This window comes from Actinoplanes sp. NPDC051405 (genome assembly GCF_055586185.1).
Map to the genome: position 1 here is coordinate 1 of NZ_JBVJIR010000015.1, position 112776 is coordinate 112776.

103 protein-coding genes and 1 riboswitch (1 of these 104 only partly in view) are annotated in these 112776 nt (G+C 72.2%); of the genes, 63 read left to right on the forward strand and 40 right to left on the reverse strand.

Translation table 11 applies throughout. The features are described 5' to 3' along the window. The first annotated feature begins 112 nt into the window (after positions 1-112). The 4 genes from ACZ6S4_RS29160 to ACZ6S4_RS29175 all read left to right on the forward strand — a co-directional run bounded on the left by ACZ6S4_RS29160 (position 113) and on the right by ACZ6S4_RS29175 (position 2786). The gene (locus ACZ6S4_RS29160) at positions 113-844 is read left to right on the forward strand and encodes a class I SAM-dependent DNA methyltransferase (RefSeq protein WP_465477970.1); all 732 of its coding nucleotides are present in this window, start codon (positions 113-115) and stop codon (positions 842-844) included. A 10-nt stretch (positions 845-854) separates the two neighbouring features. Next, the gene (locus ACZ6S4_RS29165) at positions 855-1487 is read left to right on the forward strand and encodes a hypothetical protein (RefSeq protein ID WP_465477971.1); all 633 of its coding nucleotides are present in this window, start codon (positions 855-857) and stop codon (positions 1485-1487) included. A 120-nt stretch (positions 1488-1607) separates the two neighbouring features. Beyond that, the gene (locus tag ACZ6S4_RS29170) at positions 1608-2072 is read left to right on the forward strand and encodes a cupin domain-containing protein (protein WP_465477972.1); all 465 of its coding nucleotides are present in this window, start codon (positions 1608-1610) and stop codon (positions 2070-2072) included. A 282-nt stretch (positions 2073-2354) separates the two neighbouring features. Further along, positions 2355-2786, forward strand: coding sequence for a MarR family transcriptional regulator (locus ACZ6S4_RS29175; protein ID WP_465477973.1), 432 nt, complete (start codon positions 2355-2357; stop codon positions 2784-2786). On the opposite strand, the gene ACZ6S4_RS29180 is transcribed toward ACZ6S4_RS29175, so the two are convergent. Next, positions 2767-3531: a GntR family transcriptional regulator gene (locus ACZ6S4_RS29180; RefSeq protein ID WP_451916212.1), complete on the reverse strand. Its 765-nt coding sequence runs from the start codon at positions 3529-3531 to the stop codon at positions 2767-2769. The genes ACZ6S4_RS29175 and ACZ6S4_RS29180 overlap by 20 nt on opposite strands. A gap of 191 nt (positions 3532-3722) precedes the next feature. Here ACZ6S4_RS29180 and iolC point away from each other — a divergent pair, with 191 nt between their 5' ends. The 11 genes from iolC to ACZ6S4_RS29235 all read left to right on the forward strand — a co-directional run bounded on the left by iolC (position 3723) and on the right by ACZ6S4_RS29235 (position 15571). After that, the gene (gene iolC / locus ACZ6S4_RS29185; RefSeq protein WP_465477974.1) at positions 3723-4673 is read left to right on the forward strand and encodes a 5-dehydro-2-deoxygluconokinase; all 951 of its coding nucleotides are present in this window, start codon (positions 3723-3725) and stop codon (positions 4671-4673) included. Then, entirely contained in the window at positions 4666-5535 is an 870-nt protein-coding gene (locus ACZ6S4_RS29190; RefSeq protein WP_465477975.1) for a Cgl0159 family (beta/alpha)8-fold protein, read from the forward strand. Before iolC ends, ACZ6S4_RS29190 begins: the two co-directional genes overlap by 8 nt. Then, positions 5532-6407: a 5-deoxy-glucuronate isomerase gene (gene iolB / locus ACZ6S4_RS29195; RefSeq protein ID WP_465477976.1), complete on the forward strand. Its 876-nt coding sequence runs from the start codon at positions 5532-5534 to the stop codon at positions 6405-6407. Before ACZ6S4_RS29190 ends, iolB begins: the two co-directional genes overlap by 4 nt. Beyond that, positions 6404-8299, forward strand: a complete 1896-nt coding sequence (gene iolD, locus ACZ6S4_RS29200) for a 3D-(3,5/4)-trihydroxycyclohexane-1,2-dione acylhydrolase (decyclizing) (protein WP_465477977.1) — start codon at positions 6404-6406, stop codon at positions 8297-8299. The genes iolB and iolD overlap by 4 nt, the downstream gene beginning before the upstream one ends. Positions 8300-8312: 13 nt before the next feature. Beyond that, positions 8313-9809, forward strand: coding sequence for a CoA-acylating methylmalonate-semialdehyde dehydrogenase (locus ACZ6S4_RS29205; protein ID WP_465477978.1), 1497 nt, complete (start codon positions 8313-8315; stop codon positions 9807-9809). Positions 9810-9816: 7 nt separating this feature from the next. After that, positions 9817-10707, forward strand: coding sequence for a sugar phosphate isomerase/epimerase family protein (locus ACZ6S4_RS29210; RefSeq protein WP_465477979.1), 891 nt, complete (start codon positions 9817-9819; stop codon positions 10705-10707). A gap of 44 nt (positions 10708-10751) precedes the next feature. After that, the gene (locus tag ACZ6S4_RS29215; protein WP_465477980.1) at positions 10752-11732 is read left to right on the forward strand and encodes a sugar ABC transporter substrate-binding protein; all 981 of its coding nucleotides are present in this window, start codon (positions 10752-10754) and stop codon (positions 11730-11732) included. A 69-nt stretch (positions 11733-11801) separates the two neighbouring features. Continuing rightward, positions 11802-12869, forward strand: coding sequence for an ABC transporter permease (locus ACZ6S4_RS29220; RefSeq protein WP_360814613.1), 1068 nt, complete (start codon positions 11802-11804; stop codon positions 12867-12869). Between the two features lie 4 nt (positions 12870-12873). Then, complete coding sequence (locus ACZ6S4_RS29225; RefSeq protein ID WP_465477981.1) at positions 12874-13689, forward strand: ATP-binding cassette domain-containing protein; 816 nt, start codon at positions 12874-12876, stop codon at positions 13687-13689. After that, complete coding sequence (locus tag ACZ6S4_RS29230) at positions 13686-14714, forward strand: Gfo/Idh/MocA family oxidoreductase (RefSeq protein WP_465477982.1); 1029 nt, start codon at positions 13686-13688, stop codon at positions 14712-14714. The genes ACZ6S4_RS29225 and ACZ6S4_RS29230 overlap by 4 nt, the downstream gene beginning before the upstream one ends. Next, entirely contained in the window at positions 14711-15571 is an 861-nt protein-coding gene (locus ACZ6S4_RS29235; RefSeq protein WP_433717528.1) for a sugar phosphate isomerase/epimerase family protein, read from the forward strand. The genes ACZ6S4_RS29230 and ACZ6S4_RS29235 overlap by 4 nt, the downstream gene beginning before the upstream one ends. A gap of 15 nt (positions 15572-15586) precedes the next feature. Here ACZ6S4_RS29235 and ACZ6S4_RS29240 read toward each other — a convergent pair whose 3' ends face one another. From ACZ6S4_RS29240 to ACZ6S4_RS29250, 3 genes are all read right to left on the reverse strand, one after another. Next, a complete protein-coding gene (locus ACZ6S4_RS29240; RefSeq protein WP_465477983.1) occupies positions 15587-17107 on the reverse strand; it encodes an OmpA family protein in 1521 nt (506 codons plus the stop codon). A gap of 634 nt (positions 17108-17741) precedes the next feature. Beyond that, complete coding sequence (locus tag ACZ6S4_RS29245) at positions 17742-18746, reverse strand: sugar phosphate isomerase/epimerase family protein (RefSeq protein ID WP_465477984.1); 1005 nt, start codon at positions 18744-18746, stop codon at positions 17742-17744. 30 nt (positions 18747-18776) lie between these two features. Continuing rightward, positions 18777-19946, reverse strand: a complete 1170-nt coding sequence (locus tag ACZ6S4_RS29250) for a Gfo/Idh/MocA family protein (RefSeq protein ID WP_465477985.1) — start codon at positions 19944-19946, stop codon at positions 18777-18779. A 132-nt stretch (positions 19947-20078) separates the two neighbouring features. On the opposite strand from ACZ6S4_RS29250, the gene ACZ6S4_RS29255 reads away from it, so the two are divergent. After that, positions 20079-21101: a LacI family DNA-binding transcriptional regulator gene (locus ACZ6S4_RS29255; protein WP_465477986.1), complete on the forward strand. Its 1023-nt coding sequence runs from the start codon at positions 20079-20081 to the stop codon at positions 21099-21101. On the opposite strand, the gene paaK is transcribed toward ACZ6S4_RS29255, so the two are convergent. The 3 genes from paaK to paaI are packed head-to-tail and all read right to left on the reverse strand — an operon-like array spanning position 21083 to position 23506. Next, positions 21083-22390 carry a phenylacetate--CoA ligase PaaK gene (gene paaK / locus ACZ6S4_RS29260; RefSeq protein ID WP_465477987.1) on the reverse strand — a complete coding sequence of 436 codons (1308 nt, stop codon included), beginning with the start codon at positions 22388-22390 and terminating at the stop codon, positions 21083-21085. The two genes, ACZ6S4_RS29255 and paaK, sit on opposite strands and share 19 nt — an antisense overlap. A 19-nt stretch (positions 22391-22409) precedes the next feature. Then, a complete protein-coding gene (locus tag ACZ6S4_RS29265; RefSeq protein ID WP_465477988.1) occupies positions 22410-23060 on the reverse strand; it encodes a TetR/AcrR family transcriptional regulator in 651 nt (216 codons plus the stop codon). Continuing rightward, the gene (gene paaI, locus ACZ6S4_RS29270) at positions 23057-23506 is read right to left on the reverse strand and encodes a hydroxyphenylacetyl-CoA thioesterase PaaI (RefSeq protein WP_465477989.1); all 450 of its coding nucleotides are present in this window, start codon (positions 23504-23506) and stop codon (positions 23057-23059) included. Before paaI ends, ACZ6S4_RS29265 begins: the two co-directional genes overlap by 4 nt. Before the next feature lie 82 nt (positions 23507-23588). On the opposite strand from paaI, the gene paaN reads away from it, so the two are divergent. From paaN to ACZ6S4_RS29325, 11 genes are all read left to right on the forward strand, one after another. Further along, positions 23589-25277: a phenylacetic acid degradation protein PaaN gene (gene paaN / locus ACZ6S4_RS29275; protein WP_465477990.1), complete on the forward strand. Its 1689-nt coding sequence runs from the start codon at positions 23589-23591 to the stop codon at positions 25275-25277. Continuing rightward, a complete protein-coding gene (locus ACZ6S4_RS29280) occupies positions 25270-26484 on the forward strand; it encodes a thiolase family protein (protein WP_465477991.1) in 1215 nt (404 codons plus the stop codon). Before paaN ends, ACZ6S4_RS29280 begins: the two co-directional genes overlap by 8 nt. Further along, complete coding sequence (locus tag ACZ6S4_RS29285; RefSeq protein WP_465477992.1) at positions 26484-27242, forward strand: enoyl-CoA hydratase/isomerase family protein; 759 nt, start codon at positions 26484-26486, stop codon at positions 27240-27242. The genes ACZ6S4_RS29280 and ACZ6S4_RS29285 overlap by 1 nt, the downstream gene beginning before the upstream one ends. Then, positions 27239-28129, forward strand: a complete 891-nt coding sequence (locus ACZ6S4_RS29290) for a 3-hydroxyacyl-CoA dehydrogenase family protein (RefSeq protein ID WP_465477993.1) — start codon at positions 27239-27241, stop codon at positions 28127-28129. Before ACZ6S4_RS29285 ends, ACZ6S4_RS29290 begins: the two co-directional genes overlap by 4 nt. Continuing rightward, on the forward strand, positions 28126-29070 hold the full coding sequence (gene paaA / locus ACZ6S4_RS29295) for a 1,2-phenylacetyl-CoA epoxidase subunit PaaA (RefSeq protein WP_465477994.1): 945 nt from the start codon (positions 28126-28128) through the stop codon (positions 29068-29070). The genes ACZ6S4_RS29290 and paaA overlap by 4 nt, the downstream gene beginning before the upstream one ends. Then, positions 29067-29363, forward strand: coding sequence for a 1,2-phenylacetyl-CoA epoxidase subunit PaaB (paaB, locus tag ACZ6S4_RS29300; protein ID WP_360554573.1), 297 nt, complete (start codon positions 29067-29069; stop codon positions 29361-29363). Before paaA ends, paaB begins: the two co-directional genes overlap by 4 nt. A gap of 9 nt (positions 29364-29372) precedes the next feature. Then, complete coding sequence (gene paaC, locus ACZ6S4_RS29305; RefSeq protein WP_465477995.1) at positions 29373-30257, forward strand: 1,2-phenylacetyl-CoA epoxidase subunit PaaC; 885 nt, start codon at positions 29373-29375, stop codon at positions 30255-30257. After that, positions 30251-30742 carry a 1,2-phenylacetyl-CoA epoxidase subunit PaaD gene (gene paaD, locus ACZ6S4_RS29310; protein WP_465477996.1) on the forward strand — a complete coding sequence of 164 codons (492 nt, stop codon included), beginning with the start codon at positions 30251-30253 and terminating at the stop codon, positions 30740-30742. The genes paaC and paaD overlap by 7 nt, the downstream gene beginning before the upstream one ends. Position 30743: 1 nt before the next feature. Beyond that, positions 30744-31802, forward strand: a complete 1059-nt coding sequence (gene paaE / locus ACZ6S4_RS29315; protein ID WP_465477997.1) for a 1,2-phenylacetyl-CoA epoxidase subunit PaaE — start codon at positions 30744-30746, stop codon at positions 31800-31802. A 595-nt stretch (positions 31803-32397) separates the two neighbouring features. Continuing rightward, on the forward strand, positions 32398-33096 hold the full coding sequence (locus tag ACZ6S4_RS29320; protein ID WP_465477998.1) for a cutinase family protein: 699 nt from the start codon (positions 32398-32400) through the stop codon (positions 33094-33096). Between the two features lie 1162 nt (positions 33097-34258). Further along, on the forward strand, positions 34259-35401 hold the full coding sequence (locus ACZ6S4_RS29325) for a hypothetical protein (RefSeq protein WP_465477999.1): 1143 nt from the start codon (positions 34259-34261) through the stop codon (positions 35399-35401). Between the two features lie 4 nt (positions 35402-35405). Here the strand turns inward: ACZ6S4_RS29325 and ACZ6S4_RS29330 are convergent, their stop codons facing one another. Then, on the reverse strand, positions 35406-36314 hold the full coding sequence (locus ACZ6S4_RS29330; protein ID WP_465478000.1) for a FadR/GntR family transcriptional regulator: 909 nt from the start codon (positions 36312-36314) through the stop codon (positions 35406-35408). 299 nt (positions 36315-36613) lie between these two features. Here ACZ6S4_RS29330 and ACZ6S4_RS29335 point away from each other — a divergent pair, with 299 nt between their 5' ends. After that, positions 36614-36775, forward strand: coding sequence for a hypothetical protein (locus tag ACZ6S4_RS29335; protein WP_433717508.1), 162 nt, complete (start codon positions 36614-36616; stop codon positions 36773-36775). A gap of 71 nt (positions 36776-36846) precedes the next feature. Here ACZ6S4_RS29335 and ACZ6S4_RS29340 read toward each other — a convergent pair whose 3' ends face one another. Next, positions 36847-37830, reverse strand: coding sequence for an ArsR/SmtB family transcription factor (locus ACZ6S4_RS29340; protein ID WP_465478001.1), 984 nt, complete (start codon positions 37828-37830; stop codon positions 36847-36849). 62 nt (positions 37831-37892) lie between these two features. On the opposite strand from ACZ6S4_RS29340, the gene ACZ6S4_RS29345 reads away from it, so the two are divergent. Both ACZ6S4_RS29345 and ACZ6S4_RS29350 read left to right on the forward strand, forming a co-directional pair. Next, positions 37893-38873: an aldo/keto reductase gene (locus ACZ6S4_RS29345; protein ID WP_465478002.1), complete on the forward strand. Its 981-nt coding sequence runs from the start codon at positions 37893-37895 to the stop codon at positions 38871-38873. A 64-nt stretch (positions 38874-38937) separates the two neighbouring features. Beyond that, positions 38938-41145, forward strand: coding sequence for a putative bifunctional diguanylate cyclase/phosphodiesterase (locus ACZ6S4_RS29350; RefSeq protein ID WP_465478003.1), 2208 nt, complete (start codon positions 38938-38940; stop codon positions 41143-41145). Between the two features lie 155 nt (positions 41146-41300). On the opposite strand, the gene ACZ6S4_RS29355 is transcribed toward ACZ6S4_RS29350, so the two are convergent. The 4 genes from ACZ6S4_RS29355 to ACZ6S4_RS29370 all read right to left on the reverse strand — a co-directional run bounded on the left by ACZ6S4_RS29355 (position 41301) and on the right by ACZ6S4_RS29370 (position 45141). Then, positions 41301-41624, reverse strand: coding sequence for a hypothetical protein (locus ACZ6S4_RS29355; RefSeq protein ID WP_451915843.1), 324 nt, complete (start codon positions 41622-41624; stop codon positions 41301-41303). Positions 41625-41744: 120 nt separating this feature from the next. Beyond that, positions 41745-43337: a hypothetical protein gene (locus ACZ6S4_RS29360; protein ID WP_465478004.1), complete on the reverse strand. Its 1593-nt coding sequence runs from the start codon at positions 43335-43337 to the stop codon at positions 41745-41747. 311 nt (positions 43338-43648) lie between these two features. Next, the gene (locus ACZ6S4_RS29365; protein ID WP_465478005.1) at positions 43649-44323 is read right to left on the reverse strand and encodes a class F sortase; all 675 of its coding nucleotides are present in this window, start codon (positions 44321-44323) and stop codon (positions 43649-43651) included. After that, positions 44320-45141: a DUF4397 domain-containing protein gene (locus ACZ6S4_RS29370; protein ID WP_465478006.1), complete on the reverse strand. Its 822-nt coding sequence runs from the start codon at positions 45139-45141 to the stop codon at positions 44320-44322. The genes ACZ6S4_RS29365 and ACZ6S4_RS29370 overlap by 4 nt, the downstream gene beginning before the upstream one ends. 146 nt (positions 45142-45287) lie before the next feature. Between ACZ6S4_RS29370 and ACZ6S4_RS29375 the strand changes: the two genes are divergently transcribed. Both ACZ6S4_RS29375 and ACZ6S4_RS29380 read left to right on the forward strand, forming a co-directional pair. Then, positions 45288-45860, forward strand: coding sequence for an RNA polymerase sigma factor (locus ACZ6S4_RS29375; protein WP_465478007.1), 573 nt, complete (start codon positions 45288-45290; stop codon positions 45858-45860). Continuing rightward, positions 45814-46512: an anti-sigma factor gene (locus tag ACZ6S4_RS29380; RefSeq protein WP_465478008.1), complete on the forward strand. Its 699-nt coding sequence runs from the start codon at positions 45814-45816 to the stop codon at positions 46510-46512. Before ACZ6S4_RS29375 ends, ACZ6S4_RS29380 begins: the two co-directional genes overlap by 47 nt. Here ACZ6S4_RS29380 and ACZ6S4_RS29385 read toward each other — a convergent pair. Beyond that, a complete protein-coding gene (locus ACZ6S4_RS29385) occupies positions 46502-47389 on the reverse strand; it encodes a polyprenyl synthetase family protein (protein WP_465478009.1) in 888 nt (295 codons plus the stop codon). The genes ACZ6S4_RS29380 and ACZ6S4_RS29385 overlap by 11 nt on opposite strands. Further along, positions 47386-49443: an MMPL family transporter gene (locus tag ACZ6S4_RS29390; protein ID WP_465478010.1), complete on the reverse strand. Its 2058-nt coding sequence runs from the start codon at positions 49441-49443 to the stop codon at positions 47386-47388. The genes ACZ6S4_RS29385 and ACZ6S4_RS29390 overlap by 4 nt, the downstream gene beginning before the upstream one ends. A gap of 73 nt (positions 49444-49516) precedes the next feature. On the opposite strand from ACZ6S4_RS29390, the gene ACZ6S4_RS29395 reads away from it, so the two are divergent. Further along, complete coding sequence (locus ACZ6S4_RS29395; RefSeq protein ID WP_465478011.1) at positions 49517-50017, forward strand: MarR family winged helix-turn-helix transcriptional regulator; 501 nt, start codon at positions 49517-49519, stop codon at positions 50015-50017. A 6-nt stretch (positions 50018-50023) separates the two neighbouring features. On the opposite strand, the gene ACZ6S4_RS29400 is transcribed toward ACZ6S4_RS29395, so the two are convergent. Together ACZ6S4_RS29400 and ACZ6S4_RS29405 are read right to left on the reverse strand one after the other, a co-directional pair. Further along, positions 50024-50689 carry a response regulator transcription factor gene (locus tag ACZ6S4_RS29400; protein WP_465478012.1) on the reverse strand — a complete coding sequence of 222 codons (666 nt, stop codon included), beginning with the start codon at positions 50687-50689 and terminating at the stop codon, positions 50024-50026. Continuing rightward, on the reverse strand, positions 50686-51537 hold the full coding sequence (locus tag ACZ6S4_RS29405; RefSeq protein ID WP_465478013.1) for a sensor histidine kinase: 852 nt from the start codon (positions 51535-51537) through the stop codon (positions 50686-50688). The genes ACZ6S4_RS29400 and ACZ6S4_RS29405 overlap by 4 nt, the downstream gene beginning before the upstream one ends. Before the next feature lie 109 nt (positions 51538-51646). Here ACZ6S4_RS29405 and ACZ6S4_RS29410 point away from each other — a divergent pair, with 109 nt between their 5' ends. From ACZ6S4_RS29410 to ACZ6S4_RS29455, 10 genes are all read left to right on the forward strand, one after another. Then, positions 51647-52360 carry an ABC transporter ATP-binding protein gene (locus ACZ6S4_RS29410; RefSeq protein ID WP_465478014.1) on the forward strand — a complete coding sequence of 238 codons (714 nt, stop codon included), beginning with the start codon at positions 51647-51649 and terminating at the stop codon, positions 52358-52360. Next, on the forward strand, positions 52357-53031 hold the full coding sequence (locus ACZ6S4_RS29415; protein WP_465478015.1) for an ABC transporter permease: 675 nt from the start codon (positions 52357-52359) through the stop codon (positions 53029-53031). Before ACZ6S4_RS29410 ends, ACZ6S4_RS29415 begins: the two co-directional genes overlap by 4 nt. Beyond that, positions 53028-53558 carry a hypothetical protein gene (locus ACZ6S4_RS29420; protein ID WP_465478016.1) on the forward strand — a complete coding sequence of 177 codons (531 nt, stop codon included), beginning with the start codon at positions 53028-53030 and terminating at the stop codon, positions 53556-53558. Before ACZ6S4_RS29415 ends, ACZ6S4_RS29420 begins: the two co-directional genes overlap by 4 nt. 92 nt (positions 53559-53650) lie before the next feature. Further along, positions 53651-54751, forward strand: coding sequence for a serine hydrolase domain-containing protein (locus tag ACZ6S4_RS29425; RefSeq protein WP_465478017.1), 1101 nt, complete (start codon positions 53651-53653; stop codon positions 54749-54751). Between the two features lie 96 nt (positions 54752-54847). Beyond that, complete coding sequence (locus tag ACZ6S4_RS29430) at positions 54848-55975, forward strand: ABC transporter substrate-binding protein (protein WP_465478018.1); 1128 nt, start codon at positions 54848-54850, stop codon at positions 55973-55975. Positions 55976-55977: 2 nt separating this feature from the next. Then, on the forward strand, positions 55978-56898 hold the full coding sequence (locus ACZ6S4_RS29435) for an ABC transporter permease (RefSeq protein WP_465478019.1): 921 nt from the start codon (positions 55978-55980) through the stop codon (positions 56896-56898). After that, positions 56886-57680 carry an ABC transporter permease gene (locus tag ACZ6S4_RS29440; protein ID WP_465478020.1) on the forward strand — a complete coding sequence of 265 codons (795 nt, stop codon included), beginning with the start codon at positions 56886-56888 and terminating at the stop codon, positions 57678-57680. The genes ACZ6S4_RS29435 and ACZ6S4_RS29440 overlap by 13 nt, the downstream gene beginning before the upstream one ends. Continuing rightward, a complete protein-coding gene (locus ACZ6S4_RS29445; protein WP_465478021.1) occupies positions 57677-58699 on the forward strand; it encodes an ABC transporter ATP-binding protein in 1023 nt (340 codons plus the stop codon). The genes ACZ6S4_RS29440 and ACZ6S4_RS29445 overlap by 4 nt, the downstream gene beginning before the upstream one ends. A 41-nt stretch (positions 58700-58740) precedes the next feature. Beyond that, entirely contained in the window at positions 58741-59139 is a 399-nt protein-coding gene (locus ACZ6S4_RS29450) for a DUF6232 family protein (protein WP_465478022.1), read from the forward strand. 70 nt (positions 59140-59209) lie between these two features. Beyond that, positions 59210-59884: an MBL fold metallo-hydrolase gene (locus ACZ6S4_RS29455; protein ID WP_465478023.1), complete on the forward strand. Its 675-nt coding sequence runs from the start codon at positions 59210-59212 to the stop codon at positions 59882-59884. A 66-nt stretch (positions 59885-59950) separates the two neighbouring features. Here ACZ6S4_RS29455 and ACZ6S4_RS29460 read toward each other — a convergent pair whose 3' ends face one another. The 3 genes from ACZ6S4_RS29460 to ACZ6S4_RS29470 all read right to left on the reverse strand — a co-directional run bounded on the left by ACZ6S4_RS29460 (position 59951) and on the right by ACZ6S4_RS29470 (position 64083). Next, positions 59951-62197 carry an MMPL family transporter gene (locus ACZ6S4_RS29460; RefSeq protein WP_465478024.1) on the reverse strand — a complete coding sequence of 749 codons (2247 nt, stop codon included), beginning with the start codon at positions 62195-62197 and terminating at the stop codon, positions 59951-59953. Between the two features lie 222 nt (positions 62198-62419). Further along, positions 62420-63460: an LLM class flavin-dependent oxidoreductase gene (locus ACZ6S4_RS29465; protein WP_465478025.1), complete on the reverse strand. Its 1041-nt coding sequence runs from the start codon at positions 63458-63460 to the stop codon at positions 62420-62422. Between the two features lie 47 nt (positions 63461-63507). Continuing rightward, a complete protein-coding gene (locus ACZ6S4_RS29470; protein ID WP_465478026.1) occupies positions 63508-64083 on the reverse strand; it encodes a TetR/AcrR family transcriptional regulator in 576 nt (191 codons plus the stop codon). A 77-nt stretch (positions 64084-64160) separates the two neighbouring features. Between ACZ6S4_RS29470 and ACZ6S4_RS29475 the strand changes: the two genes are divergently transcribed. After that, positions 64161-65285, forward strand: coding sequence for an alkane 1-monooxygenase (locus tag ACZ6S4_RS29475; protein ID WP_465478027.1), 1125 nt, complete (start codon positions 64161-64163; stop codon positions 65283-65285). Here ACZ6S4_RS29475 and ACZ6S4_RS29480 read toward each other — a convergent pair. Further along, the gene (locus ACZ6S4_RS29480) at positions 65278-66105 is read right to left on the reverse strand and encodes a GNAT family N-acetyltransferase (RefSeq protein ID WP_465478028.1); all 828 of its coding nucleotides are present in this window, start codon (positions 66103-66105) and stop codon (positions 65278-65280) included. The genes ACZ6S4_RS29475 and ACZ6S4_RS29480 overlap by 8 nt on opposite strands. A gap of 38 nt (positions 66106-66143) precedes the next feature. Continuing rightward, positions 66144-70565, reverse strand: a complete 4422-nt coding sequence (locus ACZ6S4_RS29485) for a CHAT domain-containing protein (RefSeq protein ID WP_465478029.1) — start codon at positions 70563-70565, stop codon at positions 66144-66146. Positions 70566-70660: 95 nt separating this feature from the next. Between ACZ6S4_RS29485 and ACZ6S4_RS29490 the strand changes: the two genes are divergently transcribed. From ACZ6S4_RS29490 to ACZ6S4_RS29505, 4 genes are read left to right on the forward strand one after another with little or no spacing between them, the layout of a single operon-like run. Beyond that, positions 70661-72895 (forward strand): CATRA conflict system CASPASE/TPR repeat-associated protein, encoded by a 2235-nt coding sequence (locus ACZ6S4_RS29490; RefSeq protein WP_465478030.1) that lies wholly within the window; start codon positions 70661-70663, stop codon positions 72893-72895. Further along, positions 72888-75779, forward strand: a complete 2892-nt coding sequence (locus ACZ6S4_RS29495; protein WP_465478031.1) for a CHAT domain-containing protein — start codon at positions 72888-72890, stop codon at positions 75777-75779. Before ACZ6S4_RS29490 ends, ACZ6S4_RS29495 begins: the two co-directional genes overlap by 8 nt. 39 nt (positions 75780-75818) lie before the next feature. Further along, the gene (locus tag ACZ6S4_RS29500) at positions 75819-77303 is read left to right on the forward strand and encodes an amino acid permease (protein WP_465478201.1); all 1485 of its coding nucleotides are present in this window, start codon (positions 75819-75821) and stop codon (positions 77301-77303) included. Between the two features lie 37 nt (positions 77304-77340). Continuing rightward, entirely contained in the window at positions 77341-77481 is a 141-nt protein-coding gene (locus tag ACZ6S4_RS29505) for a hypothetical protein (RefSeq protein WP_465478032.1), read from the forward strand. 340 nt (positions 77482-77821) lie between these two features. Here ACZ6S4_RS29505 and ACZ6S4_RS29510 read toward each other — a convergent pair whose 3' ends face one another. Beyond that, entirely contained in the window at positions 77822-78397 is a 576-nt protein-coding gene (locus ACZ6S4_RS29510; RefSeq protein WP_465478033.1) for a hypothetical protein, read from the reverse strand. 1020 nt (positions 78398-79417) lie between these two features. Next, a complete protein-coding gene (locus ACZ6S4_RS29515; protein WP_465478034.1) occupies positions 79418-80401 on the reverse strand; it encodes a hypothetical protein in 984 nt (327 codons plus the stop codon). Between the two features lie 101 nt (positions 80402-80502). Here ACZ6S4_RS29515 and ACZ6S4_RS29520 point away from each other — a divergent pair, with 101 nt between their 5' ends. Both ACZ6S4_RS29520 and ACZ6S4_RS29525 read left to right on the forward strand, forming a co-directional pair. Further along, positions 80503-81003 (forward strand): helix-turn-helix transcriptional regulator, encoded by a 501-nt coding sequence (locus ACZ6S4_RS29520; protein WP_465478035.1) that lies wholly within the window; start codon positions 80503-80505, stop codon positions 81001-81003. 70 nt (positions 81004-81073) lie between these two features. After that, complete coding sequence (locus ACZ6S4_RS29525) at positions 81074-81781, forward strand: hypothetical protein (RefSeq protein WP_465478036.1); 708 nt, start codon at positions 81074-81076, stop codon at positions 81779-81781. Positions 81782-82131: 350 nt separating this feature from the next. Here the strand turns inward: ACZ6S4_RS29525 and ACZ6S4_RS29530 are convergent, their stop codons facing one another. Beyond that, complete coding sequence (locus ACZ6S4_RS29530) at positions 82132-83064, reverse strand: helix-turn-helix domain-containing protein (RefSeq protein ID WP_465478037.1); 933 nt, start codon at positions 83062-83064, stop codon at positions 82132-82134. A gap of 71 nt (positions 83065-83135) precedes the next feature. Between ACZ6S4_RS29530 and ACZ6S4_RS29535 the strand changes: the two genes are divergently transcribed. The 4 genes from ACZ6S4_RS29535 (at position 83136) to ACZ6S4_RS29550 (ending at position 85871) form a co-directional block, all read left to right on the forward strand. Continuing rightward, a complete protein-coding gene (locus ACZ6S4_RS29535) occupies positions 83136-84071 on the forward strand; it encodes a saccharopine dehydrogenase family protein (RefSeq protein ID WP_465478038.1) in 936 nt (311 codons plus the stop codon). A 180-nt stretch (positions 84072-84251) separates the two neighbouring features. Next, positions 84252-84428, forward strand: a complete 177-nt coding sequence (locus tag ACZ6S4_RS29540) for a hypothetical protein (protein ID WP_465478039.1) — start codon at positions 84252-84254, stop codon at positions 84426-84428. 126 nt (positions 84429-84554) lie between these two features. Beyond that, entirely contained in the window at positions 84555-85433 is an 879-nt protein-coding gene (locus tag ACZ6S4_RS29545; RefSeq protein ID WP_465478040.1) for a S1C family serine protease, read from the forward strand. A 33-nt stretch (positions 85434-85466) separates the two neighbouring features. Next, positions 85467-85871, forward strand: a complete 405-nt coding sequence (locus ACZ6S4_RS29550) for a PPOX class F420-dependent oxidoreductase (protein WP_465478041.1) — start codon at positions 85467-85469, stop codon at positions 85869-85871. Positions 85872-85964: 93 nt separating this feature from the next. On the opposite strand, the gene ACZ6S4_RS29555 is transcribed toward ACZ6S4_RS29550, so the two are convergent. Then, positions 85965-89426 (reverse strand): ATP-binding cassette domain-containing protein, encoded by a 3462-nt coding sequence (locus tag ACZ6S4_RS29555; protein ID WP_465478042.1) that lies wholly within the window; start codon positions 89424-89426, stop codon positions 85965-85967. Between the two features lie 188 nt (positions 89427-89614). On the opposite strand from ACZ6S4_RS29555, the gene ACZ6S4_RS29560 reads away from it, so the two are divergent. Continuing rightward, the gene (locus tag ACZ6S4_RS29560) at positions 89615-89902 is read left to right on the forward strand and encodes a DUF1905 domain-containing protein (RefSeq protein ID WP_465478043.1); all 288 of its coding nucleotides are present in this window, start codon (positions 89615-89617) and stop codon (positions 89900-89902) included. A 9-nt stretch (positions 89903-89911) separates the two neighbouring features. Here ACZ6S4_RS29560 and ACZ6S4_RS29565 read toward each other — a convergent pair whose 3' ends face one another. The 4 genes from ACZ6S4_RS29565 to ACZ6S4_RS29580 form a co-directional block, all read right to left on the reverse strand. After that, positions 89912-91093 carry a metallophosphoesterase gene (locus ACZ6S4_RS29565; RefSeq protein WP_465478044.1) on the reverse strand — a complete coding sequence of 394 codons (1182 nt, stop codon included), beginning with the start codon at positions 91091-91093 and terminating at the stop codon, positions 89912-89914. 34 nt (positions 91094-91127) lie between these two features. Then, complete coding sequence (locus ACZ6S4_RS29570; protein ID WP_465478045.1) at positions 91128-91799, reverse strand: nucleoside/nucleotide kinase family protein; 672 nt, start codon at positions 91797-91799, stop codon at positions 91128-91130. Between the two features lie 16 nt (positions 91800-91815). Continuing rightward, entirely contained in the window at positions 91816-92466 is a 651-nt protein-coding gene (locus ACZ6S4_RS29575) for a hypothetical protein (protein ID WP_465478046.1), read from the reverse strand. 66 nt (positions 92467-92532) lie between these two features. After that, complete coding sequence (locus tag ACZ6S4_RS29580; RefSeq protein WP_212994669.1) at positions 92533-92775, reverse strand: hypothetical protein; 243 nt, start codon at positions 92773-92775, stop codon at positions 92533-92535. Positions 92776-93077: 302 nt separating this feature from the next. On the opposite strand from ACZ6S4_RS29580, the gene ACZ6S4_RS29585 reads away from it, so the two are divergent. Beyond that, entirely contained in the window at positions 93078-93890 is an 813-nt protein-coding gene (locus ACZ6S4_RS29585) for a polysaccharide deacetylase family protein (RefSeq protein ID WP_465478047.1), read from the forward strand. After that, complete coding sequence (locus tag ACZ6S4_RS29590) at positions 93887-94936, forward strand: glycoside hydrolase family 26 protein (RefSeq protein ID WP_465478048.1); 1050 nt, start codon at positions 93887-93889, stop codon at positions 94934-94936. The genes ACZ6S4_RS29585 and ACZ6S4_RS29590 overlap by 4 nt, the downstream gene beginning before the upstream one ends. Here the strand turns inward: ACZ6S4_RS29590 and ACZ6S4_RS29595 are convergent. The 3 genes from ACZ6S4_RS29595 to ACZ6S4_RS29605 form a co-directional block, all read right to left on the reverse strand. Beyond that, positions 94926-95795, reverse strand: a complete 870-nt coding sequence (locus ACZ6S4_RS29595) for a bifunctional 5,10-methylenetetrahydrofolate dehydrogenase/5,10-methenyltetrahydrofolate cyclohydrolase (protein WP_465478049.1) — start codon at positions 95793-95795, stop codon at positions 94926-94928. The genes ACZ6S4_RS29590 and ACZ6S4_RS29595 overlap by 11 nt on opposite strands. A 16-nt stretch (positions 95796-95811) precedes the next feature. Next, a riboswitch (ZMP/ZTP riboswitch) is annotated at positions 95812-95895 on the reverse strand. Then, complete coding sequence (locus ACZ6S4_RS29600) at positions 95895-96830, reverse strand: hypothetical protein (RefSeq protein WP_465478050.1); 936 nt, start codon at positions 96828-96830, stop codon at positions 95895-95897. (Overlaps the previous riboswitch by 1 nt.) Then, positions 96827-99094: a hypothetical protein gene (locus ACZ6S4_RS29605; protein ID WP_465478051.1), complete on the reverse strand. Its 2268-nt coding sequence runs from the start codon at positions 99092-99094 to the stop codon at positions 96827-96829. Before ACZ6S4_RS29605 ends, ACZ6S4_RS29600 begins: the two co-directional genes overlap by 4 nt. A gap of 781 nt (positions 99095-99875) precedes the next feature. Here ACZ6S4_RS29605 and ACZ6S4_RS29610 point away from each other — a divergent pair. Next, positions 99876-100454 (forward strand): hypothetical protein, encoded by a 579-nt coding sequence (locus ACZ6S4_RS29610; RefSeq protein WP_465478052.1) that lies wholly within the window; start codon positions 99876-99878, stop codon positions 100452-100454. Between the two features lie 444 nt (positions 100455-100898). On the opposite strand, the gene ACZ6S4_RS29615 is transcribed toward ACZ6S4_RS29610, so the two are convergent. From ACZ6S4_RS29615 to ACZ6S4_RS29625, 3 genes are read right to left on the reverse strand one after another with little or no spacing between them, the layout of a single operon-like run. Continuing rightward, the gene (locus ACZ6S4_RS29615; RefSeq protein ID WP_465478053.1) at positions 100899-102290 is read right to left on the reverse strand and encodes a glycosyltransferase family 2 protein; all 1392 of its coding nucleotides are present in this window, start codon (positions 102288-102290) and stop codon (positions 100899-100901) included. Further along, positions 102287-103243 (reverse strand): glycosyltransferase family 2 protein, encoded by a 957-nt coding sequence (locus tag ACZ6S4_RS29620; RefSeq protein WP_465478054.1) that lies wholly within the window; start codon positions 103241-103243, stop codon positions 102287-102289. The genes ACZ6S4_RS29615 and ACZ6S4_RS29620 overlap by 4 nt, the downstream gene beginning before the upstream one ends. 51 nt (positions 103244-103294) lie before the next feature. After that, a complete protein-coding gene (locus ACZ6S4_RS29625; protein WP_465478055.1) occupies positions 103295-104311 on the reverse strand; it encodes a glycosyltransferase family 2 protein in 1017 nt (338 codons plus the stop codon). A gap of 827 nt (positions 104312-105138) precedes the next feature. Here ACZ6S4_RS29625 and ACZ6S4_RS29630 point away from each other — a divergent pair. Next, positions 105139-106074 carry a sulfotransferase domain-containing protein gene (locus ACZ6S4_RS29630; RefSeq protein WP_465478056.1) on the forward strand — a complete coding sequence of 312 codons (936 nt, stop codon included), beginning with the start codon at positions 105139-105141 and terminating at the stop codon, positions 106072-106074. Between the two features lie 118 nt (positions 106075-106192). Next, complete coding sequence (locus ACZ6S4_RS29635; protein WP_465478057.1) at positions 106193-107080, forward strand: hypothetical protein; 888 nt, start codon at positions 106193-106195, stop codon at positions 107078-107080. Between the two features lie 183 nt (positions 107081-107263). Here ACZ6S4_RS29635 and ACZ6S4_RS29640 read toward each other — a convergent pair whose 3' ends face one another. Next, the gene (locus ACZ6S4_RS29640) at positions 107264-107479 is read right to left on the reverse strand and encodes a hypothetical protein (RefSeq protein ID WP_465478058.1); all 216 of its coding nucleotides are present in this window, start codon (positions 107477-107479) and stop codon (positions 107264-107266) included. Between the two features lie 677 nt (positions 107480-108156). Here ACZ6S4_RS29640 and ACZ6S4_RS29645 point away from each other — a divergent pair. The 3 genes from ACZ6S4_RS29645 (at position 108157) to ACZ6S4_RS29655 (ending at position 110463) form a co-directional block, all read left to right on the forward strand. Beyond that, on the forward strand, positions 108157-108507 hold the full coding sequence (locus ACZ6S4_RS29645; RefSeq protein ID WP_465478059.1) for an S-adenosylmethionine decarboxylase: 351 nt from the start codon (positions 108157-108159) through the stop codon (positions 108505-108507). A 2-nt stretch (positions 108508-108509) separates the two neighbouring features. Further along, positions 108510-109379 carry a hypothetical protein gene (locus tag ACZ6S4_RS29650; RefSeq protein ID WP_465478060.1) on the forward strand — a complete coding sequence of 290 codons (870 nt, stop codon included), beginning with the start codon at positions 108510-108512 and terminating at the stop codon, positions 109377-109379. A 94-nt stretch (positions 109380-109473) separates the two neighbouring features. After that, a complete protein-coding gene (locus tag ACZ6S4_RS29655) occupies positions 109474-110463 on the forward strand; it encodes a serine/threonine-protein kinase (protein WP_465478061.1) in 990 nt (329 codons plus the stop codon). Positions 110464-110467: 4 nt separating this feature from the next. Here the strand turns inward: ACZ6S4_RS29655 and ACZ6S4_RS29660 are convergent, their stop codons facing one another. The 3 genes from ACZ6S4_RS29660 to ACZ6S4_RS29670 form a co-directional block, all read right to left on the reverse strand. After that, entirely contained in the window at positions 110468-111085 is a 618-nt protein-coding gene (locus ACZ6S4_RS29660) for a hypothetical protein (protein WP_465478062.1), read from the reverse strand. A 70-nt stretch (positions 111086-111155) separates the two neighbouring features. Then, positions 111156-112037 carry a universal stress protein gene (locus tag ACZ6S4_RS29665; RefSeq protein WP_465478063.1) on the reverse strand — a complete coding sequence of 294 codons (882 nt, stop codon included), beginning with the start codon at positions 112035-112037 and terminating at the stop codon, positions 111156-111158. Beyond that, a protein-coding gene (locus ACZ6S4_RS29670; RefSeq protein ID WP_465478064.1) for an amino acid permease crosses the window boundary here: on the reverse strand, positions 112034-112776 show its final stretch. 748 nt of this gene lie beyond the right edge of the window; 743 of the gene's 1491 nt are visible here — the last part of the coding sequence; its start codon lies off the right edge, out of view — the gene reads right to left on this strand; its stop codon occupies positions 112034-112036. Before ACZ6S4_RS29670 ends, ACZ6S4_RS29665 begins: the two co-directional genes overlap by 4 nt.

Genomic DNA, 112776 nt, shown 5'->3' on the forward strand with positions numbered 1-112776 from the left:
CCCCCCCCCCCCCCCCCCCCCCCCCCCCCCCCCCCCCCCCCCCCCCCCCCCCCCCCCCCCCCCCCCCCCCCCCCCCCCCCCCCCCCCCCCCCACGGCACTTATGCTGCTGCGGTGCTCTCCGACGCCGATGTGGCCGCGCTCTACGACCTGCTGAACCCGTGGGACCCGGAGCACCACCCGGCCGACGCGTTCCACCACCGGCTGGTCATGGCGGCCGGCGCGGTGCTCGACGTCGGCTGCGGAACCGGGGCGATGCTGCACCGGGCCCGCGACGCCGGGCATCGTGGTGTGCTGGCCGGGATCGACCCGAACCCGGCGTACCTGGCCCGGGCCCGGCGCCGCGACGACATCGAGTGGGTGCTCGGGGCGGCGGCCACGACGCCGTGGGAGCAGGACTTCGAGCTGGCCGTGATGACCGGGCACGCGTTCCAGTGCCTGGTCGACGACGGTGAGATCCGGGCCGGGCTCGCCGGGGTACGCGCCGCGCTGCGCGAGGGCGGCCGTTTCGCGTTCGAGACCCGGCACCCACAGGCGCACGCCTGGCAGGACTGGACCCCCGCACACGCGAGCGAGGTCGTGGACGCCACCGGCCGGCTCCTGCGGGTGAGTCACGAGGTCGAGTCGGTCGTGGACGATGTCGTCACCTTCACCGAGACCGTCACCGACGCCTCCGGTGCCGCGGTCCACTACGAGCGTCAGGTGCTGCGCTTCCTGGGCCCGGAGGTGCTCAACCGGCTGCTGCGCGAAGCCGGCTTCCGGCTCGACGAGCAGTACGGCGACTGGCACGGCGGACCGCTGACCCCGGGCAGCCGGGAGATCGTGACCGTCGCCCGGCGTCGTTAGGATCTTCCCCATGCCTGGCGATCCTGTGACTGCGGCCGATGTCCGTGAAGCTGTGTATCTGGCGGCCGACACCCTGGCCACCGTGGTGGAGCGGGACTGGCGGGTGCCGGCCGGTGATCTCGACTGGGACTGCTGGGAGACGGTCGAGCACATCGCCGACGACCTTTTCGCGTACGCGTCGCAGCTCGGCCCGCGCCGCCCGTCGGTGACGGAGCCGGTCCCGATCGGCTGGGAGTACCGCCGCCCGGGCGGACCGGCGCTCACCATCTACGCCATACCGGAGGAGGGCGGGCAGGCCGGGCTGTTGCAGGTGCTCGAATCCTGCGGCGCGTTGCTGGCCGCGATGGTCGAGGTCACGCCGCCGACCGTCCGCTCGCAGCACACCTACGGCGCCTCGGACCCGGAGGGCTTCGCGGCGATGGGCGTGGTCGAGACCCTGGTGCACATGCGCGATGTTGCCGCGGGGCTGGAGCTGTCGTGGGAGCCACCGCGGGAGTTGTGTGCCCGCTCCCTGCAGCGGCTGTTCCCGGACGTGCCGGCCGAGGGCGACAGTTGGCAGACGCTCTTGTGGGCCACCGGGCGGATCGCCCTGCCCGGCCGCGAGCGCCGGGCGTCCTGGCGCTGGGACGGCACTCCCCGCTGAGGTCGGCCTTGTCGGCCGGCCATCAATAGTGATGTCGTACCGCGACATCGGTGGTACCGTTGTGTCACGGCGCGACATCACCGTCGCGTGCGTCGGCGAAACCATCAGGGAGACCTGTCCATGACTCCGGTCACGATCGTCCGCCCCGGCGAAGGCGAGCTCATCACCACCCACGGGCCGTCGCAGATCCGCATCCTCGAGGACGGCAGCCACACCGGGCACCGCCTGGGGATCGGCGAGATCACCCTCCAGCCGCACACGCCCGGCCCCATCCAGCACCGCCACGCCCAGCACGACGAAGGCTTCTACGTCCTTTCGGGCACCGTACGGTTCACCGTGGGCCAGGACGACTACGACGCCGGTTCCGGCACCTGGGTCATCGTCCCGCCGGGCGCACCCCACACCTTCGCCAACGTGGGCGACGACCCGGCGGTCATGCTCTCCACCTTCACGCCGGACCTGTACGTGCAGTACTTCCGCGACCTCAAGAAGATGGTCGAGTCCGGACAGCCGATGACGGCCGAGACCATGACTCCGCTCTGGCAGAAGTACGCCACCGAGATCTCCTCCGAATACCGGCCATGACGCAGTAGGGCGCCGCGCACTCCGATCGATTCAGGAACGCTGGGCCGCCGCCACCACCACCCCGCCGATGCCCCAGCGCCCGGCCGGCACCCGATCAGCCGCACCTCGACGATCTCCCGGGCCCGCTCGCCGTAGACCGCGACGACCGCCTCGGTCAACGTCGAGCTCAGCGGCGCCTCCCGCCCGGCGAGCTCGCTCTCAGCACGTGGACAGTCGGATGCGGCATGCCGCCTGTCAACATCTCACCCGGCGGACGAGGCGGTCCGTGAACTCATGCTGGTGATGCCGCGACTGGTCGGCCGGGTCAAACGCATCCCCGTGCCGGAGCAGCTGCGTTCGTTCGACCTCGCACCCCGGCATCTGTCGCTGCTGTCGCTGCTGCTGCTCGACGGGCCGCAGACCGTGTCCGAGCTGGCCGCGCACCTCAGCGTCGCCCCGACCACGGTCAGCCCGATGGTGGGCGATCTGAGCCGTAAGGGCGTGCTCGTGCGGCGGGAGGACGACGCGGACCGCCGCCGGCGCATCGTCGACATCAGCCCGGCGAGCCGGCCGGCGATCTCGCAGTGGCTCTCACCCGGCGCCCAGGCGTGGCGTCAGGCCCTCGCGCCGCTGACCCCGGCGCAGCGCCGTGTCGTCGTCGACACGCTGCTCGCCTACGAGGCTGCCGTCTCCGGTGCGTCGGACGCCCGGGAGCTCAGCCCGCCGACAGGTTGAGCTCGAAGCTGTAGCGGCTGGCCCGGTAGACGTGCGAGCCGTACTCCAGGGCGCGGCCGCCGGCGTCCCACGCCGTACGGGTCATGGTCAGCAGTGAGGCCCCGCGCTTCTCCTGCAGGGTCCGCGCCTCGGCCGCGTTGGCCGAGCGGGCGCCGATCACCTGCGTCGCGATGCGCGGCACGAAGCCCGCCCGGCGCAGCAGTTCGTAGAGCCCGTACGCGGCCAGGTCGGCCGCCTCCAGCCGGATCAGGTCGACCGGGATCGCGTTGTGCATCAGCGCGAGCGGCTCCCCGCCGGCGTAGCGCAGCCGTTCGATCCACGTCACCTCGGCACCGGGGGCCACCTCCAGAGCCTCGGCCACCTCGGCCGGCGCCGCGATCACCCGCAGGTCGAGGACCTCGGTGCGGGGCTTGCGGTCCGCGCTGACCAGGTCGTCGTACAGGCTGGACAGCTCGACCGGGCGGCGCACCTTGGGGTGCACGACCTGGGTACCGACGCCGCGTTTGCGCACGAGCATGCCGCGTTCCACCAGATACTGGATCGCGCGGCGGGTGGTCGGCCGGGACACGCCGAGGCGTTCGGCCAGGTCGACCTCGTTCTCGATGCGGGCGCCGACGCCGATCTCGCCCTGCTCGATCAACTCCTGCAGGCGGCTGGCGACCTGGAAGTAGAGGGGTACGGGGCTGGTCCGGTCGACCTCGACCGGGCGCACCGCACTACGGGCTGGGGAGGGATCGGATGCCATGGAACCCCCTTCGTTTTTCAGTTTGTCATAACAAAGTATTGACGTGGAAGCCTCCACGTTATTACATCGAAACGAGCCGACATACCGGCCCCGAAGACTTTTCATCGCGCCGTAATCCGCACGGCACACCAGGCGCCGGAGTGCGCCTGAAATCTCCCCGTACGGCCCATCCGTCATTCCCAGGGGGACGCATGCCCGCAGACGAGGTACTGACCATGGGGCGGATCGGCGTCGACCTGTATCCACAGCAGATCGGCGTCTCGCTGCGTGAGGTCCGCACCTTCGCCAAGTTCCTCGGTGGCAGCCCCACCAACGTCGCCGTCGCCGCCGCCCGCTACGGCCGGCGCAGCGCGGTGATCAGCCGGACCGGCGCCGACCCGTTCGGCGAGTTCATCCACGACGCGTTGCGCGGCTTCGGGGTCGACGACCGGTTCGTCGCGCCGGTCGCGGCACTGCCCACCCCGGTCACCTTCTGCGAGATCTTCCCGCCGGACGACTTCCCGCTCTACTTCTACCGCTTCCCCAAGGCGCCCGACCTGGAGATAGCCGAGTCCGAGCTGGACCTGGCCGCGATCCGGGCGGCCGACATCTTCTGGGTCACCGGCACCGGCCTGTGCCAGTCGCCGTCGCGCGAGGCCACCCTGGCCGCCCTGCGCGCCCGCGACAAGTCCGGCATCACGGTCCTCGACCTCGACTACCGGCCGATGTTCTGGGAGTCGCGCGAGCAGGCCCGGGAGTGGATCAGCCAGGCCCTGCCGTACGCGACGGTCGCCGTCGGCAACCTCGACGAGTGCGAGACCGCGGTCGGCGTCCGTGAACCGCACGCCGCCGCGCAGGCCCTGCACGACGCGGGTGTCGAGCTCGCCGTCGTCAAGCAGGGACCGCTCGGCGTGCTGGCCTCCAACGGCAAGGAACAGGTGCAGGTGCCGCCGGTGCCGATCGAGGTGGTCAACGGGCTCGGGGCCGGTGACGCCTTCGGGGGCGCGCTGTGCCACGGGCTGCTCTCCGGCTGGGACCTGGAGACCACGATGCGGTTCTGCAACGCCGCCGGTGCCATCGTCACCACCCGCCTGGCCTGCGCCGATGCCATGCCGACCGAGTCCGAGGTCCGGGAGCTGATCGAGGAGGCCGGCCGTGCTTGACGTCCACCAGCTCGTCGCCGCCCGGGCCGACCGGCCGGACGCCATCGCCGTCGCCGCGGCGGCCCGCCGCCGGCCGACCGGCTGGCGCGGGGAGCACGGCCGCATGATGATCATCGCAGCCGATCATCCCGCCCGCGGCGCGCTGCGGGCCGGGCCGGACCCGCTGGCCATGGGCAACCGCGCCGACCTGCTGCGGCGCATCTGCACCGCGCTGGAGCGCCCGGGCGTCAACGGTGTGCTGGGCACCCCGGACATCCTCGAGGACCTGCTGCTGCTCGGCGCGCTCGACGACAAGGTCGTCATCGGTTCGATGAACCGCGGCGGCCTGGCCGGCACCAGCTTCGAGATCGACGACCGCTTCACCGCGTACGACGGGGACAGTCTCGCCGCGGCCGGGTTCGAAGGCGGCAAGATGCTGCTGCGCATCGATCCGGACGACGCCGGCACCGTGACCACATTGGAGAGTTGTGGGCGGGCGGTCGGCGACCTCGCCGCGCACAAACTGATGGCGATGGTCGAGCCGTTCATCTCGCACCGGGTCGACGGCCGGGTGCGCAACGAGCTCAGCGCCGAGGCGATGATCCGGGCGATGACGGTCGCCGCCGGGCTCGGGCCCACGTCGGCGTACACGTGGTTGAAGGTCCCGGTCGTGGCCGACATGGAACGGGTCATGGCGGCGACCACGCTGCCCGCTCTCATCCTGGGCGGCGAGGTCGCCGAGGATGCCGAGGCCGCCTACGCGCGGTGGAGCAAGGCCCTGGCCCAGCCGACCGTGCAGGGACTGGTGATCGGGCGCAGCCTGCTCTACCCGTCCGGTGGGGACGTCGCGGGCGCGGTGGACCGGGCGGTGGGCCTGCTATGACACTGCTGCGCCGCGGCGACGCCCAGAGCAAGCCGTTCGAAACTGTCGTGACCCCGCGGAGCGCCGGCTGGGGCTTCAGCGGCCTGCGGATCGTCGAGCTGGCCGTCGGCGCCCGGGTCAGCTTCGCCACCGGTGACGAGGAGATGATCGTGCTGCCGCTGTCCGGTGGCTGCGACGTCACCTGCGAGGACGAGCGGGTCACCCTGACCGGGCGGCGCTCGGTGTTCTCCCGGGTCACCGACTTCGCCTACCTGCCCCGCGACGCGTCGGTCACCGTCCGGGCGGCCAACGGTGGCCGGTTCGCCCTGCCGGCGGCCCGCGCGGACCGGCGGCTGCCGTTCCGCTACGGACCGGCCGAGGACGTGCCGGTCGAGCTGCGCGGGGCCGGTCAGGCCAGCCGGCAGGTCAACAACTTCTGTACGCCGGACTCGTTCGACGCCGACCGGCTGATCGCGGTGGAGGTGCTCACCCCGGGCGGCAACTGGTCGTCGTACCCGCCGCACAAGCACGACGCGCCGGGGGAGAGCGAGACCGTGCTGGAGGAGATCTACTACTTCGAGGTCGCCGGTTCGCCGTCGGGCGCTGCCGGGGCCGGCTATCAGCGCGTGTACGGCCACCCCGACCGCCCGATCGACATCTGCGCCGAGGTGCGCAGCGGGGACGTCGTGCTGATCCCGTACGGGTGGCACGGCCCGTCGATGGCCGCCCCCGGTTACGACCTCTACTACCTCAACGTCATGGCCGGTCCGGGGGAGCGCAAGTGGCTCTTCTCCGACGACCCGGCCCACGCCTGGGTCCGTGGCACCTGGAACGAGCAGGCGATGGACCCCCGGCTGCCCCTGACGTCCGCAACCGAGAGGAGGCGCTCGTGAGACTCACCGTCGCCCAGGCCGTCGTCACGTTCCTGGCCAACCAGTGGACCGAGCGGGACGGTGTCGAGCAGCGCGCGATCGCCGGCTGTTTCGGCATCTTCGGCCACGGCAACGTCGCCGGGGTCGGTCAGGCCCTGCTGCAGGCGCAGCGGACCGGATCGGCGGACATGCCGTACCACCTGGCCCGCAACGAGCAGGCCATGGTGCACGCGGCCGTCGGCTACGCCCGGATGAAGAACCGGCTGTCCGCGCTGGCCTGCACGGCCTCGATCGGGCCCGGCTCGACCAACATGCTGACCGGCGCGGCGCTGGCCACGGTCAACCGGATCCCGGTGCTGCTGCTGCCCAGCGACGTCTTCGCGACCCGGGTCGCCGCGCCGGTGCTGCAGGAGCTGGAGGACCCGCGGTCCTACGACGTGTCCGTCAACGACGCGTTCCGGCCGCTGTCGCGCTTCTTCGACCGCGTGTGGCGTCCCGAGCAACTGGCGTCGGCGCTGCTGGGTGCGATGCGGGTGCTCACCGATCCGGTGGAGACCGGCGCGGTGACGATCTGCCTGCCGCAGGACGTGCAGGCCGAGGCGTACGACTTCCCGGACGCCCTGTTCGCCAAGCGGGTGTGGCACGTGGCCCGCCCGGTCCCGGAGCCCGCCGCGATCGACCGGGCCGCCGAGGTGATCCGGTCCGCCCGCCGTCCCCTGATCGTCGCCGGCGGCGGCGTCATCTACTCGGAGGCCTCCGCCGAGCTGGACGCCTTCGCCCGCGCCACCGGCATCCCGGTCGCCGACACCCAGGCCGGCAAGGGCGCGCTGAGCTGGGACCACCCGAACTCGGTCGGCGGAGTCGGCTCCACCGGCACGCCTGTCGCCAACAAGCTGGCCCGCGAGGCCGACGTGATCATCGGCATCGGGACGCGGTACAGCGACTTCACGACCGCCTCGCGGACCGCCTTCGCGGCGCCCGGCGTCCGTTTTGTCAATCTCAACGTCGCAACTTTCGACGCGGCGAAACAGTCGGCGGTGACGGTGGTCGCCGACGCGCGCGCCGGACTCGCGGCCCTCAACGCCGCCCTCACGGGCCTGTCCACCGCGACCTCGTCCGCGACCCTCGCCGCACCTTGGCGCAAACCCGACATGTCGTATGCGCGCGAGGTCGAAGCCTGGCAGCGGCGCGTGGACGAGGCCTACCACCTCAACCACGGCCCGCTGCCCGCCCAGAGCGAGGTCATCGGTGCGGTGAACGATGCCTGTGGCGAGCGCGACGTGGTCGTGCAGGCGGCCGGCAGCATGCCCGGTGACCTGCAACTGCTGTGGCGCGCCCGGGACCCGAAGCAGTACCACGTCGAGTACGGCTACTCCTGCATGGGCTTCGAGATCGCCGGCGCCCTCGGCATCAAGATGGCCGATCCCTCCCGCGAGGTGTACGCGCTGGTCGGCGACGGCTCGTACCTGATGATGGCGCAGGAGATCGTCACCGCCGTGGCCGACGGCATCAAGCTGATCGTCGTCCTGGTGCAGAACCACGGGTTCGCCTCGATCGGCGCGCTGTCGGAGTCGCTGGGCTCGCAGCGTTTCGGCACGAGCTACCGCTACCGCGGGGCGGACGACGACTACGACGGCGATCGGCTGCCGGTCGACCTGGCCGCCAACGCCGAGAGCCTGGGCGCGTCGGTCATCCGGTGCCGCGGGATCGCCGAGCTCACCGAAGGCCTCAAGCGGGCCCGCGAGGCCGACCGGCTCACTGTCGTGCACATCGAGACCGACCCGCTGTCCCCGGTGCCGTCCAGCGAGAGCTGGTGGGACGTGCCCGTCTCGGAGGTCTCGGCGCTGGACAGCACCCGGGCGGCCCGGACCGCCTACGAAACGGCCAAGCGCGGCCAGCGGCAGTATCTCTAGAGAGGGCAGTGCCTTGACCACCATCGAACATTGGATCGGCGGCAGCTTCACCAGTGGCGCCGCCACCCGCCGCGCCCCCGTCTACAACCCGGCGACCGGCGCTCAGCAGCACGAGGTGGTGCTGGCCGAGACCGCCGACGTGGACGCGGCCGTGACCGCGGCGCGCACGGCCTTCGAGTCCTGGAGCCAGGCGTCGCTGAGCGCCCGTACGAAGATCATGTTCAACTTCCGCGAGCTGGTCAACGCCAACGTCAAGCCGCTGGCCGAGCTGGTGTCCGACGAGCACGGCAAGGTGCTCAGTGACGCGGCCGGCGAGGTGCAGCGCGGCCTGGAGGTCATCGAGTTCGCCTGCGGCATCCCGCAGCTGCTCAAGGGCGAGTACTCCGACCAGGCCTCGACCGGCGTGGACGTGTTCAGCTTCCGCGAGCCGCTCGGTGTCTGCGCCGGGATCACCCCGTTCAACTTCCCGGTGATGGTCCCGATGTGGATGTACCCGGTTGCCATCGCCTGCGGCAACACGTTCGTGCTCAAGCCCAGCGAGCGCGACCCGTCGGCGTCGAACTACATCGCCGACCTGTGGCGCCAGGCCGGTCTGCCCGACGGTGTCTTCAACGTCGTGCACGGCGACAAGACGGCCGTCGACGCGCTCCTGCGGCATCCCGACGTCGCGGCGGTCTCCTTCGTCGGCTCGACGCCGATCGCCCGCTACATCCACCAGCAGGCCTCCGCGACCGGCAAGCGGGTCCAGGCCCTCGGCGGCGCCAAGAACCACGCCATCATCCTGCCCGACGCCGACCTCGAGTTCGCCGCGAACCACCTGGCCGCGGCGGCGTTCGGCTCGGCCGGCGAGCGGTGCATGGCGATCTCCGCGGCGGTCGCCGTCGGTGCCGCCGGTGACCCGCTGGCCGACATCCTGACCCGCAAGGCCCACGAGGTCGTGGTCGGTTCCGGCCGTGACCCCAGGAGCGAGATGGGCCCGGTGGTCACGGCCGCGGCCCGCGACCGGATCGAGGGCCTGATCGGTACGGGCGAGCAGCAGGGCGCCAAGCTGCTCGCCGACGGCCGCGGCCTCAAAGTGCCCGGCTACGAGGACGGCTTCTTCGTCGGCCCCACCGTCATCGACCAGGTGCGCACCTCGATGGACGTCTACACCGAGGAGATCTTCGGGCCGGTGCTGTCGGTGGTGCGCTCGGACACCGTCGAGGCGGCGATCGACCTGATCAACGCGAACCCGTACGGCAACGGCACCGCCATCTTCACCAGCAGCGGTGAGGCCGCGCGGCGCTTCCAGCGCGGGGTGCGGGTCGGGATGATCGGCATCAACGTGCCCATCCCGGTGCCGATGGCCTACTACTCCTTCGGCGGGTGGAAGGACTCGCTCTTCGGCGACAAGCACATCCACGGTCCCGAGGGCGTCTCGTTCTACACCCGCGGCAAGGTCGTGACCTCCCGATGGCCGCACGTCGAGGCCGCGCACGGCGCCAGCATGCACTTCCCGACGGCGAGCTGAGGCAGCGATGAGACGACTGCGGCTGGGCAGCTGTCCCGACTCGTGGGGCGTGTGGTTCGCCGACGACCCGCGGCAGACACCCTGGCAGCGCTTCCTCGACGAGCTGGCCGGGGCCGGCTACCGCTGGCTGGAGCTGGGCCCGTACGGGTATCTGCCGACCGACCCGGCCCAGCTGCGCGACGAGCTCGCCCGCCGCGAGCTGACCTGTGCCGGCGGCACGGTCGCCGGCGTCGGCGGCCCGCACAAGGATTTCGCGGCCGTGCTCGCCGAGACCCGCAAGGTCGCCGAGCTGACCGCCGCGCTCGGCGCGAAGAACCTGATCTTCGTCCCGGTGCCCGGCTACCGCGACGACGTCACCGGGGCCTACCACGAGCCGGCCGAGCTCAGCCCGGAACGCTGGCGGGCCCTGATCGCCAACAGCAACACCCTCGGCAAGGTCCTCGCCGAGGAGTACGGCCTCACCATGCAGTTCCACCCGCACGCCGACTACCACGTGGAGACCCAGGCGCAGACCGAGCGCTTCCTGGAGGAGACCGACCCGCGGTACGTCTCGCTGTGCCTGGACACCGGCCACCTCGCCTACCGGCGGGCGGACATCCCGGCCGTCATCCGCAAGTACCCCGAGCGGATCGGCTACGTGCACATCAAACAGATGGACCCGGCGATCGCCGAGCGGGCCGAGCGCGAGGACATGGCCTTCGGGCAGGCCGTCGCGCTGGGCGCGAGCGTCGAACCACCGGCGGGCCGGCCGGACGTGCCGTCCGTGCTGGAAGCCCTCAACGAGTTGGACGCCGACCTGTTCGTCGTCGTCGAGCAGGACATGTACCCGGTCGACTTCGACCTGCCCCTGCCGATCGCCACCCGTACCCGTGCCTATCTGAACTCCGTCGGCCTGTGACGGCCGCCGTCCCCCTGGAAGGAAGGAACCTCATGATGCTTCGCATGCGAGGTGCACGCCTGGTCGCCGTGGCGGCGGTGGTGGCCCTCGGGCTCGCCGCCTGCAGCGAAGGCGGCAAGCAGGAGACCACCGGCACCTCCGGCGGCGGGGCCAACGCCGCCGGCAGCTCCGGCTACACGATCGCGATGATCACCCACGAGACGCCGGGCGACACGTTCTGGGACAAGATCAAGGCCGGCGCCCAGCAGGCCGCCAAGGACGAGGGTGTCACCCTCAAGTACTCCAACGACCCGGACGCGTCCAAGCAGGCGGGACTGATCCAGAGCGCGGTCGATTCCAAGGTCAGCGGCATCGCCACCACCCTGGTGACCCCGGACGCGCTGGCCGGGTCCGTGAAGGCGGCCACCGACGCGAAGATCCCGGTCGTCGGCTTCAACTCCGGCATCGACCAGTTCCAGAAGCTCGGCGCCCTCATGTACTTCGGCTCCGACGAGACCGTGGCCGGCACCGCCGCCGGCAAGCGGATCGGCGAGGCCGGTGCCAAGCACCCGCTCTGCGTCATTCAGGCCGCCGGCTCCGTCGCGCTGGAGGCCCGCTGCGCCGGCGTCAAGAGCGCGGTCCCGGGCACCGAGAACATCCAGGTCAACGGCGCGGACGACGGCGCCGTCGTGTCGACCCTGCAGGCGAAGCTGTCGCAGGACAAGACGATCGACTACATCGTCACCCTCGGCGCGCCGATCGCCATCGACGCCCTCAAGGCGATGGACGCCGCCGCCAGCAAGGCCAAGCTGGTCACCTTCGACCTCAACGCCGAGGCGGCCCAGGACATCCAGGACGGCAAGATCGAGTTCTCCATCGACCAGCAGCCCTACGTGCAGGGCTACCTGGCGGTCTCGTCGCTCTACCTCTACCTCAAGAACGGCAACGACATCGGCGGCGGCCGGGCGGTGCTCACCGGACCGTCGTTCGTGGACAAGACCAACATCGACAAGATCGTGCCGTTCACCAAGAACAACACCCGGTAGTCGCTTGCGGGGGACGGCCGCGGGCCACGACGCGGCTGCCCCCGCTCAGGCAGTGATCGGAGCATCGCCATGACACAAGTCCGAACCACCCCACCTCCCGCCAAGACCCCCGCCGAAGCGTCCAACCGGGTCACGCTCAGCCTCTACAGCCGCATCCTGGCCAGACCCGAGGTGGGCGCGCTGGTGGCGGCGGTCATCATCTTCATCTTCTTCCTCAGCGTCGCGCCCGCCTTCCGCTCCGCCGAGTCGTTCTTCACGATCCTGTACCAGTCCTCCACCATCGGCATCGTCGCCGTCGGGGTCGGCCTGCTCATGATCGGCGGCGAGTTCGACCTGTCCGCGGGCGTCATCACCATCACCGCCGGCCTGGTCAACTCGATGCTGTGCTGGAACTACGGGATGAACCTGTGGGTCGGCGCACTCGTCTCGCTGGTCTTCTGCCTGTTCATCGGCTTCCTCAACGGCTATCTGGTGATGAAGACGGGGATCCCCAGCTTCCTGATCACGCTGGGCACGTTCTTCGTGCTGCAGGGGGCCAACCTCGGCGTCACCAAGCTCGTCACCGGCTCGGTCTCCAGCCCGGACATCAGCCAGATCGACGGCTTCAGCTCGCTGCAGGCCATCTTCGCGTCGAGCTTCAAGATCGGCCCGGTGACGGTCTGGATCACGGTGATCTGGTGGCTGCTGTTCGTCGCGCTCGCCGCGTGGATCCTGCAGCGCACCCGTACCGGAAACTGGATCTTCGCCGTCGGCGGCAACCCGGACAGCGCCCGCGCGGTCGGCGTGCCGCTGGTCCGCACCAAGATCGGGCTGTTCATGACAGTCTCGTTCTTCGGCTGGTTCGTCGGCATGCACCTGCTCTACCGGTTCAACACGCTGCAGGCCGGCAACGGCGTCGGCAACGAGTTCCTCTACATCATCGCCGCCGTCGTCGGCGGCACGCTGCTCACCGGCGGCTACGGCAACGCGATCGGCGTCGCGATCGGCGCGTTCATCTTCGGCATGACCAGCCTGGGCATCGTCTACGCCGGCTGGGACCCGAACTGGTTCAAGGCCTTCCTCGGCGTGATGCTGCTGCTCGCCGTGCTGGTCAACCTGTACGTCAAGCGGATGTCCACGGCACGGAAGGTGGGATGACAACATGACCGACACCTTGGCCGATCACGCCGACGCGGGACTGCGCAAGGGCGAGCCGCTCATCGAGATGACCGGCATCGGCAAGAGCTACGGCGCTATCCGGGCCCTGCGCGGCATCAACCTGCGGGTCAACGCGGGCGAGGTCACCTGCGTGCTGGGCGACAACGGCGCCGGCAAGTCCACCCTGATCAAGATCATGTCCGGGCTGCACCCGCACAACGAGGGCAGCCTCAAGGTCGACGGCAGAGAACTGACCTTCGCGTCCCCGCGGGAGGCCCTGGACCACGGGATCGCCACCGTGTACCAGGACCTCGCCGTGGTCTCGCTCATGGAGGTCTGGCGCAACTTCTTCCTCGGCTCCGAGCTGACCGCGGGCAAGTTCCCGCTGGCCGGCATGAAGATCAAGGACATGAAGCGGATCGCCGACGAGGAGCTCCGCAAGATGGGCATCGTCGTCAAGGACATCAACCAGCCGATCGGCACCCTCTCCGGCGGCCAGCGCCAGTGCGTGGCGATCGCCCGGGCGGTGTACTTCGGCGCCCGGGTACTGATCCTCGACGAGCCGACCGCGGCGCTCGGCGTCAAGCAGTCCGGCGTGGTCCTCAAGTACACGGCGGCGGCCCGTGACGCGGGGCTCGGCGTCGTGTTCATCACCCACAACCCGCACCACGCGTACCTGGTGGGCGACCACTTCATCATCCTCAAGCTCGGCGGCACGGCCCTGGACAAGAACCGTTCCGAAGTGGGCCTGGACGAGCTGACCACCCAGATGGCCGGCGGCGACGAGCTGACGGAACTGTCCCACGAGCTCGGCCGATGAGCGTGTTGCGGGTCGGGGTCATCGGCACCGGGATGATCGGCCGCGATCACATCCGGCGGATGACCACAGTGCTGGCCGGCGTGACGGTCACCGCCGTCACCGACGTCGACGTGGACACGGCCAAGAAGGTCGCCGAGGGCCTGCCCGCGGCCACCGTGCACGCCACCGGCGAGGAACTGATCGCCGACCCGGCGGTCGACGCGGTCGTCGTCTGCTCGTGGGGACCCACCCACGAGCAGTACGTGCTCGCGTCGATCGCCGCCGGCAAGCCGGTCTTCTGCGAGAAGCCCCTGGCCACGACCCAGGGCGCCTGCCTGCGGATCGTGCAGGCCGAGGTCGCGGCCGGCCGCCGGCTGGTGCAGGTCGGCTACATGCGCCGGTACGACGCGGCGTACCGGGCCCTCAAGCAGGTGGTCGACAGCGGTGAGATCGGCGCGCCGCTGATGATGCACTGCGCGCACCGCAACGCCGACGTGCCCTCCTTCTACGAGAAGGAGAGCGCCATCACCGACACGGCGGTGCACGAGATCGACATGGTCCGCTGGATGTTCGGCGAGGAGATCACCGCAACCCGGGTGCTGATCCCGCGCCGGAGCCGCAACGGCGGCCCCCTGCAGGACCCGCTCTTGCTGATCCTGGAGATGGCGGGCGGCGCCCTGGTCGACGTGGAGATCTCGGTGAACATCCGGTACGGCTACGACATCCGCGGCGAGGTCGTGGGCGAGGACGGTACGGCGGCTCTGGGCGAGCTCAGCCCGGTGTCGGTCCGGACCTCGCGGCAGGTGTCGACGCCGGTGCCGGCCGACTGGCGGGAGCGGTTCCTGCGCGCGTACGACGTGGAGATCCAGGAATGGGTCGACTCGCTGGCCGGCGGCGGCGCCCCGGTGGGCCCGAACGCGTGGGACGGGTACGCGGCGGCGGTGGTGTCGGACGCGGGCGTCGAGGCGTTGCGCACCGGGGAACGCGTACCGGTGGTGCTGGCTCCTCGTCCGGCTCTCTACGCCACCGAGGCGGTGCTGTCGTGAAGATCGCGCTGGATCCGTACATGTTGCGCGGGGTGCCCCTGCTGGAGCTGCCGCGGGTCGTCGCCGACCTGGGCTACCGCCACATCGAACTGTCGCCCCGCGACGACTTCATGCCGTTCTTCCTGCACCCGCGGGCGTCGTCGGCGGACGTGGCCGCGTTCAAGCGGGAGCTGGCCGCGGCCGAGGTGTCGGTGGCGTCGGTGCTGCCGCTGTACAAGTGGTCGGGCCCGGACGAGGACGAACGCCAGGCGGCGGTGCGGTACTGGAAACGGGCCATCGAGATCACGGTCGACCTGGGCGTGGACGTGATGAACTCGGAGTTCAACGGCCGCCCGGAAGCAGCGGCGGCGAGCGAGGCCCAGTTCTGGCGCTCCCTGGAGGAGCTCCTGCCGATCTTCGAACGCGAGGGTGTCCGGCTGGTGCTGGAGCCGCACCCGGACGACTTCGTCGAGGACGGCATCGCCGGGGTGAACCTGGTCAAGGGCATCAACTCGCCGCTGGTGACCTTCCTGTACTGCGCGCCGCACACGTTCCACCAGGGCGGCGACCTGGCGGCGGTGCTGCGCCACGCGGGGCCGCTGCTGACCCAGGTGCACATCGCGGACTCGTTCGACCACCGGGGCTCGTCGGGCCTGCGCTACATCGTGAACCCGCCGGGCTCGACGGTCCGGGTGCACCAGCACCTGGACATCGGCCAGGGTGAGGTCGACTGGGACCTGTTCTTCCGCACGCTGGCGGAAGTGGGTTTCGACGGCATCGCGACGGTGTGCGTCTTCGCCTGGGAGGAACGCGCGGCGGACAGCGGCCGGTTCAACCTGGAACAGGTGAACCAGTACGTGGCCAAGTACGCCCGCTGACCCGTGCCCGGCGGGTCACGCGACCGGGATGCCGGTGATCCGCAGCCGGTCGGGCACGTCGAGGGTGACGGTGCCCGTGCCGGCGGGCGGGGCCGGGAACCACAAGGAGAGCACCTGCTCGCTGCCCGGCGGAATGGCCTTGTTGAGGATCCGGTCGCAGAGGCAGCGGTGGGAGCCCGGGGAGGACTCGTAGTCGAGCCCGTAGGCGGCGGTGTCCCCGGCGAGCAGGCGGACACCGGCGGTGCCGTACCGGGCGTACGGGTCGAACTCGTCGCGGACGGTGAACACGCCCTGGCCGAGGAAGTCCAGGATGGTGGCCTTGTTGTCGCCGACGTTGCGGGCGGTGAGGCTGACCAGCAGGAACGGTCCCCGTACGGTGGCCGGGCCGGGCACGAAGCGCAGGGTGCCCCGGTTGAGCGGCATGGCGACCTCGACACCGTCCGGGGCCCGGCCCTGCTCGCCGGTGGTCTTGGGCAGCACGGCCTTGGCCGGGGCCGGGGTGGCCGGCCCGCGGGCCCGGTAGGTGATGGCGACCCGCCGGTTGAGCGCCCGATGGGCATCGGAGTCGTTGGGCACGGCCGGTTTGCTCTCACCCTCGGCGGCGACGGTCTTGGGCCATTGCTGGTCGGGCAGCGCCGCGCGAAGGGCCTTGGCGACAGCCTGGGCCCGCCGCTGAGAGAGGTCCTGGTTGTGTGCGGTGGTGCCGGTGCTGTCGGTGTGGCCGGTGACTGTGAGCGGGCCGGGCCCGGCAGCCTTCAGATCGGTGACGGCAGCCGCGATGGACTTGCCCGCGCCCGGGGTGAGCTCGGCACTGTCCAGCCGGAACAGCACGTCGGTGTCCAGGCTGATGTCGACCTGGTCGGCGGTCCGCCGGGTTCGCAGGGCGACGTCGAGCCGTTCGGTGTACGACTCCAGGGCGGCAGTGAACGCGGGAGCTGCCGTTGCCGGGTCGAGAGCCTCCTGCACCTGCCCGGCCCTGGTCTGCTCGGCGGGCGGGGCGGGCACGACGCCGTCGGTGACGGGCACATCGGTGAACACGCCGGCGTAGGGGAGCATGACCGAGAGCCGCTGGACGTCGGTGGGTACGCCGCGGAAGACGGCTTGCAGGGGGCGGGTCTCACCGGCCTCGAAGTGGACGAGTCCGGTGCAGACGCAGCCGCTGCCGTCGAGCCCTTCGGAGACCAGATAGACCCGGCGTCCGGCCTCGTCGACGAGCCGCGCGGCGTCGAAGGAATTGGTCAGGAGAGTGGAGAAGTGCCGGCTGACCATGCTGGCGCCGCCGCTTGCGGACCGTTCGAGCCGGGTCTGGGCGGTGAGCACGACGGAGTCGCCGGACCGGATCAGCGGCCCGACACTCATCTGCAAGATGTCACCGGCGGCGTCGACGGTCCTGACCGGGGCGGCGGGCTGGGCGGCGACGCTCGCCGGGGCGGAAGGGCTCGCGGTCACCCCTTTCGGCGAGGTCGCGTCGTCACTGCAGGCCGCGACGGCAAGGACGGCGACGCCGACAGCGACCAAGGCTCGTGAGCGCCGCACCTGACCTCCCGGCTGTGGTTACCGCTTCTCAGCCTAGTGGCCGTCAGTGGTCTCGGTTCTTCGATGCTGCGCGGGCGAGACCTTGTGGTTGCCCTGCCCGCATCGGAGTTCGCCGACGCGGACTGCCGGGGTCTCTGGTGTTCATGCTGCTCATCGACCGGGTGGTGGGCGTTGGGCCGCCGCCGAGTGGCGATGCCGAACTCGTCTGCGTAGGTTGTGGACAGCGTGGTTGGCCTGATGCGGGTCGCCCGCTCGGGTGGTCCGATCCGATCCGCAGCGTGCGGATCCCGCGAGGCGCCGCGGGTCCGTGACTGCGTGTCGGGGCTTGCCTCCCGGGTGCTCGACCGCCCAGTCCGGCGGGCCGCCGCCGAGACTGCGGCTACCCCATTCCTCCCTTCCCGCGTCAGCGCGCATGCGGATCGTCAGCTCGACCTCCCACTCCAGCGCCGACCGATCGCCTCACCGCCGGAACCCGCGCCTGCAAAGCGCTTCGACCCCGTGCTGTCACCTGCCGCAGATCCCGTTCAGTCCCTGCGTTACCCCCGCGATCAGTCCTGAGGCCGGACGTCCGCCCGGACACGCCGGTCCGATCGCCGACCTGCTCGCTGGCTCAATCGCCCACCCGCACGCCTGCTCAGACGCCCGCTTGCGAAGCCGCGGCGAGCAGGTTCTCGGCGGCCAGGCGCAAACCTTCGACCTGGTCGAACGCCTGGTCCTCGTGCTCGATGTTGACCGCCATGTCCGGGTCCACCGCACTCAACGCCCGCAGGAACGGCACCCAGAACTCCTCTACGCCGTGCCCGCGCCCGACCGCTACGAACTCCCAGGACGGGCTCGTCGGCCACTGGTTCAGCGTGTTCGCGCCGCCCAGGTTCAGGGGATTCGCGTCGGCCGGGGTGCGGGTGAAGCGGTCGTCCAGGACGCCGTACACCTTGGCGTTGCCGGGGTTGATCCTGGTGTCCTTGGCCGCGGCGTGGAACACCAGGTCGCCCAGGTATTCGACGCAGGCGACCGGGTCCATGCCCTGCCAGAAGAGGTGGCTCGGGTCCATCTCCGCGCCGATGTGGGTGGCGTTGGTCTGCTCGACCAGGCGTTGCAGCGTCGGCGGGTTGAAGACGAGGTTGTGCGGGTGCATCTCGATGCAGATCTTGACGTCCGCGGCGGCCGCGCGAGCGTTGATGTCCTTCCAGAACGGGACCGCCACCTGGTGCCACTGGTGGTCGAGGATGTCGAGATATTGGCTGTCCCACGGGTTCACCACCCAGTTGGCCGTGGTGCCGCCGGGCTCACCGGCCGGCAGCCCGGACATCGTGACGACGCGTCTGACTCCCAGAGCGGCCGCCACGTCGATCGCGCGGTGCAGGTCGGCGGCGTGGCTCGGGCCCACCGCTGGGTCGGGATTGAGGGGGTTGCCGTTGACGTTGAGGCCGGTCAGCTCGATGCCGGCCTGGGCGAAGCGGCCCAGGTAGTCCTCGCGGGCGCCGGTGCTCGCAAGGAGGTCGTCGATGGGCAGGTGCGGGGCCGGGATGAAACCGCCCGCGTTGATCTCCGCGCTGGTCAGGCCCAGCTCGCCGAGGATCTTGAGGGTTTCGTCCAGGGAACGGTCGTGCAGGCACGCGGTGTAGGCGCCGAGCTTCATGGCTTTTCCTTCCGGACGGGCGTATGGGGGTCAGAGCAGGACGGGCTTGTCGGTGGCGGAGACGACCGCGTCGAGCACGCGCAGGTTGTGCAGGCCGTGGGCCAGGTCCGGGCACGGTGGGAGCTCATCGATGCCGGCGATCTGGTCGAGGAACGCGCGGGCCTGGAACACGAAGAAGTCGTTCTGGCCGTGGCCGACCGTGGGAAAGTCCATGGGTAGTCCGCGGGCGACGTACGGATGCCACGGCCCGATGAACACCTGGCGGGCGCCGTTCACGCTCTGCCCGGGCGTGCCGTCGATGATGCTGAACTCGCCCGGGCGGGTCAGGTCGAACGACGCCGTGCCGTTCTCGCAGAACAGCTCCAGGCGCAGCGTGTTGGCGTGGCCGAACGCCACCCGGGACAGTGCGAACGTGCCGAGCGTGCCGCCGGCGTACGTGGTGGTGAAGGTGCAGATGTCCTCGTTCTCCACCGGGACGTGCTCATCACTGAGCTCGACGCCACCGGCATGCCCGACGGTGACGCCGAGCGGCTTGGGGCGCGACGGAATGAGCGTGCTCATCGAGGTGCCCTGCACGCCGGTGGTCGCGCCGCAGAAGAACTCGGCCAGGTCGACGAGGTGGCTGCCGATGTCGGCCAGCACCCCGGAACCCGGACCACCGAGGTATCGCCAGCTCATGGGCCGTTGCGGGTCGAAGCCGTAGTCGGTGAAGTAGGTGCCGACGAGGTGCCGCACCCGGCCCAGGCCGCCGTTGCGGACCTGCTCGAGGATGGCGTTGATCGCGGGGGAGCGGCGGAAGGTGAAACCGACCGCCGCCACCCGGTCCGAGGCCGCGGCGGCGTCGACCATGGCCTGCGCGTCGTCGAGGCTCGGGGCGAGCGGCTTCTCGCAGAGGACGTGTTTGCCGGCGGCCAGCGCGGCCTCGACGATCTCGCGGTGCAGGTTGCTGGCGACCGCCACGGTGACCGCGTCGACGTCGGGCGCGTCGATCACGGCCCGCCAGTCGGTCTCGGTGCGGGCGAAGCCGTAGCGCGTGGCGGCGTCGGCGGCGAACGGCTCGTGGGTGTCCGCGATGGCGACCAGGCGCGGCGCGGGCCGGCCGGGAGCGAAGACGGTGGCGGCGTTGCGGTAGGCGTTCGCGTGGGCACGGCCGACCATGCCGGCGCCGATGACAGCGACGCCGGGGGACGAGTGGGTCATGGGACCTCCGGCTGAGGGGAGCGGAGTGTTGAGGAAGCGGAGTGCGGGTGCGGGCCTTTAAAGCGCTTTAACTGCGAGTACTATCCAAGTCGATCTCGTTGTGTGTCAAGGGTGCTTCCGGAGGTTTCAGGAGTGGATCAACGTCCCCGGCTCGACGACGTGGCCGCGCGGGTCGGCGTCTCCACGGCGTCGGTCTCGCTGGTGCTGCGCGGTGCCCCGGGCCCCAGCGCCGAGACCCGTCGGCGGGTTCTCGAAGCGGCCGCTGAGCTGGGCTATCGCGCGGATCGCACGGCGAGCATGCTGGCCCGCCGGCGGCGGCATCTGCTCGGTGTGATGCTCGACATCCGCAGCCCGTTCCATGCCGAGCTGGTCGAGGAGATCCAGGCCGAGGCGGACCAGATCGGCTACGAGGTGGTGCTCTCCACGCTGACCCGGCACCGTGATGAGGATCGGGCGATCGAGACGCTGCTCGACTTCCGCTGTGAGGCCGTACTCCTGATCGGTCCGGACGCCGCGGATCAGCGGCTCGCCTCCCTCGCCGCCCAGGTCCCGGTGGTCGCGATCGGCCGGCGCGTCGCCACCGGCGACGTCGACGTGGTGCGCCCGGCCGACCACGTCGGGGTCGCCGAGGCCCTCGCCCACCTGACCGGTCTCGGTCACCGCCGCATCGCCTTCGTCGACGGCGGTCGCGGTGTCGTCGCGGCCGCGCGCCGGCGCGGCTACCGCGACGGCATGCGCCGGGCCGGGCTCGCCGACGAGATCCGCATCATCGCGGGCGACCACACCGAGGAGGGCGGCATCCGCGCCGGGCGGCTGCTCGCCGCGAGCCCCGACCGGCCGACGGCCGTCATGGCCTCCAACGACCGCTGCGCCGTCGGGGTCATGGATGCGTTCGTCCGCGCCGGCATCGAGGTGCCCGGGCACGTCTCAATCGTGGGGTACGACGACAGCACGCTCGCCCATCTCGTCCACATCGACCTGACCACGGTCAACCAGGACGCCGCCGCCCAGGCTCGCCACGCGGTGCTCGCCGCGGTCCAGCGCCTCGACGAGGGCCGCAAGCAGCGGCTCGAGGTCGTCCTCAACCCGCGCTTGGTGGTCCGGGGCAGCACCGGGCCGCCGCCCCGACCGGAGGATCAGTCCCTGGGCCGCTGATCGACGATGCGGCGCATCTTGCCCGCCGAGCGCTCCACGCCGTCCGGCTCGATCACGGCCACCGCCACGCTCACGCCGATCGTGTTCTTGACCATGGTGGCCAGCTGCCGGCCTGCGAGCTCGGCCGCAGTCGGCTCGACACCGGGTCGGCTCTCGACCTTCACCGTCATCGTGTCGAGGCGCCCTTCCCGGCTGAGCAGGCACTGGAAGTGCGGTGCCAGCTCGGGCGTCCGCAGGATCAGCTCCTCGATCTGGGTCGGGAAGAGGTTCACCCCGCGCAGGATGATCATGTCGTCCGTACGGCCGGTGATCTTCTCGATGCGGCGCATCGGCCGGGCCGTGCCCGGCAGCAGCCGGGTGAGGTCACGGGTGCGGTAGCGCACGACCGGCATCGCCTCCTTGCTCAGCGAGGTGAAGACCAGCTCGCCCCGCTCGCCGTCCGGCAGCACCTCGCCGGTCTGCGGGTCGATGATCTCGGGATAGAAGTGGTCCTCCCAGACGTGCAGGCCGTCCTTGGTCTCGATGCATTCGGTCGCCACGCCGGGGCCCATCACCTCGGACAGGCCATAGATGTCCAGCGCGTGGATGTCGAGCTGCTCCTCGATCTCGCGCCGCAGGTCCTGCGTCCACGGCTCGGCGCCGAAAATGCCGACGGCCAGCGACGTGCTCCGCGGGTCGATGCCCTGCCGGTGCATCTCGTCCACGATGGCCAGCATGTAGCTCGGCGTGACCATGATGACGTCCGGCTTGAAATCGTTGATCAGCATCACCTGGCGCTCGGTCATGCCGCCGGACATCGGGATGACCGTGCAGCCCAGCTCCTCGGCGCCGTAGTGTGCCCCCAGCCCGCCGGTGAACAGGCCGTACCCGTAGGCGACGTGGACCCGGTCGCCGCGGCGGCCGCCGGAGGCCCGGATCGACCGGGCCATCAGCTCGGCCCAGGTGCGGATGTCCTGCCGGGTGTAGCCGACCACGGTGGGCCGCCCGGTCGTGCCCGACGAGGCGTGCAGCCGGGAGATCTGCTCGCGCGGAACGGCGAACATGTCGAACGGGTAGTTCGCGCGCAGCACCGCCTTGTCGGTGAACGGGAACTTCGCCAGGTCCGCCGGCTCGCGCAGGTCGTCGGGGTGGACCTGGATCTCGTCGAACATCTTGCGGTACTGCGGCACATTGTCGTACGCGTGGCGCAGTGACCACCGCAGGCGCCGGAGCTGCAGCGCCCGCAGCTCGTCGACGGACGCTCGCTCGATCGGATCGAGATCCTCGGGGCGGGGGGTACGGTCCTGCATGTCGTCTCCTCTGTGAACCTCATCGCCTCGTGCGCAGGCCGTCGAAGGCGATGGTGGTGACGGTCCCGGCCAGCTCCGCCGCGCCGCCGCGGCGCGGGCTGTACCACTCGATCAATGAATTGACCATGCCGAAGAGCAGCCGGGCGGCGGTGGCGGCGTCCACGTCCGGTCGGATGGCCCCCTCGGCCTGGGCCTGCTTGACCAGCTCGGTCACCTTGGCATCGAAGATCCGGCGGCGCAGCAGGGCCTGCTGCTCCACAGCCGTGTTCCCGCGTACGCGCAGCAGCAACGTCACGTATTCCAGTCGCTCCGCGAGGACGAGGACGCTGCGCCGGATGAGGGACTCCAGCCGGTCGAGGGCGGGCGCGTCCAGCCCCTCCACCTCGTCCATCGCCTCGTGCAGACCGTCCAGGGCCTGGTCGACGGCGATCCGCAGCAACTCCTGCTTGCCGGTGACGTGGTGGTAGAGGCTGGACTTGGTGATGCCCAGCCGCTTGGCCACGTCGTCCATGCTGGTGGCCTCGTACCCGCGCTCGTTGAACAGCCGGACGGCCGCCGCCAGCACCGCCCCGAGGTCGTGGCCGGGCCGCCCGCGCTTGGGCCGGTTGCGTTCCTCGAGGTAGTCGACGACGCGTTCGGCGCGGGCCAGATCGTCGGGCCGGTCCGTCATGCGGGCCGGCCCGGGCTGATCACGCGGCTGCGGCCGCGGAACTCGGCGATCACATCGCCGCCGCGCGTGACCGTGACGTCGTAGACCCCGCTGCGGCCGCTGGACGCGCGCTCCACGGCGCGGGCCTCGAGCTCGTCGCCCTCCGCGGTCGGCCGCAGGAACGTGATGTCGGCGCCGGCCGCGACGGTCACCGGACCGGCCGCGTTGCAGGCCAGGGCGAAGGCCGTGTCGGCCAGCAGGAACAGGTAGCCCCCGTGGGTCATGCCATGACCGTTGACCATCCCGGCGGTAACCGTCATCCGCGCCACCGCGCTGCCCCCACCGGCGGAGATCAACTCGATGCCCAGGGCCTGGGAGGCCTTGTCGCGGTCGAACATGTCGTGCGCTGCCGTGCGCGCTCCGTCCGGCTGCGGCCCGTCCGCCGGTGCCCCTTCTCCGCGTGCCATGTTCCCTCCGTTTCCGGCCCGGTCTTGATTACCGACCGAACGGACGGTAAATATGGATACAGCCAACCGCACAGGAGCGCCGATGACAACCCCCGCCGAGTTCTACGAGAAGCACCGCCAGCTGCTCGACAAGGCGATCGAGGCGGCCGCCACGCGCGACTACTGGTCTGCGTATCCCGAGTCGCCGAGCAAGTCGGTCTACGGCGAGGACGCCGCGCCGGCCGGTGAACGCGCGTTCCGGGCCCTGCTCGGCGCGGAGTTCCCGATCGAGGTGCCCGGTGCGAGCGGCACCGTGGCGACCGAGCGCTCGCCGTACGGGATCGCCCTGGACATCCGCTACCCGAAGGGCGACCCCGCCGCGCTGATCGCCGCCGCGCGCGCTGCGACCCCCGGCTGGCGCGCCGCCGGGCCGCAGGGCCGGGCCGGCGTGGCCGCCGAGATCCTGCACCGGATCAACGCCCGCATCTTCGAGATCGCCCACGCCGTGCAGCACACCACGGGCCAGGCGTTCGTCATGGCGTTCCAGGCCGGCGGGGCGCACGCCCAGGATCGCGGGCTCGAGGCCGTCGCCGTCGCGCTCGCCGAGTCGACGCGCATCCCGGTGACCACGTCCTGGGCCAAGCCGCAGCGCGGTGGCGATCCGCTGCGCATGGCCAAGACCAGCACGGTGGTCGGCCGCGGCGTCTCTCTGCTGATCGGCTGCAACACCTTCCCCACCTGGAACGGCTACCCCGGCCTGTTCGCCAGCCTGGTCACCGGCAATCCGGTGATTGTGAAGCCGCACCCCGGCGCTGTGCTGCCGCTGGCCATCACCGTGCAGATCGCCCGCGAGGTGCTCGCCGAGGCCGGGCAGGACCCCAACCTGGTGACCCTGGCGGTCGAGGAGCGCGGCGACGGCATCGCCGCCACCCTGGCCACCCACCCCGACGTGCGGATCGTCGATTTCACCGGTTCCAGCGAGTTCGGCAACTGGCTGGAGGCCAACGCCCGCCAGGCGGTGGTCTACACGGAGAAGGCCGGCCTCAACACGGTCATCGTCGACTCCACCGACGACTACAAGGGCCTGCTGCGCAACCTGGCGTTCTCGCTGTCGCTCTACAGCGGTCAGATGTGCACCACCCCGCAGAATCTCCTGGTCCCGTCGTCCGGCATCGAGACCGACGCGGGCCACCGCAGCGTGGAGGAGTTCGGCGGCGATCTGTCCGCCGCCCTCGACAAGTTGCTCGGCGACCCCAAACGCGCCGCGGGCACGCTGGGCGCCATCGTCAACGACGGCGTGCTGGCCCGGCTCACCGAAGCCGGCAACGCCCCGAGCGTCATCCACCCGTCCACGGCCGTGGCCGACGAGCAGTATCCGGACGCGACCATCCGCACGCCTGTGGTGCTGCGGCTCGACGCGGCCGACGAGAAGGCCTACACCCGCGAGTGGTTCGGGCCGGTGTCGTTCGTCATCGCCACCGAGTCGACCGCCCACAGCCTCGCGCTGTTCACCGAGACGGTTCAGCACCACGGCGCACTCACCGCCTCGGTCTATTCGACCTCGCCCGAAGTGCTGGCGGCGGCTCGCGAGGCCGCGCTGGACGCCGGTGTGCACCTCTCGGAAAACCTCACTGGTGGTGTCTTCGTCAACCAGACCGCCGCGTTCAGCGACCTGCACGGCACGGCGGCCAACCCCGCCGCCACCGCCTCGCTGACCGACGCCCACTTCGTCACCGGCCGGTTCTTCACGCTGCAGTCACGTCACCACGTCACCGAGGAGAGCAATGTCTGAGGCCTTCCTGGTCGGTGGAGTCCGCACCCCGCAGGGCAAGTACGGCGGTGCCCTCTCCGGCGTACGTCCCGACGACCTCGCCGCTCTGGTCGTCCGGGAGGCGGTCAGCCGCGGCGGGGTGCCCGCGGAAGCGATCGACGAGGTCATCCTCGGTGCGGCCAACCAGGCCGGTGAGGACAACCGCAATGTCGCCCGGATGGCGGCGCTGCTCGCCGGCCTGCCCGACACGGTCCCCGGCTACACGGTCAACCGGCTCTGCGCCAGCGGGCTCACCGCGATCATCTCGGCGGCCCAGGCGGTCCGCAGCGGCGAGGCCGACCTGATCGTGGCCGGCGGTGTCGAGTCGATGACCCGGGCGCCCTGGGTGATGGCCAAGCCGGGCACTCCGTGGGCCCGCCCGGGCGAGATCGTGGACTCCTCACTGGGCTGGCGTTTCACCAACCCCCGCTTCGCCGCGCACGACAAGGACGCCGGCACCGGCCCCGAGGACCGCCGGGTCACCCTGGCGATGGGGGAGACGGCGGAGGAGGTCGCAGCCCTCGACGGCATCAGCCGCGCCGACAGCGACGCCTTCGCGCTGCGCAGCCACGAGCGCGCCATCGCCGCGATCGACGCGGGCCGCTTCTCCGCCGAGATCACCCCGGTGCCGCTCAAGGACGGCGAGCTGACCGTCGACGAGATCCCGCGCCGCGGCAGCAGCCTCGAACGCCTCGGCGCCCTGCGACCCGTGTTCCGCGCGGGTGGCGTGGTGACCGCCGGCTCGTCGTCGCCGCTCTCGGACGGCGCCGCCGCCGTGGTGGTGGCCAGCGCCGAGGCCGTGCAGCGGTACGGCCTGACCCCGCGCGCCCGCATCGTCACCTCGGCGAGCGCGGGCGTCCCGCCGCAGATCATGGGTCTCGGCCCGGTGCCCGCGACCGAGAAGGCTCTGGCCCGGGCCGGCTGGGGCGTCGGCGACGTCGACGCGGTGGAGCTCAACGAGGCGTTCGCCGTGCAGTCGCTGGCGGTGCTGCGCCGGCTCAAGCTCGACGAGGAGCGGGTCAACGCCGACGGTGGCGCCATCGCCCTCGGTCACCCGCTGGGCTGCTCCGGCGCCCGGCTCACCGTCACCCTGCTCGGCCGCATGGAACGCGAGGACGCCCGCCGTGGCCTGGCCACCCTGTGCGTCGGCGTCGGTCAGGGCGTCGCCATGCTGGTGGAGCGCGTCTGATGGCAGAAGCCACGGCCGTCTCGCCTCCCACCACCATCAAGGTCGAGGAGTCGGACGACCGCGTGGTCGTGACGCTGCACCGGCCGCAGGCCCGCAACGCGATCAACGCGGCCATGGTCGGTCAGCTGCACGAGGTGTGCGCAGGTCTCGAGGAACGGCCGAGGCTGCTGCTGCTCACCGGCGACGGCGGCACGTTCGCCGCCGGCGCCGACATCGCGGAGCTGCGCGATCGCGGCCGCGAGCAGGCCCTGCGGGGCATCAACAGCCGCTTGTTCGACCGGATCGCCCGGCTGCCGCTGCCCACGGTGGCGGCGGTCGACGGCTGGGCGCTCGGCGGCGGCGCCGAGCTGGCCTACGCCTGCGATGTCCGCCTGGCCACCCCGACGGCGACCTTCGGCAACCCCGAGCCGGGCCTGGGCATCCTCGCCGCTGCCGGGGCGTGCTGGCGGCTGCGCGAGCTGGTCGGCGCCTCGGTGGCGAAGCAGGTGCTGCTGGCCGGCCGGCGGCTCGACGCCGAGGACGCCTACCGGCTGGGCCTGGTGGCCGAGATCGTGCCGGCCGAGGAACTGCTGAAGCGCGGCCATGCGCTGCTCGACAGGATGGCCAGGTCGGGGTCGCTCGCCCTGCGGCTGACCAAACTGGTCACCGACTCCCCGGGCGGCCATCCGGTCGCCGACGACCTGGCCCAGGCGATCCTCTTCGAATCGGAGGACAAGCGCACCCGGATGGACGCTTTCCTGTCGGGAGAACGCCGATGACCGCCGCCACGCCGCCGCCGGTGGGCTCGGGTGTGCCCAAGGCCGTCGGAGTGATCGGCGGGGGCAGGATGGGCGCCGGGATCGGGCAGGTCTTCGCGGCCGCCGGTGCCTCGGTGACCGTCGTCGAGGCCGATCCCACCGCGGGCGCGTCCACCCGGGAGCGTCTCGGAGCCGCGCTACGCCGGGCCGCCGAGCGCGGCAAGCTCGCCGAGGACCCCGCAGCCGTCCTCGACCGGATCACCGTCACCGACGACATCGCCGCGCTGCCGGCGGCCGCCGAGCTCGTCGTCGAGGCCGTGCCCGAGGACGCCCGCATGAAGATCGGTGTCCTCGCCGCCGCCGAGAAGGCCGTCGCGGAGCACACCGTGCTCGCCAGCAACACGAGCTCCCTCTCCATCGCCGGGATCGCCGAGGGCCTGCACCGGCCCGAGCGCTTCGTCGGCATGCACTTCTTCAACCCGGTGCCGGCCAGCGACCTCGTCGAGATCGTCGTCGGCCCGCAGACGGCCCACACCGTCCGCGACGCCGCCCAGTTCTGGGCGGCCGGGCTGGGCAAGACCCCGATCGTGGTCCGCGACTCTCCGGGCTTCGCCACCAGCCGCCTCGGCGTGCTGCTCGGCCTGGAGGCCATCCGGATGCTGGAGGAAGGCGTCGCGGACGCCGCGTCGATCGACCGCGCCATGGAGCTCGGCTACCGGCACCCGATGGGGCCGCTGCGCTCCACCGACCTCGTCGGCCTCGACGTCCGGCTCGCCATCGCGGAGCACCTGCACCGCGAGCTCGGCGAAAGGTTCGCACCACCGCGGCTGCTGCGCGACAAGGTGGCCAGCGGCGAGCTCGGTCGCAAGACCGGACAGGGCTTCCACACCTGGGAGGAGACCCGATGACGGACACGGTCACGGAGACCAACGAGAAGACCTTCACCGAGACCATCGCCAAGGACCAGCGCATCGAGCCGCGCGACTGGATGCCGGACGGCTACCGCAAGACGATGATCCGGCAGATCGCCCAGCACGCGCACTCCGAGATCATCGGGATGCAGCCGGAGGGCGAGTGGATCACCCGCGCGCCCTCGCTGCGCCGCAAGGCGATCCTGCTGGCCAAGGTGCAGGACGAGGCCGGGCACGGGCTGTACCTGTACTCGGCGGCCGAAACCCTGGGCGCCGACCGTGGGGACCTGACCCGGCGGCTCATCGAGGGCCGGCAGAAGTACTCGTCGATCTTCAACTACCCGACGCTGTCGTTCGCGGACGTCGGCGTCATCGGCTGGCTCGTCGACGGGGCCGCGATCTGCAACCAGGTGCCGCTGTGCCGCAGCTCGTACGGCCCGTACGGGCGGGCGATGATCCGCATCTGCAAGGAGGAGTCCTTCCACCAGCGGCAGGGTTACGAACTGCTGATGACGATGATGCGCGGCACCCCGGCGCAGCGGGAGATGGTGCAGGACGCCGTCAACCGCTGGTGGTGGCCGTCGCTGATGATGTTCGGCCCGCCCGACGACCAGTCGCCGAACTCGGCCCAGTCCATGGCCTGGAAGATCAAACGGCACAGCAACGACGAGCTGCGGCAGCGCTTCGTCGACATGAGCGTGCCGCAGGCCGAGGCCCTCGGCGTCACCCTTCCCGACCCCGACCTGCGCTGGAACGAGGAGCGCGGGCACTGGGACTTCGGGCCGATCGACTGGTCCGAGCTCAAGCGGGTCATCTCCGGCGACGGGCCCTGCAACGCCCTGCGCATCGAGAACAGGCGCCGCGCCGACGAGGAAGGCGCCTGGGTCCGCGAGGCGGCTGCCGCGCACGCCCGGCGTCGTCAGGAGGTAGCGGCATGACCGAGGAGATCAAGCACGAGTGGCCGCTGTTCGAGGTGTTCGTGCGGGCCAAGCGCGGCCTCAACCACGTGCACGTCGGCTCGCTGCGGGCCGCCGACCACCAGATGGCGCTGCACCACGCCCGTGACCTGTACACGCGGCGCAACGAGGGCGTGAGCATCTGGGTGGTGCGTTCGGACGACGTGGCCGCTTCCAGCCCGGACGAGAAGGACGCTTTCTTCTCACCGAGCGGCGACAAGGTGTACCGGCACCCGACGTACTACTCGATTCCCGACTCCGTACCGCACATCTGAGGCGATGCCATGTCCTTCGACGCCGCCTATGAGGCGCTCACCGATCACGACGACGATGCGCGGTGGGCGTACGGCACCGGCTTCGCCGACCCCCTCGCCGGTGTGGACACCGCCGTTCCGCAGGACGTCGACCGGGGCGATCTGAGCGCGTACTGCCTGGCGCTGGGTGACGACGCGCTGATCATGTCGCACCGGCTGCAGCAGTGGGTGACCCGCGCGCCGGAGCTGGAGGACGAGCTGGCCCTGGCCAACATCGCCCTGGACCTGCTCGGCCAGGCCCGGCTGCTGCTGACCCGGGCCGCCGAGGTGGAGGACGCCGGACGCGACGAGGACGCGCTGGCCTATCTGCGCGACGCTGCCGACTTCCGCAACGTACGGCTCGTCGAACGGGCGGACGCCGACTTCGCGCACCTCGTGGCCCGGCTGCTGGTGTTATCCACGTGGCGGCTCGCGCTGCTGGACAGGCTGACCGCCTCGGCCGACCCGGTGCTCGCGGCGATCGGCGCGAAGGGCGTCAAGGAAGTGACCTACCACCGCGACTACGCGGCGCAGTGGGTGGTCCGCCTCGGCGACGGCACGGAGATCTCCCACGAGCGGATGCAGGCCGCGATCGACGCGGTGACGCCGCTGGTCGGCGAGCTGTTCGTGCCGGACCAGGTCGAGCTGCGCCTGGCCCGGGCGGCGGTGGCGGTGGACCCGTCCACGACGCGGGCGGAGTTCGACGCGGTGTGGGCTCAGGTTCTGACGGCAGCGACGCTCCGAACTCCGACTGCTGTGGTCCAGGGGCACGGCGGAGGTGGCGCTGGGCGGGACGGCGTGCACACTGCCGCGTTGACCGAGATCCTGGCCGAGTTGCAGAGTGTGGCGCGGTCCCTGCCCGGGGGTGTGTGGTGACCGCGGCTGCCGTGGCTGCCCGGGTGGCCGATCCGGAGCTGCCCATGCTCACCCTGGCCGACCTCGGAATCCTGCGGGCCGTCGACGAGTCCGGTGACGGTGTCGTCGTCACGATCACACCGACGTACTCGGGTTGCCCGGCGATGCGGACCATCCAGGACGACCTCACCGACGCCCTCCACCGGGCCGGCTACGACCGGGTCGAGGTGCGGACGGTGCTCTCGCCCGCCTGGACCACCGACTGGATCACCGCGTCCGGGCGTGACAAGCTCGCCGCCGCCGGAATATCGCCACCCGGTGCGGCACCTCGCCGGGCGGCCGGACCGATTCCGCTCACCCTCGCGCCGAGCCGTCGTGCCATCGCCTGTCCCGAGTGCGGGAACCCCAACACCGAGGAGATCGCCGCGTTCAGTGCCACCGCGTGCCGTTCCCTGCACCGCTGCCCGGTCTGCCGCGAGCCGTTCGAGCACGTGAAGGAGATCTGACGTGGTGGTCCGCGAGTTCCACCCGCTGCGGGTCGCCGCCGTCGAACGGCTCTGCGACGACGCGGTCGCCGTCACCTTCGAGGTGCCCGACGAACTGGCCGACCGGTACGCGTTCCGGCCCGGACAGTCGCTGACGGTGCGGCACGCCGACAACGGGGCCGACGAGCGCCGTACCTATTCGATCTGCGCGCCCGCCGGGGCGCGGCCGCGAATCGGCGTGCGCGAGGTCCCCGGCGGCCTGGTGTCGTCCTGGCTGGTGCACGGCCTGCGGGCCGGCGACGAGGTCGAGGTCGCACCGCCCACGGGCTCCTTCACCCCGGACCTCACGACCGGCGGCCGGCACGTCCTGATCGCCGCCGGCTCCGGCATCACCCCGGTGCTGTCGATCGCCGCGTCGCTGCTGCAGCACCCGGACGCCCACGTCAGCATCCTGTACGGCAACCGGCGCGCCGACACGGTCATGTTCGCCGAGGAACTCGCGGACCTGAAGGACACCCACCCGGCCCGCCTCGAACTGGTTCACCTGCTGTCGCGTGAGCCCCGCGAGGTGGACCTGCTGACCGGCCGGCTCGACGCGGAGAAGCTGCGCACACTGCTGCCGCTGCTGATCGACGTCGGCGCCGTGGACCACTGGTGGCTGTGCGGACCGTTCGGCATGGTCACGGCGGCGACCGAGGTGCTCGGCGAGTACGGCGTGGAGCCGGCGCGGGTGCACCGGGAGTTGTTCTGGGTGGACGAGGCCCCGCCCGAGCCGGTCCGGGAGGAGCGCCGGCTCGAGGGGCCGAGCAGTGAGGTCACTGTGGTGCTCGACGGCCGGTCGACCACGGTCACCGTGCCGGAGGGCGAGACGGTTCTCGAGGGTGCGCAGCGGTCGCGGCCGGACCTGCCGTTCGCCTGCAAGGGCGGGGTGTGCGGCACCTGCCGGGCGCGGGTGGTCGAGGGGGACGTGGTGATGCGGCGCAACTTCGCGCTGGAGCCGGGCGAGGTGGCGGCGGGGTTCGTCCTGACCTGCCAGTCGACGCCCACGTCGGTGAAGGTCATCGTCGACTTCGACGACTGAGGCGGTCTCCGCTACTCGGCCGGGTGGAGGTGAGTCGCCCGGTCGCGTGAGTTCGGCCGCGCGGAGCGGCCCAGCCGTTGGCCCGGCTGGGCTGGGTAACTCGCCCAGTGGCGTGCGCTCGGCTGCGGGGGTGGCCCAGCCGTTGGCGCGGTCGGGCCGGGGGGAACTCGCCCAGTGGCGTGAGCTCGGCCGGCAGGAACGGCCCCGCCGTGGAACTCGGCTCGCGTCGGGCTTGGCCGTCGCGGGTTCGGCTTGCTCCATGGGGGGCGCCGCCTGGCGTTACTGTCCATTGTGCCTGTTCCCAGAACGGCATGCGTGTGTCCGGTGCGAATGGCGAATTCGCCGCAAAGGGTGCCGGGGTGCGGGCAGCGCCCATCCGCCTAGCCGCCGGTAAATGGACGCACGTTCACCTCTGGGTGAGCGGCGCGGCGTGGCCATGACCGGTCCGGCGAGGGCGATGGAGCTGCTACGGATGGCCGCGACCTGCGGATCATTTTTGCACTGGATGTGACTTAATCCTCAGCGTTGGGCGGGCTCCCGGGTTTTTGCGTATGGAATGCATATAGTCCTCGGCCCATCGGAAAGGGATGACGAAATGCGTTTACGCACAGTTCTCACCATCGCGGCGACGGGTGTTGTCGGAGCGGCCGGCCTGCTTGTCGCACCATTGACGTTCGCGGCCCAGGCGCCTCGGAATGCCTGTCCCGACGTGGAGGTCATCGGCGCTCGGGGTACCACCGAACGGCCCGGCCTCGGCGTGCTGTTGACGCCGCTCGCCCAGCAACTCACCCGCGAGCTGCCGCAGACCGTACGGTCGACCGCTGTCGACTATCCGGCCTCCTTCAACTACACGGCCAGCGTCCGGCAGGGCGTCACGAGCATCGCGGCGAACGTGCAGCAGACGGCGGCCGCGTGCGCGGACACCAAGTTCGTCCTGATGGGCTATTCGCAGGGCGCGAATGTGGTCGGTGACGCCCTCGCGGGCAGGTCGGTCCGTGGCCGTGCCGCCGGCCAGCCGGCGATCCCGGCCGCTCTGTCTGATCGTGTCGCGGCGGTTCTGCTCTTCGGCGACCCGACCTTCACCGCGGGGGAGGACTTCAACGTGGGCAACGGCACCCGCAACGGCGTCTTCCCGCGCGGCGCGGGCGGTTTGGACGCCTTCGCGGACCGAACGCAGTCCTTCTGCAACCGCAACGACCGCTTCTGCCAAGGCGGTACGAGCCTGGCCGCACACCTGGACTACAACAAGTTCCTGGACGACGCGACCGAGTTCGTCGCTGCACGACTGGGCTGAAGCGCGCGCCCCCACCTCGCCGGCCGTGGATCCTCGGTCACCGACCGTGGATCCCGGTCGCGGGTAGCCGTGCCACCGCCGTCGCCGGTCGCCGGTCGCCGGTCGCCGGTAGAGGGTTTGCTGGATCTGGGGTTTTGAGGCGAGCATCGCCGGTGCGCGGTGCGCGGTGCGCGGTGCGCGGTGCGCGGTGCGCGGTGCGCGGTGCGCGGTGCGCGGTGTGGGGTCGGGGTCGTGGGTGGCTGGACGAAGCGCCGGACTTGATCGCGCCGCGATCGGGCTGGCCGCGACCCCGCGCCATCCCATCTCGTCGAATGGCGGGCGCCGGATGCGAACGCATAGGCCAGTCGCCGGATGCCGGATCTGAGCGAGTGCCGGACGTCGGACCCGGGACCCCAGACGCGGGACCCGAGACGCGGGACCCGAGACGCGGGACCCGAGACGCAGGACTGAGGCCCGGGACCCGAGACGCGGGACCCGAGACGCAGGACTGAGGCCCGGGACCCGAGGTCCAGGACCCGAGACGCGGGACGCGAGACGCGCGACCCGAGACGCGGGACGCGAGACGCGCGACCCGAGACGCGCGACCCGAGACGCAGGACTGAGGCCCGGGACCCGAGGTCCAGGACCCGAGACGCGGGGCGCGGGACGCGAGACGCGCGACCCGAGACGCGCGACCCGAGACGCGGGACCCAGGACCCGAGGCCCAGGACTGAGGCCCGGGACCTGGGCGGGATGCGCGGCGCCGGATTCCGAGCGGCGGGCAGACGCCGGCCGCGCTCGCCGACGCGGAAACGCAGGTCAGCCGCCCGAATCCAACGCCTGCCCGGCCAGGGGAAGGTACGGACAGGCGGAGACCCGGACACGCAGAGGCCTTGCCAGGGAGGTGCGGGCAGGCGAAGGTGCGGGCAGGCGAGGGTGCGGACAGGCGAAGGTGCGGGCAGGCGGACGCCCGGACATGCGGAGGCGTGCCAGGGAGAGGTGCGGCCAAGGGGAGGCACGGCCAGGGGGACGGGCGGGCAGAGGGAGGCACAACCACGCGGAAACGGCCAGAACGCCCACAACCTGCCGATCAACCAATCCACCATGGACGATCGACGGACAGACGTCAGGCGCACGGACCCGCAGAGTGGCGGAGGAACGCCACATTCTGGAGGGGGAGAAGATGCGTCCAAGCAGATTCCTGACCACAGCCGTCATCGCCGCACTCGCCGCAACAGCCAGCACCACATCGGCCGCCCACGCCACCACCACCCCGGTAACCCCGCACGACGTGGGCACCCTCGGCGGCGCCTGGAGCAACCCCACCGCCCTCAGTAACTCCGGCTATCTGGTCGGCTCCAGCGAGACCGCCACCGGCGCCACCCATGCCTTCCGGTGGCGGAACGGCACCCTCACCGACCTCGGCACACTCCCCGGCGGCGGCCCGAGCTACGCCGTGGACGTCAACGAACGCGGCGACGTAGCCGGCACCGCCTTCACCGCAGCCGGCACCGCCCGCCCGTTCCTCTGGCGTCGCGGCGTCATGCGCGACCTCACCGCCGTCACCGGTGACGGGATCTCCGTGACCGGGCTCAACGACCACGGCCGCGTCATCGGCACCCGTTACACCGCCACCAGCGGGCAGTACGGCCAGGCGTTCGTCTGGCGGGACGGCGTCGCCACCGATCTGCCCGGTCTCGGTGGGGACACCCTCGCCGACGACATCAACAGTCGTGGTGACATCGCCGGTTCCACCATCAGCGCCGACGGGGCCGAGACCGAGGCTGCTCTGTGGCGGGACGGTCGCCTCATCCGGCTCACGCCGCCGGTCGGGATCGCCAGCATCGGCGTCGACGTCAACGAGCGGGGCCAGGTTGTCGGCACCGTGCGGGTCCCGGATTCCGGCTGGCACGCGTTCCTCTGGGAGAACGGGGTCTTCACCGACCTCGGCGCGCTCGGCGGGACCGAGAGCTACCCGGTCGGGATCAACGACCGGGGCCAGGTCGGCGGCAACGCCGGCGACAACTCCCACTTGCGGGCGGTGCGCTGGCACCGGGGTACGGCGACCGACCTCGCCGCGCTCAGCGGAGTCAGCGGCGTGGCCACCGCGATGAACGCGGCCGGGAACGTGGCCGGCGTGGCCGACCTGGGCGGCAGCCGCGGCGTCGTCTGGCGGGGCTCCCGCGTCGTTGACCTCGGCCCGCTGGACCGTGGGGTCACGGCCGGCTCGGTGCAGTTCATCAACGACCGTGGCCTGGTGGCCGGCACCATCGCGGTCACCGGGGCCGGTAGTCACGCCGTCGTGTGGGACATCGGACGGAGCTGAGCGATCAGATCTCGCCCGCGATGGCGCTGATGGCGGCGGCGAAACCGTCCCGGTCCTCCTCGTGCAGCATCTCGAGGTCCATCTCATCCAGCGCTTCCCTGATCGCGTACCGGCGGACGCGTGACCGGGTCCCGCCGCGGACCTCCTCGAGGATGGCGCGGGAGAACGTCTCCGCCGCCTCGGGGAGGCCCTGCTCGACGCAGTGCGCCAGGCCCAGGTGCAGCCACAGCGACTCCTCCTCGGGCACCTCGGGAAACTTGCTGACCGGGCCGGCGGGTCGCACCTTGCCCGCCGGACCGGTCGCGGCCCGCTCGATGCGGTAGTTGAGCGCCTTGGTCACCGGCGCGCTGAGGGCCACGAACATGTCGTTGCCGGATCCCTTGAGCAGCACCACGTGGAAGTCCTCGTCCGTGGCGCGGTACCGCTCGCGGTGCCGGCTGCCGGCCTCGCCCGGGTCGCGGAACTCGTCGCGGGCCAGGCCGAGCCGTTTGAGCCGGCGGCTGAGACTGATCAGATCCCGGCACACGTCCGCGGACGGGTGCTGGGCGGCGAGGCGGGCCGCCTCCGGCTCCACCGCCTCACGCAGCTGGGTGAGCAGGTCCATCTGGACGCGCGGGGCCACCTGGTGCCGCCACTCGATGACGTCCGGGTCGAACGGGTTCCACTGCTCGACCGGCTGGACCTTGGCCCCGACCCGGGGCTGCAGCGTCACCAGGCCCTTGATCTGCAGGACCTGGAGCACTTCGCGGGCCAGCGCGCGACTGCCGCCGCTCTGCTCCATCACGTAGTCGAGGCTCACCACGTCGCCGGGGCGGAGCTGGTCACCGGCCGCGATCAGGTCGCCCAGGATGCGTACCGCGGCGCGTCCGGAGCCCCGGGTCTTCTCGTCGGCGTCCACATCGGTTTCTGCCATGAACAAAATCTAAACATGAGGACCGGTGTTTCCGGAATAGCCAGGACGGTGCGGCCGCCCGAGCACAAAGATCCCTTAATCCGGTACGGAGATCAGCAATGGAGATCCATTCTGGCCGTATCAGAAGAGGTTATGTTTCATTCTTTAAACGAGATAGCGTCAGTGCTAACGTGACGTAACCCCCGGAAAACACACCGGAACAGGTGATCTCAGGCCCCACCTCAGGAGGGATGCACCATGGTCAGCGTTCAACCCCGGCGGCCCCGATGAACCCCGGCGCCGTCCTGACATTCACCGTTGTGCTGGCGTCCTTTGTGCTCGCGGTGGTGGCAGCCGCGATAGCCGCGGCCCTGCACCGCGCCAACGGCGCCACCTGGCCCCGGACCTGCCTGTCCGCCATCCCGTGGTTCGGCGTGACCCTCGCCGGCGCGATCGCCACTCTCTCCAGCCTGCTGAACTGAGACTCGTATCCGCGGCCGACCGAGGAGAAGAGGGGCGTGAGCTGCACAAGATCCGGAAGCGGGGCGGCGGATCAGCCCGCGCCGCCGCCCAGCTGCTCACCCAGCCCGGTCCGCAGATACTCCAGCTTTCGTCCCACCCGCGATCCCGCGATCAGCCCGGCATCACGCAACGTCGTCAGATGATGTGAGGCCGTCGCCGCGGCCAGCCCCAATGCCGCAGCCACCTCGCCGGTGCTGTGCGGCACCGCCAGCAGCGTCAGCACGGCCGCCCGGGTCGGCCCGAGCAGCGCCGCCAGCGCCGCCGTCGGTTCGCTGCGCGCCGTGCCGTCCCACAACGCGCCGTAGCCCCGCGGCGGATACCACAACGCCCGGCCCTGGGCCGTCTCCGTCACCGCGAACACCTTCGGCCCGGCGAAGCCCGACGGCAGCAGCGCCAGCCCGTGCCCGTCCAGGCCGAAGTCGACCTCTCCGTCGCCCTGGCCGATCCGCAGCGCCGTCTCGTCCCAGCTCAGGTTCGGGTGCAGGTCGCGGATCAGGGCCCGGGGCCCGTGTTCGGTCGCCGCTCGGGCGCGGTGGGCGATCTCCGCCTCCGCCGCCGTACGCAGCCGCGGCCAGTACGGCGCCAGCGCCAGCGCGAAGTACTGCCGGATCTCGCGCAGCAGCACCGCCAGCCCGCCGGCCGGGTCGCGTTCGAAGCGGGCGATAACCGGCGGCACGTCCGAGACCCCGCGCCACGCGTACGCCACCTCCCACGCGACCTGGTCGAGCGGCGTCTCCGCGATCATCGCCAGCTCGTCGCGCAGCAGCGGCCGGGCAGTCGCGGGCACCGGGCTCAGGAAGTCCGGCACCCAGCTCTGCCGGCGGGCCACCACGGCGAGGAACGTCTCCAGCCGGGCCGCCGCCAGCACCGGACGCACCTGCGCGCGCCAGGAGGCGTACATCCAGAACTGGTCCGGTTTGGTCAGCGCCACACTGCTGGCGATCACCTCGGCCATCGGCGAGTGGGCGAACCGGACACCGGCGAGATCGGCGGGAGCGAATGCGAGCCGGATCATCCGACCATTCGAGCACGGTCGAACGGCTCGGGCCATCGCGTATACGACCCTACGGTCGTGTCATGCGTTACGTGTACCTCGGCCGTACCGGTCTGCGGGTCAGCCGTCTCTGCCTCGGCACCATGAATTTCGCCTGGCAGATCGGCGAACCCGAGTCCCATGCCGTCCTCGACCGCGCGCTCGGCGCGGGCATCAATTTTGTCGACACCGCCAACATGTACGGCCGGGAGACCGGCGACGGGCTCAGCGAGCGGTTCATCGGGAGCTGGCTGGAGAAGTCGGGCGCCCGCGACAAGATCGTGCTCGCCACCAAGGTCTACGCGCCGATGAGCGACTGGCCCAACGACGGCGGCCTCTCCGCGCGGCACATCATCGCCTCCTGCGAGGCGTCGTTGCGCCGGCTGCGCACCGACTGGATCGACGTGCTGCAACTGCACCACATCCAGCGGGACACCCCGTGGGAGGAGATCTGGCAGGCGATGGAGACGCTCACCGGACAGGGCAAGATCCGGTACGCGGGTTCGTCGAATCTCGCCGGCTGGCATCTGGCCCGGGCCCAGGCCGCCGCCGACCGGCGCCACTATCTGGGGCTGGTGAGTGAGCAACCCAAATACAACCTGCTCACCCGGCACGTCGAGCTGGAGGTGCTGCCCGCCGCCCGGGACCTGGGCATCGGCATCCTGCCGTACTCCCCGTTGCACTTCGGTGCGCTGTCCGGCGCGCTGCGCAAGCAGCGCGAGGGCAGCACCGGCCGCAGCGTCCTGCACGCGCCGGAACGGGTCGAGCCGCACCGCGCGGCGCTGGAGCAGTTCGAGAAGCTCTGCGCCGGCCTGGGCCAGGAGCCGACCACGGTCGCGCTGGCCTGGCTGCTGTCGCGGCCCGGGGTGACCGCGCCGGTGCTCGGCCCGCGCACGCCGGAGCAGCTGGACCTGCCGTTGCTGGCGCTGGACACCGAGCTTTCCGCGGAGACCCTGGATGAGCTGGACCGGATCTTCCCGCCCGTCGGCAACGGCGGTCCGGGCCCTGAGGCGTGGGCATGGTGACGGGGGTACGCCTCAGGGCCCGGTTTCCCTCACGAACGCTGCCGGGCTGCCGATCGCAGGTCTCGTGCAACCGGCGGAGTTCGACGACAGCACCGCGGAGTACTGGGCGCGGCAGATCCGGATCGGTGCCTCGGTCGCCGCCGGGGTGACCTTGCTCGGCTGCGTACGGGTGGCCGTGGACTGGGTACCGGACCGGCGCTGGCTGCTCGGTCCGGTGCTCGCCGCGGCGCTCGTGCAGCTCGTGGCCGCCCTCCTGCCGTGGGCGCGGCTCGTCCGCAGCGCCCGGCTCCGGAGCTGGCTGGTCCTCTGGTGGGCGGCCGAGCTGCCGCTGCTGTTCCTGTTCTCCCGGCTCGACCAGGACGGGCTGATGCTCTATCTGCCCGGGGTCGCCCTGATCCTGGTCACCGCCGCGTCCCTGTACGGGCCCACCCTGGTGGTCGGGCTCGGGGCGGTGGCCGTGGCCGGCTACCTGGCGTTGCTGCCCGACCTCACCGGCGCCAACGCCGTCTCCACCGTCTCCCTGGTCGCGATCATGTCCTGCCTGGTCGCACTGAGCTCGATCAACGCCCGCAGCCGGCGGCGGCTGGACCGGCGCCGCCAGGCCGCCGAGCACCGCACCGAGATGCTGCTCGAAGCCGCCTCCGACGCCGTGTTCGCGATCGACGTCAAGGGCGCGGTCCGCTACGCCAGCCCGTCGGCCCAGCGGATCTTCGGTCTCACCGGCGCCGAGGTCACCGGCAAGGCGATGGTGGAGCTGGCCCATCCCGACGAGCTCGCCGGGCTGCGGGCGTGGATGGGCGCGCTCTTCGCCGTGCCCGGCGGCACCGCCCGTACGGAGGCCCGGCTGCGGCGGCCCGACGGCTCCTGGCTGCACCTCGACGTGATCGGCACCAACCGGACCGATGACGCCGACCTGCGCGCCGCCGTGATCAGCCTGCGGGACATCGGCCGGCGCAAGGAACTCGAGGAGCAGCTCAGCCGCCAGGCGTTCACCGACTCGCTGACCGGGCTGCCGAACCGCGCCCTGTTCCGTGACCGGCTCGAACAGGCCGTCCAGCGTCGCTCCGGCGGCGGCGTCACCGTGCTGCTCATCGACCTCGACGATTTCAAGCTGGTCAACGACAACCTCGGGCACAGCGCCGGCGACGAGCTGCTGGCCACCCTGGCCGGGCGGCTGCGGGCCGAGATGCGCCCCGGCGACACCCTGGCCCGGCTCGGCGGTGACGAGTTCGCGATCCTGGTCGAGAACCTGGAAGCGGCCGACGCCGTCGCGCTGGCCGAGCGGCTGCTGCTGGCCGGCCGGGAGCAGATCCGGCTGGACAGCCGCGACGTCACCTGCTCGCTGAGCATCGGCATCGCCAGCGGCGACCTGCCCGCCGGGCAGCTGCTGCGCGACGCCGACCTGGCCATGTACGCCGCCAAGCGGGCCGGCCGCAACGCGTACGCGGTGTTCTCACCGTCGATGTCCCGCTCGGTGCTGGAGGAGGCGCAGCAGCGCGTCGACATGGAGCTGGGGCTGGAGCAGGAGCAGTTCGTGGTGCTCTACCAGCCCGTGGTCGACATGACCACGCAGCGGATGACCGGGGTCGAGGCGCTGGTGCGGTGGCGTCACCCGGAGGACGGGCTGCTCAGTCCGTACCAGTTCATCGCCACGGCGGAGGCCAACGGCCTGATCGTGCCGCTCGGCCGGTGGGTCCTGCGCGAGGCCTGCGCGCAGCTGGCGCGCTGGCGCCGCGAGACGCCGGCCGCGGCCGGCCTCAAGGTCAACGTCAACCTGTCCGCGCGGCAGTTCCAGTACGCGGGCCTGGTCGCGGACGTGGCGGCGGCGATCGAGGACGCCGGCATCCCGGCCGGCTCGCTGACCCTGGAGATCACCGAGTCGATGCTGATGGAGGACATCACGGGCGCGATCGGGACGCTGCGCGCGCTGCGGGCCCTGGGCGTACGGCTGGCCATCGACGACTTCGGCACCGGCTACTCGTCGCTGAACTACCTCAAGCAGCTCCCGGTCGACATCATCAAGATCGACCGGACGTTCGTGGAGCAGGTCGACACGGACGCGGACGACGTGGCGCTGGTGGACGCGGTGGTCGGGCTGGGGCAGGCGCTGCGGCTGCAGACCGTCGCCGAGGGCATCGAGACCGACGGGCAGTGGATGATGCTGCGGCAGATCGGGTGCGACCAGGGCCAGGGGTATCTGTTCGGGCGGCCCGGCGACGCGGCCTCGGTGACCGGCCTACTGGCCCGCGAGCCGGCCCCGGCCGAGCTCTGAGCCCGGCCCGGCACCCACGAGACGCAGCCGCGCCGCGCCGGGTCGCAGCTGCGCTGGGCCAGCGGGTTCTGCCCGGGCCAGCGTTGTGCCGGCTCGGCGTCGCGCCGGAGTGAGCGCTGCGCCGGCCGGAGTCGCGCCGGGGCGGTGAGTGGAGGTCAGCGGCGGAGGACGGAGAGCTCGAGGATGGCCGGCATCGGGGCCACGCCGGGGCCGCCCGCGCGGACCCAGGCCGCGATGTCCTCCTCGACCGCGTCGTCGCCGACCAGGCCGAACCACACCGCCCGGGCACCGCGGCGGCGCGCGCCCGGCTCCGGGTGGACCACGATGACGTTGGCTTCCGCGCACGCGTCCAGGCATTCGCTCACCCGTACCTGATGCGGGGCCGGCAGCGACTCGCGCAGCCGGACCAGCTGGCCGTCGTGGTCGACCTTCGGGTGCTTGCGGGCGTTGCCGCAGCAACAGTCCCGGCACACCGTCACCGTGCAGCCGGCTGGCGTCGTTCTCTTGAGTCCTGGCACGCGCTGGACATTAACCGCAAGCCGGAACGGCAGTTCGCGCGGTCACCGGATCGGTGACCGCGCGAACATCTGCCGCTGTTGTCAGTCCCGGGCCGCTGCCCGGCGCCGCCGGGTCGCGCCGAGGACCACCGCGCCGCAGAGGATCAACAGCGCGCCGCCCAGGATGAACGTCATCGAGTTGGCCCCGGTCAGGGCCAGCTTCGAGTCGTCACCGGTCTGCACGTTCTGTTCCGCCTGCAGGTCGGGCGCGCCGTCGTCGCTGTCGTCGTTCGTCACGACCTGGGCCGCCGGTTCCTGGGTGGCGCGGGGCTTCGTGGTCTTGCCGGCCACTGCCTGCGCCGGGCTCTCCGAGTCGTCGTTCGCCGACTCGTTGTTGTCGGTCGACTCGTTGTCGGCCTTCTCCGGCTCCTTGGCGGGCGCCGGCTTGGTGGTCTTGACCGGCTTCGGGGCGTCGGCCTCGTTCTTCGGCGGGATCGTCACGGTGCCGGTCTTCGGCGGCGTCGTGCCGGTCTCGGTCTTCGGGGTCGCGGTGGCACCGGGGTTCGCGGCACCGCCGTTGTCACCCTGGTCCCCGTCACCCTGGTCCCCGTCGCCCTGATCGCCGTCACCCTGACCGCCGCCGTTGTTCTGGCCGCCGTCGCCCTGACCGTCGTCGCCGCCGTTGTTGCCACCGCCGCCGTTGTTGCCACCGCCGCCGTTGTTGTCACCACCGCCGTTGTTGCCGCCGCCGTTGTCAGCGGGCGGGTCAGCCGGGGGCTCCTCTTCGGCGGGCGGTTCCTCGTCGCCGCCCTCGACCTTGACGCGCACCGCGTCCAGGGCCGGGGTCTGGTTGGCGCGCTGCATCATCGGGATCCGGTGCGAGCCGTCGCCGGCCCAGGAGGCGCACTGCGCGATGCCTTCCTGCGGCAGGCCCGGGACCTGGATCGTGACGGTGTCGGGCTGCGCGCCGCCCTTCTTGTCCTCGGTGGCCACGAAGAACGCGGGCACCGGGGCCGGGTCGGGAGCCTCGTTCGTGGCCGCGAGCATCCGGCAGGCGGTGTGGAAGTGGCCGCGGACCAGGCCTTCCGCGGTGAGCACCGAGCTCTCCACGTAGTAGCCGCCCTGTCCGGCCGCGAGGAAGCGGTCGCGTACCAGGTTGCGGGTGCTGACCTTCAGCGTGAAGGGGGTGTTCGCCTTCACCGACTCGGGGAAGTCAGTGATCAGCAGCGTCGGGTTCTTGGCCTGCTCGCCGACCTCACCGAACTCGGTGGAGACGCAGCGGTCGCCCTTCTGGAAACCGTCGTGCGCGTCCAGGTTGCTGTCCTCGCAGCTGTTGGCGAGGATCTGCAGCCCGTTGACCTGCTTGGTGGTGGTCTTGCCGGTGGTGCAGTTCTCGACCGGCTGCGGCTTCGGGGCCTGCTCACCCTTGGCCAGCTGCCCGTCGCCCTTGTGCTGGACGTCGCCGTCCTTGTCCGTGTAGGTACCGACCTTGGGGTCGGTCGCGGCGCTCTTGCCGGCCGGTGCGGCCGGGTCGGCGGCGGGGGCCTCGCAGGCCACCGTCTTGCTCTCGTCCGCGTTGGAGATCTGGGTGACACCGATCACCCCGCCGAAGGCGATCAGTACGGCGACCGCGGCGATGATGCGACGGTCCGGGCCCCGGCGTTGGGCGGCCCGACGGTAAGTCGGCCTTCGCATGGGTGGCACCTCTTCTGTAACCATTTCATTGGCGGATGAGCCGGTCCGCGAGCCCTTTTGGTGGCCCGGCCGGGTACCGGCATGCAGACGTTAAGAGCCAGCGCCCGTCCACACCAATTTCCCAGCGAAAATTGAGGCTTTCTTAGGGTCGAATTAATGCAAAAATATGGGTCGCATTCCGAACCCTCGGCATCCACCGTTCGGCCGATGTCCCGCCTCCACCGAACGGGGGATACAGCGGACACGGGGCGTTGCCGTGAGCGTACCCGCTGATCTGCCCGCCCGGCGTCGGCCGAGCGGGCAGATCGCTGTCAGGACACGGGTTCCGCGGTCACGACGATGTTGTCGCGGTAGTGCCGGGTTCTGCTGTCGAACGGCCCGCCGCAGGTGATCAGCGTCAGTCGCGGAGCACCGTCGCGGGCAAAATACCTGTCCAGCGGAATGCGGGTCTTGCTGTACCTTTCCCGGGCCACCACCTGGAATGCGCGGCCGGCGCCGCGGGGGCCGGCCAGCGTCATTCTGTCGCCCGGTTCCAGGCTGCTGAGCCGGAAGAATGCGCCCTTGCCCTGATCGGCGCTGTCCACGTGGCCGGCCACGACGATCGACCCGGCCGTCGCGGTCATTCCCGGGCCGAAGCGGTACCAGCCGACCCGGTCGACGCTGGGCGGGACGTCGAACTCACCGGTCTCGGCGTTGACACCGACCTCGGCCACGGTGGCGTCGAGCTTGAGCGCGGGGATCTCGAGCCGCGCCGGGGCCACCTCCTCGGCCGGGGCCTTCGCCTCGGGCACAGCGGCCGGGGCCGGGGGAGCGGACGACGCGGTGGGCGGCGCCGACTCCAGGGCGGCGACCGCCGAGGAGCCGACGGACGGCTCGGGCCGCGACAGGTACGCGACCACCCCCACCACGATCAGCAGCACCAGCCCGGCGACGACGAGGAGCCGGGCGCGGCCCTTGCGGGTCGTGCCCGGGGATCCGACGGTCATCGGCGGCCCGGCACCAGCCGGCGCGCGCCGAGGGCGAGCATCAGCAGACCGGCTGTCGCCAGCGCGTACCAGGCGAGACCGAGGCCACGGTCGGCCTGGCCGCCGCTGCCGCTGGGCACGCCACCCGGTGCGGAGTGCAGGCCGGCGATGGTCTGGGTGACCAGGTCGAGGGTCTTGTCCTCGGCCGAGCCGACCGCGTAGACGATCGTGGCGGTGCCCTCCTTGAGGTTCAGGTCCGCCGGGCCGATCGCCACGGTGTCCGTGCCGGCCAGCACCACGTCGGCCTCGACCGCGCCCGCGGGCAGGTCGGCCTTGGCCTCCTTCGGGTTGGTCAGGTCCTCGAAGACCGGCTGGCCGCCCGCGCGCACGTCGACGGCCGGGGCCGCGGCGGTGTGCCGCACGATGATCCGGGCCTGGCCCGCGGCGACCTTCTTCACGTCGTTGGCGAAGGGGGCCAGCGCCGGCTCGCCGTCCTCGCTCAGGTGCGCGACGAGGCTGATGTTCGCGCCGCCGGGGATCTCGGCGTCGTCCACCTTGAGCAGGGCCTGGCTGATATCGTCACCCGGCTTGGTCAGCGCGATGTCGTAGCTGCCCTCCTCCAGCGACAGCGGGCCCGCGACCTTGCCGGGAGCGAAGTCCGGCAGAGTTTTCTCGCCGTTGACGTAGACGTCCACGTTCTGCCCGGGGATGCCGTGCACGACGGAGACCTGGGAGGTGGCGGCGAAGGCCGGGGTGGCGGTCAGTGCGGCCAGACCGCCGAAGGCGATCAGGGTGGCCGCGCCGACGGCGGTCACGCGGCGCAGGGGCACAAGACGCATCTGATTCTCCTAGCGAGTGGGTATCCGGGTTCGGACAACCCGTGGTTTCGCTGGGTCCGGCACGGCTGGACGCACCACGGAAAAAATAGATCCCGCTGCATCCACGGCCCGGCCGGGGAGCGAATGAGCAGGTGGAAAGGGGGCCGATGAATCCCGACGACGAACTCGCCGAACGCTTCCGGGCGGGCGACGAGCATGCGCTGCGCCTGGCGTACGACCGCTACGGCGGCGCGGTGCTCTATCTCGGCGTACGCCTGCTGGGCAATCGAGCCGATGCGGAGGACGTCACGCAGACGACCTTCGTGGCGGCGTGGCAGGGTCGCGGTACGTTTGATCCGGAACGTGGCGGGATGCTCGGCTGGCTGCTCGGCATCGCCCGGCGCAAGGCGGTCGACCGGCTGCGGTCGGCGGCCCGCGAGGAGCGGGTGGCCTCGACGGTACGGGCCCAGCCCGTCGCCGACGAGGAGAGCCCCGAACGCGTGCTGGACCGCCTGGTCGTGGCCGACGAGCTGGCCCAGCTGCCCGCCGAGCAACGGCGCAGCCTGGAGCTGGCGTTCTACGACGACCTCACTCATCCCCAGATAGCGGCTCTGACCGGACTGCCACTGGGCACGGTCAAGAGTCACATCCGGCGGGGCATGGCGAATCTACGACGACGGTGGGAGGTGGACGGTGCAGCATCTGGATCCCGATCGGCTGGTCCTTCTCGCGCTCTCTGAGGAAGCGGCGGACACCGACGAGTCCGTCCACCTGGCCGAGTGCCCGGGCTGCAGGGCGGAGATCGACGACCTGCGGCACGTCGCCGAGCTGGGGGCGGAGACGCAGGGCCTGCGGGCGCTGCCGCCGCCGCCCGAACGTGTCTGGGCCGGCATCGAGGCCGCGGTGACCGCACCCGTGCGGCGCCTGCCCCAGCGGCGGGAACGGCGCTGGGTGCTGCCCGTGCTCGCGGCGGCGGCCGCTGCAGTGCTCGCCATCGCCGGCACGGTCACGGTGCAGCGATTCACCGACCGTCCGGAGCCGCCGAGGGTGACCGCGAAGGCGAGCCTGGCCCGGCTGGGCGGTGCGCCGGTGGCGGCCGGGGGAGCCGCGGAGGTCATCGGAGGCAGCAAGCTGCGCCTCGACGTGCGCAACCTGCCGCTGACGACCGGCTACTACGAGGTGTGGCTCATCGACCCGGACGACACCACGAGGATGATGGCGATGGGCAACCTGTCCAGTGCCGCGCTCTCGGGCGCCGCCGACGTGGTGCTGCCGCTGCCGCCGGGTGCGGATCTCAACCGTTACCGGCTGGTGGACGTGTCCGCGGAGGCGTACGACGGTGACGCCGCGCATTCCGGCAAGAGCCTGCTGCGGGGCACGCTCACGAATTGAGCACAGGACGGTGCCGGGTCATCAGCGCGAGCTGACTGTCCCGGCACCGCTTCGTCATTCCCACCAGCTCCGGCCGGGCGGCTTCCGCTCGGCCGAGCAGTTCGGTGATCGTCGTCAAGGTCGGTGGCACGCCGGTGGCCAGCAGTTCGCCGGCCTGCTGACGGTGCGCCTCGTCCAGGCCGGGACGCAGCAGGCGGCGCAGCTCCGGGCGAGCGGCCAGGGCGTGCACGGCGGGCAGCGTGACGATCCCGGCGGCGAAGGACGAGCCCGGATCGAGGGCGTCGTCGAGCAGGTGCGACGCGGTGCCGTAGGCCAGGCCGTACTCCTGGAGGCCGTCCTCGGGTGCGGCGGTGACGACCGCGCCGAGCCGGCCGGCCGCGGCCAGCAGGGTGCCGGTCTTCAGCTCGGCGATGTGCAGCGCGGTCGTCGCGTCCACCTCGGGACGGAAGCGGTTGTCGGCCTCGAGGGCCAGCCCGGCGCAGCGTCCGGTCAGGGCATCACTGAGCAGCGGGCCGGCCCCGGCGGTGGCACCGAGCCGGTGGGCGAGCCCGATCAGCAGGTCGCCCGCGAGCAGGGCGACGGTGGTGCCTTCCTTGGCGTTGATGGTGGGCACGCTGCGGCGTACCGGGGCGTCCTGCAGCAGGTCTTCGTGCACGATCGCGGCCAGGTGCAGCAGCTCGACGGCCGCCGCGGCCGTGGCCGTGCGCCGCGACGTGCCGGGCCAGGCCCGGCCGGCGACCGCCAGCAGGAGTCCGGCCCGCAGCCGTTCGCCTCCGGCCTGCGCGATCCGCCGGCACGGCTCCCGCAAGGACACCGGGACCCTGTCGAGCGCCTCGGTCAGCACCGCCTCGGCGGCGGCCAGGCCGTCGGCGCTCATGCCACCGCCGCCGGCTGCTCCACCGGTCCCGCCTGGTGCGCGCGGTGCGGGGCCGCCGGGTCGGCCGGCCACCAGAACCGGTCGCCCAGCAGCGTGGCCAGCGCCGGGACCAGGACTGTACGCACCAGCAGCGTGTCCAGCAGCACGCCGAGACCGACGATCACCCCGATCTGGGTGAGCGTGATGATCGGCAGCACGCCCAGCACCGCGAACACCGCCGCGAGCAGGATGCCCGCGCTGGTGATCACCGCGCCGGTCGCGGCCAGGGCGTGGATCATCCCGGCCCGGGTGCCACGGGTCACGGCCTCCTCCCGGGCCCGGGTGACCAGGAAGATGTTGTAGTCGACGCCGAGCGCCACCAGGAACAGGAACGCGTACAGCGGCACCTGGTTGTCGAGGCCGGGATAGCCGAGCAGCTCGCGGAACAGCCATGAGCCGGCGCCCAGGGCGGCGACGAAGCTGGCGATCACCGTGCCGATCAGCAGCAGGGCGGCGACGACCGCGCGCAGCAGCAGGCCGAGGACCAGCAGCACCACGAGCAGGATGACCGGCACGATCACCCGCAGGTCCACCCGCGACGCGTCCCGGGTGTCCATCGCGATCGCCACGCTGCCGCCGACGAGGGCGTCGTCGCCGACCGCGGCGCGCAGCGCCCGGATGGTGCCGTAGCTCTGCGGGGTGTCGGGAGCGGCGGTCAGCACCGCGGTGATGCTGACCGACTGCCCGGCCCGCTCGGCGATCCGGGCCTGCGCCACCCCCGGCGTGCCGGACACGGCGGCGAGGACCTGGTCGGCGGTGGCCGGTGCGGTGATGACCACGGTGGGGTCCGCGGCGCCGGCCGGGAAGTAGCGGCTCAGCGTGGTCAGGCCGTCGACGGACTCGGCCTCGACCCGGAACTGCTCGGTCTGCGAGAGCCCGAGCCGGGTGCCGATCAGGCCGGTCGACAGCACGCCGAGCACGACCAGCGCGACCACGGTGACCAGGCCGGGGCGGCGGGCGACGCCGCGGCCGACCCGGGCCCAGAGGCCGCGCTCCTGCTCGGTGCCGCCCGCACCGACGCGCGGGATGAACGGCCAGAACAGGCCCCGGCCGCAGACCACGAGCGCGGCGGGCAGGGCGATCAGGGCGAAGAGCGCGGCGACGGCGATGCCCAGGGCCGCGGTGACGCCCAGGGCCACGGTGTCGCCCAGGCCGGCCAGCAGCAGGGTGAGCAGGCTCAGCACGACGGTGACGGCACTGGCCGCGATGGCCGGGCCGGCGCCGCGCAGGGCCCGGCGCATGGCCTCGCGCCGGTCGGCGTGGCGGTGCAGCTCCTCCCGGTAGCGCGAGATCAGCAGCAGGGCATAGTCGGTGCCCGCGCCGAACACCAGCACCGTGACGATGCCGACGGTGGAGTCGCCGATGGTGAGGTCGGTGTGCCGGGAGAGGAGCGCGACCAGCCCGCTGGCCACCCGGTCGGCGAGGCCGACGACGGCGAGCGGCACCAGCCAGAGCACCGGACTGCGGTACGTGATCAGCAGCAACAGCGCCACGACCACCACGGTCACGAGGAGCAGGTTGGTGTTGGCGCCGGTGAAGCTGTCCGCGATGTCGGCGGCGAACCCGGCGCCCCCGGTGACCTGGGCGGTCAGCCCGTCCGGCAGCCCGGCCCGCGCGGTGTCGCGCAGCCCGGCGACCGCGGCGATGGTCCGGTCGGCCGGGGCGTCGGCCGGCAACGGAACGGCGACCAGCGCCGCGTCCCGCTGGTCGGAGAACACCGGCGGACTCTGCGTCCTGAATGCCCGCGCGTCGGCCTCGATCTTCGCGACGTCGGCGGCGGTGAGCGCCTGCCCGTCGCGGCTGTAGACGACCAGGGCCGGGTTGCTCTGTCCCGACGGCAGCTGCCGTTGCAGCGCGGCGACCTTGGTGGACTCGGCCGCCGAGGGCAGCGAGGCGGTCGGGTCGTTGGCGGTGCGGACCTCGCCCGCGCTCGCGATGACCGAGCCGCCGAGCAACAGGGCGACCACGAGCACCAGCCATGCGGTGAGCCGTCCGGTGAGTGTCCGAAGCACCATCATTCCTCCACGGCAAAGAATCTCGACCATCGAGAGTCTCCACCAGTGCGACGGCATCTGCAACACTGAGCGGGTGTACCGGGCGCGCAAGACGGAGCGGGACAGGCTCCGCGAGGAGATCGTCAACCTGCTGCGCACGTACAGCGTCGAGGCGCAGCACGTGGGGCACGCGTTCGCCCAGCGGCACGGGCTGCACCCCACCGACCTGCAGGCGCTGATCGCGGTGATGCACGCCGAGGGCCGGGGCGCGCCGCTCACCCCGGGCCGGCTCGGCGAGGCGATCGGGCTCTCCTCGGGCGCCACCACGGCGGCGATCGACCGGCTGGAACGCGCGGGCCACCTGCGCCGCACCCGGGAGAGCACCGACCGCCGGGTCGTGCACCTGCGCTACGGCGAGCCCGGCATGGCCCTGGCCCTGGAGTTCTTCGGCCCGCTGGGCAAGCGCACCGACGACGTGATGGCCGGCTTCAGCGACGAGGATCTGGCCCTGGTACGCCGCTTCCTGCAGGGCATGAACGACGCGCTGGCCGAGCACCACACCGAGGTGCGCGCGGCTCGTCCAGCAGCGGAGTGACCCGGCTCAGCGCGGCCGAGGCGTCACCAGCCCGGTGTCGTAGGCGGCGATCACCAGGTGGGCGCGGTCCCGGGCGGCCAGCTTGGTCAGCAGGTGCGACACGTGCGTCTTCACCGTCTTGATCGAGATGGTCAGCCGCGTGGCGATCTGGTCGTTGGACAGCCCGCGCCCGATCAGCGTCAGCACCTCGGTCTCGCGGGCGGTGAGCGGCCGGGGCGCCGGCGCCGGAGGTGTGCGGGGAACCGCGACGTAGTGCTCGACGAGCCGGGTCAGGATGGACGGGGCGAACAGCGACTCGCCGGCGTGGGTCCGGCGGATCGCGGTGATCAGCTCGTCGGGCCGGGCGTCCTTGAGCAGGAAACCCGAGGCTCCGGCGTGCAGCGCCTCGTAGACGTACTCGTCCAGCTCGAACATGCTCAGCACGACCACCCGGGTCGCCGCCAGCTCCGGGGTGGCGCAGATGCGCCGGGTGGCCTGCAACCCGTCGAGCCGGGGCATCCGGACGTCCATCAGCACCACGTCGGGCCGGGTGCGGCGGGCCACCTCCAGCGCCTCGGCGCCGTCACCGGCCTGCCCGACCACCGCCAGGTCCGGCGCGCTGCCGATGATCATCGCGAGGCTGTGCCGCAGCAACGGCTGGTCGTCGACGAGCAGCACCCGTACGGCGCTCATCCGGGCTCCCGGTCGGGGATCCGCGCGACCACCCGGAACCCCAGCTCGACCGGCCCGGCGTGCAGCGTGCCGCCCAGACCGGTGACCCGCTCCCGGACGCCGATCAGCCCGTGCCCGGCGCCGGGTGTGCCGGGCCACGGTCCGTCCGGCCCGCTGTCGTGCACGCTCGCCACCACCGTGTCGCCGTCGCGGTGGACGTGCACCCGCACGTCGCTCGGGCCGGCGTGCCGGGCCACATTGTGCAGTGCCTCCCGCACCGTCCGGCAGATCGCCACCTGCACGCCCGGCGAGACCGGGCCCATCGGCTCGAGCGTCAGGCGCGCCCGCACCCCGGTGGCCCCGGCGTCGGACACGATCGTGGGCAACCGGCCGAGATCGTCCGTCGGCAGCCGCGGCCCGGGGTCGTCGGCAGTGCGCAGCACGGTGAGCATCCGGCGCAGCTCACCGGTGGCCTCGCGGCCGGCGGACTCGATGTCGGACAGCGCCTCCCGCGCCTCGCCGGGGTCGCCGGAGAGCCGGGCCGCGGCGGCCCGCACGGTGATCAGGCCGAGGCCGTGCGAGACGATGTCGTGCAGGTCCCCGGCCAGGCGCAGGCGCTCGGCCAGCACCGCCTCCGAGGCCGCCCAGCGGGTCAGCCGGGCCTCGTAGGCCACGCGCTCGGTGTGGCTGCGCCAGATCGCCCAGGCCGCCAGGGCCACCGCGCCCACGGCGATCAGCGACGGCATCACCACCGCGAGCACCCCGTCCGCCCCGACGAGCAGCAGCATCAGCACCAGCGCGAGCAGGATCGCCCCGGTGACCGGCCAGACCCGGGACCGGCGGGCGGGCCGCTGCCGTACCTCCTGCACCCCCGCACCCTACGTGCGGTCCGCGCGTCCGGCGTCGGACCACGGTCCGATATCGCGGTCCCGACCACGGTCCGATGTGGCCGGCCCGGCGGGCGCCTTGACTGGCGGGGTGATCACCATCGAGCACGTCCACAAACGGCGCGGCCGGGCCACGATCCTCACCGACGTCGGCTTCACCGCCCGCCCCGGCCGGGTCACCGGCTTCCTCGGCCCCAACGGCGCCGGCAAGTCCTCCACGCTGCGCATCCTGCTCGGCCTGGACCGCGCCCAGCAGGGCACGGCCCTGGTCGCCGGACGGCCGTACGCGCAGTGGCGGCGGCCGCTGACGGTCGTCGGCGCGCTGCTCGACGGCAGCGGGGCACACCGCTCACGGACCGGCCGCGCACACCTGCGCTGGGTGGCCGCCAGCAACGGGCTGCCGCGCTCGCGGGTCGACGAGGTGCTCGAGCTGGTGGACCTGACCTCGGCGGCGGGCAAGCGGGTCGGCACGTACTCGCTGGGCATGGGCCGGCGGCTGGGGCTGGCGGCGGCCCTGCTCGGGGACCCGGCGGTGCTGGTGCTCGACGAACCGGTGAACGGGCTCGACGCCGGCGGCATCCGGTGGATGCGGGAGTTCCTGCGCCGGCGGGCTGCCCACGGCGCGACAGTGCTGCTCTCGAGCCACCTGATGGGCGAGCTCGCCGAGACGGTCGACGACGTCGTGGTCATCGACCGGGGCCGGATCATCGCCGCCGGGACTCTGGCCGAGGTCACCGGCGAGCATCCGACCCTGGAGGACGCCTACTTCGCGCTCACCTCGACCGGGACGCGGGGCCGGTGGTGAGGGCCGAGCTGCTGAAACTGGCCGGGTTGCCGTCGGCGTGGGTGGCGGTCGCGCTGAGCCTGCTCCTGCCGCCGCTCGTGGTGCTGCTCAACTCGCGGGCGGCGGCGAGCTCGCCCGACACCGGTTTCCTGGAGCTGACCGTCGGGGTGCTCGGACCGCTCGTGCTGGGCACGGTCGCCGCCGGCAGCGAGTACCGGGGCGGGCAGATCGCGACGAGCCTGGTCTGTGTGCCGTCGCGGATGCGTCTGCTGGCGGCCAAGACCGGGGCGCTGGTGCTGTGGGTGGCGGTGACGGCGGCGGTCAGCGCGGCGGTGACGCTGGCGGTGGCCGGGGTGCTCGACGGCGGGGCCGGGCCGCGGATCGCCGGGGTCGTCGTCTACTGGGTGCTGGACGCGCTGCTGGCGTACGGGATCACCCTGCTGACCCGCAGCGGCGTCCTGCCGCTGACGGTCCTGATCGTGAACTCCACCGTCGTCTCGGTCAGTTTCCTGCTCACCAAGCTCACCCCGCTGGCGGCCTACCTGCCGGACCTGGCCGGTGCGCAGATGTTCATCGAGCCCCACGACATCGTGGCCGACCTGACCCCGGTGACAGCCGGCCTGGTCATGGGCGCCTGGGTCGCCGTCCTGCTGGGGGGCGCCGCGTACGTCTTCCACCGGCGCGACGCGTGAGCACGGCCCGCGCCGAGCTGCTGAAGCTGGCGACGCTGCCCGCCCTGGCCCTGACCGTGGCCCTGACCTGGGCCGTCACCACGCTGATCGCGCTGGTCGCCCGGGACGACCCGGACCCGATCCCCCTGGCCCGCGCGGGTTTCCTGGTCCTCGGCGTGCTCGCCGCCACCTCCGAGCACGACGGCGGCCAGATCCGGACCACGCTGCTCTGCACACCCCGCCGGGCCCGTCTGCAGCTCACCAGGACGCTCGTCCTCACCCTGGCCACCGTCCCGATCGCGGTCGTGACCGTGCTGGTCGCCGGCACCGGCGACCCGGCCTACCTCGTCCTGACCACCGTGCTGGCGGCGGCCGTGGGCACCCTGCTGCGTCACGCCCTCGCGGCCGTCGTGGTGGTGCTCGGCTACTACTACGTGATCGGGCCGTTCGTCCGGGACCGCTTCGACGACAGCCTGTGGCTACCGGCCGGATGGACGGCGGTCGCCGTGCTCGCCGCCACTGTCGCGGTCGTCCGCCGGGACGCCTGACCCCTGATCGTCTTCGGACGGGGGCCGCGTGGCGGGGGAGACTTCCGGGCCCGGTTTGCGTCACGATGGGGGAGGCGGAAGGAGGCCCGGCGATGTCGCTGGTGCACGGAACAGTCGCCCCGGGTTACGAGAAGGTCCGGGAGGTCTTCGCCGCCGAGCTGGCCCGGCTCGGTGAGGTCGGCGCCCAGCTGGCCGTGTACCGGCACGGCAAGCAGGTCGTCGACCTCTGGACCATCGACCCGGAAGCGCTGATGGGTCTGCTGTCGGTGACCAAGGGTGCGGCCTTCCTGGTGGTGGCGCTGCTCGTGCAGGACGGCGTCATCGACGTCAATCGCTCGGTGCGGCACTACTGGCCGCAGTTCACTTCGGACGTGACCGTGCGTGAGCTGCTCGGGCACCGGGCCGGGCTGATCGGGGTGGACGGCGGCTTCGGGCCCGCCGAGCTCGCCGACGACCGGATCATCGCCGAGCGGCTGGCCAAGCAGCGGCCGTACTGGCCGCGCGGCGCCGGGTACGGCTACCACGCGCTGGTGATCGGGGCGCTCGCCGGCGAGATCGTGCGCCGGGTGACCGGCCGGTCACTGCAGCGGACGTACGAGCACCGCGTCCGCGCCCCGTACGACATCGACCTGTTCCTCGGTCTGCCCGCGGAGCTGGAGCCGCGTTTCCGCCCGCTGGCCCCGCCGGTCGGACGTGAACCGGGGCCGGACCCGGGCAGCCTGACCGGCATCGCGCTGAACCTGCACGCCGACCCGCCGACCGACCTGACCGTTTTCGCCAACAGCCGGATGGTCCGGGCCCACGGCCAGGCGTCGGCCGGTGGTGTCGGCAACGCCCGCGGCGTCGCGCGGTTGTATGCTGCGGCCGTGTCGGGCCTCAACGGCAGGGAACCGCTGCTGCGCCCGGCGACCACCGCCGATTTCGGCACCGCCGGCGGCACCGCGCCCGACCTGTTGTCCGGCGGCTCCGGTGCCCAGTTCGGCCTCGGCTTCGAGGCCATGTCGACCCCCTATCCGTTTCTCGGCCCGGCCGCGTTCGGCCATTTCGGCGCGGCGGGCTCGCTCGGCTTCGCGGATCCGCGCAGCGGAGTCGCGTACGGCTACGCCCGTGACCGCCTCGCCCAGCCCCACGGTGGTGGTGCGGTGGAGAACGACCAGTTCGTGACGGCTGTCATTCAGGCCGCCGACGCCTGATCGTCGCCTGTCGCCCGCCCGCCCGATACCCCGTACTCTCATGATCCACAGCGGCACCGCCGGCTCGGCGGGTGCCGATGAGATGGAGGAACCCAAGTGCGGACCCTTGCCCGTACCGCCGCGGCCCTGCTGGCGGTCACGACCTTCGCCGGCCTGACGGCCTGCTCCCCGCCCGAGAAGGAGAGCGCTTCCAGCGGCACCGGCGCGGCCACCGCCGCCAGCGCCGCCGACCTCGGTGGCATGGACGCGCTCATCGCCGCGGCCAAGAAGGAAGGCCAGCTCAACGTCATCGCGCTGCCGCCGGACTGGGCCAACTACGGCGCGATCATCAAGGCCTTCGGCGACAAGTACGGCATCAAGGTCAACTCGGCCCAGCCCGACGCGTCGAGCCAGGACGAGATCAACGCCGCCGACCAGCTCAAGGGCCAGGACAAGGCCCCCGACGTGTTCGACCTGGGCAGCGCCGTCGCGACCGCCAACGTGGCCAGGTTCGCCCCGTACAAGGTGGCCACCTGGGCCGACATCCCGGACGCGCTCAAGGAGGCCGGCGGCACCTGGACCAACGACTACGGCGGCTACATGTCGATCGGCTACGACAGCGCCAAGGTGCCCGCCCCGGCGAGCGTGGCCGACCTGCTCAAGCCCGAGTACAAGGGCAAGGTCGCGCTCAACGGCGACCCGACCCAGGCCGGGGCCGCGTTCGCCGGCGTCGCGATGGCCGCGCTCGGCAACGGCGGCTCCGCCGACGACATCAAGCCCGGCGTCGACTTCTTCGGCCAGCTGAAGAAGGCCGGCAACTTCCTGCCGGTCGACCCGACCCCGGCCACCGTCGAGTCCGGCCAGACGCCGGTGGTCATCGACTGGGACTACCTCAACGTCGCGCAGGGCGCCAAGCTCAGCGGCAAGATCCAGTGGAAGACCGTGGTGCCGGCCGGTGCGGTGCTCGGCTCGTACTACGTGCAGGCCATCAGCAAGGACGCCCCGCACCCGGCGGCCGCCCGGCTGTGGGAGGAGTTCCTGTACTCCGACGAGGGCCAGAACCTCTGGCTCAAGGGCGGCGCCCGGCCGGTGCGCGCCGACGCGATGGTCAAGGCGGGCACGATCGACGCCACCGCGTTCGCGGCCCTGCCCAAGGTCGAGGGCACCCCGGTCTTCCAGACCGAGGCGCAGACCACCAAGGCCAAGGAGTACCTGGCGGCCAACTGGGCCAAGGCCATCGGCTGAGCATGGCCACCGTCCTCGACGGCCCGGAACTGGCGGCACCCGTGCCGCCGGTCCGGGCCCCCCGGGGCCGGCTGCGCCTGAACCAGGTGCGCAGCCTGCTCGGCACTCTGCCGTTCTTCGCCTACGTCACCGTCTTCCTGGTCATCCCCACGCTGGTGGTGGCGATCGGCGCGTTCGCCGGGGACGGCGGCTTCACCCTCGCCAACGTGACCGCGCTGGGCGACTCCTACGTGCTGGACGCGTTCGGGCGCAGCATCCTGCTGTCGGCGGTCACCGCGCTCATCGGCGCGGTGCTCGGGGCGGTGCTGGCGTACGCGCTGGCCACCGCCAGGCCCGGCGGGCTGCTGCGCCGCATCGTCACCGCCGCGTCCGGCGTCCTGGCCCAGTTCGGCGGCGTCACCCTGGCGTTCGCCTTCATCGCCACCATCGGCCTGTCCGGCTTCGTCACCGTGTTCCTGCGGGACAACCTGGGCGTCGACATCTACTCCGGTGGCGTCTGGCTCTTCGAGCTGCCGGGCCTCGTGCTGGTCTACACGTACTTCCAGATCCCGCTCATGGTGATCGTGTTCCTGCCCGCGCTCGACGGGATCCGCCCGCAGTGGCGCGAGGCCACCGAGAGCCTCGGCGGCTCCACCTGGCAGTACTGGACCAAGGTGGCGGGACCGCTGCTCGCGCCCGCGTTCCTCGGTTCCACGCTGCTGTTGTTCGCCAACGCGTTCTCGGCGTACGCGACCGCGGCGGCCCTGGTCAGCCAGGGCAATCCGATCGTGCCGCTGCAGATCCGCAGCGCCCTGACCAGCGAGGTCGTCCTGGGCCAGCAGAATCTCGGCAAGGCGATGGCGCTCGGCATGGTCGTCGTGGTGGCCGTGGTCATGACCCTGTACGCCCTGCTGCAGAAGCGGACCGCGCGATGGCTGGGCTGAGGGCGCGCCGGGCCCGCCGGCAGTCCGCGTTCCGCTGGACGGTCCTGGCCGTCATGGGGGTCTTCTTCCTGCTGCCGCTCGCGGCGATGGTGGAGTTCACCACCCGCGGGGACAGCGGCACCTGGTCGTTGCTCGCCGACTGGCCGAAGCTCAGCGCGACCTACCCCGACCTGGCCGACGGGATCGTCGCGTCCCTGGGCCAGGCCCTGCTCACCGCCCTGCTCATGCTGGTGCTGCTGGTGCCGACGGCGATCTGGGTCCGGCTGCGGCTGCCCGGCCTGCGCCCGCTGGTCGAGTTCATCTGCCTGCTGCCGCTGACCATCCCGGCGATCGTGCTGGTCGTCGGCCTGGCCCCGGTGTACGCGTGGGTCAACTACTTCCTCGGCGGCTCGTCGCTGACGCTCACGTTCGCGTACACGATCCTGGTCCTGCCCTACGCCTACCGGGCGATCGACGCCGGCCTGTCGGCGATCGACGTCAAGACGCTCGCCGAGGCCGCCCGCGGGCTGGGCGCGAGCTGGTTCACCGTGATGGCCCGGGTGGTGCTGCCCAACATCCGCTCGGCCGTGCTGTCCGCCGCGTTCCTGACCGTGGCCCTGGTGCTGGGCGAGTTCACCATCGCCTCGCTGCTGAACCGCACCAACCTGCAGGTCGCGATCAACCTGCTCGGCAAGAGCAGCGCGACCATGTCGGTGGCGGTGTCCCTGGCCGCGCTCATCCTCGCGTTCGTGCTGCTGCTGCTCCTGTCCCTGTTCGGCGATCGCAGAAAGGCGTCCCGATGAACGGTGTCGCCGTCCACCTCAACGACCTGCGCCGCACCTTCGGCGCCGTGCACGCCCTGGACGGGCTGGACCTGCACATCGAGCCCGGCGAGCTGATCGCCCTGCTCGGCCCGTCCGGCTGCGGCAAGACCACCGCGCTGCGCATCCTGGCCGGGCTGGAGGACGCGGACAGCGGCCGGGTGCTGGTCGGCGGCAAGGACATCACCGGCCTGCCGGCCAACCGGCGTGACATGGGCATGGTGTTCCAGGCGTACAGCCTCTTCCCGCACCTGACCGCGCTGGAGAACGTCCAGTTCGGCCTGAAGCTGCGCCGGCGCTCCGGCGGTGACCGGGCCGCGACGATGCTGGACCTGGTCGGCATCAGCGAGCACGCCGGCCGCTATCCGCACCAGCTCTCCGGCGGCCAGCAGCAGCGGGTGGCACTGGCCCGGGCGCTGGCCATCGAGCCGCAGGTGCTGCTGCTCGACGAGCCGCTGTCCGCGCTGGACGCCAAGGTCCGGGTGCAGCTGCGCGACGAGATCCGCCGGATCCAGACCGAGGTCGGCACCACCACCCTGTTCGTCACCCACGACCAGGAGGAGGCGCTGGCCATCGCCGACCGGGTCGGGGTGATGCGTTCCGGCCGGCTGGAGCAGCTCGCCGCGCCGGCCGAGGTGTACCTGCGCCCGGCGAGCGCGTTCGTCGCGGACTTCGTCGGGCTCAGCAACCGGCTGCCCGGCCACGTCGACGGCGACACGGTCACCGTGCTCGGCACCCGGCTGCCACTGGTCAAGCCGTCCCCGGGCGGCCCGGAGGTGACCGCCCTGGTGCGCCCGGAGTCGGTCGGCGTCGTGCCCGACCCCGACGGCCAGGCCCGTGTGCTGTCCACGGCGTTCCTCGGCCCGACCAGCCGGGTCACCGTCCAGGTGGGCGACAGCATCGTGGTGGCCCAGGTCAGCGGCGAGTCGCTGGCGGAGCTGACGGTCGGCACCCCGGTCCGGATCGACCTGCGCCCGGTTCCGGTGGCGCTGCAGGACTGACGACGATGGCGATCACGCCCGGCGCCTTGCTCTACTGACATGTGCGCACCTACTACCGCGGGCCCGACGCCGCCGTCACCGACGAGCTGTTCATCTGGCAGGCGGGGACGACGAAGGCCTTCGTGGTGGCCGAACTGCGCCAGGTCGCCCGGGTGCGCCAGGACGGCGGCCGGATCGGCCGGGTGGTCGCGGCGGTCCTGCTCGCCGTCGCCGGCGCCGGCTGGGCGCGACTCGCGATGCCGGGCCGATGGTACGTCGCGATCGGCGCACTTCTGGCGGCCTTGGCACTGGCGGGCTGGCCGTCGCACACCCGGTCCTGGGCGCTGCGGGCGGCGTACCGCGGTGACGCCGAGGTGACCGTCTACAGTTCGGCCGACCCCCGCGTGTTCAACCAGGTGAGCCGGGCGCTGCAACGCGCGATCGAGGACGCCCGCCACTGACGCGGGCCGTTTTCGTCCGGTGGCCGGGTCGTGGCGGCCCGGCGGGGCGGCCGGGTGCGAAGATCATCGGATGCGTGAAGTGGTCGACGGGGTCTTCGAGGTCGGTATCGGGTACGTCAACGTGCATCTGGTGGTGACCGACGACGGGGTTGTGCTCGTCGACACCGGCCTGCCGCGCCGGTCCGCGAAGATCGCCCAGGTGCTGCACGGGATGCGCCGTTCGATCGGTGACGTGCGGACGGTGCTTCTCACCCATCACCACCCCGACCACTCCGGCGGGCTCGCCGAGGTGCGCCGCCGGTCCGGTGCGCGGATCGTCGCCCACCAGGCCGACGTGCCCTACGTGACCGGCGCCGAGCGGGCCGTGTACAGCCATCCGCTGCTGAAGCTCTCCTCGCTGATGATGGGCACTCCCGAGCCCGCCCCGGTCGACGACGTCGTCACCGCCGACGGCTACTCGCCGCTGACCGGTTTCACCGCCGTGCACACGCCCGGTCACACCGCCGGGCACCTGTCCTTCCTGCTCGACCGCTCCGGCGGCATCCTCTTCGCCGGGGACGCCGCCGCCGGCAAGCGGGGCGGCCGCGTCGGCAGCACGCCCAAGATGGTCACGGCCGATCTCGACGAGCAGGCCAGGAGCGTCGCCAAGCTGGCCGGGCTGGAGTTCGAGCACGCGGTCTTCGGGCACGGGCGGGCCATCTCCGGCCGGGCGGTGGACCGCTTCCGCGATTTCGTCGCCGCCTGATCCACCGGTAACGCACAGCGCGCCGGCCGGAACCCCGTGGCTTCCGGCCGGCGCTTGTCGGGTTGGTCAGCGGGCGCCGATCAGCTCCGGGGTCTGCTCGTCCTGCGCCGGGGTGTCACCGGTCGCCGGTCCGCCGGCCGAGTGCCGGCCGCGTCCCCGCAGCAGGCGCGGCGCCCACCAGTTGGCCGGGCCGAGCAGCGTCATCAGCGACGGCAGCACGACCGCCCGGATCAGCGTCGCGTCGAGCAGGATCGCCGCGGCCAGGCCGACGCCGAGCTGCTTCATGTCGATGGTGGACAGTGTCGCGAAGATCGAGAAGACCGCGACCATCACGATGGCGGCGCTGGTGACCACGCCCGCCGAGCCGGTGATGCCCTCGGCCACCGCCTCGCGGTTGGGCACCCCGCGCAGCACCGCCTCACGGATCCGGCTCACCACGAAGACGTGGTAGTCCATCGACAGTCCGAACAGCACCACGAACAGGAACAGCGGCAGCCAGGTGACGATGGCGCCCATCGAGGTGAAGCCCAGCACGCCCTCGGCCCAGGTGTTCTGGAAGACCAGCACCAGCAGGCCGTACGCGGCGCCGGCGGAGAGCAGGTTGAGCAGGATGGAGGTCAGCGCCACCACCACCGAGCGGAACGTCCACGCCATCACCAGGAACGTCAGCAGCAGCACGAAGCCGACGACGACGGGCAGCTTGTTCCACACGTGGGCGGCGTAGTCCTCGCTCTCGGCGACGCCGCCGCCGACCGCGTACGAGGCACCGCCCAGCCCGCCCAGCGCGGCCGGGACCAGGGTCTCCCGCAGCCGGTGCAGTGACTGTTCGGCCTCGTTGCTGCGCGAGGAGAACGGTGTGGCGATCTCCAGCACGGTCACCCGGGAGTCCGGGGAGACCTCGATCTCCGGTCCGGCCTGCTCCGGCGCGGCGAACAGCCGGTCACCGCGGGCGCTCGCGGCCAGCTGGGTGAGGGCCGCCTTGACCGCGGGCGCCTGCTCGGCGGAGGCCTGCACGGCCACGAGGTGGGTGGTGCCGTTGCTCGGGTACGCGGCCGCCAGCCGGTCGTACGCCTGCATCGCCGGCGTGGTGCGCGGCAGGTCCTCGGTGCCGGGGAACTTGAGCTGCATGCCGAGCGCGGGTGCGGCCAGGGCGAGCAGCAGCCCGACGCTGATCAGCAGGGTCGGCAGCGGGCGGCGCAGGGCCGGGCGCAGCACCAGCGACCAGAAGCGGCTGGGCCGCACGACGCCGTCGGCTCCGGTGCGGCGGGCGGTGAGGCGCCACAGCAGCGGCACCCGCGGCCGGTCGACCCAGCGGCCCAGCTTGGCCAGCAGCGCGGGCAGCACGGTCAGCGACCCGATCACCGCGACGGCGACCACCAGGATGGAACCCACGGCCAGCGAGGAGAAGATGGCGTCCTGGGCCAGGAACAGCCCGGCCATGGCGATGACGACGGCCGTACCGGAGACGACGACCGCGTGCCCGGAGGTCTCCGCGGCGATCTCCACCGCGTCGACGTGGCCGCGGCCCTTGGCGCGTTCCTCCCGTTCACGGCGGACGTAGAACAGCGAGTAGTCGATGCCGACCGCCATGCCGATGAGCAGGATGACGCTGGAGGTGGAGTCGTTGGACGGCACCAGGTGTGAGGCCAAGGTCGACAAGCCGATCGCGGCGGCCACCGAGGACAGGGCCAGCAGCACCGGGATGCCGGCGGCGATCAGCGCGCCGAACGCGACGATGAGGATGGCCAGGGTCACCGGCAGGCTGAGGATCTCGGCCCGCTTGAAGTCGGCCCCCAGCGTGTCGTCGAGGGCCTTGTTGATGGAGGGCCCGCCGACCTGCTCGACACGCAGGGCCGGGTGTTGCTCCTGGACCCGCGCGGTGGCCGTACGCAATGGCTCCACCCGCTCGGAGGCGGTCTCCGGGTCACCGCTCATGGTGATCGGCAGCAGCAGCGCGGTGCCGTCGACGGCCTTGACCGGCTCGCCGACCTCCGCGACGCCCGGGACAGTCCGCAGCTGAGCCGCCGCGGCGGTGGCCGCGGCTCCGGCGGCCTTCTGGTCGAGCGGGCCGGACCGGGACGTGATCAGGACATTGTCGACGGCCGGCTCGTCGGGGAACTTGCCCCCCTCGATCATCACGCCGGCGCGTCCTGACTCGCCGACGGCCTGATCCTGTGCCGTGGCTTCCTGCAGGCCGGCCGCGTTGCCCCCGACGAAGCAGACCGCGACGAACACGACCCACAGCGCCACCGCCCGCCATGGGTGCTCGGCACTCCACCGTGCCACCCGAACCGTCACCGGTCGCTTGCTCATCGCTGGTTCCCCCTGCGTCGATTCCTGTGTCGAACCTGAACCTAGGCAGAGGGGGAGCTGGGAACATCCGGGTCGGACCCGCGCCGGACCCGGAGCCGGCCCGGTGCCCGGCTCGGGTCGCGGCGGGCGGCAGGAATGCGGCGAATCGGCGGTACCGGACGCCGGTCGGGGTCAGGGCTCAGTCCGGGGGAGGAGCCGGCCGCCGGTGACCCGGAGGCGGCCTCAGGGTTTGCCCGGGGCCACGGGCTGCGCCGGGGACCAGCCGATGGCCGGGGCGATGTGTCGGGTAATTGTCTCCAGGATCCGGGCGTTGTAGGCGACTCCGAGCTGGTTGGGCACGGTGAACAGCACGGTGTCGGCCGCCTGGACGGCCGCGTCGGCCGCGAGCTCATCGGCGATGCGGTCGGGCTCCCCGGCGTACGTGCGCCCGAAGCGCGACCGCACCCCTTCCAGCAGACCCACCTGGTCGTCGTGGGCCTGCTCGCCGAAGTAGATCCGGTCGATCTCCTCGGTGATCGGCAGCACGCTGCGCGAGACGGACACCCGCGGCTCCCAGTCGTGGCCCTGCTCGCGCCACGCCTGCCGGTACAGCTCGATCTGCTCGGCCTGAAGCTGGTCGAACGGCACCCCGGTGTCCTCGGACAGCAAGGTGGAGCTCTGCAGGTTCATCCCGGCGCGGGCGGCCCACTGGGCGGTGGCCCGGGTGCCCGAGCCCCACCAGATCCGCCGGCGCAGACCCGGTGACTGCGGCTGCACGGCCAGGCCACCGCTGAAGCCGGTGCGGGACGGGTCGGTCCGGGCCACCTTGGCGCCGTCGATCGCGGCCAGGAAGACCTCGGTCTTCTGCCGGGCGGCGTCCGCGGCGTTCTGCCCCTCGGCCGGCCGGTAACCGAACACCTCGGCGCCGCGCAGCACGGTCTCCGGCGATCCCCGGCTCACGCCCAGCTGGAGCCGGCCGCCGCTGATCAGGTCGGCCGCCGCGGCCTCCTCGGCCATGTAGAGCGGGTTCTCGTAGCGCATGTCGATGACGCCGGTGCCGATCTCGATCCGCGACGTCCGCGCGCCGATCGCCGCCAGCAGCGGGAACGGCGAGGCGAGCTGCCGTTCGAAGTGGTGCACCCGGACGAACGCGCCGTCCACGCCCAGCTCCTCGGCCGCCTCGGCCAGCTCGATGGTCTGCAGCAGGGCGTCGGCACCGCTGCGGGTCTGCGACCCGGACGCGTCCCGCCAGTGCCCGAAGGACAGGAAACCGATCTTCTTCACCCCGGTGCGAACCACTCGTGGCGGCGCCGGATTCCCGGCCCGGGCGGTCAGCGCAGCAGCCGGACCAGGGTGTCGGCCAGCACGGCGGCCGTCTGCTCGGCCGGGGCGGACGGCAGCACGACGTGGCTGAGCACCAGCCGGACGATGGACTCGGCGGCAGCGGCCACGGTGCCCTCGCCGGCCTCGGGGACGTGCGCGGACGCCCAGTCCCGGACCACCGCGCTCGCCGTCGTCAGCACCAGCTCGGAGCGGGTCGTCAGGTAGGGCAGCAGACCGTCGTCGCCCTCCGTACCGGTCAGGATGGCCTTGACCAGGGGGTTGTCGGCGGCTTCGGTGAGGGTACGCAGGATGGCGGCTTCGCCGGCGGCCCGGATGTCGCCGCCGTGGGCGAGCAGCTCAGCCTGGACCGCGTCGACGAACCGGCTCACTTCACGAGCGGTCAGGGCCTCGGCCACCCCGGCCTTGTTACCGAACTCGTTGTAGACGGTCTGCCGGCTCACCCCGACCGCGTCGGCGACGTCGGCCATCTTCACCGCCGCCCAGCCCTGCGACACGGCGGCCGCGCGGGCGGCGTCCACGATCGCCTCGCGCAGCTGCCGGCTCTTCTCCTCGCGGTAACTCATCACGGCAGATCTTAGACGCGACGCACAGCCCTGTCCAAAATATTGACACGAGCATGTCCCGTGTAAAGGATGACGGCATGGTCCCCATCGTCACCGCCCCCGCCTGGCGGGACACCAAGCGCCCGCTGTGGCCGCTCGCCCTGGTGATTCCCGCGCTGCCGTTCGTCTCGCTCGCCGTGGCCGCCCGCTGGGACACCGGCTGGGCCTGGCTGCTCACCCCGGTCGTCGTCTTCGGCCTGATCCCCGCCATCGACCTGCTCATCGGCGAGGACCGGGCCAACCCGCCCGAGGACCTGGTGCCGGCTCTGCAACGCTCGCCCTACTACCGCTGGATCACCTACCTCTATCTGCCCGCCCAGTACGCCGCGCTGATCGTGGCCTGCGCCGTCTGGACGCGGGGCCCGAGCCTCGCCGGCGGCGTCGGGCTGGTGCTGACCATCGGCATCGTCAACGGCGTGGCCATCAACACGGCTCACGAGCTGGGCCACAAGCGCGAGCACGTGGAACGCTGGCTCTCCAAGATCGCCCTGGCGCCGACCGGCTACGGCCACTTCTTCGTCGAGCACAACCGGGGACACCACGTGCGCGTCGCCACCCCGGAGGACCCGGCGAGTTCACGGCTCGGGGAGAGCTTCTGGCGGTTCTGGCCGCGTACGGTGCTGGGCAGCCTGCGCTCGGCGTGGCGGTTGGAGACCCAGCGCTTCCGGATCCGCTCCCGCAGTCCGTGGACGCCGCGCAATGACGTCCTCAACGCGTGGGCGATGACGGTGGTGCTGGTCGTCGCGCTCACCGTCGCGTACGGCCCGGGCGTCCTGCCGTTCCTGCTCGCCCAGGCCGTCGTGGGCTTCTCGTTGCTGGAGGCGGTCAACTACCTGGAGCACTACGGCCTGCGCCGGCAGCTCAACCCGGCCGGGCGCTACGAGAAGGTCGACCCGCGGCACAGCTGGAACAGCGACCGCCTGGTCACCAACGTGTTCCTGTTCCAGTTGCAGCGCCACAGCGACCACCACGCCAACCCGTTGCGCCGCTACCAGGTGCTGCGCAGCTTCGACGTGTCCCCGCAGCTGCCGGCGGGCTACGCCACGATGCTGGTCGCCGCGCTGGTGCCCCCGGTGTGGCGGCGCCTGATGGACCACCGGGTCCTCGCCCACTACGGCGGCGACGCGAGCCTGGCCAACACCGGCCCGGGCCCGGTCAGGTGAGCGCGTAGTAGTCCTCGGTGATCACCGGCTGGAAGCCCAGGGAGGTGTAGAGGTTCAGCGCCCGGTCGTTGTCGGTGGCCACCTCCAGGTGGACGACAGCCGCGCCGCCGGCCCGGGCCGTACGGCACATGCGGTGCAGCACGTCCCGCCCGATGCCGCGTCCCTGGAGGTCGGGGTGGACGACAAAGCCGTAGATCCCGGCCCGGTCGCTTTCCCGATTCACCCGGGCGGTGCCGACCACGCGGCCGTCCCGTTCGACCACGAGGGCATTCGGGTCGTGGCCGGCGGACTCCGGCGGCTCCCACCCGAAGCCCAGGCGCAGCAGCTCCCGCACGGCGTCCATGTCGGCAGGAGATGCCGGGCGGACGGTGACCCGCGGATCGGCCGGCACCTCGGCCGGCGCATCGAGCAACTGGAGAGCATGCTCGCAATGGTCGAGGCTGCCGCCCCGGCGCTGCACGAGCGACCGTCCCGCCGCCGAGTGCCGGGGCACGACCAGCAGCACCGCTCCGGGCTTGCGCTGCCGGCACAGCTCCAGCGCGGCGTCCAGCAGCGCGGTGCCGATGCCCTGGCGCCGCGCGGCGGGATCGACCATGCCGGCCAGTTCGACGGTGGGCGCGCTGTGCGTGTAGAGGCCCAGGAAGCCGAGCAGCCGGTCGCCGTCCCACCACAGCACGTCCTCGACGTCCTGCCCGGAGCGGTGGCGCAACGTGTTCCACTCCAGCTTGAGCCGGCCGCCGTCGGCCGCGACGACCCGGCGTTCCAGGTCCTCGATGGCACTGAGAGCTGCCGGGGACAGCCCGCGAGACAGGTCGATCACGCTGCAACCCCATCACGCCGGTCAACCGGATTTCGTCGTCACGATCCGGAGTGGACGTGGGTCGCCCACAGCGCCGGCCGGTCCGGGTAACGGCGGCGCAGCTCGCGGACCGCGTGATGCAGGGCTACGGGCGCGGCGTCCGCCGTACCGGCTGCGGCGATGCCGTCGTACACCGGGCCGGCGACCCGGGCAGCGACAGCATCCGGTACCGGCCAGAGGGTGCCGATCACGTGCCGGTAGCCGGCCAGCTGGAACGCGGACGCCAGGTGGATCGCCTCGTCGGCCAGGGCTTCGCCGGCGTTGGCGGTTGAGCAGGCGGAGAGGAACGCGAGCTCACCGGTGAGTCGCAGCCGGGTCACGTCGAGCACGCTCAGCGGCCGCGCCCGGCCGTCGGTGACCTCCAGCGCGGCGGCCGACGGGTGCCGCGGGTCGGGGTTGGTGGCGTGGCAGGCGAAATGGACCCGGGCGTGCCGCGGCAGCTCCGCGAGGATCCGGTCGCGGTGCGCGTCGGCCGGTGCCAGGACTGTCGTCCCGGCCGGCCGCAGCCCCGCGATCCGCGCGGTCTCCGCCTCCGATCCGGGCAGGTCCGACCCACCACGGGTACGCGGCATCGGCACCACCAGCGTCGATGCGTCCCCGTCCGGCTGGGCCCCGTCCCGGCGCGCGTACGCGAGCGCCCGAACCGTCGGGGTGGAGGACGACACCACCCGGTCCAGGACTGTGCGGTGCCCGCCCGGTTCAGGCCGTCCGGCGGCGTGCAGTGGCAGCAGGCCCAGCACGCCGGTCGCCGCCCACCACAGTCGCGGCCAGCCGTGCACCGGGGCGCCGGTGATGCCGAGCTCCGTGAGCACCGGTTCGGCGACGTGGTCCCACAGCCAGGCCAGGACCGTCCTGGTCACCTCGTGCGCCGCGGCGCGGATCGCCTGGTGGTACTCCCGGGTCAGCCGGGCCACCGCGTACGCGCTGACGGCCGGCAACGGCACGGACCGGATCTCCCGCGAGGTCACCAGCAGGGCGTACGAGCCGAGATCGCTGACGCAGACCATCACCACCACGCCCGGCCCGCTCTGCCGGCGCAGACCGGCAACGCTCGACGGGTACAGGAAGTCGCGGAAGCCCGGCAGCCGGCGGATCGCCGCGATGGTCGTGTCGAGCTCGCGGACCTGGGTGCGGCGCACCGCCACCAGACGGGCCACGTCGGCCGGGCCCGGCCGGGCCGCCGGATCGGGCCGGGGCTCGGAGTCGACGGCGGCCCGGAGGTCCTCGTACCGGCCGGCCAGCTCGGGATGGCGACGCCGCAGCTCGGTCAGGTCGGTCCGCGAGTCCAGCAGCCGGGCGAGCAACGTGGCGCGTCCGCTCTCCAGCAGGACGGCCGCCGTGCCGGGCCGGTCCAGCTCCGCCGCGCAGGCCGCCGCGTCGGAGGCGATGCCGGCGAACTGTGCGAGCTGGTCCTCCTGGCTCGTCCGGTCCAGCTCCGGCGCGGACACCGCCACCAGGTCCCGCACCGCGGCCGTCAGCCCGCGCAGGCCTTCGCGCGGATCACCGGCCCGGGCGGCGAGCCGTCCCCAGGCGGCGGCCGCCCGGACCCGCATCGAGGGCGTGGCGGTGCGCACCCGGGCGGCCGACCGGAACGCGGCCACAGCCTCCCCGACACCGGCCTTGTCCATCGTCGGCCCGTGGTAGGTCTCCAGAGCGTCGCCCAGGGCGTACCAGGCGACGGCCCGGTCGGGGTGACCGTCCGGCAGGAGGTCCAGGGCCCGCCGGGCCGCGGCGATCGCCTCCCGCAGCGCCTCCGCATCGCCGGTGCGCTCGTGCAGGCTCTCCACCGTGACGCTCAGGTTAACCAGGCGGGTGGCCAGGTCCGGATGATCCACCGGCGTCAGCTCGACCGCCCGGCGCAGGTGCGCGGCCGCCTCGGCCAGCGCCGGGACGCCGGCTCCCGCCGTGTAGGTCAGGTGCAGGGCGGCTGCCAGACCGTCGAGGAACATCGGCCGTTGCTGGTGGCCTTCCGGGATGGCGGCGAGCGCGGACCGCGCGGCATCGACCGCCTCGGCCAGTACGGCCGGATCACGATGGCAGGCGAAGTGGGCCTGGAGAGCATTGTTCAGTCCGTGGAACGCCATGGCTTGCCCGGCCTCGCGGCCGGCCCCGGGCGCCGCGGTGGCCGAGCGGGCCACTTCCACCGCGGCGTCGAGGCCGGCTCGTGAGCCCGTACGGCCGAAGTGGGCCTGGAGCGCGGCGCTCAGGTTGAGCAGATAGCGGGCGCGGTCGCGCTGCCCGGCGCCGGTCGCCTCCACCGCCCGCCGCTGGGCGTCGATCGCGGCTTCCAGGTCGGCCAGCGAGCCCGCCCGCACGTAGCGGTCCTGCAGCACGTTGCCCAGGTTCGACAGGTAACCGGCCAGCCCCGGATGCCCGGGCGGCGCGGACGCCACCGCCTCGCGCGCCCGCCGCACGGCTTCACCGGTGAGGTCCCGGTCGCCGGTGCGGTCGGCGAGGTCGGCCAGGGCCAGCCCCAGATTGCTCAGGTAGCCCGGCCGGTCGGGGTGGCCGTCCGGGGTGAGCCGGACCGCCTGCCGGGCCCGCTCGACCGCCTCGGTGAGATCGGCCAGGTCGTCCGCGGCTGAGCACCGCGCCCGCAACGCCAGCGACAGATTGGACAGCACCCCGGGCCGGGCGATGTCCTCCGGCGGAGTTGCCGCGAGCGCCGTCCGCGCGGCGTCGACGGCGTCGGTGATGTCCTGGGGCCGGGCGTACCGCTGGTACCGGGTGAGCAGGGCCAGGCCCAGGTTGGTGGCGGCCGGACCCCGGCTGTGCGGCCAGTCGGCTGCGGCCCGTACCGCTCGGCGACCGGCTGTCACCGCCTCGTCGAGGTCGGTCGCCGACCCGGTGTGCTCGGCCCGGGCGAGCAGCGCGGCACTGAGATTGGACCAGTACACCCGCTGGTCGGGATGGCCCGATCCGGAGCCGTCGACGGCCTGCCGGGCGGTCTCCACAGCCCGGTGCAGCCCCGCCGTCGCGTCGGACCACTCGGCGGAGGTCCGCTGGGCGACACTGACCGTGGACAGCAGGGCGGGCAGGTCCGCGTGGTCGCCCGATGTCCGGTCGATGGTGTCCTCGGCCAGCCGCAGCGCCGCGGTCAGCGCCTCGGCCCGGAGCTCGCCGTGGTCGGCCAGGGTCAGCAGAGCGTCGAGCAGGCTCGACACGGCGGTGGGCCGGTCAGGGCTGCCCGGCGGCAACCGGGCGACGACCGTTTCGCACAGTGACACCGCCCGGCGCAGGCCGGCCAGGTCGCCGAGCCTGCCCTGTGCCTTCAACCCCAGGGCGAGATTCGGTGCCAGCGCGGTGAACGTGCCGGCCGGGCCGGCCTCCTCGACCATGCCGAACGCCGCCAGCGCCGCCGTCAGCCGGGCCGGATCGGCCGAGCGTTCGTAGTCCGCGAACAGCATCACGCCGAGGTTGGTGTGCACCGCCGGGAACAGCGAGGACCCGTTCGGGATGAGCGTGGCCGCCTCCTCGACGGCGGCCACGGCGTCGTCGAGCAGCCGGGACTCGCCGGTCAGTTCATAGCCGGTGCGCAGGGCGGAAGCCAGGTTGGACAGCCGCAGCGCCCGCGTCGGGGTGCCGGCCGCCCGTTCGACGGCGGCCCGGTGGGCGTCGGCGGACTCCCGGGCTGCGTCGGCGTCCCCGCAGCGGTCGGCGCGGTCGCGCAGGAGCAGCCCGAGCGTGGCGAACGTGGTGCCGTCCTCATCGGACCCGGTGGCCCGGCGGGCGATGGCGATCGCGCGGTCGAGCTGGTCCAGCTCGCCGGTGGCCTCGAAGCGGGAGCCGAGGATCAGCGCGTGGTTGGACAGCAGGTCCGCCGAGGCGGCCTCGAGTGACACCGCCGTGCACACGACGTCCGCCTCGGTGAGCAGGTGGAGGTCACCGGTCTGCTCGTAGGCGTGCAGCAAGCCGCCGGCCAGGTTCGTCGCGACGACCGCCCGGCGGCGATCGCCGGGCGGGAGAGCGGTCAGGGCCAGCCGCAGCAGCAAGGTCCCGGACAACCGCTGCGGCCCCGGTACGTCCACAGCAACGTCGACCCAGGCCGCGGGGGAGCGCAACTCCTCGGCCGTCTCCGCGTCATCAGTGATCAGTGACAGCACCCGTTGCTCCCGGCCGCACAGGACGGCGCAGGCGATGGCGGTCACCGGATCGATGTACCCGTCGCCCTCCTCGGAGCCGGCCGATGCCCGGCACAGGTAGAAGTCTCCGACGACGGTCAGCACCTCGCGCAGCGACGCCTCGTCCACCGCGATCGGCGGGCCCAGTGTGTGACGCACGAGCGTCGCGGCCGCCTCGACCAGCGGAAAAGCCAGCACCGCCGCGCGATCCCCGGTGTCGGTGTAGCGCTGCACGGCCTCCCGGAGAAGCACGACAAGCTGCTGGAGAGCTGCCGCGTCCGGCTGGTCGCCATCGTCCATGCCGGGACGGTACCGCCGCCGGGCGCAGGGTTCGCTTCTCGGACGGGTGAATGAGGACGGTCGCGGACGGCCCATCGTGGATACAGTGCGGGGCGATGGAACCGGTAGAACCGTCGCGTGAGCCCGCACCGATCGATCCGGTGGACCGGCAGGATGCCCGGCAGGCCCTGGCTGACCTGCCCCGGTGGTCGCTGACCGGGTCGCAGTGGGCCGAGGTCGGCGAAACGCTGGAGGAGATGCTCTCGGCCCTGGCCGAGGCCGACGGCGTCGACTTCGCCGCGGCGACGGCGGAGCTCGAGGCGCTGAGCCCGTTGCGGGTCGTCCCGATCGAACCGGGGGCGGACCTGGTCGGGCCGGTGCCCAAGTCGTTGCGGTTGCGGCTGCTGCGGCTCGTACACCTGCTCGACGGATCCGGCCCACCGCCCGGTCCACCGCCCGCCGTGCGCTCCGCGGCGCCGCCGCCGGCGGGTGACGCTGCGCCGCAGCGGCAGGAACTGGTGGTGCACGTCTTCGCACCGCTGGACGGTCCCTGGTCGGAGCCCGCCTACCAGCAACTTCTCGCCCTGTGGGCGGACGCCGCCGAGCGCTCGCGGGCGACCGCGGCGATCGGCGATCTGCCGCTCGATCCGCCCGCGGCTGGCCCGCTCGTGCCCCGCACGCAGACCATCGCGGCCCGGCAGCGTCCCGACCGGCTCGTGCAGGCGATCCTGCGACGGGAACAGGACGCGCTGATTCTGTCGATCGCCTGGTCCGCCGGGGCGGACGGGCCGGGCTGGGACGGTCCGGACGCCCATTGGTCGGCGATCGCCGCTCGGGGCACCGACCTGATGCTCGGAGTCGTCCGGATCTTCCTCGGGACGTATCCGGATGCCGACGAGGAGCCGCCGTCCGCCCCCGGTGAACTGTGGACCGGCGGCCGGGCCCGGCTCGGCCCATGTTCCGTCTGGGAGCTGCCGCCGTTCGACGACGCGGGCCGGGCGGAACGGCGGTTGCTGATCCTGGCGCCGCCCCGCGACGAGTCCCACCTCAGCCTGCTCGCCTGGTCACGGGGCGACACGGCGGTCACCCCGTTCCTGCGGTATCTGCTGGACGCGGCCGCGTACCGCTATCAGCTGCGCGTGCACCAGGCGGTCGCGGCTGAGATCCTGACCGGTGACGAGCGGGCCCTGGCCGTCACGCAGACGTTGCTGCGGGACCTGCGGCTCACCGTGGAGATCGCCCGGTCGAACATGACCCAGACCTTGGTCGCCCTGGACCGCGCCGGTTCCGCGGACGTGCTGTTCGATGACGACCTCGAGACCGCGGGCTGGGCGGAGAGGCGGCTCGACGACGACATCACCTATCTGGAGAACGCCCGCGAGCGCGCCCGGCTGACCGGTCCGGCTCGTGGCTCGGCCGGCCCGCCGACCTTCGGGCTGGTCACGGCGATGGAGGAAGAGTTCGCCGCGATGCGGACGATGATCGACGACGCGGAGGTCGTGACGGTCGCGGGCGACTCCGGGACCTATGTCCGCGGGACCATCCCCAGCATCCTGCCCGGACTCCCGCACCAAGTGGTGCTGACGCTGCTCGGCCGCACCGCCACCAGCGCAGCCGCGGCCGGGGCCACCCATCTGGTGCGCAGCTTCGAGTCCGTGGACCAGGTGCTGATGGTCGGCATCGCCGCCGGCATCCCCTTTCCCGAGCACCCTGAGCGGCACGTCAGGCTGGGCGACATCGCGGTCTCCACCTGGGGTGTCGCCGAGTACGACCACGTCGTCGACCGGCCCGAAGGCACCACCCCGCGGCAGAGCTTCCCCCGGCCGTCCCCGCTGCTCGAGCAGCGGGCCAGGATGCTGCGCGCCGAGGAGCACCGGGGAATCCGGCCCTGGATGCCGCACCTCGCACGCCTGATCGCGGAATTGCCGCACTTCGCCCGTCCGGATCCGTCCACCGACGTGCTGTACGCCGGCGATGACGAAGACGCCGAGCCGGTGGAGCACCCGGTGAGCGCGGATCGACTCCCGGGCCTGCCGAAGGTTCACCTGGGACGGATCGGCTCCGGCGACCGGTCGGTCCGCAACGCGGAGCTGCGGAACAAGCTCGCGCAGGCCTACGACATCATCGCGCTGGAGATGGAGGGCTCCGGGATCGGCACGGCGAGCTTCGCCGGCGGACGGAGCTGGCTGGTCGTGCGGGGCATCAGCGACTACGCCGACCGGCGCATGACCCTGGCCTGGCGGTTCTCCGCAGCCGCGGCCGCCGCCGCGTACACCCGGGCGTTGCTGGAGAGCTGCCCGCCCGTCGAACCGCACGGCGGGCGGACCGGCGGGGAGCCTCCCGGTGCCTGACGACCCCGGTGTTGCGGCGCGTCGAGCCTGGGGTGACGACGAGGGGATCGCCCTGCTCGAAGAACTGGCCGGTGAGGTAGATGCACCGGCCACAGCCTTCGCGGACCTCGGCGCCGCCTGGTACGGGCGCTACGACCGTACCGGTGATCTGATGTCGATGGCCCGCGCCGAGCTGACGCTGCGGGAAGCCCTGCGCCGGCAGGCCCCGGCGCCCGCGCCGGCGCTGTGGCTGTCGAACCTCGGGATGGTGCTGGTCCGGCGGGCCGAGCGCTTCCGCGACGCGACCGTGCTCGACGAGGCCGTCACGCTGCTGCGCGAAGCCACCGAGGCCGACCCCGGACGGTTCGCCGGCCACGCCAACCTCGGCCTCGCGCTGCTGCGCCGGATCGAGAACCGCCGCGACCTGTCATCGCTGGACGAGGCGCTGGCCGCGCACCGGGCGGCACTCGAGCTCACCGACGATCCGGGCCGGCGCGCGAGCGTGCTGGCCAACCTCGCGAACACCCATCAGGCCGCCTTCGAACAGACAGGCGACGCCGGGCAGCTGGACGCCGCGGTCCAGCACCACCGGGCCGCGGTCGAGACCGTGCCGGAGAACGACTCCGCGCTGCCCGGCTGCTGTGCCGGTCTGGCCCGGGTCCTGGTCGACCGGTCGATGGCTACGGGTGACCACGAGGTGCTGCTGGAATCGCTGCGGCTGCTGGACCGGGCCCTGTCCGGCACCCCGGAGGACGACCCCGACCGGCCGCTGTACCTCGCCCAGCAGGCGATCGCCTACCGGGTCGCGTTCGCGCGCACGGGCGACACCGGTGCCCTCGACGCCGCCGTCGCGCGCTGGCGGGAGGCTCTGCGGCTGCTCCCGGACGACCACGCCGACCGGCTGGTCCACCGGGCCAACCTCGCCACCGCGCTGCGCAACAAGTTCGAGTTCGGCGGTGACGCCGTGGCCCTCGACGAGTCGGTGAAGCTGCTGCGTGCGGTCGTACGGGAAACGGCAGCCGACGACCCGGAGCTGACCGACCACCGGGCCGCGCTGGCCAACAGCCTGCACCGCGGCGGCGTCGCGGCGGCCGACCCGGCGATGCTGCGCGAAGCGGCGGATCTGCTGCACCTCGCCGAGCAGGCATCGACCGGCTCACCGTTACGCCTGGCCCGGCATCGGGCCAACCGGGGATCCGTGCTGCTGGCGACCGCCCAGCTCACCGGCGCCGAGGAGGATCTGCACGCGGCCCGCGAGGTGCTGACCGAGGTCCTCGACCGGGCCGGGCCGGACGAGCCGGTGCTGGCCGAGGCCCTGCGCAACCTGGCCGCCGTCCACCAGTTGCTCGGTGACCAGCCGGCAGCGGTCGCCGCCTTCCGGCGGCTGATCGGCACCGCGCCGGCGCCGGTCCTGTCCCGGGCGCTCGCGGCCCAGCAGCTCGGGCACCTCCTGGCCCGGGACGGTGACGCGCAAGGCGCGCTCGCCGCGTTCGGTACGGCGGTGAGCCTGCTGGACCTCGTCGCCTGGGTCGGGCTCGGCCGCGACGACCAGGAACGTCTCCTGGCCCAGTTCGGCGGCCTGGCCTCCGCCGCTGCCGCCTGCGCGCTGTCGCTCGGCCAGCCGGACGCCGCCGTCGAGGTTCTGGAACAGGGCCGGGGAGTGCTCTACGCCCAGGCCCTGAGCCTTCGCTCCGGCGCCGACGTGGCCCGGGAACGCGCGCCCGAGCTGACCGAGCGGCTCACCGCCCTGCACGCGCTGCTCGACCCGGCCGCTCCCCAGGCGGGGCGGGTGCCGTGGAGCCGCCAGGAGGCCGCCGTCGCCCGGGACCGCCTGATCGACGAGATCCGCGAGGTCGACCGGACCTTCCTGCGCCCACCGGGCCTCGCCGCGTTGCGTGACCTGGTGGGGGAGCGGTGCGTCGCGATCGTCAACGTCAGCTCGTACCGGTGCGACGCGATCCTGCTGACCGGGGGCCGTACGCATGTCGTACCCCTGACCGGGCTGGACCTCGACGACGTCCGGGCGCACGCCCGGTCCCTCCTCGCGGAACCCGCGGCGGCCCTGACCGGCTTGCTGCCCTGGCTGTGGGACACCACCGTCGGCCCGATCCTCGACCACATGACCGAGCTGGGTCTCGTCCCGGACGGCGATACCCCGAGCGTGTGGTGGCTGCCGACCGGGCCGATGTCCTACCTGCCGCTGCACGCGGCGGCCCTGCACCGGGTGGTGAGCTCGTACACGCCGACGCTGCGGGCCCTCGATGCCGGCGACGCCGTACCCGGCGGTCGGGCCGTGGTGGTCGCGATGCCGGAGACCGCCGGATACCCCGCTCTGCCCCGGGCTCTCCCGGAAAGCGAGGCGGTGCGGGACATTCTCGGCCCGGAGACGATCGTCGTGTCCCGCGGCGAGGCCACCCGGTTGCGGGTCGCCGGGCTGCTGCGGGAGGCGTCCGTGGTCCATTTCGCCTGCCACGCCACCACGGACCATCAGCGCCCCTCCGACAGCCACCTGGTGCTCGCCGACGGCCGGCTGCGCGTCCGGGACCTGATCGCCCTCCGGCCACCCGCAGGCGGCCGGACGTTGGCGTACCTGTCGGCCTGCTCCACAGCGACCACCGGCGCCCGGCTGCCGGACGAGAACATCCACCTCGCCTCCGCGCTGCGGCTGGCCGGTTTCGCCGGCGTCGTGGCCACCCTCTGGCCGGTGCCCGACATCGTGGCCGCCCGCGCCACCACCGCCACCTTCGGTGCGCTCAGCAGCCTCACCACGCCCGAGGCTGTCCACGCCTGCGCCCGGCAGCTCCACGACCGGTACCGGCAACGCCCCGCGATGTGGGCCGGCCTCGTTCATGTCGGTCCGGGCGGGACCGGCATCGGCGGCATGGTTCGCCCGAAGCAGGGGTAACCGCAAGCCGCGCCGGACAGAGGGGAGCCCACCGTGTCGATGATGCGGACCAAGCCGATCGAGGTCGTCCTGGCCCAGAGCGGCGACCAGGCCGAGGAGGGCCGCGAGGGAGACGGACGGCTGCGCCGGCGGCTGGGGCCGGTGGACCTGATGGGCTTCGGGATCGGCATCGTCATCGGTACGGGCATCTTCACGCTGACCGGCATCGAGGCCCGCGACCACGCCGGCCCGGCCGTCATCGTGGCGTTCGCGCTGGCCGGGGTGGCCAGCCTGCTCGCCGCTCTGTGCTACGCCGAGCTGGCGTCGAGCGTGCCGACCGCGGGCAGCGCCTACACCTACGCGTACGCGACCATGGGCGAGATCGTCGCCTGGATCATCGGCTGGGACCTGGTGCTGGAGTTCGCTTTGGGCGCCGCCGTGGTCGCCCGCGGCTGGTCCGGCTACCTGGCCGAACTCTTCGACCTGCCCGGCACGTTCTTCGGCGAGGACAGCGTCGTCAACCTGGGCGCGGTCGCGATCGTGCTGCTGCTGGGCGCGGTCGCCACGGTCGGCATCCGCCAGTCGTCCCGCGTCACCAACGTGCTGGTCGTCGTCAAGGTGGCGATCTGCGTCTTCGTGGTGATCGCCGGTGCCTTCTTCATCAAGGCGGCCAACCTGACCCCGTTCGTCCCGCCGTCGCAACCGGTTGAGGACGACGCGTCGGGCCTGACCCGCCCGCTGTCCCAGCTGCTGTTCGGCATCGACCCGTCGGCGTTCGGGGTGGCCGGGGTGCTGACCGCGGCGGCGGTGGTCTTCTTCGCGTACACCGGCTTCGAGGCCGTGGCCAACCTGGGCGAGGAAACCCGCAAACCCCGCCGCGATCTCCCGCTGGGCCTGTTCGGCACGCTGGGCGTGTCGGCCCTGCTGTACGTCGCGGTCTCGTTCGTGGTCGTCGGCATGGTCGACTACCGCCAGATCGACCGCGGCGCCCCGATCGCCTCGGCCTTCGACGCGGTCGGCGCGGGCTGGGCCTCGAGCCTGGTCTCGATCGCGGCGGTGGCCGGCCTGACCAGCGTCATCCTGGTCGACATCGTGGCGATCGGCCGGATCGGCTTCGCGATGTCCCGCGACCGCCTGCTGCCGCCCAAGGTGGGCGCGGTCCACCCCCGCTGGGGTACGCCGTACCGGACGACCATCGCGGTGACCGTGGGGATCGCGCTGCTGGCGGGCTTCGTGCCACTGTCGTCGCTGGCCAACCTGGTCAGCATCGGGACGCTGTTCGCCTTCGTGGTGGTGTCGGTGGCGGTGCCGGTACTGCGGCGGACGCGGCCACAGCTGTCCCGGCCGTTCCGGGTGCCGCTGTCCCCGGTCCTGCCGATCGTGTCGGCGTTGGCCTGCCTGTATCTGATGACGAACCTGTCGGTGGAGACCTGGCTGCGGTTCCTGGCGTGGCTGGGGATCGGGCTGGTGGTCTATCTGACGTACGGGCGGCGCAACAGCCGAGCCGCGGAACGCGAGGCGCAGGGGGCGGGATCGGCCCACTGACCCGCCCTGGCTTGTCGCACGCTCGTACGCTGCGACCATGGGATGGGTCCTCGGCACGGTGGCGCTACTCGTGGTCGCGGCGGTCGCTCTTGGCCTTGCCCGCGACGCCAGCCTCGCGCGGCGGATCGGCCGCGAGGTGAACAAGCATGACGAAAGCTCGGCCGCCGAGTCCGATTGACCGTCGCAGGTCGCCTCCTGTTGAACCCGGTCCACAGCAGCGGGAACACCGCTTCCGGGGAAGTGAACGGTTCCGGGAGCGGCTCGCCGCCGTCCATGGCGGTCAGCGCCGCACGGGCCCAGCCGATCTCGTTCCATCCCGGCCACTTCGAAAGCTCGGCGAGCCAGCCACCGCGCCGCGGCCCGCTGCACCCCGGGATCCATCCGTCGGAGACGTCCAGCAGATCCCGATGATGCTGGGCCACACCCAGCACGTTGCCGCGCAGCTGCCGCAGCCGATCCGACGGCGGCCGGTCGCCCCACGCTCAAGCGTCGTACCAGTCTTCCTGGCAGCCTTCGCCCTAGCCGTCCTGACCGCCGTCACCGCCGTTCTCGCCGGTGTCGTCGCCGGTGTGCTCGGCCGCCGGTGGTGTTTCCCGGGCGACACCGTGCCAGTACGCGGCAGTGGCGCTGGTCTGCCGCACGATCGTCTCCGCCGCCTCCTCGTCGGGCCACAGCTGCAGCAGATACCGGTCCACGGTCGGTTCCTCGGACATGACGGTGTCAACGTCCCGGGCGGCGTCCATCCCGGCAGCGCAGTACCGCGCGCGCAGCGGGCCGGTGCCGGGTAGCCGGACGTCGAACGAGTCCTGGAACGACCGGACGCACATGTCCACCGACGGCGGGGTGAACGGCACGTCGACGATCTCCTCCCAGCCGGCACCGGGTTCCGGTGCCGTGGCGTGCCACTCGATACGCAGCGGCACCCGGCCGGTGTGCAACCCGGTGATCATCGACAGGACGCCGGGGGTCGCGGCCCCGGCGAGCCCGTTCTGCTGACCCGCCCACGTGTCATCCAGGTCCGGGTACTCGTCACCCCCGGTCAGGAACATGAACCCGTAGTGCACCGGCACGTCAGCGTCGAACAACACGATCATGACCTGATCGTGCCGGACCGTGCCCTCCCGCGCACAGGCGACACCTGCATCGGTCGCCACCCTCAGCCCCGGCATGTTCCGGGGGTGAGGCTGAAGATGATTGACGTGCAAGAGTTCGCGCGGAGGCTGAGCACTCTCGGAGCTGATGCGTTCACCAGCGACGATGTCGTGGACCTGGCCACCGCAGCCGACGTGCGCGTCACCGCTGACCTCGAGATCGACGCCACCCTGGCGCAGCGCTTGCTCGACCAGATCTCGCCCGTGCTGCCAGTCACCGGAGCACAGATCGCGGCGTCACCATGGCCGCCACCCATGTCGTCACGCCCGGCGGCGCCTTCAGTGACGTTCTCCAGCCTCGGCGCCGTCGACGGCCCGGCCGATCAGCCGTCGCGATCCCGCCGTTCTGGACCCGCGCGTAGCGGCCGACGACCGGGATCTCGACGAACTGGCAGGTAAATCTGCCGGCCCATTCCAGCGGTTCTGACTGCTTGGACGGCGACGGGTGGCCGACACGGTACATGTTTCGACTTACCGGGGTCCGGCCGTCACCGTCGCCCGTCCGGCGCAACCACCACGCTCCTCGCACCAGCGGTCGGCTATGAGACGAGCTGTGAGACCAGCTCTCGCCGCCATCAGCGGCTGAACTTCGTCGTCTTGCCCCAGCCCTGTTTCGTACGTCCGGCAGGCTCGACGCACGATCATGCCAGTCAGCACGCGGACCGCGGCATGAGAGTGCACGTCGGGGTCGGACAGCCGCCCGTCATGACCGCTCTCTCGGAGCGCCGCGCTCCCACCAGTCGTGTGGTGGCTGCTCCTGAATCATCGCCGCGGCGATCTCCATCTGGAGGTAGTTGCAGTACTTCCTCAGTTCCTTCGCCGCTCGCGAATACTGGAACAAAACTCGATCCACGTCAGAGGCGTCAAGCTCGCCGGCACGGTAGCGATCGACATCCGCACCGACGCGTGCGACCAGGTCTCCAGCCCGGACCGCAATAGATCAGTGACTCCGGGCGGAATGCATCACCCTGCGAGTCGGCGGCATGCGTCTCGGTCATGGGGCAGGCCGGCTCGGCTGAAGACGAGCCGACAGCTGCCGTTCTGCGGGTTCCAGAGTTCCCGGTCATCGTTGGCGGCCAAGGCTCGCAGCAGTGCACGCTGCGCGTCCGTCAAAGGTTGCTGCTGGCCGTACCGTTCTGGGAAGGCGAAGCTCACCAGAGCGCCCCAGCCGCTGTCGAAGCCGGTCCAAGAATCCTTCCTGACAAGACCGCAGGCCTCTGCGACGATCGTGGCGAAGTCCGGTGCGGTCCGGATCGCCGCAGCGACCAAGTCACCTCGGTAAATTCCTGGGGGCGGTGGCTCGGCAAGCGCGGCACGTATCAGTTCCTGACTGCGCGGATCGTCGTCATGGATCAAGGCCGCTCGCAGCCGGACTGCCGGCTCCGGGTCGGTCAGCAGCCCGCGCACATCGACGCCGAGCTCGCCCAGGCAATACACCCAGGTCTCTCGCGGCCCCGGGGCACGAGTCGCGAGGTCCGCAACGAGAACCGCGAGATCACCTCGCTCATCCGCCAAGGGCGCCATCTGGGCGATAGCCACAACATGGGTCGCTCGGGACGCAGCGTGGTCCGCTGGTAAGAACTCAAGCAGCGGGAGCACCACTGGGTATGCCGCAGCGACGGCGTCAGCCAGGTCCGGTAAGGCCGCAGCGAAGTAGTCGTGGCCCGCCAAGGCGGTCACACTCCGGGCCGCGTCACCGAGAAATTGCAGCAGGTATTCGATGGTCTCCGGGTGTGCGCGCCCTTCGGCGAGCAACTCGGTCACAGCCCTGACCGCAGGCGCGGTCGCCGTCTCAGGGAACCCCTGGTGCAGTACCGCGACGTCAAGGTGCTCCAGCGCCGCCCGACGCGCCTCGACATCACCGAACTCCAGAGCATGCAGGTGCGCCGGCGTGTCTGTTGCCCGCCCGTACGCGTGCTGCAGCCGGCCCCAGTCAATTGCCGCCATCTGTCTCCACGCCGTTGATCCAACCACCACCGACGACACGCCGCGCTGAGCCTCTTCCCAGGTTAGGCTCGGCCCGCATTCCTGACCTCAGGGAGTTGTCGATGCGTTTCGCCGCCTGGCTCGGGTCATCGTCCGTCCGCGGGCGCGTGCTCATCGCCGCCGTCCTGGTCGGCTGTTTCGTCTGGTCGATGATCATTGTTGGGTTGTCGTTCGCGATGCTGGAGCACGGCGCCGGACAGTGGTGGGTCATTCCGCTTTTCGGCGCATTCGTGCTGGCGGTCGCGGTGCTGGCAGTCCGCTGGCTCCCCGCGCCCGCCTCCCGCGGGGCTGACACGGCACGGACCGATCTGTCCGTACCCGCTGCGGCCCACCGTCCGGGGCGGCCTGAGGTGCAGCGCAAGCCCGCCGAGCCGCTGAGCTCGCGCGAGCTGGAGGTACTGCGACATCTGGCAGCCGGCCGCACCAATGCGGAGATCGCCAAGGTGCTCTTCATCGCGCCCGGCACGGTGAAGGCTCACCTCAACCACATCTTCCGCAAGCTCGAAGCGGCAAGCCGTCTGCAGGCCGTCGCGCACGCCCGGCAGGCCGGTCTGCTCGAGTAAACCCTGTCTGACCCGCTGGTAGACCGTTCGGCAGATGCCGCCGCCCGGCGGTCTTTCTAGCGTCCGTGGCATGAAGCAGCTTCTTAGTCAGTCCGCGCCGTACGCCCTCGCCGCGGTATTCACGGTCGTCGTGCAGGGCTTGTCCCTGATGGAGTTCGTCCCGCTGCCAATCGCGGTGCTGGTCGGAGCAGGATGGGCGGTCCTCGTCGGGCTCGCCGCGCACTGGATTGCCCGCAGACCGGCGCTGAGCGCTTGGGCCGAAGACTGCCTTGTCGCGCTGGGCTGCGTGACCATGGCGCTGTTCGCATTCGGCGGCGCCGTCGGGCTGATGATGCTGGACGCCGCACTGGACAGCTCCTCGATCACCGGAGAGACGATGGTGACGATGTTCCTGCCCAGCATTCCCATCGCGATTGCGGCGAACGTTCCCACCGAACTTGTGACAATCCCGGTTCTGCTGGTCCTCGGATGGCGTCGCGGCATCCGCCGGATCCTTTTCGTCACGGCGACCACGCTCTACTTCATTCACCGGATCTGGACCTACCTCGTGTTCGCCTCCGATCGCTTGGACTTCGCCGCGGCGGAGCGGTCCACAGCAACGTTGTCCCCGGCAGAGAAACATCAGTTCGCCGTAGCGCTGCACGTCGACGACCCGCGATGGGTGATCAACCTGCTGATTTTCGCGGTCTTCCTGCTCTCCGCATTCTTCTCTCGGCTACGGGAGGTCCACAGCTTTGCCGTCTCCGCCGCCGTGCGTGCGGCTGACTCGCGTGCATAGAACCACGCACTCTCATCGGCAGTTCCGCGCACCCGTGCCGAATGGAATCATGATCGTTCACACGCAGCGCGAACGGGCTGAGGGGCGATCGCCGGCTCCATCGGCAGTCAACATTCGCGAGTGGCACTCGTTCTCACGGGCACTACGACGCGCGGCGTCGGCGTGGTGGCGCGGAAAGTCGCGAACATCTGGCGCCCGAAGGCGCGGACGAAGCCAATTAGTATCCCGGCGGCGAACTGGATCATGAAAGCGGGACCACGGCGATCGCCGGGCCGCTGACATCATTGAGCTGTCGATCGACGACAAGCCCTACTGGCTGCCGCAGGGTGTCGATCCGCGGCTGGCGCCGGTCAGCGGAACGTGCGCCGGTAGGTCTCCGGCGGCACGCCCAGCTGACTGTTGAAGTGCCGCCGCAGCGTCGTCGCCGTGCCCATCCCTGTCCGTGCCGCGATCTGCTCGACACTCAGGTCCGACGTCTCCAGCAACTCCTGGGCCAACCGCACCCTCTGCGTCAGCAGCCACCGCAACGGGCTCACCCCCGTCACCGCATTGAAGTGCCGCGCCAGATTCCGTGAGCTCATCCCCGCCCGGCGCGCCAGCTCCCGCACCGTCAGCGGCGAAGCAACGCGTTCCAGCGCCCACGGCAGCAGCTCCGCCAGCGCGTGGTCCGGCCCGTGTCCCACCGCGGCCGGGATGAACTGGGCCTGGCCGCCCTGCCGGTGCGGGGGCACCACCAGTGTGCGGGCCAGGGCGTTGGCCACCGCCGTACCGTGGTCGGTCCGGACCAGGTGCAGGCAGAGGTCCATGCCGGCCGCCTTGCCGGCCGAGGTCAGCACGTCGCCGTCGTCGATGTAGAGCACGTCCGGGTCGACGTCGATCGCCGGGTAGCGGTCGCGCAGCAGCGCCGTGTGGGCCCAGTGGGTTGTCGCGCGCCGGCCGTTCAGCAGGCCCGCCTCGGCCAGGATGAACGCGCCCGTGCACAGCGACGCCACCCGGGCTCCGGCCTCGTGGGCTGCGCGGACGGCGGCGACCAGGGCCGGCGGTGGCGGTTCGGCGGCGTCGCGGCAGGACGGAACGATCACTGTGTCGGCTTCCGACAGGGCTTCCAGGCCGTGCTGGATGCCGGCCTTGAGCCAGCCGCCGACGGCTGCGCCGTCGTCGCCGCAGATGGTGAAGTCGTACCAGGGGTCGGCCAGTTCGCGGTCCACGCCGAAGACCTCGCACGCCGCGGCGAGCTCGAACAGCGGGGTGCCGTCGGTGACGGCCAGGGCGACGGAGGACATGTCCGAAACTGTACGGGGTATGGCGTTACGGACGCTGGCCGTACCGGATCGGGTCGGCCAGGCTGATCACCATGAGTGAGCGGATCGCGGTGCTGGGCGCCGGGGGTCACACCGGCGGGTTTGTCGTCGCCGAGCTGCGGCGGCGGGGGATGACGCCGATTCCGTGCGGTCGCGCCACCGACCTGGACGGGGCGTTCCGGGACGCCGACGCGGTGATCAACTGTGCCGGTCCGTTCGCCGCGACCGCCGCGCCGACGATCGAGGCCGCGATCCGGGCCGGGATTCCCTACCTCGATGTCACCGCCGAGCTCGAGGTCGTCGCGGACACTTTCGCGGCCTTCTCGGGCGCGGCCGTCCCGATCGTGCCGGCGGCCGCCTTCTACGGCGGCCTGGCCGATCTGCTCGCGACCGCGGCGGTGGGGGACCGGCCGGTCGCCGATCACCTGACCATCGCGTACGCCCTCAGCAGCTGGCGCCCCACCCCCGGCACCCGGGCGACGGGCCGGGTCTCCGCGCAGCGCCGCGACGGCCGGCGCGTCACCTACACCGGCCGCCGGCTGCAGCACCGCACCGGCGACGCGCCCCGCACCGACTGGACCTTCCCGGCGCCCGTGGGCACCCGGCCGGTGGTGGGTGAGTTCACGACGGCCGACAGCGCCGTGATCCCGACCCACCTGGACGTCCCCGAGATCTCCACGGTCATGACGAGCAACGCGGTCGAGGACCTGCTCGCCGCTGATCCGTCGGGGCCCGTTGCGGTCGACGAGCACGGGCGGTCGGCGCAGACATTCCTGATCGAGGTCGTCGCGCGCTCGGGTGCCGGGGAGCGCCGGGCGGTGGCCAGCGGCCGCGACATCTACGCGGTCACCGCGCCGCTGGTCGTGGAGGCGGCCGCGCGGATCGTGGCCGGTGAGGGTGCGTCGGCCGGTGTCGCTTCGGTGGGGGCGCGCTTCGATCCCGAGGACTTCCTGAACGCGCTCAGCCCGCGGCATCTGACACTCGGCTGACATACTCGCCGAGTGAGAGGCGCGCCGCTCCCGAGGGTGTTTTCGGCGTGGCCGTCGCGGGGGGCGCCCGCTACCTCATCCGCCGGCCTTTGGCGCCCGAGTCGGTTGCCGGGTTGGTGCAGGCACCGCGCACCCGCTGATGTGGAGGAGAGTCACCGCCCGGACACCGCAGTGGGCGCGGTGAGCGACCCGGCGGCTCTGGCCGAGGCCGAACAGGTCATGGTCATGAACGCCGCCCTGGCCGCACACCGCGGCGGAGCCGCCACGCTGGTCGCCACGGAGGCCGGCATTCCGCTCTACCGCCGGCTGAACTTCACGGTCACCTCCACCGCGACCTGGTACATCCGGGGCTCCTGAGGGCCGCGGGAACGGCGACAGCCGGCCACGCCGCCTACAGCGAACCCACAGAGAGTTCACCGGCCGCTGACAAGGTGCCGGGCAACAGTTGGGTCATCACCGCTTACAGATGAGGCGAGGCGCGCCATGACCGATCTGCTGACCCGGCCCCCGTACACCGAGGACACAACGTCGACCGGCACCCTGCCGCCGCTGCCGCCGAATGTGATCAGCCACCGTGGCGGGGGAGACCGGCACTGGCCGCGGCGGGTCGCCGGCGGCGCCGCGGTGCTCGCGCTGATCGCCGGCGGCGGTACGGCGGGAGGCCTCGTCGCCGAGCACTACGCCGACCGGGCCTCGGCCACCACCGCCGCCACGGCGACCACCGCCACCGCAGTGGCCGTGAGCGAGAGCAACAGCCTCGCCCCGATCGCCGCGAAGGTCGCACCCAGCATCGTCACCGTGCTCATCGACAGCGCGAACGAGTCGGCGCTCGGCTCCGGAGTCGTGCTCGGTGCCGACGGGCTCATCCTGACCAACAACCACGTCATCGCCTCCGGGGGCACGGTCAGCGTGCGGCTCGCCGATGGCCGTACCGTGCCGGCCAAGGTCGTCGCCGCCGACAGCACCCACGACCTGGCGCTGGTGCAGGCGACCGGGGTGTCCGGGCTGACCCCGGCCACATTCGGGGCCGACGACAGCGTCGCCGTCGGCGACACCGTGCTGGCTTTCGGCGCACCGCTGGGCTTGGAGGGCACCGTCACCTCCGGCATCGTCAGTGCTCTGGACCGTGAGGTCGGCACCGGCACCGAGCAGCTGACCGGCCTGCTGCAGACCGACGCGCCGATCAACGAGGGCAACTCGGGCGGCGCCCTGGTCGACACCTCCGGCAACGTCATCGGCATCAACGTCGCCATCGCCACAGCCAGCGACCAGAGCACCGGCAGCGTCGGCGTCGGTTTCGCCATCCCGGCCGGCACGGTCACGACTGTGGTGCGGCAGCTGCGGACCCAGGCCGCCTCTTGACCTGAAGTCAGGTGCAGGTGGTCGACTGCGGAGATGACCTTCACCGCAGCAGAACTCGCCTACCTGGCCGGCCAGCCGCTCGGCCGCCTGGCGACCGCCCAGCCCGACGGCACCCTGCAGGTCAGCCCGGTCGGCTTCCGCTGGAACAGCGACCTGGCGACCATCGACATCAGCGGCTGGCACATGGCCGCCAGCCGCAAGTACCGCAACGTTCTGGACAACGGGCGGGTCGCCTTCGTGGTCGACGACCTGCCCTCGACGGACCCGTGGCGGGTGCGCTGCCTGGAGATCCGGGGCGTCGCCGAGGCGGTCCGGCCGGCCACGGGCGAGGCGATCATCCGGATCCACCCGCGCCGCATCATCAGCTTCGGCATCGACGACCCGGACAGCGAGCCGCACGCCCTGGTCCCGAGCAAGCGGGACGTGGTCAGCCGCTAGGAGGAGGCCGGGCGGCCGCTGAAAGGCCGGGCGACCGCTGAAAGGCCGGGCGACCGCGAACGCCGGCGGCGGGATACCGCCGCCGGCGATCACTCAGCCGGCCAGGTGGCCGTACCTGTCCTCCAGCTCACGCCAGGTGCCCTGCGCGACCGCGCGGCCACCGATCAGCACGACCACCTTGTCGGCGCGGGACAGCGCCGCGCGCTTCGAGGTCGAGCCGACCACCGTGACGCCGTGCTCGCGCAGCGCCCGCCACAGCTCCAGCTCCGTCGTGACGTCCAGCGCGGACGACACGTCGTCGGCGATCAGCAGCTCCGTGCGCGGCGCCAGGGCCCGGGCCAGCGCCAGCCGTTGCAGCTGGCCGCCGGAGAGCCGGGTGCCCTTGTGGCCGATCAGCAGCTGCAGGCCGCCACCCGCCGCCGCCAGGTCGTGCTCCAGCTGCGCGGTGCTCACCGCGTCGGCGGCGTCCACCTCGTGGCCGAGCTGGATGTTGTCGGCGACCGTGCCGGACAGCACCCGGGGCAGCTGGGCCACGTAGCCGACCTGGTTGGGCCGCAGGAACACCTCCGGCTCGTCCACCGGCCGGCCGTTCCAGGTCAGCGAGCCGGTGTGGTGCACGATCCCGGCCAGGGCCCGCAGCAGCGACGACTTGCCGGCGCCGACCGGGCCGACGACCAGCACCAGCTGGCCGCGCTCGACGACCAGGTCGATGTCCTGGGCGCCGACCGTGCCGTTCTCGTGCACCGCGCTGAAGCCGGACAACTCCAAGGTGCGCAACGGGTTGCGCGGCGAAGCCGGCGGCGCGTCCGCGGTGCCCTGCGCGATGTCCACGCCCGGCACCGCCGACGAATACTCCGCCACGCCGGCCATCGCCACCGTGCGGCGCGTCCACACCCGGGCCGACGGGAAGTGCGACACCAGCGAGGCCGTGGTCCACGCGAACCACCGGGCCGCGCCCAGGGTCGCCACCGCGATCAGCGTCGCCGCCGCCGACAGGTCGCCGGCCAGGTACATCGCCCAGGCGGCGATCGGCAGCAGGCCGCTGACGACCGACGGCGTGGAACGGGCCCACACCTGGATCGAGATCTCCCGGCGCTGCCGGTCGCTGCGGGTCGCGTCCAGCCCGGCCAGATGCTCCAGCACCGAGCTGGTCGCGCCGGCCAGTTTCACCGTGCGCGCCGCCGACAGCGAGGACACCAGCGCGGTCGCGAACGCCGCGCGGGCCGCCACCGTGTGCCGGGCCGCGCGTTCCAGCCGGGGCCCGAACAGCGTCGCGGCCAGGCCGGAGATCACCATCGTGCCGACGAAGAACGCGGCCGGTACGAACGAGCGGGAGGCCGCCGTCATCGTCACGATCATGACCAGGCTGACGCCGGTGTCGATCAGGTTGTCGGCCAGCATGACGACGCGTTCGGTGTCACCGCCGTGGGCCACGACCTCGGCCGGGGTGTACTTGCTGACCCGGCGCGGGCCGATCTGGCCGTGCACCAGCCGCATGCTGATCCGCAGCATCTGCCGGACCCACCACTCGGGGAACCAGGCGCCGGTGTAGTACAGCGCCGGGATCGCCACGATCAGCCCGGCGGTGATGCCGATCGCCGGCCACATCGGGTCGCCGATGCCGTCGACGACCTGCGACCACAGCAGCGGCAGGATGGCGCCGTCCAGGCCGAGCAGCACCAGGACGACGAACAGCGAGATCGCGGCGAGGCCGTACCGCGGGTCGTTGGTGGCCAGCCGGGCGATCTCCCGCATGGTGCGCGCGCGGGGGGCCGGCGGCAGCGGCGGCGGGTCGGCCAGCGGCAGCGTGTTGCCCAGCTCGGTGCGCAGCGGCTCCTCCGGCTCACGTTCGAGCAGGGCCACCCCGCCCGAGGTGCGCGCGGGCGCCGTGACGTTGGAACTGGCGAGCAGCTCGGCGAAGCGCCGCGACTCGCGCAGCGGCCCGGCCTCCAGCACCTGACCGTCGGCGAGCACCACGACCTCGTCGCAGCGGCGCACCGAGGACAGCCGGTGCGCGACGATGACGCCGATTCGGCCCTCGAGCAGCCGGTCGGTGGCGCGCTGGACCCAGGCCTCGGTGACCGGGTCCATCCGGGCGGTGGCCTCGTCCAGGATCACCACGTGCGGGTCCCGGACCAGGATCCGGGCGAACGCGACCAGCTGCTCCTGCCCGGCCGAGAGCACGTAGCCGCCCTCGCCGAGCTGGGTGTCGATGCCGTCGGGCAGCGCGTCGGCCCAGGAGGTCAGGCCCAGCTCCTCCAGCGCGGCGCCGGCCCGCGGCTGCAGCTCCGGGTCGAACAGCGCGATGTTCTCCGCCAGGGTGCCGGCCAGGATCTCGGTGCGCTGCGGGACGATCGCCGTCCACCGGCGCAGCCCCTCGACGTCCAGGTCGACGATGTCGGTGCCGCCGAGGAAGACGGTGCCGCGGGGCACGTCCACGGCCCGGGTGAGCACCTTGGCCAGCGTCGACTTGCCCGAGCCGGTGCGCCCGATCAGCGCGTAGGACCGGCCGCGGGTGAAGGACAGGTTGATGCCGCGCAGCGCCGGCGGGCGCCCGGAGCCGGCCTCGCCGTAGCGGAAGGTCAGATCCCGGACGTGCAGGTCGCCGTCGACCGGCGGCAGGCCGGCGGTCGGCTCCTGGGGTACGGCCCGCAGCGACTGCACGCGGCTCCAGGCACCGAGCGCGTTCTGCAGCTCCGGCACCATCCGGGTGACGTGTTCCAGCGTGCCGCCGAAGCCGAGCGCGAGCAGCCACACCGCGGTGAGCCGCGCACCGTCGACATGCCCGGCGGTCAGGGCCCAGGCGCCGACGATCACGAGTCCCGCGATCAGCACCCGGGTGATCGCCCCGGCGCTGAGGGTCACCCGCGACGACGTGGTCCATACCTTGCGGCCGCGGATCAGCACCTCGCGGGCGCGCTGGGCGTAGAGCCGGCGGACGTACGGGGCGGCCAGGCTGGTGCGGACGTCGTCCTGGCCGTGGACCGACTCCTCCATCACCGCGGCCAGGTCGGACCAGGCCTCCTCCTCGCGCACCCGCAGCGGCGAGATGCGCTGGACGGGTTTGGTCAGCACGGCCACCAGCAGGATCGAGACGAGCAGCATGCCGATGCCGGCCGGCCACCAGGCGAAGAAGGCGGTGACGATGGAGAGCACCGCCACGGCGAGGGACTGGGCCAGCCGTACGCCGCTGCCGCGCAGCTCGGAGCCGACCTGGTAGACGTCGCTGTCGATGCGGTCGAGCAGCTCGCCGACCGGCGTGTTCTCCAGGGCGGGCAGCTCCTGGCCGAAGGCGACCCGGCACAGGCCGCGGCGCACGGTGGCCGCCCAGTCGGCGGTCAGCCCGGCGACGACCAGGCCGACGATGACGTCGCTGAGCACGGACACCACCAGGGCGATGGCGAGCAGCGTGAACAGCGGCACCGACCGGTTGACCAGCACGGCGCCGGCCAGGCCGAGGGCGCCGGCCTGCCCGGCCGCGCCCAGCACGATGAGGACCGCCACGAAACCGGTGCGCCGGGGCGAAGTCGCCCATAAGTCGCGGAGCAGGCGCATCGAAAGTCCTCACGGATAGGGGAAGGCGGTGACTCCATCCTGCGGTGCGTGCGGGTGCGGACTCAACGCAATTACGCGGCCGCCGATTATCACGTGCGTCACCATGGCGGGGATGTCGAAAAACCGGTATCGGCTTCTACCCGTGGGCGACGGCGTCCGACGGAGGCGCCCCGGCACTGGAGCACACGATGACACTGACCGCCGGACCGCTCGACACCGAGTTCACGGCCGTGCTGGAGAAGAGCGCCGCGGACAACGGCTGGACGTACGTGATCATGCCGGGCTCGGCCGAGCTCTTCGGCACCCGCGGCCTGGTCAAGGTGCGCGGCACGGTCGACGGTGAGCCGTTCACGAGCTCGTTCATGGCGTTGGGCGACGGCCGGCACAAGCTGCCGGTGAAGACCGCCCTGCGCCGCCGCATCGGCAAGGAGGCCGGCGCGAGCGTGACCGTGCGCCTGCTGGAACGCCTGAACTGACCGCCGGGGTCAGGCCGCGCGCAGGGTGAGCAGGGTGATCTCGCTCGGCGCGAAGATGCGGAACGGCGGCCCCCAGAAGCCGGTGCCGCGCGAGGTGTAGAGCTGGGTGCGTTCGCCGTGCCGGCTCAGGCCCTGCAGCACCGGCTGGTCCAGCCGGACCAGGTAGTGGAAGGGCCACATCTGCCCGCCGTGGGTGTGTCCGGACAGCTGCAGGTCGACGCCGTGCGCCACCGCCCCGGTGACCTGCTGCGGCTGGTGGGCCAGCAGCAGCACCGGCAGGTCCGGGTCGGCGCCGGCCAGGGCGGCCTCGTGGTCCATGTGGTGGCCGGGCACGCCCGAGCCCGCGGCCGTACGGTCGTCGACCCCGGCCACGACCAGGCTGTCGCCGTTGCGGGTCACCACGACGTGCCGGTTGTGCAGGGCCTCCCAGCCCAGCGAGGCCATGTGCTCGACCCAGCGCTGGGCGCCGCTGAAGTACTCGTGGTTGCCGGTCACGTAGACCCGGGCCAGCCGGGCGCGGACGTCGCCGAGCGGGGCCGCCTGCTCGCGGCGCTGGGCCACCTCACCGTCCGCGATGTCGCCGGTGTGCGCGACCACGTCGGGCTCCAGCGAGTTGACGACGTCGACGACACCACGCGACCAGCGGGCCCGGTCGATCGGGCCGTAGTGGGTGTCGGTCAGCAGCACGACCTTCAGGCCGTCGAGCCCCTTACCGAGCCGCGGGATGCGCACGTCGATGCGGCGGACCCGGGAGACGCGCATCGCTTCGGCGTACCCCCAGAGGAGCAGGACCGTCGCGACCACCGCGACCGACGCCGTGACGATCCGGGACCGGGCCGGGTCGGCGACGCCGGCCAGGGCGAGCGCCGCCCGCAGCACGTTGCCGAGCAGCGACCAGACGAACAGCACCCAGACGATGCCGAGCATGGTGTCGGCGGCCCGGGCGGCGCCGTCGCGGTGGTGCCGGCCGTGCCCGCTGAACATCAGGAACGGGAAGGCCACGACGGCGACAGCGAACAGCGCGGTGCCGGCGGCGAAGACAGCGCCGGGCCAGTCGTTGCCGGACCGGACCAGGGTCCACCACGGCACGCCGAACAGCAGCAGGAGCACGGCCGCAACGATCAGGCCGAATCGCAGGGCGCGGCCGGGCCGGCGACGCGGCTCGGTCTCGACGGTTTCACCGACAGACACAGCAGAAGTCTGCCACGGCCCGGCCGGCGGACGTTCAGGGCGGCGGCGGTGGGGTGCCGATGCTGCGGATCAGAGCGGCCGGGACCAGCAGATCCGCCCGGTCCCGGGTGGCCGCGATCACCGTGGCGTTGCGTTCGTCGGTGCCGGTCGCCCATCGGGCCGCGTCGTGTGCGTTCTTGCCGAAGCGCCGGTGCCGGTCGATCAGCCGGTCCAGCCGCGATTGCTGGTCCAGGTCGGCGTACCAGACCTCGTCGAGCAGCGGCCGGACCTGTTCCCAGCCGCCGGTCGGGACCAGCAGATAGTTGCCCTCCGAGACGATGAGCCGGGTCGCGCGGGGCACTCCGATGGTGCCGGCGACCGGTTGTTCGATGATGCGTTCGAAGCCCGGCGCGTAGATCATCTCGTCGGTGTCCTCGCGCAGGCGGCGCAGCAGAGCCGCGTAGCCCAGCGGGTCGAAGGTGTCCGGCGCGCCCTTGCGGTCGCGGTTGCCCAGGCGTTCGAGCTCCACGTCGGCGAGGTGGAAGCCGTCCATCGGTACGTGCGCGACCCAGTCCGGGCCGGCCGTCTTCGCCAGTGCCGCGACCAGTTCCTCGGCCAGCGTGGTCTTGCCCGCGCCCGGTGCGCCGGCAATGCCCAGGATCGCCCGGCGGCCGTCGCGGACCAGCGCCCGGGCCCGGTCGACGAGCTCGGAGAACGTGACGGTCATGCCCGTACGGTACGGGCTACAGCCCGAGCCGCAACGCGGTGACACCGGCCGGGGAGAGTGGCCTCGTCATGGCGCGCACCAGGTCGCTGTGGATGACGCCGGGCAACTGGGTGCCGAGCGCGCACAGCGCCGGATAGTGGTCGAGGACGTCGCGGTGGCTCAGCGCGCCGACCCCGATCAGCAGGCCGTTGACCGCCGACGGGGTCCGGGCCAGTTCCGCGCACAGCTCCATGCGCCACACCGGGTCGTCGACGTGCGTGGCGAACTCGCGGGCGATCCGGTTGCTCGCCGAGTACGTCTCGTCGGGTGCGGCGTGGCGACCGGAAGGGGCCAGTACCGGCGCCATCCGGACCACGACGCCCAGGTGCAGCGCCAGCTCCGGCACGGTGAGCACCTCGAGGCCGAACGAGCAGGTGTCGCAGAGCGGCTGGAAGGTCTCGGCGTGCACCACCATGGCGGGTCGCGGGCAGTCGGCGGCCGGGCTGCAGACGGTGTCCATGATGATCTCGGCGAGCCGGCCGGCCTCGTCGAAGCGGCCGATGCCGAAGTACGCCGTCGGTGACTCCCGGTAGCGGGCCAGGGCGGCCTGTTCGCTGCCGTAGCCGTCGGGGTCGATCCCGATGCGGGGTACGCCGTGCTGTGCTCGGAGTTGGATGAGCCGGAACATCCTGTTCACTCCCCGGGGTCTTTGAGGACGCTGCAACCGGGGGTACGCAACAGGATGTCCGGCGGTTCACTCCTTACGCTGGGTATAAGAAAACTGGCGTCGGGCACGGTGGCCTGTCAGCAGGAAGCAGTCAAATGTCACTGCGTGTAACGCGTACGTCGCGGCGGTGAGCGCCAGCAGCATGCCCGCCAGCACCAGCGCCAGCCGCGCGTCCAGCACCCGCCAGGCGGTGGGCAGCGCGGCGACGCCGAGGACGAGCCCGGCCTCCAGGGTGGCCTCGGCGAGTCTTCGCGCACGGTCCGGTTTCATGCTCACACCTTCGCCGTGACGGCGGGTGTTCCGCTTCCCTCCGCAGCCGGATCGCGGCTATGACTTTCGGTAGAGGGGCGGCCTGCGCCCCGATCCTGAGCCTCGGCGAGAATGACCGCTGCCGATATGTCGATCAGTGGTCCGGCAGCTGTGCTGGACACCTCGGAAACTGCGCCGTAACGTGGCCTGAGCGGCCACGACGTGCCGCGGACCGGGCCCGGGGCCGAGTTGCGCGAACCCCGAAGCTTGCCGGGATGGCGACCGATAATGGTCATGTCCGTCAGGTGTGGGAGGAACGAACGGTGACCGTTGCGGCGCCGCCGGCATGGGAGTCCCTGCCGGCGCTGATGTATCACTCCGTGTCCGCCGTCGGCGGCCCGCTGAGTGATCTCGCCGTGCCCCGCAGCCGCCTGGCCCAGCAGCTCGGCGCGCTCAGCGAGGCCGGCTACCGCCTCGTCGGGCTCTCCGAGGCGCTCGACGAGCTGGAGCGCGGCAGCACCGAGAAGCTGATCGCGGTCACCTTCGACGACGGCTACCGCGACTTCCTCACCGCCGGCGTGCCCGTGCTGGCCGAGGCCGGCGCCGGGGCCACCCTCTACGCCTCCGTGGGTCACCTCGGGGCGCCGGCCGGCTGGCTGGGCCGCTGGGCGCCCGACTTCGGCCGGCTGCTCACCTGGGACGAGCTCGCCGAGGTGGCCGACGCCGGCATCGAGATCGGCAACCACAGCCTGCTGCACCACCCGCTCGACGTGCTCAGCGCCACCCAGCTGCGCGAGGAGACCCTGCGCAGCAAGGACGAGCTCGAGCAGCGGCTGCAGCGCCGGGTGCGCAGCTTCGCCTACCCGCACGGCTACAACGGCGCCAAGGTCCGGGCCGCGGTGCTGGCCGCCGGGCACGACAACGCCACCGAGGTCGGCCGGCGCCTGCACCGGCCGGGGGAGCGGCGCTTCGCCGTACCGCGGTTGCAGCCGACCCCGGCCATGACCGGTGCCGACCTCGTCGCCCTGGTCGCCGGCGGCGGCTCGCCGCTGGTCCCGCGGCTCAAGCAGCTGGCCCAGCCCGGCTGGCGGGCCGTGCGCCGGGTCGCCCGGGCGACCGGCCGGAACCTCACGTGACGCCGGCGCACCGGGCCGCTCGCGGGCTGACCCGCCGGCACCTCGTCGGTGGTCTCGCCGCGCTCGCCGCCGTGCCGGCCGCCGTCCTTGCCGTACGCGCGATCGGCAGCGACGAGAAGCCGGCCGAGGCCACCAGCTCACCGGGCCGGGCCGCGTCGGCGAAGCCCAGCACGAGCCCCACGCCGGCGGTGGTCACCAAGGGCGGCGGACCGGTGCCGTTCCGGCCCGGCAGGGCGATGCTCGGCGCCTACCTGGGGCTGGAGGGCCGGTCGCTGACCGATAGCCTGGCGCTGCGCCGCAACCAGCTCGGCCGCGACGAGCGCATCGTGCACGTCTTCTACGACTTCACCGATACGTTGCCGCAGGCGATCGAGGGCCTGCCGGCCAAGGCCACGCCCATGGTTTCCTGGCGCGGCTGCCCGCTCGCCGACATCAACTCGGGGGCGAGCGACGCGCTCATCGCCCGCGCCGCGCGCCGGCTCAAGCGTCAGGACCGGCCGGTGCTGCTGCGCTGGGGCTGGGAGATGAACGGCGACTGGTACAAGTGGAGTGCGGCGCGCAACGGCAAGGACGGCCAGGCGTACGTGACCGCGTGGCGGCGCCTGCACCGCATCTTCGCCGAGGAGAAGGCCACCAACGTGTCCTGGGTGTGGAGCCCGAACTGGAACTCCGACCCGGCCACGGAGTGGAACACCTTCGCGGCGCTCTACCCCGGCGACGAGTACGTCGACTGGGTCGGGGTCTCCGGCTACAACCTGCACCGCGAGACCCCGGACAAGCTGTTCGCCGGGATCTACCGGGCCTACTCCGCCCGCAAGCCCATCATGATCACCGAGGTGGGCTCGGTCGACCGCGGCGGCCGGACCAAGGCCGACTGGATCACGCTCTTCGCGCGCTGGGTGGAGGCGCACCCGGCGGTGGGCGCGGTGACCTGGTTCGACACCGACACCCACCCCGGGTACGAGGAGAAGTGGCGCATCGACACCGACGCCGAGTCGCTGGCGGCGTACAAGGCGATGGCGGCGAGCGCCCGATTCAGCGGCTAGCCTTCTCCGCCGCCTCGATCGCATTGCGGAACAGCATCGCCACGGTGGTCGGGCCCACGCCGCCGACCCGCGGGGTGATCGCCCCGGCCACCTGCGCGACCTCCTCGGCCACGTCCGGCAGCAGCCGCCGGCCCTCGTACCGCACGCCGGCGCCGACGACCGTCGCGCCCGGCTTCACGTGCTCGGGCTGGATGATGCCGGGCACGCCGGCGGCGGCGATGAGGATCTCGGCCCGCTGGGTGTAGCGCTGCCAGTCCGGCACGCCGGTGTGTACGACCGTCACGGCGGCGTTCGCGGTCGGCCGCTTCTGGGCCAGCATCATGGCCAGCGGGCGGCCGATGGTCGCGCCCCGGCCCAGGATGACCACCTCACGGCCGGCGACCGGCACGTCGTGGTACGCCAGCAGCGCCTCGATGCCGGCCGGGGTGCACGGCCGGGGCCCGGGCAGGCCCACCGACAGCCGGCCCAGGTTGAGCGGGTGCATGCCGTCGACGTCCTTGTCCGGGTCGACGGTCAGCAGCGCGGCGTCGTAGTCGATGTGCGCGGGCGGCGGGTACTGGATCAGCAGGGCGTGCACGGCCGGGTCGGCGTTGAGCTGGTCGATCGCCCGCAGCAGGTCGTCCTGCGTCGCCTCCGCGCCCAGGTGCACATGCGGCGAGACGAAACCCAGCTCGGCCGCCTGGCGCTGCTTGATCCGGATGTATCCGGCGCTGGCGTCGTCGTCGCCGACCAGCACGGTCGCCAGCGATGGCTGGACGCCGGCCTCGCGCAGCTTCGTCACGCGCTGCGCGACGTCGGCCAGGACCTCGTCGGCCACCGGCTTGCCGGGCAGCAGCCTTGCTTCATGCGGTACGGACATACAGCTTCCACTCCGGCGTGGGCACCCAGGCGGACGGCCCCCACGGCGAGCTCCCCGATGGTGGTCCCCATCCTCGATGCCGCCAGTCGCGTGTCCGCGTCAGTCTACGGCGCTGATGTAGAGGGTGCGGTAGGCGGTGGTGTCCCCGTACCGGTAGAGGCTCACCCGCATCCGCTGCGCGCCCGGCAGGCTCAGCGTTTCGCTCCAGGTCCCGTCCCCGGTGACCGAGACCGTGCGCTTGACCGTCGCGGCCCCCGACGGGCCGGTCACGCTGAGCGTGTACGGCCCGTCCGAGGCGATCAGCCCGGTCGCCGATACCCGCACCGTACGGTTCCCGGCCGCGTTCACCGGACCCGACGGCGTCGCCGACAGTGCGGTCACGACGGTGTCGTGCGTGGCCCGCGACGTGGTGAACGACAGCCAGCTCGCCCCGGCCAGCACGGCCGCGACCGCCACCAGGGGCAGGAACTGGCGCAACAGACGCCGGCGCCGGGCCTTCTCCTCGGCGGCGGCGCGCTGCTCGTCCTCCTCCAGCATCGCGGGCACGATCGACATCACCACGGTGTTCGCCTCAGCCACCGTGTTCGCCTCGGCCATGCCGTTCAGCGGAAGCCGTACCGTGTGCTCGCCGGCGCCGATCCGCACCAGCTTCTCGCCGACCGGCCGGGGTTGCGGCTCCGCGCTGTCCGCCGCGCTCACGCGGCGCGGCGGCAGCAGCCGGGTGGCCAGCACCGCCGCCAGCGTCACCCCGACGGTGGCCACGGTCCAGGCGAGCCGGTCGATGCGCAGGCCCACGACATGGATGGCCAGGCCGGCGACGATGAGCACGCCCATGCTCAGCGCGGGGGTGAGCACTGTGCGCTCGACCGCGGTCAGCGCCCGGCGGCGGAACAGCACCCCCAGCAGCGCCATCCCGGGCAGGACGAAACCGAGCAGCAGCCCACCGGCGATGGCCAGGGCCTGCGGTGCGAACAGGACCGCGGCACCGGCGGCGACGGCCAACGCGGCCACGACCCGGGACAGCAGAGCGCTCACTGGACCCCCGTCCGGTAGATGCGGACAGTGCCGTTGTCGTAGAGCCGGTCCATCCCGGCCAGCGTGTCGAACTTACCGAGCTGCCCGACGGTCAGCGGCGAGGTGATCTGCCCGGACCGCGGGTCGCTCTCGAAGTACGCGCCGCTCTCCGGCAACTGGGTGCTCAACCGCCGGTCCACGACCAGGTACTGGACGTGGACGCGCTGCACCAGGTCGTCCTGCTCCAGTCCCCACACGTCGGCGTAGTACAGGGAGCCGACTTCGCGTACGGGGTCCTGGCGCCCGTACGTGGAAGCCAGCGAGACCGACGTCGCGTCGCCGCCGACCCGGTTGCCCGGGCCCAGCGTGGTGCGCTGCCAGTCGGCGGACGCCACCCCGTACGCGTCGACCGACCGCTCGTACCCGCCGGCCAGGTACGGCCCCGGCAGGATGGAGGCGATCGGCGGCCAGCCACCGGCCCGCGCCCCGATCATCAGCAGTGTGATCATCGCCGAGCCGGCCGCGACCCGGCTGTACAGGTTCCAGCCGCCCGGCATGACCACGTCGATGGCCGGCGCGGCGGCCCGCCACCGATGCCCGAACTCGTCCTTGGCCGGGATGAGCTGCACGCCCCGGACCAGCCCGATCGCGGCCAGGATGGAGATCGGGATGTAGGTGAACGTGGACAGCCGCCCGGCGATCTCCGGACCGTTCTGCCCCAGGAACCGCACCCCGTTGCCGGCGAAGAACACCATCCCGCCGACGACCGCGGCCCACCGCCACCAGTCCCGGTCGCGGCGGTGCACCATGTCGCGGGTGACCGCGAGATAGAGCACCAGCAGCCCGAGCAGTCCGGCGCCCTGCACCACGAGCTGACCGACCGAGACGGGCGCGCTGGTCGAGGCCGGGTCACTCTCCCCGGAGAAGAGCTGCGACACGGTACGCACGACCTGGTCGACCGGCTCCTCGAGATAGCCGAGGACATCGGTGGCGACCAACAGGATCCAGGCCGCCACCACGACCGCGGCGGCCCCCGGCATGGCCAGCGCCGACCATCGTCGCGGCTGATCCACGACGAGCTCGGCGACAGCCAGCAGCAGCAGAGTCGCGACCAGGGCGAGCGCGGTGACGTGGTGGCTGACGGTGGTGAGGGCCATCGACACCACGGCCAGCGCGGCGAACATCCGGCCGCCCTCGGCCCGCCACCGGCGTACCGCCCAGATGGCGAGCATGAAGAACGGCAGGGCGGCGGTCTGGTACAGAAACATCGAGTTGAAGAACAAGTAGTGCAGGGCGGTCGCGTACGTGGCACAGGCGACGCCCGCGACAGCCGGAGAGTTGCTGGCGCGCAGCACCACCGCGAAGAGCATGCCCACGAACACCAGGTGCGCGATACCGGCGACGATGACGCCGGCGGCGGTGACCGGCAGCCCGGTCATCTCCGCCACGGCGGCGCCGAGCTCGGCGAGACCGGGGAAGTGCTCGGCGGGCGGCAGCGCGGGGTTGGGCTGGAACAGCTCCCCGGTCTGCACGATGATCGTGGTGGCCAGCCAGTGCTGCAGCTCGTCGGGGAACCGGAACTGGTCCGGGCTGTACATCCACTTGAGCAGATACTGGTGCAGGGCCAGCCCCATGACGAGCAGGAACGACTCGGCGACCCCGGCCATCCGGCGGCTGAGCAGCCGGACGACGACCGGCGTGAAAACCACGACCTGACCGACCCAGTACGCGAACTGGGCGTTGCCGGTGCTGACCCGGCCGCCGGCGTAGGCCAGGGCGACCATGAGCACGCCGAGAGCGGAGATGGTCAGCACGGCGGGGGCGTGGCCCAGGTCGAGGGGCTCGCGGCGGGCGCGGGCGGGTTTGGGCGTGCGGCCGGGATCGGGCGGGGGAGCGACGTCGGTGCGCTGACCGTCCCGCCGTCCGGGAACCACGGGGATGACGGCGGTGACGACATCGGTCGGCGGGGCGACGCTGGCGGTTGAGCTGACGACCGGGATGACGACGGTGTCGTCGGGCGCCCGCAGCGCGATGACTACGGTCTCCTCGGCGGGGCTCCGCGCGGGGGTCGCCTTCGGGGCCTCCGGCAGGGTCAGGATGACCGTGTCTTCGACGGTCGGCTCTACGCGCAGGACGACCGTGTCCTCGAGGCTCGAGCCCTCCTGGTCTGGCTCCACCTGGTCCGGTTCGGCCTGGTCCGGTTCGGCCTGGTCCGGCTCGGTCCCGGTCGGGGCGGCCTGCGTCGGGCTGTTGCCGGCCACGGTTCCGGCCGGCAGGACCAGCACCGCGGTCGCCTCGGGATCGCTCAGTTCTGGTGCGGCCTCAACCTCACCATCAGCTTCAGGTTCGCGCTCAGGCGAAACCTCAACCTCAACCTCAGCTTGAGCGTTGGCGTCCCCTTTACTGCCTGCGACCTGCTGGTTGTCCAATTCGGTCGTGGAGTCTGCAACCTCAGGCGTGAGGTCAGTGTTGCTTCCGGGGGCGGCCTCAATGGGAGAAGCGGCTTCCGACGCTTGCGGCGCCTGTGCCGCGCTTGGCTGCGCCGCTTCGGCGTCTTCCGCCGCGGAAGAGGCGCCGGGGCCGGCCTCCGTGGGTGGCTCAGGGTCCGTGCCGGGTCCGGCGCCGGGCGCGAACTCTGCCGTGGGTGTCGCTGTCGGCTCCGCCGTGACCGAACCCGCGGGGCCGTGTCCGGCGTCGGCCGTGAGGTCAGGCGCGGCCGTGGCTGCGGGCTTCCGATCGGCGCCGGCTGTGGCCTCGGGCGCGGCGTCGGCCGTGGCGGTGGCTTCCGCTTGGGGGTCGCCGATGGCTGCAGACTCCCGTTGCGCGCTGGCTGTGGCCGCGGGCTCCGGTTCCGCGCTGGCTGCGGGCGCCGGTTCCGCGCGGGCTGTGGTTGCGGGTTCCGGTTCGGCGTCGGCTGTGACCGTGGGTTCCGGTGACGTGTCGCCCGTGGCTAGGGGCTCGGGCGCGGCGTCGGCTGTGACCGTGGGTTCCGGTGACGTGTCGGCCGTGGCTACGGGCTCGGGCGCGGCGTCGGCTGTGACCGTGGGTTCCGGTGACGTGTCGCCCATGGCTACGGGCTCGGGCGCGGCGTCGGCTGTGACCGTGGGTTCCGGTGACGTGTCGGCCGTGGCTACGGGCTCGGGCGCGGCGTCGACCGTGGCGGTGGGTTCCGCTGGGGCGTCGCCGGTGGTGGCGGACCCGGGTTCGGCGTCGGCTGTGGTGGCGGGTTCCGCTTGGGCGTCGCCGGTGGCGGCGGGCGTGGTCTCGACGTCGCTCGTGGCGGTTGGGCCGGTCCCCGTCGTGGCCTCAGCCGCTGACACGGTCTCGGCTCCGGCGGAAGCGTCGTCGACAACGCCGCCGGGCGTCCCGGCGACGTCGTCCGAGGGCGCCTGCGCGCGGGTCGCGTCCGAAGCTTCCGGCTCGTCCACGCCCTCAGGCCGCGGCTCGTCGATGCCGGACGCGTCGTCGTCCGTGGCGGGGGCGACCGGAGCCGGAGCGGCCACCGCCGCGGGGATCACGACCTTCGGCACCCCCGACGTGGTCTGGATGTCGGCCACCGCCGGCCCCGACGCGTCGGCACCGGACGGCGCCGCCGGGCGTACCCGGGCCGTCCCACGTGCCGGCCGCGCCGCGCCGCCTTCCTGACCGGGCCGGCTCTGCCCCGGCCGATCAGGCACGGGCCGATTCGGCACAGGCCGGTTCTGGCCGTGAGCTGCCTGGTCCGAAAGAGGCTGGTCCGAGAAGGGCTGGTCCGGGTGCGGCTGGTCGTGGTGCGGCCGATCCTGCGTCCGGGTCGGTTCGGGCGCGCGCTGGTCGGCCGCGCGCTGGTCCGCCATGTGCTGGGCCTCCGTGGCGTCGGGGGACTCGTACTGCTGGATGGACGTCATCGGGGCTGCCGGGCGCAGCACCGGCCCTTTGTCCGGTTCGCCGGGCTCCGGGGTCGGGGGCGCGCTCAGCATGCGGCTGCCACCCCGGTCGGTCGAGCCGGGGTGGCGTACGCATTTCCGACCGATCGCCACATCTGCTTCCTCCTGACCGAGAATGCCCGGTGCCGGGGGAAGTTTCCGGTGAACGGCTGAGTCGCCACGATCAGCGGCCGCTCCGGGCCTTGGCCCGGGCCGCCCGGCGGCCCTTCAGGTAGGCGCGCGGCCCCGCCAGCATGCCCTTGCGGTTCGCCGTCAGCAGTTCCCGCGGGAAGTCCTCCCGCAGCGTCGACACCCGCAGGCTGTCCTTGCTGGTCAGGTCGCGCAGGGCACCCGGGGCCAGCTTCAGCAGCGGCCAGAGCAGGCCGGGCCGCTTGAGCAGCAGGCTGGTGTACGCGGCGGTCAGCCCGGCGCCGTACCCGACCATCTGCTTGTGCAGTCCTTCGAGGTCGCGCCGGTGGTAGTGGTGGGTGACCGCCGTGGGCTGGTAGACGATCGTGCCGCCGCTGATCAGCACCTGGGTGAACGCCAGGGTGTCCTCGGAGCCCATCGCCGGGGTGCCCGCGCCCAGGGCGGTGTCCCAGCCGCCGATGCGTTCGATGACGCCGGCCCGGAACGTCATGTTCGCGCCGGTGCCGAACGGCGGCAGCGGGTACAGCGGGCTCTGGATGTGCGCGGTCGCCGGGCTGAACACGTCGGGCTGGAAACCGCGGCCCTTGCTGTGGCCACCGAACTGCTCGAACCACAGTTGCGCCTGGGTCTCCAGCTCGGCCGGGACGATCACGCCGGAGACCACGTCGGCCTCGGGGTGTTCGACCAGAGCACGGGCGACCTCGGCGAGCCAGTTGACGTCGGCGTACTCGTCGTCGTCGATCCAGGCCATGATCTCGCCCGGCGCGGCCGCCACCGCGGCGTTGCGGGCGAAGGACAGCCCGGCGCGCGGCTCCTTCAGGTAGGTGACCGGGCCGCGGCGGGCCGCCGAGCGGACGACCTCGGCGGTCGCGTCGGTGACCGGCGCGTTGTCCACGACCAGGATCTTGAAGTCGGGGTAGGCCTGCGCGAGCAGGCTGTCCAGGCACCGGGCCAGGGCGCCGGGCCGTTCCCGGGTGCAGACCACCACGGTGATCGGCGGGGCGTCGGCCAGCACCGCGCGGCGGCGGGCCAGGAACACCGGCTCGGTCGCCGGCGTGATGCCGTCGATCGGCAGTGCGGACAGCCCCAGCTCGGCGAGCCGGGGCGCCAGGGCGGTGCCGAGCTCGGCACCGATCGCGGCCGCCAGCTCGGCGGGCCGCAGACCCTGCTCCGGTACGTCGGTGAGCACAGTCCCCAGCGGTTCGGTGAACAGCCGGACCAGTACCCACGCCTGGAGCACACGCCGGCCGTCCGGGCCCACCCCGGCGACCGCCGGCAGCGGGTCGGACAGTTCCAGGTCGAGCACCGTGGCGGGCAGCACCTCGCCGCTGGGCTCGAACGCGGGCGCGGTGATCATCTCGTCGGTGCGCTGCGCCGGCACCCACACCTTGCCGTTCACGCCGGCCCCGTTCACCCCGGCGGTCATCGGGCCGCTCCGGCCGTGACCGTACGGCGGGCGGCGACGGTCTCGACGACCCCGCCGACCCCGGCCGCGGCGACGCCGGCCAGCACCCCGCCGGCCTTGAGCGCGTGGTGGGCGCCCCGGCCGCGGGTGGCCGCGACGAGATTGCGGATCACCGCCCGCGGTAGTGAGCGCAGGTAGTCGCGTTCCGAGCCGAGGCTCTCCGAGCCGTCCAGCAGGCCGGCCATGGCGACCTTGCCGCGTCCCTCGGCGTAGCAGCGGCGCAGGAAGAAGCCGAAGGTCGAGCTGCTCGCGGGCACCTCGTGGCGGATCACCGCGGCGGGCACGTACATCCAGCGGCCGCCGGCCAGGGCGCTCATCCGCAGGCACAGCTCGGTGTCCTCGGGCCGGTTCTGGCTGCCGAGCTTGCCGAAGCCGGTCCGGAAGCCGCCGACCGACAGGAACGTGTCGCGGCGCACGATCATGCTGGCCGACCACACGTTGCGCACCGGCGCGGTGGTCGTCGGCATCCCCGCGTAGGAGCCGCCGACCGCCCAGAGGAACTCCTCCGGCATCCAGTTCGGCTTCGGGCCTTCCCAGGCCGGGTCGATGCCGCCGCCCGCGCCGACCACCGAGGGGTCCGCCGCCAGCGGCTCGACCAGGAGTTCCAGCCATTGTGGGCCGGCCACCGTGTCGTCGTCGAGGAACGCGATCAGCGAGGTGCTGGTGTGGAACGCCCCGGTGTTGCGGTTGCCCGACACGCCCTGGGCGTACAGGTTCTCCAGGACGGTCACGCCGGCCAGGTCGCGCCGGGCCCGGCGGAACAGCGCCGGGTTGTGGTCGACCACGACGACGATCTCGGCCGGGGCGTACGTCTGTGACCGGGCCGAGGCGACGGTGCGCACCAGGGCGTTCCAGCGCTGCTCGGTGTGGGTCGGGATGACGATGCTGACAGCGGGGCGGGGGGTGGGTTCCACGCTAGTGCTCCTCGGGACAGGTGGGGGGACGGGGACTGGGGGCGGGAGAGCTCAGTCCTCGCGGGTGGCGCGCGACTGCAGCGCCTTGATGTCGTCGGTGCGACGGGTGCCGACGTCCTCGCGCCGCAGGCCCCGGTTGAGGTGCGCGACGTGCTGGCGGGGGTCGCCGGCCGGGGTGACGCCGGCGACCGGCGGGCGGTTGACGACCTTGTTCAGCGCGTGCACCGGCGCGGTGTTGGCCGGCGTCGCGGTCGGGTGCTGGTGCAGGATGACGCCGGTGCCCTGGCTGCCGGTGCGGCGCTGGCGGCGCATCCGGCCGTACTCGCTGAAGATGGTGCGCAGCACCCGGAAGCCGTCCCGGAAGGTGTTCAGGTTGCTCTGGCCGTGGATGCGGGCGTGCTCGACGCTGCCGACCTCGCCGACCGTCATCCCGTCGGCGGCGGCCCGGATGTTGATCATGGTTTCGATCTCGAACCCGTCACCCCACAGCTTGCTGCCGTCGGTGGGCCGCGGCAGGGCCGGGTCGGGCAGGGCCAGGGTCGGCACGACCCGGCGCCAGAAGGCGTTGTAGCCGTAGCAGAGGTCGGTGAACCGGGTCCCGAACAGGACGTTCACCACCAGGTTGAGGCCGTCGTTGCCGAGCTTGCGCAGCTTGGTGATGTCGTGGCTGTGTCCGCCCTTGTCGAACCGGGAGCCCTTGACGAAGTCGGCGCCGGCCACCAGCTCGGCGACGAAGCTCGGGATCTCGCCCGGGTCGGTCGAACCGTCGGCGTCGATCATCACGATGATGTCGCCCGTGCAGGCGGCGAAGCCGCAGGCCAGGGCGTTGCCCTTACCGGTACGGGTCTGCTGCACGATCACCACGTCCGGGCGCAGCTCGCGGGCCACGGCGACCGTGCGGTCCCGTGATCCGCCGTCGACCACGATCACCTCGTCGATGCCGTCGGGCAGTTTGGCGAACACGTGCGGCAGGTTCCGCTCTTCGTTCAAGGTCGGAATCACGACGCTTACGGTCGGTGACGGCTGCCCGTTACTCGGCGTGTTTCCCGAGGTCGTGGAAAGCTGCATGTCGGTCCCTTCGGGGGCGGCAGTTGCGACGTATTCGGCGGTTTCCGGGGAGGGATACGCAGGTCGCTCGCTTCTGCCGCCAAATCTAGCAACACGCTACGTAGCGTCAACTAACCAAAGGGCCAGGGTGCCGATGCCCGTGCGGTGAACCCTGACCAATCGAATGACCTGGGGTTATTCACATGGGCAACAAGATCAGCCGCAAGCCCCAGCCGTCACATTCAGTAACGGACACCAGGGTGCCGGAGGTCGGAGAGGGGCATTCCGGCGCCGTTTCCGGCCAGCCGCGGGATTCCTGGTCGTGAGTAGGACATAGTCTAAATGTCGGATAACACCGAGTGATCCGAATCACTCTCCGTCATGTCACGATGCGTGATCTCTTGGGTGCGAACGGGTTAGATTTCGGTCCGGGCGGCGCGGTGGGGTGTCGATGGATAAGTTGTCACCGTGATATCAGCGCCGGCTCCGCGCCGTACCGCGCGGTCGTCGACACCGTGGGTGATCCGGTGACGGCGACCGACGCGCTGTGTGTCTGCGGCCATCAGCGATCGGCCCACGAGCACCATCGCGCCGGCACCGAATGCACGTTCTGCGGCCCCGAGGTGTGCCCGCGCTACCGCCGTCGTCGCTGGTGGCGCCGGCGGGCTTGACCGGGATCCGGAAGCGCCGGAAGGGAGTGGTCGCGCGCCGGGCGGGTACCTACCCTGCTCACGGTGTGGACACCGGGTCGCGAAAACCTACCGTTTCTGTAGGCTAACTTCTACTTTCGCGGGGCGCCGCGCACCTCGCCGGGTGGCGCCGCCGCACCGTACGAGGAGGTAGCCCCTATGCCGCTCCCGGACTTCCTGATCGCCGGCGTCCCCAAAGCGGGCACCACCGCCCTGCACGCCGCGCTGGTCCGGCATCCTCAGCTCTACCTGTCCAAGGTCAAGGAGCCGAAGTTCTTCCTCTCCGACGGTCCGCCGCCCAGGCTCGGCGGGCCGGGCGACGTGCAGACCTACCAGGAGCACGTGTGGCGCCGCGCCGACTACGAGGCGCTGTTCGCGCCCGCGCCGCCGGGCACGCTGCGGGGCGAGGCCACCCCCTTCTACCTGTACGACCTGGACGCCCACGACCGCATCCAGGCCCTGATCCCGGACGCCAAGATCATCCTGCTGCTGCGTGACCCGGTGGACCGGGCGCACTCCAACTGGACGCACCTGTGGAACGCGGGCCTGGAGCCGGAGGCCGACTTCCTCACCGCCTGCCGGGCGGAGGAGCAGCGCAAGGCGGACGGCTGGGCCGACTTCTGGCACTACGTCAGCCTCGGGCTCTACGGCCGCCAGGTGCAGCACCTCTACAAGGTGTTCCCGCGTGAGCAGGTGCTACTGCTGCGCTACCGCGAGCTCAAGGACGCGCCCGCCGCCACGCTGGACCGGGTCTGCGACTTCCTCGGCGTGCCGGCCGGCGTGCTGCGCGAGATCCCCCGGGAGAACGTGAACCGCCACGTCGTCGAGGACAACGGCGTCAACCGGGTGCTGCGCGCTCTGCTACGGGCCGGCGGGCAGTTCGGCCACCGGTTCCCCGTACCGCTGCGCCTGGCCGCCCGCGGCCCGATCCTGACCGTCCTGCACCGCAAGCAGGGCGCCCGGCCGGTGACCACCCCGCAGGAGCGTGCCGCGCTGCTGCCCTTGTTCGTTGACGACATAGCGTTGCTGCAGGACGTGACGGGGGAGAGCTACGACGACTGGCTCTCCGTGGACCGACACGCCCGCACCCGGTAACCTGCCGGGGAATCCCTATCTTCCCCATAGATGATGCAAACTTGACCCGATACTCTTCGCTGTGTCGCTGACGCCACGAAACGGAGCCGCCTTGTCCATCGGAACTCAAGCCCTCCCGTTGCCTCGCTGGGAAGACGCCACGGTGGTGGTCGAGCCGCCCGGTGACGAGCCGGGAGCGTGGGCGGGCGCGCCGTCCTCGATCGTCGCGGACGGTGAGGTCTACCTGGCGTACAGGTTGCGCCTGCCGATCGGTGAGGGCCGGGGCATCTCCAACGTGGTCGCCCGCTCGGCCGACGGCCTGCACTTCACGGTCGTGGCCGAGGTGGGCAAGGACGCCTTCGGCGCCGAGTCGCTGGAACGCCCGGCGCTGGTCCGCACCCCGCAGGGCCGGTGGCGGCTCTACGTCAGTGCCGCCACCCCCGGCACCAAGCACTGGCGGGTCGACCTGCTCGAGGCCGACACCCCGGAAGGGCTGGCCACGGCCACCCCGCGCACGGTCCTGGCCGGCGACGAGACAGTCGGCGTCAAGGACCCGGTGCTGCACCACGACGAGCACGGCTGGCACCTCTGGGCGTCGGTGCACCCGCTCGAGTCGTGGGACGACGCCGACCGGATGACCACGGAATATGCGACCAGCCCCGACGGCGTGCACTGGACCTGGCGCGGCACGGCGCTGGCCGGTCGCGCGGGCCAGTGGGACGCGCGCGGCGTGCGTGTCTCGTCGGTGTCCGTCGACGGCGACAGCATCGTGGCGGCGTACGACGGCCGGGCCACCGCGGGGGAGAACTGGGAGGAGCGCACCGGCACGGCCCGCGGTGTGCGCCTGCCCGACGGCAGCTTCGGCGAGCTGACCGCGGAGGACGGCGAGCCGGTGGGCAGCCCGTACGCCCCCAACGGCCTGCGCTACCTGAGCCTGGTGACGATGCCCGACGGCCGCCAGCGCATTTACTACGAGGCGACCCGCCGGGACGGCGCCCACGACCTGCGCACCGAGCTCGCCTACTGAGAGTGTGAGAGGCGGGTCACGAACACCGGGCCCGGCTCGCCACTCATGATCGACCTGGCCTAGCGTCGGTCCCATAACGCCCGGTCTCCGGGGCCCGCCACCATCACCGGCGGATCAGTACCGAGAGACCGTCCATGGCGGAGCCCGTCCCACGAGGACGCGCTCCGCCATGTCTGTCTCTGCTCAGCCCGGCTGGACCCGGTCCCACGGGTTCCGATCGTGGCGGTGTTTGCGGCCCCCGGCGGCCAGCACCGCGCGCAGCGGTGCGGGGTGTTCGGGGTCCGGCAGCAGGTCGGGACCGTTCAGCAGAGCGAGCGCCGTGCCCGGTTCCAGGTCGCCGTAGCCCCCACCCCTTGCTCCGCAGTCACTGCAGGGTGCCGACCGCTCGGGAGTGCGCACCCGGCGAGTATGGCCAGGCGCCGCCAGTCTGACCAGCGGACATCCGCCGGACGGTGCGTCATGCTGACCCGCTGACGACTACATCGCGTGACGTCAGCGGTGGACAGCGTCAGATATAACCGAGCTGCACCCTGGAAAGCACGCAGAGTGATGACATTGCGAGTGATCCGTACCACTGCGACTATTCGGACATCGGGCGTAACGATCTGTCTCTCCTGGTCAGGGCGGCGCTGCCCGGCTTTCCAGGCGTCCATCCGGATAACGACCGTCTCCGTGCTGCTGGGCGAATCGTGTGCGGCGAGATAGACCTGTTGAGGTCCCTGTGCCGTGACCCCGCACGTTCGGGCAGGCGAGGATGGCCGCCCGGTCAGCGGCAGCGCAGCCCAGTAGTCAGTTGACCCTGCGTAGTCCTGCGGTAGATTTGGTAACAGAAGCGAGCGAGTCAGGCTTCTCCCCCAAAAGCCCCACACGCTGCGCAACTGCCACCCCGAAGGAACCGACATGCCGCTCCCCGCGACCCAGGGCACCACCAAGAGTGATGACATGCGGTCACAGTCGGTGAAGGACCGTGCTCCCAAGCCGCCGGTGCGGCCGCGGCCCAGCACGGCTCCCTCGTGGTGACCCGCACCGTCGCCGCCCCGCTCCCGATCCCCTTGCACCCGGAAGGCACCGCAGACATGCTGGATTTCAAGGACCTCGCCCCGACCATCACCCGCCAGCGCATGGTCGTCGAGGGGTACCCGACGTTCGTGATCACCGACGAGCACATCAAGGACTACTTGAAGAAGCTCTCGGACGTGACCGACATGATCACGATCATCGAGCCGGTCACCCACGTCAGCGACCTGTACGGCTGGGCGGGCTGGATCCACTGGGAGACCTCCGGCGCGCACTTCTACTCGTGGGAGCGCCCGATCTCGTTCTTCAGCGTCGACATCTACACCTGCAAGGCCTTCGACCCGCAGGTGGTCATCGACTTCACCAAGGCGTACTTCCGGACCACCGAGCTCGTCGCCAAGGAGTTCTGAGCATGAGCCCGACGACCACGGCCCGCTACGACCTCGACCCCGCCGCGGTGCGGCGCATCACCGCGGAGTTCCTGGCCGCGCACGCCACGGGCGGCCGGTTCGTGACGGCGGTCGTCGGGCCGGACAGCGACCTGGCCGCGGTCGGCCGGGCCTTGGAACGCCAGGTCTTCGAGGAGACCTTCGGCAACGACGCCACGGTGATGGCCGCCGAGTACGGCCCGTACGAGGCGCGCAGCCTGTTCTTCGTGGTCATCGACCGTAAGCGGGGCGTGCCGGCCGGCGTGGCCCGGATGATCGAGAGCCACGGCGCCGGGGTCAAGACCGTCGACGACGCCCCGCCGCACATCGGCGCGGACGTCGCCACCATCCTGGCCGCGCACGGCATGACCGGCGAGAAGGTGTGGGACTGCGCCACCCTCGCGGTCCTCCCGCAGTACCGCGGCCGCCGGTCGGCGCTGCTGGTCAGCACGATGATCTACCGCACCTTCCTGGTCATGGGCCGGCGCCACGGCGTACGGCACGCGGTGTCGATGCTCGACAAGGGCGCATACCGCAACCTCAAGCTCATCGGCGTGCCGATGCGGACGCTGGCCGACTCGAGACCGTTCGAGTACCTCGGCTCGGCCGAGAACCGCGCCGTCCACATGGACTTCCCGGCCATCGAGGCCGCCGTGCGCGAGCAGGCCGCGCGGATGCGCCGGGCCGGCCGGCCCGGCCTGGCCGCGCTGCGCCGCGACGGCGTGCGCAAGCTGCTGACCAAGCGGGTCGCGGCCGGCGTCTCGCTGCGCATCGGTACGGGCGAAGACGTCGACGACCACATCGTCGTCGTGCCGGGTGAGCAGGGCGTGTTCCGCCTCGACTCGAACGGCTGATGCTCGCGGGGAGAGTTTGCCCTGCCGGGGCCGGGGGTACGTCGCCTGCAACCACGAGGGGGGCGAACTCGCGGTGACGGAACAGGGGGCGGCAATGCGGACGCTGGGCGGGCGGTATCAGCTCCAGCAGCGCATCGGCATCGGCGGTATGTCCGAAGTGTGGCGTGGGCACGACCAGGTGCTCGACCGGCCGGTCGCGGTCAAGATCATGGCGCCCGCGGTCGAGGGCACGCTGGGCGAGGTCAACGGCGTCGAGCTGGTCCGCACCGAGGCGCGTTCGGCCGCCCGGCTGGCCCATCCCAACGTCGCCGGCGTGCACGACTTCGGCACGTCGCTGTCGCCGGGCCGCGAGGTGCCGTACATCGTCATGGAGCTGGTGGACGGGCAGACGCTCAGTGAGCACCTCGGCGCCGGGCTCTTCGACTGGCGCATCGCCGTACGCGTCTGCGCCGAGGTCGCGGCCGCCCTGGCCGCCGCCCACGCCGAGCACGTCGTGCACCGCGACATCAAGCCGGCCAACATCATGCTGACCCCGGCCGGGGCCAAGGTCCTCGACTTCGGCATCGCGGCCGCCGTCGGCAGCCATGACCCCGACCCGGACGGCCCGGTCATGGGCACGCCGGCCTACGTCGCCCCGGAACGCTTCGAGGGACTGCCCGCGACCCCGGCCTCGGACATGTACTCCCTCGGCGTGCTGCTCTACCACTGCCTGTCGGGCCGGCTGCCCTGGCAGGCCGCCAGCCACACCGAGCTGGTCGAGGCCCAGCGTCACCGCGACCCCGACCCGCTGCCGGTCATCGAGGGCATGGCCCCGGAGGTGCTCGACCTCTGCTCGCGCTGCCTGCACCGCGACCCGGCCGAGCGGCCGACCGCCCTGGTCGCCGCCCTGCTGCTGGCCGAGGCCGTGGACGCCCGGGTGTACGTGCCGCTGATGGACGTGAGCTCGGTGCTGCCCCGGCCGTCGCGGGTGTCGGCCTGGGACGAGCGCGCGGCCGAGGCCCCGACGAACATGGCCCTGCCGGCCGAGGCCGACCCGGACACCACGTACCTCGGCGACCGTCCCGGCCGCCACCGCGCCGGCTGACGCGTCAGCCCCGGGCGGCCCGCCAGCGGTCGTAGCTGTAGCGGGTGATCGTCAGCTCGGGGTGCGCGAGCACGTGCCGCGCGAAGCCGGCCCGGTCGTCGTCCAGCTCCGCCAGCCACCCGGCCGGCGGCGTGACATGGCGCAGCAGGCCGGCGTACCGCCAGTCCTTGCACCGGTACGGCCGCCGCAGCGCCGCCACGATGAGCTCCACGAGCTCGGGCTCCTGCTCGGCCGGCACCCCGCCGCGGGTGAAGTCGCGCAGCACCGCGTCCTTGGTGGTCCACGGCGAGCAGATCCACGACTTCTTCAGCTCCGGCAGGAAACGCTCCTCCCAGCGCAGGAACAGCACCGCGTACGGCGCGTAGTGCGCCCGCACGGCCGGATCCTCGGCCCGGCAGAACGCGCTGATCAGCCCGTCGAGGGTCAGGTCGAGCCGGCGCCGGACCGTGTTCTCGGCGGGCCGGTTGCGGCCGTGGCGCACCCGTAGGTCGTCGGCGCGCTGGCGGGACACCAGCGCCTCGGCCAGCAGCGCCTCGTGCCGGGCCAGGGCGGCCGCCCGCCGGGCGTCGTCCGGTGAGACCAGGTCGAAGACCCACGGCTGGTCGTCGGGGAGCGCGCGCACTGCCGCAGCATGTCAGGTATGAGCCCGGGCCGCCCAGCGGGAGCGCTCCGCGGGCGGCCCGGGACATCTCTCAGCCGCTGCGCGGGACCACCACGACCGGCCGCCGGGCCCGGCGCACCAGCCGCGCCGAGACCCCGCCGAGCAGCACCCGCCGGGCCGGCCCGTACCCGCGGGAGCCGCAGAAGAGCACGTCGACGTCGTCCAGGTCGGCGAGCGACTCCACCACGTCACCGGTCCGGACCTCCCAGTCCGCCTCGACCCCGGCGACCGCCTCCGCCGCCCGGCTCAGCGACAGCTCGTAGGTCTCCCGGGCGGTGTCCAGGAACGCGTGCTCGGCGTCCTGGCCGACCAGGAACGGCAGCGTCGCGTCGGCCTCCGCGACGACCGTGTACAGCCGCAGCGGGCTCCCCGTACGCTTCGCCAGCCGCGCGGCCGTCTCGAGCGCCGCGCGGCCGTCCGGCGTGTCCACGTACGCGACGCCGATGCGGCCCAGCGTGCCCGGCGCGATCTCCATCCCGGCCGGGGCGACCGCGATCGGGCAGTGGCTGCCGGCCAGCAGCCGGTCGGCCGTGCTGCCGGCGAAGAGCCGGTGCTTGGGCCCCGAGCGGCCCGAGCCGACCACGATGGTGTCCGCCGACAGCTCCTCGGCGAGGTCGTGCAGGCCGTGCGCCGCCGAGGTGGAGGCGACGACCCGGTAGGTGACGCCGCCGCTGTCGCCGCCGAGCACGGACCGGGCCTGGTCCAGCACCGCCTCGGCGGCCCGGTGCCGGTCGGCGACCCATTCGGCATCCACCCGGCCCGAGCCGAGCGCGGACGGCGCCGGGTGCACCACGGCCACCACGAGCGGCGCGCCCAGCGTCGTCGCCGCCCACCGGCCCAGCGTCAGCGCGTCCTCGGCGGAGGGGCCGCCGTCCACCCCGACGATGACCGGGGCGACAGCCGGGGCGGTCACCGCGGGTCTCCGGGCGGCGGCGTCTCCGGCGTGGTGTCGCGGGCCCAGCTCGGCGTCCCGCCGTCGTCCGGGCGGGCGGTGCGCAGCTTGGAGTGGCGGTAGCCGTACAGGAAGTAGATGGCCAGGCCGGCGGCCAGCCAGACGATGAACCGGATCCAGGTGCTCAGCGGCAGGTCGGACATCAGGTACACGGCGAACAGCACGCCGAGGATCGGCAGCAGCGGCGACCACGGCACCCGGTACGGCCGCGGCATCTCCGGCCGGGTCCGGCGCAGGATGATCACGCCGACGTTGACCAGGACGAACGCGAACAGCGTGCCGATGTTGACGAGCTTGACGATCTCGGACAGCGGCACCAGCGCGGCGAGGATCGAGATCAGCACGCCGAGGCCGATGGTGAGCCGGGCCGGGGTGCCGTACCGCTGGTTGACCACGGCGAAGCGTTGCGGCAGCAGGCCGTCGCGGCACATGGCGAAGAAGATGCGGGTCTGGCCGTACAGGATGACCAGCACCACGCTGGTGATCGCGACGACCGCGCCCAGCGCCAGGATCGACGCCGCCCAGCTGATCCCGGCGCCCTGGTCCAGGGCCGCGGCCAGGGGCGCGTCGGTGGCCTCGAGCTGCGCCGGGCTGGCGATGCCGATGGCGCCGACCGCGGTCAGCACGTAGAAGATCGTGCAGATGATCAGCGAGCCGATGATCGCCAGGGGCAGGTCCTTGGCCGGGTTGCGGGCTTCCT

Bases quoted from the DNA above. Each gene is read 5' to 3' on its own strand.
- ACZ6S4_RS29655 (WP_465478061.1), top strand. From the start codon at position 109,474: ATGCGGACGCTGGGCGGGCGGTATCAGCTCCAGCAGCGCATCGGCATC.
- ACZ6S4_RS29615 (WP_465478053.1), bottom strand. From the start codon at position 102,290: ATGACCGCCGGGGTGAACGGGGCCGGCGTGAACGGCAAGGTGTGGGTG.
- ACZ6S4_RS29485 (WP_465478029.1), bottom strand. From the start codon at position 70,565: ATGGACGATGGCGACCAGCCGGACGCGGCAGCTCTCCAGCAGCTTGTC.
- ACZ6S4_RS29370 (WP_465478006.1), bottom strand. From the start codon at position 45,141: ATGCGTCTTGTGCCCCTGCGCCGCGTGACCGCCGTCGGCGCGGCCACC.
- ACZ6S4_RS29285 (WP_465477992.1), top strand. From the start codon at position 26,484: ATGGCAGAAGCCACGGCCGTCTCGCCTCCCACCACCATCAAGGTCGAG.
- ACZ6S4_RS29460 (WP_465478024.1), bottom strand. From the start codon at position 62,197: ATGAGCAAGCGACCGGTGACGGTTCGGGTGGCACGGTGGAGTGCCGAG.
- ACZ6S4_RS29225 (WP_465477981.1), top strand. From the start codon at position 12,874: ATGACCGACACCTTGGCCGATCACGCCGACGCGGGACTGCGCAAGGGC.
- ACZ6S4_RS29550 (WP_465478041.1), top strand. From the start codon at position 85,467: ATGACCTTCACCGCAGCAGAACTCGCCTACCTGGCCGGCCAGCCGCTC.
- ACZ6S4_RS29555 (WP_465478042.1), bottom strand. From the start codon at position 89,426: ATGCGCCTGCTCCGCGACTTATGGGCGACTTCGCCCCGGCGCACCGGT.
- ACZ6S4_RS29435 (WP_465478019.1), top strand. From the start codon at position 55,978: ATGGCCACCGTCCTCGACGGCCCGGAACTGGCGGCACCCGTGCCGCCG.
- paaK (WP_465477987.1), bottom strand. From the start codon at position 22,390: ATGCAGGACCGTACCCCCCGCCCCGAGGATCTCGATCCGATCGAGCGA.
- ACZ6S4_RS29515 (WP_465478034.1), bottom strand. From the start codon at position 80,401: ATGGCGGCAATTGACTGGGGCCGGCTGCAGCACGCGTACGGGCGGGCA.
- ACZ6S4_RS29175 (WP_465477973.1), top strand. From the start codon at position 2,355: ATGCCGCGACTGGTCGGCCGGGTCAAACGCATCCCCGTGCCGGAGCAG.
- ACZ6S4_RS29220 (WP_360814613.1), top strand. From the start codon at position 11,802: ATGACACAAGTCCGAACCACCCCACCTCCCGCCAAGACCCCCGCCGAA.
- ACZ6S4_RS29650 (WP_465478060.1), top strand. From the start codon at position 108,510: ATGAGCCCGACGACCACGGCCCGCTACGACCTCGACCCCGCCGCGGTG.
- ACZ6S4_RS29580 (WP_212994669.1), bottom strand. From the start codon at position 92,775: ATGAAACCGGACCGTGCGCGAAGACTCGCCGAGGCCACCCTGGAGGCC.
- ACZ6S4_RS29630 (WP_465478056.1), top strand. From the start codon at position 105,139: ATGCCGCTCCCGGACTTCCTGATCGCCGGCGTCCCCAAAGCGGGCACC.
- ACZ6S4_RS29180 (WP_451916212.1), bottom strand. From the start codon at position 3,531: ATGGCATCCGATCCCTCCCCAGCCCGTAGTGCGGTGCGCCCGGTCGAG.
- ACZ6S4_RS29525 (WP_465478036.1), top strand. From the start codon at position 81,074: ATGAAGCAGCTTCTTAGTCAGTCCGCGCCGTACGCCCTCGCCGCGGTA.
- ACZ6S4_RS29210 (WP_465477979.1), top strand. From the start codon at position 9,817: ATGAGACGACTGCGGCTGGGCAGCTGTCCCGACTCGTGGGGCGTGTGG.
- ACZ6S4_RS29245 (WP_465477984.1), bottom strand. From the start codon at position 18,746: ATGAAGCTCGGCGCCTACACCGCGTGCCTGCACGACCGTTCCCTGGAC.
- ACZ6S4_RS29250 (WP_465477985.1), bottom strand. From the start codon at position 19,946: ATGACCCACTCGTCCCCCGGCGTCGCTGTCATCGGCGCCGGCATGGTC.
- ACZ6S4_RS29345 (WP_465478002.1), top strand. From the start codon at position 37,893: ATGCGTTACGTGTACCTCGGCCGTACCGGTCTGCGGGTCAGCCGTCTC.
- ACZ6S4_RS29545 (WP_465478040.1), top strand. From the start codon at position 84,555: ATGACCGATCTGCTGACCCGGCCCCCGTACACCGAGGACACAACGTCG.
- ACZ6S4_RS29625 (WP_465478055.1), bottom strand. From the start codon at position 104,311: ATGCAGCTTTCCACGACCTCGGGAAACACGCCGAGTAACGGGCAGCCG.
- ACZ6S4_RS29440 (WP_465478020.1), top strand. From the start codon at position 56,886: ATGGCTGGGCTGAGGGCGCGCCGGGCCCGCCGGCAGTCCGCGTTCCGC.
- ACZ6S4_RS29390 (WP_465478010.1), bottom strand. From the start codon at position 49,443: ATGGTGCTTCGGACACTCACCGGACGGCTCACCGCATGGCTGGTGCTC.
- ACZ6S4_RS29290 (WP_465477993.1), top strand. From the start codon at position 27,239: ATGACCGCCGCCACGCCGCCGCCGGTGGGCTCGGGTGTGCCCAAGGCC.
- paaA (WP_465477994.1), top strand. From the start codon at position 28,126: ATGACGGACACGGTCACGGAGACCAACGAGAAGACCTTCACCGAGACC.
- ACZ6S4_RS29325 (WP_465477999.1), top strand. From the start codon at position 34,259: ATGCGTCCAAGCAGATTCCTGACCACAGCCGTCATCGCCGCACTCGCC.
- ACZ6S4_RS29475 (WP_465478027.1), top strand. From the start codon at position 64,161: ATGGTCCCCATCGTCACCGCCCCCGCCTGGCGGGACACCAAGCGCCCG.
- ACZ6S4_RS29265 (WP_465477988.1), bottom strand. From the start codon at position 23,060: ATGACGGACCGGCCCGACGATCTGGCCCGCGCCGAACGCGTCGTCGAC.
- paaN (WP_465477990.1), top strand. From the start codon at position 23,589: ATGACAACCCCCGCCGAGTTCTACGAGAAGCACCGCCAGCTGCTCGAC.
- ACZ6S4_RS29320 (WP_465477998.1), top strand. From the start codon at position 32,398: ATGCGTTTACGCACAGTTCTCACCATCGCGGCGACGGGTGTTGTCGGA.
- ACZ6S4_RS29445 (WP_465478021.1), top strand. From the start codon at position 57,677: ATGAACGGTGTCGCCGTCCACCTCAACGACCTGCGCCGCACCTTCGGC.
- ACZ6S4_RS29535 (WP_465478038.1), top strand. From the start codon at position 83,136: ATGAGTGAGCGGATCGCGGTGCTGGGCGCCGGGGGTCACACCGGCGGG.
- iolC (WP_465477974.1), top strand. From the start codon at position 3,723: ATGCCCGCAGACGAGGTACTGACCATGGGGCGGATCGGCGTCGACCTG.
- ACZ6S4_RS29610 (WP_465478052.1), top strand. From the start codon at position 99,876: ATGGCTACGGGCTCGGGCGCGGCGTCGGCTGTGACCGTGGGTTCCGGT.
- paaB (WP_360554573.1), top strand. From the start codon at position 29,067: ATGACCGAGGAGATCAAGCACGAGTGGCCGCTGTTCGAGGTGTTCGTG.
- ACZ6S4_RS29470 (WP_465478026.1), bottom strand. From the start codon at position 64,083: ATGAGTTACCGCGAGGAGAAGAGCCGGCAGCTGCGCGAGGCGATCGTG.
- ACZ6S4_RS29170 (WP_465477972.1), top strand. From the start codon at position 1,608: ATGACTCCGGTCACGATCGTCCGCCCCGGCGAAGGCGAGCTCATCACC.
- ACZ6S4_RS29645 (WP_465478059.1), top strand. From the start codon at position 108,157: ATGCTGGATTTCAAGGACCTCGCCCCGACCATCACCCGCCAGCGCATG.
- ACZ6S4_RS29365 (WP_465478005.1), bottom strand. From the start codon at position 44,323: ATGACCGTCGGATCCCCGGGCACGACCCGCAAGGGCCGCGCCCGGCTC.
- ACZ6S4_RS29530 (WP_465478037.1), bottom strand. From the start codon at position 83,064: ATGTCCTCCGTCGCCCTGGCCGTCACCGACGGCACCCCGCTGTTCGAG.
- paaI (WP_465477989.1), bottom strand. From the start codon at position 23,506: ATGGCACGCGGAGAAGGGGCACCGGCGGACGGGCCGCAGCCGGACGGA.
- ACZ6S4_RS29280 (WP_465477991.1), top strand. From the start codon at position 25,270: ATGTCTGAGGCCTTCCTGGTCGGTGGAGTCCGCACCCCGCAGGGCAAG.
- ACZ6S4_RS29330 (WP_465478000.1), bottom strand. From the start codon at position 36,314: ATGGCAGAAACCGATGTGGACGCCGACGAGAAGACCCGGGGCTCCGGA.
- ACZ6S4_RS29455 (WP_465478023.1), top strand. From the start codon at position 59,210: ATGCGTGAAGTGGTCGACGGGGTCTTCGAGGTCGGTATCGGGTACGTC.
- ACZ6S4_RS29575 (WP_465478046.1), bottom strand. From the start codon at position 92,466: ATGTTCCGGCTCATCCAACTCCGAGCACAGCACGGCGTACCCCGCATC.
- ACZ6S4_RS29385 (WP_465478009.1), bottom strand. From the start codon at position 47,389: ATGAGCGCCGACGGCCTGGCCGCCGCCGAGGCGGTGCTGACCGAGGCG.
- ACZ6S4_RS29340 (WP_465478001.1), bottom strand. From the start codon at position 37,830: ATGATCCGGCTCGCATTCGCTCCCGCCGATCTCGCCGGTGTCCGGTTC.
- ACZ6S4_RS29570 (WP_465478045.1), bottom strand. From the start codon at position 91,799: ATGACCGTCACGTTCTCCGAGCTCGTCGACCGGGCCCGGGCGCTGGTC.
- ACZ6S4_RS29400 (WP_465478012.1), bottom strand. From the start codon at position 50,689: ATGAGCGCCGTACGGGTGCTGCTCGTCGACGACCAGCCGTTGCTGCGG.
- ACZ6S4_RS29425 (WP_465478017.1), top strand. From the start codon at position 53,651: ATGTCGCTGGTGCACGGAACAGTCGCCCCGGGTTACGAGAAGGTCCGG.
- ACZ6S4_RS29215 (WP_465477980.1), top strand. From the start codon at position 10,752: ATGCGAGGTGCACGCCTGGTCGCCGTGGCGGCGGTGGTGGCCCTCGGG.
- ACZ6S4_RS29230 (WP_465477982.1), top strand. From the start codon at position 13,686: ATGAGCGTGTTGCGGGTCGGGGTCATCGGCACCGGGATGATCGGCCGC.
- paaC (WP_465477995.1), top strand. From the start codon at position 29,373: ATGTCCTTCGACGCCGCCTATGAGGCGCTCACCGATCACGACGACGAT.
- ACZ6S4_RS29560 (WP_465478043.1), top strand. From the start codon at position 89,615: ATGACACTGACCGCCGGACCGCTCGACACCGAGTTCACGGCCGTGCTG.
- ACZ6S4_RS29375 (WP_465478007.1), top strand. From the start codon at position 45,288: ATGAATCCCGACGACGAACTCGCCGAACGCTTCCGGGCGGGCGACGAG.
- ACZ6S4_RS29505 (WP_465478032.1), top strand. From the start codon at position 77,341: ATGGGATGGGTCCTCGGCACGGTGGCGCTACTCGTGGTCGCGGCGGTC.
- iolB (WP_465477976.1), top strand. From the start codon at position 5,532: ATGACACTGCTGCGCCGCGGCGACGCCCAGAGCAAGCCGTTCGAAACT.
- ACZ6S4_RS29490 (WP_465478030.1), top strand. From the start codon at position 70,661: ATGGAACCGGTAGAACCGTCGCGTGAGCCCGCACCGATCGATCCGGTG.
- ACZ6S4_RS29165 (WP_465477971.1), top strand. From the start codon at position 855: ATGCCTGGCGATCCTGTGACTGCGGCCGATGTCCGTGAAGCTGTGTAT.
- ACZ6S4_RS29520 (WP_465478035.1), top strand. From the start codon at position 80,503: ATGCGTTTCGCCGCCTGGCTCGGGTCATCGTCCGTCCGCGGGCGCGTG.
- ACZ6S4_RS29500 (WP_465478201.1), top strand. From the start codon at position 75,819: ATGATGCGGACCAAGCCGATCGAGGTCGTCCTGGCCCAGAGCGGCGAC.
- ACZ6S4_RS29595 (WP_465478049.1), bottom strand. From the start codon at position 95,795: ATGTCCGTACCGCATGAAGCAAGGCTGCTGCCCGGCAAGCCGGTGGCC.
- ACZ6S4_RS29510 (WP_465478033.1), bottom strand. From the start codon at position 78,397: ATGATCGTGTTGTTCGACGCTGACGTGCCGGTGCACTACGGGTTCATG.
- ACZ6S4_RS29360 (WP_465478004.1), bottom strand. From the start codon at position 43,337: ATGCGAAGGCCGACTTACCGTCGGGCCGCCCAACGCCGGGGCCCGGAC.